Source organism: Nocardioides sp. YJ-D4, assembly GCF_054031495.1.
This window is the reverse complement of record NZ_CM132932.1, coordinates 3,381,238-3,495,295: the sequence shown is the minus strand read 5'-3', so window position 1 is coordinate 3,495,295 and position 114,058 is coordinate 3,381,238. Positions and strand designations below refer to the sequence as shown.

The following is a 114,058-nucleotide window of genomic DNA, read 5'->3' as shown; positions in this document are numbered from 1 at the left end:
CGCGGCAGGCGTCGTCGTCCTCAGCCCGGACGGTGTGGTCCAGCACGTGACCGACCAGGCGCTCGCCCAGTTCGGGGTGTCCCGCACCGACATGGCGGGGCACAGGCTGGACGACGTCGCCTCGGTCCAGATCGACCGTCGAGGCGACCGCGAACGCACCGGCTGGTCGGCGGCGGTCGGCGCGGCCGACCCGATCGCCACCGTTCGGCTGCGGCTGCGCCGCCGCGCCGGAGCCGGCCCGTCCCGGTCCGCCTGGCTGGGCGGGACGCTCGAGCGGATGCACCAGCCCGGGGTCGCGGAGTTCGTGCTGACCGTCTACGACATCTCCGAGCGGGTGCGGGCCGAGCAGGCGTACGACCAGGAGAACTACCTGGCCCGCTACAACGCGATGGGTGACATGGCGATGGCGATCGCCCACGAGCTGGGTCAGCCCCTGGCCGCGGCGAACAACTTCCTGGCCGGCGTCCGCGCCCGCGCACGGACCCTCCAGGGCTGTGCCGAGACGGCGGGCGCCACCGAGATGCTCGCCTTCGGGCTGGACGGCGCCGAACGCCAGATCGAGCGGGCGGCGACGATCGTCAGCTCCGTACGCTCCTATGTCGGGCATCTGGAGCAGGTCTCCGGCCGGGTGGACCTCAACGACGTCGTCGAGGAGTGCCTCTACTTCGTCGGGCTCCGGGCGGACCCCGCGGGGATCGAGGTCGAGCTGGACCTCTCCTCGGACCCGGTCCACGTACGCTGCGAACGCGTGCTGACCGGACAGGTGGTGCTCAACCTCTGCTTCAACGCCGTCGACGAGCTGAGCCAGTGCGGACCGGACAGCCGGGTGCTCCGGATCAGCACCGGCACCGCGACGTACGACGGGAAGACCTCGGGCATGGTGACCGTCGAGGACCGAGGACGTGGCCTGACGCAGGACCCGTTCGCCGAGTCGTTCACGTCCAAGGAGGGCGGGAGCGGGATCGGGCTGGCTCTGAGCTATCGGATCATCACCCGTCAGCACGGCATGATCTGGGCCGAGTCACGCGAGGGCGGTGGCACCCGATTCGCGTTCACGCTGCCCCGCGCATAGCCGCGCCGGCGTAGGGGAAATCCTCATCCTCCGTCGAGGAACTCTCGATTCCGCGTCGGGGCGACACTGCCTACGGTCGAGGTATCCGACCCGGTAGGAGGCCCAGGTTGTCCACCACGACCCATCCCGAGCTGACCCCGACCCAGCGCGCCTTCCGAGCCGCGATGTCGAATCTGTCGGCAGCGGTCAACATCGTCACCACCGACGGCCCGCGCGGGCCGGCGGGCATCACCGTGAGCGCGGCGTGCTCGGTCACCGACAGTCCCCCGACGATGCTCGTCTGCGTGAACCGGTCCAGCTACACCCACGACTTCTTCGTCGAGAACAAGCGGGTCGGCATCAACGTGCTCGGTGCCGAGCACGAGCCGATCGCGATGCGCTTCGCCGGTGCGAGCGACGTCTCGATGGGCGACAGGCTCTCCGAGCCGGAGTGGGAGCACGACAGCCACGGCGTCCCCGTCCTGCGCGATGCCGTCGCGACGGTCATCGGGCGAGTCGCGGACCACCGTTCGCACGGCTCGCACACGGTGCTCTTCGTCGAGGTCGATGCCGTCGACAGCCGCGACGACACCGGCGGCCTCGTCTACTTCCAGCGCCGCTTCCACACCCTGCACCCCACCGAGCTCTCCGCATGAGCCGAAGGAGCGTGATGACGATGGAGGCGGGGGCCCGGATGACGCTGATGTGCTACACCGACACCCACGGGTACGGCTGGCAGCACGTGGACCTCTTCGTCCACGACGCCGCCGGTCACGAGCTCAACTGGGTGCACTGGGAGGTCCCCGGCGACGGCCCCGAGATCGCCGATGAGGTCACCTCCCAGGTCGAGCCGAGCCTGCGGCGGACCTCCGCATGGCGCCATGCCGTCTCCGCGAGCGGGATGGACTACTGGACCGCCGACGCCAGCTGGGAGGACGCATGAGCAGGTCGCTGTGGCAGCCGTGGTCGCTGCGTGACCTCGTCACCGACCTCGCCCGAGGCGCCACCACACCGGCCGAGGCGATGGCCCGCTCCGCGGAGCGGATCGCGGCGACCGAACCCGAGCTCGACGCCTGGGTCGTCCGCCACGACCCGGATCCGGCCACCGGTCCCGGGCCCCTCGCAGGCGTGCCCTTGGGGGTCAAGGACATCATCGACGTCGCCGGCCTGCCGACCCGGTGCGGTTCCGGCCTCCGCAGTGACGTCCCACCGGCCGACAAGGACGCGGCGATCGTCGCGGAGTGGCGCCGGACCGGTGCGGTGCCGCTGGGCAAGACGGTCACCACCGAGTTCGCCTTCTTCTCCCCCGGCCCCACGGCCAACCCCGCCGCGACCGACCACACCCCCGGCGGCTCCTCCAGCGGCTCTGCTGCTGCCGTCGGTGCCGGCCAGGTGCCGCTGGCCCTGGGGTCGCAGACCGCCGGTTCGGTGACCCGTCCGGCGGCCTACTGCGGGGTCGCGGCTCTGGTGATGACCAACGGTCGCTTTCCGGTCGACGGCGTCACCGGGCTGAGCCCGAGCCTGGACAGCCACGGCGTGTACGCCGCGACGGCCGGTGACCTCGCACTGGCCTGGTCCGCGCTGAGCGGCGGCCCCGACGTCGCTCGACCTGGCTCGCCCGGGCGAGGCGAGCCGCTGCGTGCGCTGCTCTGGTCGGCCGCACCGATCGGTGTCCTGGACCCGGCGATGCGAGATGCCCTGGAGGCGACCCGGGTGGCGCTCGAGACGAGTGGCGCCGTCGTTCGCGACTTCCCGGAGGAGCAGCTGGTCGCCGACCTCGCCGCCGCGCACCCCGTGGTCATGGCGTACGAAGCCGCCCGCGAGCGCTCCGCGGAGCTGGCCGCGGCCGACCAGCTGTCCGAGCCGTTGGCCGGGCTGCTGCGTACGGGTGCCGAGACGAGCCGGAGCGACTACGAGGTTGCTCTCGACCTGATCGCGCGGGGTGGTGAGCGGGTCACCGAGCTCCTCGGGGCGTACGACGTCGTGGTCGGTGCCGCAGCTCCTGGCCCCGCTCCCCGAGGGCTCGGCGCGACTGGTGACCCGGTGCTGAGCCGGCCGTGGCAGGCGCTCGGCCTACCCGTCGTGACCGTCCCCGGGCTACGGGATGCCGCGGGCATGCCGCTCGGCATCCAGGTGGTCGGCCACCGCCTCGGTGAGGACCACCTCGTGGCCGCAGCGTGCGCCGTCGAGCAAAGCCTGGTGTCCTGATCCTGGGCATATGGCCCGGGTCACACCACGAGCGATGAGTGAAACACGATGACGAAACGGCCGGGTAACAGCGACGACGTACCGTCGACGACCATCCCCACGAACAAGGCGACTCCGATGAGCATCACTGAACTCCCCCGGACGGACACCGCCGCCACGCGTACTCCGGTCGTCCACATCGTCGACGACGACCACGACCTGCGACAGTCGCTGGTCTTCCTGCTGGAGACCGTCGGCATCGAGGCACTGACCTATCCCGACGCGACCACGTTCCTCGACGAGTACGACGCGACCGAGCCGGCGGTCCTCATCGTCGACGTCCGGATGCCCGGGGTCAGCGGCTTCCAGCTGCAGGAGACACTGCGCCAGCAGGACTACCCGGCACCGGTCATCTTCTGCTCAGCACACGGGGACGTGCCCATGTCGGTGCGGGCGATGCAGCACGGCGCCGTCGACTTCCTGGAGAAGCCCTACGACTCCCAGCAGATGCTGGAGGTCGTCCAGGAGCAGCTTCTCGAGGCGGGCAGGCGGTTCGCCGCCGATGCCGTACGCCGCGAGGTGCAGAGCCGGGTCGACCAGCTCACCCCACGCGAGCTCGAGGTCCTGCGACTGGTCATCGACGGCCTGCCGAGCCAGCACATCGCCCGGGAGCTCGGCACCAGCGTCAAGACGGTCGACGTCCATCGGGCCCGGATCAAGGCGAAGACCTGCTCGGACAGCCTCGGCACGCTCGTACGCGACGTGCTCCTCTACCAGGTGACCGTCTGAGCTCTGCTCAGGGCGCCATCAGCACCGACGCCGACGGGTAGGACTCCGCCCAGGTCGGCGAGAGCGCTGCGATGAAGACGTTCTCGGTGCGAGTCCGGGCGATCCGCCAGGTGCGGTCGATGCGCCGGAAGGCGTTGTTCAGGCGGCTGGAGCGCAGCAGCGCCTTGCCGTCGGAGAAGAGCCACGGCTGGACGTGGATCCACTGGCCCTCGGCCTCGTCGCCGTCGACGTGGATCTGCTCGGAGGTCAGGTAGTGCGCGTTGAGCAGCAGGGCCGGATCCTGCTTCTCGCCCCAGAACCTCTCGAAGTGAGCGCGCACCGCGACCTTGCCCTCGGCCCTGCCGAACTGTCCGTCGTAGTACTCCCCGACACCTTCCCAGACCGCGTCCTCGGTGTAGAGCTCCATGATCAGGTCGACCCGCTGAGCATCATCGCTGACGCCGAACTCCGGGCAGGGCGTGTCGCAGAGGAACATGTAGCGCGCCTGCAGCCGGCGGATCTCCGCCTCCGACTCGAGGGCCTCCACCCGTCGGAGGAGTGCGGCGACCGTGTCTGTCTCGGGGGTGCTCGTCATGCTTTCACGGTAGGAAGCCCGAGCACCCGGCTCCAGTGGCAATGGCCGCAGCTCGATGAGGGAATCCCCTACTCCGTCGCCGAGGGGCAGGGGCTCACCTCGACGCCCGGTCAGCCCGTCCTGTTGACCACGACGAACGGGCAGGCGAAGGGGTCGCGGTCGCCGAGGCCGACGCGGTTGAGATGGCGTACGACGATGGCGTACGACTCCAGGAGGCCGGCCTCGGTGTAGGGGACGCCGTGCTCGGCGCAGTAGGCACGGACCAGCGGCTGGGCGCGGCGGAGGCTGCTGCTCGGCATGCTGGGGAAGAGGTGGTGCTCGATCTGCAGGTTGAGGCCGCCCATGAACCAGTCGACCCAGCGACCGCCGCGGATGTTGCGGGAGGTCAGGACCTGGCGGGAGAGGAAGTCGATCCTGGTGTCGCGCGGGACCAGCGGCATGCCCTTGTGGTTGGGGGCGAAGCTGGCGCCCATGTAGACGCCGAAGACGGCCAGCTGCACACCCAGGAACGCCGCCCCGAGACCGAGGCCCAGTACCGAGCAGACGAGCACCGGCCAGCCGATGAGCCGCAGCGCCAAGAGGGCTGCCTCCGTACGCCGATGCTTGAGGTCTCGATCGCCGATCACGGTGCGGACGGCGCCGACGTGGAGGTTGATGCCCTCGAGGGTCAGCAGCGGGAAGAACAGCCATCCCTGGCGGGCGGTGAGCCACCGCTTGAAACCTGTACGTCGCTCGACGTCCTCGGGTGTGAACAGCAGGACCGAGGGGCGGATGTCCTCGTCCGCGTCGACCTTGTTCGGGTTGGCGTGGTGGCGGGTGTGCTTGCGCATCCACCAGCCGTAGCTCAGCCCGACGACCAGGTTGCCGAGGATGCGCGAGGCCCATTCGTTCTTCGGACCCGAGGCGAAGATCTGGCGGTGGGCGCCGTCGTGGGAGAGGAACGCGGTCTGAGTGAACAGGACCCCGAAGGCCGCCGCGACCAGCAGCTGCCACCAGGTCTGTCCGAGGGCGAGCAGGGCGATCAGCGCCAGCGCGAAGCCGGTGCCAAGGAGGGCAACCCGCCGGACGTACGTCCTCGGCTTACGCTCCAGGAGACCCTCCTGCCGGACGCGACTCATCAGCTCGGTGTAGGCGTTGACCTGACGGTGTGCCTGGGCTGGGAGCGTGGTCATCGGGATCACCGCCCCAGGCGGCGCAGCCGCGCCATGGCCAGCGGCAGGCAGACCGCGATGATGGCGACCGGCCAGAGGACGGCCATGGTCAGGGCGTGCTCGCCGACCCAGGTCGTGGCGGCGCCGGCCGTGTTGCCGAACAGCTCGCGGGTGGCGATGACCGTGGAGGAGAGCGGGTTCCACTCGGCAGGAAGGGCGAGCCAGCCCGGCATCAGGTCGGTCGGCACGATCGTGTCGGCGACCATGGCGAGCGGGAAGACGAGGGCGAAGTACTTCATCGCCGCCTCGGGACCGCTGACCAGCAGGCCGAGCAGGATGCCGACCCAGGAGAAGGCCATCCTGAGGAGGATCAGGAGCCCGAGCGCGGCGATCACCCCACCGATCCCGAGATGGGCCTGCCAGCCGAACAGGGTCCCGAGCGCCAGCAGGATCGACAGCTCGACCACGGCCAGGATCACGTCCGCCAAGGCGCGCCCGGCCAGCACCGCCACCGGCGACATGGGGAGGGAGCGCATCCGGTCCAGCACCCCGCCGCGTACGTCCTCGGCGACGGAGATCGTGGTGTTGCCGATGCCGAACGCCATGGTGAGCGCGAAGAGGCCCGGGAGCAGGAACTCGCGGTACTCCGCGCCCGGCACGTCCATCGCGACCCCGAAGGCCTCACCGAAGACGAAGCCGAACATGGCCACGGCCATCACCGGGATCATCAGCGTGCCGAGGAGCTCGTCGGGGCGGCGTACGAGATGGAGGAGGTGGCGCTTGGCCACCACCCAGGTGTCGACCATCGCCCACGTGATGCGTGATCCGTGGACGGTTTCGGTCATCGTGCTCATCTCAGGCCCCCTCGGTGATCAGCAGGAACGCCTCGTCGAGGTCGCGGCCGCCGACGCTGGACTTCAGCTCGGCGGGCGTCCCCTCGGCGACGACCCGGCCGCGGTCGACCATCGTGATGCGTGAACACAACCGGTCGGCCTCCTCCAGGTACTGGGTGGTCAGCAGCACGGTCGTGCCGGAGTCGGCCAGCTCGCGGACCGCGTCCCAGACCTCGAGCCGGCTGCGCGGGTCGAGGCCGGTGGTGGGCTCGTCGAGGAAGAGCACCCGAGGACTGCGGATGAGGCTGACGGCCAGGTCGAGCCGCCTTCTCATGCCACCGGAGTAGCCGCGCACAGGGCGGCCAGCGGCCTCGACGAGGTCGAAGCGCTCGAGCAGCTCATCGGCTCGGGCTCGCGCCTCCCGGGCCCGCATCCGGTACAGGCGGGCGAACATGTCCAGGTTCTGACGGCCGCTCAGGATCCCGTCGACAGCGGCGTACTGTCCGGCGATGCCGATGCGCGCTCGCACGCCTGCCCGGTCACGGGCGACGTTGCGACCGGCGACCCAGGCCTGGCCCGAGTCGAAGCTCGCGAGGGTGGCCAGGATGCGTACGGTCGTGGTCTTGCCGGCGCCGTTGGGGCCGAGCAGGCCGTGGACAGTGCCGGCGGGGACGGCGAGGTCGATGCCGTCCAGCGCGGCGCCGCGGCCGGGGTAGCTCTTGCGGAGTCCCTGGGTCCAGATGGCGGGTTCGTCGGTGATCATGCTGCTGCCTCCATGTCGGCGGTGGATCGTGCGGGTCGGGGTGTGCGCGAGGTCGTGGTGATGCCGGCCGGCGTCACCTCGTCGTAGCGGCCCAGCGAGATCCGGGCGATGTTGAGCAGCGACTCGCTGCCCTCGGCGTAGTAGCCGCAGTGGCCGGGGATGTCGCCGGTGCCGAAGCGGGTCGCGCCGAGCTCGAGCGGCCCGCGCCCGAGACCGAGGCGGCCGACCCGCACCCGCGGGACCAGCCGGATCCGGTCCGTCTCGCCGTACGCGGCCCAGAGCCGGGTGCCGGTGCCCAGCTCTGAGCGCCGCACCGCACCGATCCCCGCGCTGCCCAGCGCCACACAGTCCTCCGCGCGGGCGGAGGCCAGGGCGAGGCCGGCGACGGTCGAGCCGTAGCTGTGGCCGACCAGGGTGAGGTGGGCGGCACGCGGCAGGTAGTGGGTCAGGTTCGCCAGGTCCTGCGCACCGGCGTAGGCCGGGGTGTTGGTGATCGCGTTGTACCACTCCGGCGGCGAGTGGTAGCCCAGCCAGACCACGACGGCCGACCGGCTCTCCGGCGCGATCTCCTGCATCGTACGCAGCAGCAGCTGCCCACGGGAGCGCGGACTGTGGGCCTCGGTGCTGGTGAAGTAGTTGCCGAGGTGGTGGCCGTTTCCGGGCACGATGACCGCGATGTGGTCGGCGGTCGCGGCGTCCCCGAAGACCTCCACGACCCGTGCCCCTCCGGGCGGGTCGCAGGCGAGCAGGCGGGGTCCGATGGATCCGTCGGCCTCGTTGAGGCCGTATCTGAGCGGCGTCACAACTGTCATGGCCGTGACGGTAGGAATCAGGTGTGCCGCCGCGCGTCACTCCCGGGAGCCATTCGACCCCCTACCGGGGTAGTCCGGGATGACCCTGAGGGCTCAAACAGGACTAGACGTGCGGCGCGACCAGGCCGCTCTCGTAGGCGAACACGACGGCCTGGGCGCGGTCGCGCAGGCCGAGCTTGCCGAGGATGCGGCTGACGTGGGTCTTCACGGTCTGCTCGGCCAGGAAGAGCTCGGCGGCGATCTCGCTGTTGGAGCTGCCGCGGGCGATGTTCTCGAGCACCTCGCGCTCGCGCTCGGTGAGCTGTTTGAGCCGCGGGTCGGCCTTCCGGCGGCGCGGGGCGCGGGCGAACTGGGCGATCACCTGTCGGGTCACCGATGGCGAGAGCAGGGCCTCGCCGGCATGGACGACGCGGATCGCGGAGGCGAGCTCGTCGGGCGAGGCGTCCTTGAGGAGGAAGCCGCTGGCGCCGAGGCGCAGCGACTCGTGGACGTACTCGTCGGCGTCGAACGTGGTCAGCATGACCACCTTGGTCTGTGCGGTGGCCGGGTTCTCGGAGAGCTGCCGGAGCGCCTCGATGCCGTCCATCACCGGCATCCGGACGTCCATCAGCACCACGTCGGGATGCGTACGCCGCACCACCTGCAGCGCCTCGGCTCCGTCGGCCGCGGTGCCGACCACCTCGATATCCGGTTGGGTGCTGAGCAGCGCCACGAACCCCGAGCGCACCATCTCCTGGTCGTCGACGACCACGATCTTCACCGTCACGGGGTCTTCCTACCGCGTTTGGTGGGCGTGCGCACGGCGGTTTGGGCCGGGAGCCAGGCCTCGACGACGAACTCGCCGTCGGCTGCTCCCGCGGTGAGGCTGCCGCCCACCGCGCTCGCGCGCTCGCGCATCCCGATCAGCCCGTGACCACCTCCGGTGGCCTCGGTGGCGGGGGCGGCACCGTCGAGCGGGTTGACGACCCGGATCCCGAGGTCCTCCTCCCCCAACGTCAGATCGACACCGACCGGCTCGCGGGGAGCGTGACGGCGGGCGTTGCTGAGCGCCTCCTGCACGATCCGGTACGCCGCGGTGCCGACCTCCGGGGCGACGTCGGTGAGCTCCGGAAGGGCACCGCGCACCTCGACCCGTTGCCCGGTCCCGCGAGCCGACTCGAAGAGCTCACTCAGCCCGTCGATGCCCGGCACCGGGACCCGGCCCGACTGCCCTTCCTCGGTACGCAGCACGTCGAGCACCCCGCGCATCTGCCGCAGCGCCGAGGCCGCCAGGTCGGCGATCTCGGCGAACTCGGCCTCGGCCGCCGGGCTGACGTCGTCGACCCGGTGTGGCGCCGATCTGGCCTGGACGGTGATCAGCGACATGTTGTGGGCGATCACGTCGTGCAGCTCACGGGCGATGCGCGCCTTCTCCTCGACCACCGAGCGGCGCTCGTGCTCCTCGCGCAACGCGCTGCGCGACTCGGAGAGCCGTCGAGCGACGGTTGCGAGGGCACCCAGCAGCAGCGCGAGCGAGGCGTAGTTGGCCACCTCGATGAGTGAGGGGACGAGGTCGTTCCAGGCCATCCCGACCACCGCCAGGACCACCCCGATGGCGACCTGGATGCCGAGGGTGGTCGCCGCCAGCCGCCAGCCGGCGACCAGGGTCAGCACCACCAGCACCAACAGCTGGGTCAGCGTCGGCGGCGGGATCATCCACGGCCACCCCTCCTCGCCCAACCTCGCGACCGCCAGCGCGGCCACGGTCACCGCGACCAGGGAGAGTCCCGCCGCCTCCACCGGACGCCGGAGCGCCAGCGGGATCGAGGCGGCATGCGTGACCCCGATGAGCAGAGCGACCCCGCCCGCGACCTCGTAGGGGTCGGTGGTCAGGACCGCGGCCTCCACGATCCCGAGCACGGTCGCGGCGACGTACAACGCCAGACGACCGCGACCGGGCCAGGTCTTCAACATGTTCAAGTAATACCAGGCACGAGAGCACGCCCGGCGGCGCATCGACCGCTCGAGAAGTGGTCACCATGGGCCCTCTCGATGGCCTCCAGAGAGCCCAAATCGACCACTCTTCGTCTGCGGATGAGGCGTCATCGGCCAACGGCGGCCTTGTCCTCGTCCTGCGTCCGTATCGTGCCCTCACCGGACTCGATCCGGCCCTTCAGGCTGACGGTGATGTAGTGGGTCCAGGCGTCGTAGCAGACGTCGAAGCACTCGTCGCCGCGCGCGAGTCCCTCGTGGGTGAAGGTCACGCGGGTCTGCTCTCCGTCACGGGCGATGTCGAACCGTCCGGTCGTGCCGATCCACTCCTTCTTGTCCGCGATGAAGTCGAGGTAGCCGTCGGTGAACTCCCACACCACGCGCTCCCCCGGGACGAGCTCCGCCACGCGCTGCTTGGAGAAGTGGATGTCCGGCACCAGGTAGAACCACTCGGCGCCGACCTGGTCGGTGGGTCCGGCGATGTGGTGCCCCCACCAGGAACGTACGTCGTTGATGGCCTCGTACGCCTCCTGAGGAGTGGCGTCGACGGTGAAGGTTGCGGTCAGGTCGCTCATGGCTGTCCCCTTGGAATCGATGTGACTTGCATCATGCAAGTTCCACCGTAGACACGGGCACTTTCATCATGCAAGTGATTTGCTAGGGTCGTCCTCGTGCTCGGAAAGACGTACGACGGCCAGATCTGCTCCATCGCCCGATCCCTCGAGATCGTGGGCGAGCGCTGGACCCTGCTGATCCTGCGGGACGCGATCTTCGCCGGCGTCACGCGGTACGGCGACTTCCAGCACAACCTCGGCATCTCCACGAACATCCTGAAGACACGCCTCGCGACCCTCGTCGAGGCCGGCCTGATGACGCGCGACGACGCCGGCGACTACCGGCCGACGGCGATGGCCCAGGGGCTCCGGCCGGCGCTGATCGCGCTCACCGAGTGGGGCGACACGTGGTTCGCACCCGACGGACGGCCCATCGACTACCTGCACGCCGACTGCGGGGAGCCCGTCCACGTCGAGGCCCGGTGCGAGCAGCACGGAGACGTCCCGCCCGACCAGGTCGTGGTGCGGCCCGGGCCGGGCATGCCCGCCGAGTACCTGGCAGCCCGGCGACCGATCCGAGAACGATGACCACCCCATGGCACAGCAGAGCCCGCCGCGAATCGTACGGCGGGCTCTGCTGCATGGGGTCTCAGGCGTCGACGAGCTCTCGGTCGCTGGTCTCGCCGAGGCGGACCAGGGAGAACACGCTCAGCAGGCAGAACGCCGCGATGACGGTGGAGAGCATGACGGTGCTGGCGCCGGCCTTCTGCAGCGAGGCGAAGAGGAGCGGCGAGAGGCCCGCGCCCATGCCGGCGAGCTGATAGCCGAGCGAGGCACCGGTGTAGCGCGACGAGGTCTTGAAGACCTCGCTCATCAGCGCCGCGAGCGGGCCGTAGAAGGCCGCATGGATGACCGACTGGCCGAGCACGACCGCCAGGACGAGCAGCGCGACCGACCCGCTGTCGAGCATCGGGAAGAGCAGGTAGGCGAAGACCGCGGTCGCGACGGCGGCGGTGAGGACCACCGGCCGGCGGCCGACCCGGTCGGTGAGCGCGGACCAGCCGATGATGCCGATGACCGCGCCGGCCGAGGAGACCGTGAGCGCGTTGAGCACGGTCGGGCGCTCGAAGCCCGCCCCGAGGGCGTAGCTGATCAGGAAGGTAGTCAGCGTCCCCTGCACGACGAAGGCACCGAGTCCGATGCCGACGGCCAGCAGGAGCGTACGCGGGTGGTTGCGGAGGACGTCGAGCAGCGGCGTACGCGCCTCCGCCTTCTTCTCCTTCATCGCCTCGAAGGCGGGCGACTCGGTCACACTGAGGCGGATCCACAGGCCGACCGCGAGCAGCACGATGCTCAGCAGGAACGGCACCCGCCAGCCCCACGCGGTGAACTGCTCGGGCGTGGTGACCGTGGCCATCAGCGCCATCACCGCGGTCGAGAGGACCATGCCGGCCGGGGCGCCGGCGTTGGTGAACGAGGCCCACAGCCCGCGGCGGGAGGTGGCGTGCTCGGCGGTGATCAGCACCGCGCCACCCCACTCGCCACCGATCGCGACACCCTGGATGACCCGAAGCAGGACGAGGAGAACCGGCGCGGCCGCACCGATCTGCCCGTACGTCGGCAGGCAGCCGATCAGGAAGCTGACCACACCCATGATCAGCATCGTCAGGACCAGCATCTTCTTCCGGCCGAGCCGGTCGCCGAAGTGGCCGAAGACCACGCCGCCCAGCGGGCGCGCCAGATAGCCGGCGGCAAAGGTGCCGAAGGATGCGATCGTGCCGGTCACGGGGTCGAGGTTGGAGAAGAAGACCTCGTTGAAGACCACGGCCGAGGCGGTGGAGTAGAGCAGGAAGTCGTAGTACTCGATCAAGCTGCCCGTGAAGCTGCTGGCGACGATCCGGCCCATCTGCGTACGTGGACCGGTCGTGCTGCCACCGGAGGTGAGGGTCATGTGGGGGCTCCATTCAGGATTCCTGTTTATCAGGATTCCTGTCGATTCTGGGTGATGTACGTCACGCCTGTCAAGGAGCCCCCACGACCCGGCTAGAAGGTGAGCACAGGTTTCACCGTGGCGCCCGAGACCATGTCGGCGACGGCCGTCTGGATCTCCTCGAACGGGTAGCGCCGGACCAACCGGTCCAGTGGCATCCGTCCGTCGGCGACCAGTCGCGCGAGTGCGGGGATGAGCGTGCGGGTCTCGGCGTCGCCGAGGGTCAGGCCAGTCACCCGCTTGCCGGGCAGCATCGCGTTCACGTCGAGCCCCACCTCGGTGCCGAACGGCGGCGCGCCGACGATGACCGCGGTGCCCCGGGCACGCAGGGCGTCGACGCCCTGGCGGAGCACGCCGGTGTTGCCGGTCGTCTCCACGACACCGTCCGCACCACCTCCGGTCAGCTCCGTCAGCGCGGCGGTCAGGTCGTCGACCTGGCCGGCGTCGATGACGTCGGTCGCCCCCAGCTCGCGCGCCAGCCCGAGCCGCTCGGCCACCCGGTCCACCGCGATGATCCGGGTGGCCGGGGTCAGGCGCGCGGCCATCACCGCGGACAGCCCGACCGCACCCGCGCCGAGGACCACCACCGAGGACCCCGGGCGCGGGGCGAGCACGTTCCAGACCGCACCGACACCGGTCTGCACGCCGCACCCGAGCGGGGCGAGCAGGGACAGGTCCGCCTCGGGATCGACGCGTACGGCGCTGCGCTCGTCGACGACCGCGAGCCGGGAGAAGGAGGACTGCCCGAAGAAGTGGCCGCCGATCGCCTTCCCGCCCCTGCTCACCGGGGAGGCGCCGTCCAGGCGCGCGCCTCCGATGAGGTTGGTGGGAAGCCAGACGTCGCAGTACGCCGGGTGGCCGTCACGGCACTGGGCGCACGTCCCGCAGGAGCTGAACGACAGCAGCACCTGGTCGCCGGGCGCAAGGCTGCGTACGCCGGATCCGACCTGCTCGACGACGCCGGCGCCCTCGTGCCCGAGAACGCCCGGGAGCGGGAACGGCAGTCCACCACTCGCTACGCCGAGGTCGGTGTGACACAGCCCGGCGGCGACCATCCGGACCAGGATCTCGTCGGGGCGGAGCGCGTCGAGCTCGACGTCTCCGATGGTGAACGGGGCGCCGGCGGACTCGACCACCGCCGCCTGGGTCGTGGTGCTCATGACTGCTCCCCGGTCGCGGGGCTCGTGGGCGGCAGCGAGATGACGACGGATCGGACCTTCGTGTACGCCTCGAGCGCCTCCGGGCCGTACTCGCGGCCGAAGCCGGACTGCTTGACGCCGCCGAACGGCACCGCCGGATCGAGCATCGCCCAGTCGTTGACCCAGACGATCCCGGCGTCGAGCCTGCCCGCGACCCGGTGCGCCCGCGTGAGATCCCGGGTGTGCAGCCCGGCCGCCAGCCCGTACGCCGTGGAGTTGGCGAGCGCGACGGCCTCGTCCTCGTCCGCGAACGACTGCACCGTGAGGACCGGCCCGAAGACCTCCTCGTTGACCACGCGTGAGTCCGCGGGCAGGCCGGTGATCACCGTCGGCGCGTAGTAGAACCCGTCGGCGAGGTCGCCTCCGAGCTCCGGACGCTGGCCGCCGGTGACGACCTGGCCGCCCTCCTGGCGGGCCAGGGCGACGTACTCCTCGACCTTCTTGCGGTGCTGGTCGCCGGCCATCGGACCGATGACCGTCGCCGGGTCGCGCGGATCGCCGAGCGGTACTCCGGGGACGGCGTGCCGGAGGATGTCGACCACCGTGTCGTGGATCTCCGCGGCGACGAGCAGCCGCGGTCCGGCCATGCAGAACTGACCGGTGTTGAAGACGAAGGCCTTGATGACGGCGCCCACGGCGATCTCGATGTCGGCGTCGGCGAAGACCAGGTGCGCACCGTTGCCGCCGAGCTCCATGGTGACCGGCTTCAGGTGCTCGCCCGCGACGCTCGCAGCCCGGCGGCCCACGGCCGTCGACCCGGTGAACGCGATCTTGTCGACTCCGGGATGACGCAACAGTGCGTCGCCGGCCTCCGGGCCGGTTCCGGTCACGACGTTGAGTACGCCGTCAGGCACCCCGGCATCGACAAGGAGTCGAGCCATGAACAGCGCACTGAGCGGCGTGTCGTCGGCCGGCTTGTGCACGACGGTGTTGCCCGCCGCCAGCGCGGCCGCGATCTTGGTGCTCGACAGGATCAGCGGGAAGTTGAACGGCGTGATGGCTCCGACCACGCCCAGGGGCTCGCGCCGGGTGTAGGCGAGGGCCGGGATGGGCGTGTCCCGCACGGACCCGTCGAGGGTCTGCGCCAGCGCGGAGCAGTACTCGTACTGCTGGGCCACCGTCTCGACGTCGACGTGTCGGGCCAGGGTCACGGGCTTCCCGACGTCTCGGCTCTCGACCTCGACCAGCTCGTCGGCCCGCTCGCGGATCAGGTCCGCGACACGGTGCAGGATGCGGCCGCGGTCGCGCCCGCTCATCCGGGGCCAGGGCCCGGTGTCGAAGGCCTCCCGGGCGGCGGCCACCGCGGCGGCGACGTCAGCGGCGTCGCCCGCGGGAACGCTCGTCAGCACCTTGCCCGTGCTGGGATCGGTCACGTCCATCCGGCGGCCGCTCACCGAGTCGGTCGGCCGGCCGCCGATGAAGAGCTGCTGGGCATCGTACGTGGCAGGCATGTCAGAGCCCCTTGCCGCGATGCGTCCCGACCGCCGGCCGAGGGTCGTAGACGGGCCTGGGGCGGCCGGTGGGGGCGCTGGCGAGGATCCGGCCCATGTGCGTCCGTGGGCCGGTCGGGCATCTGCCGTCGGGAATGAGGGTCATTGCGGGGCTCCGTTCAGGATTCCTGTTTATCAGGATTCCTGTCAATGCTGCGTGATGCCCGCCACCCCGTCAATAGATGCGACGGTCAAAACCCTGGTGGGCCCGGACTTGACCCCGGGCTCAGGCCAGTCCGAGCAGGCGGATCGCGTTCTCCTTCAAGAGCAGCGGACGGACCTCGTCCTTGATCTCGAGCTTCTCGAGGTCGCTGAACCAGCGGTCGGGCGTGATCACCGGAAAGTCGGAGCCGAACAGCACCTTGCGGCGCAGCGGACCGTTGAGCTGCTTGACCAGCTGCGGCGGGAAGTACTTCGGCGACCAGCCGGACAGGTCGATGTGGACGTTGGCCTTGTGGGTCGCGATCGAGATCTGCACGTCGACCCAGGGGACGGCGGGGTGCGCCATCACGATCTGGAGATCCGGGAAGTCGGCGGCGACGTCGTCGAGGAGCAGCGGGTCGGAGTAGCGGAGCCTGATCCCGCGACCGCCGGGGAGGCCGGCACCGATCCCGGTCTGGCCGGTGTGGAAGAGCGCGACCACGCCGAGCTCCTCCAGGGTCGCCCACAGCGGGCGGTGCTCGGGGTCGGCCGGGGAGAAGGCCTGCAGGCCGGGATGGAACTTGAAGCCGCGTACGCCGCAGTACTCGGCGAGACGACGCGCCTGCTTCACCGCGGCCTCGCCCTTGCGGGGGTCGACGGAGCCGAACGGGATCAGTACGTCGGCGTGCTCGGTCGCGCGCTCGGCGATCTCCTCGCTCGACAGCGGCGGATGGTCGAGGCCGGTCGAGGCGTCGACGGTGAAGATCACCGCCGCCATGTCGCGCTCGCGGTAGTAGGCGGCCAGGTCGTCGACGGTCGGGGTGCGCGGGTGGTCACCGCGGAAGTAGGCCGCCGAGGCGTCCATCAGCTCCTGGTCGAGCGAGAAGTGACCGTGATGGTCGGCCTCGACGTGGGTGTGCATGTCGAGGGCTCGGATCGAGGCGGTGTCGATGCGGGGCTCGTAACGGGTCATCGGGTGGTTCCTTCCGGGGTGCCGTACAGCTCGCGGACCCGGGACTTCAGCAGCTTCCCGGAGGCGTTGTGCGGGATCTCGTCGACGAAGACGACGGCCTTGGGGATCTTGTAGCGGGCGAGCCGTCCGTCGAGGTGTTCCAGCAGGTCGGACTCGGCGAGGGCGGAGTCGGGACGGCGTACGACGACGGCACGGCCGACCTCGCCCCAGCGCTCGTCGGGGACGCCGATGACAGCGGCCTCGGCGACGTCCGGATGGGTGTAGATCGCCTGCTCGACCTCTGCCGGGTAGACGTTCTCGCCGCCACTGATGAACATGTCCTTCACCCGGTCGACCACATAGAGGAAGCCGTCGTCGTCGAGCATCGCGACATCGCCCGTACGCAGCCAGGGCCCGTCGAAGGCAGCCTCCGTCGCTGCTCCGTTGTGCCAGTAGCCGGGAGTCACGTTGGGGCCGTTGACGTGCACCTCACCCGCCTGGCCGGGCGTCGCCTCCTCGTTGCCGGGGGCCACGACGCGTACGTCGGTGAAGAAGCAGGGGGTGCCGGCCGAGCCGAGCTTGTCGAGGCCGTCGCCGGCGCGCAGCATGGTCGTCCCCGGGGAGGCTTCGGTCAGGCCGTAGCCCTGGATGATGTGCAGGCCGCGGCTCTGCCAGGTGTCGAGGAGCGTGCGCGGGATCGGCGCACCGCCGCTCAGGGCCGAGCGGAGGCTGTCGAGGTCGGCGGTCGCCCAGGTCGGCTCCTGGGCGAGCGCCTGGTACATCGAGGTGACGCCGAAGAGCAGGGTGACCCGTTCCCGCTCGATGGTGGCGATCGCGGCGGCAGGGTCGAAGCGGGCCGCGATGAGGGACGTACCGCCCTTGAGGAAGGTCGGGAGCAGCACCTGGTTGAGCGCGGCGGTGTGGAACAGCGGCGCGGTGACCAGGGCGATCTCATCGGAGCGGACGTCGACGTCGACGAGCAGGTTGAAGGCGTTCCAGGCGATGTTTCCGTGCGTCAACATCACGCCCTTGGGGCGGCCGCTGGTGCCCGAGGTGTACTGGATCATGAAGACGTCGTCCAGCCCGACCTCGACGTCGATCCGCTCCTTCCACGGCACCGCGAGCGCGTCCAGCCCGTGACCGCCCGCGGCCGTGAACCGGTGGCTCGGCAGCCCGAGGGCCGCGACCGCCTCGGCTGCGACCGCCTCGTCGAAGTCGTCGGCGTGGACCAGCAGCGCCGGCTCGGCGTCGGAGAGGATCCAGGCCAGCTCGGGCGGTGCGAGCCGGGTGTTGAGCGGCAGGAAGACCGCCCCCAGCCGGGCGGTGGCGAAGAGCGTGACCGCGAGCTCGATCGAGTTCAGGCCGAGGAACGCGACCCTGTCCCCCGGAGCCACTCCGCGGGCACGGAGTCCGTGGGCGACCGCATCCACGAGGCGGTCGACCTCGGCGTACGTCACCACCGCGTCGTCCTGCACGAACGCCCGCGCGCCAGGGGTCATCCGGGCCCGCCGGGCGGGCCATGATCCGATGCCGCTGTCCAACATGTCGATCCTCGTTCGTCTCGTGGGCTCAGCCGAGCCCGAGGTCGGTCTTGATCTCCAGCAGTCGCCGCAGCGCCTGGTCGCGACGCCCGACGAGGTCCTCGGCAGAGGTGCCGTCGAGCTCCTCGTCGACCCCGTCGACCAGCTTCTCGACCAGCCCTGCGGTGAGCTCCGGATGACCGAGGTCGTCCCACCATTCGACCATCGGCGGGCCGAGATGCTCGAGCACGTGCCCGAGCCCGCCCGGGCCGCCGGAGAGGTGCTGTGTGGCGAAGGGGCCGAGCAGGGACCAGCGCAGCCCGGGGCCGTCGGCGATCGCGGTGTCGATGTCGGCGACCGAGACGATGCCCTGGTCGACGAGGTGGTAGGCCTCGCGCCACAGCGCCGCCTGGAGCCGGTTGGCCACGTGCCCGGGCACCTCGCGGCGGATGTGGATGGGACGTTTGCCCAGGTGGCGCAGGGTCTCGAGGGCGGCGTCGACGGCCTGCGGCGACGTCGCCGATCCACCCACGACCTCGACCAGCGGCACCAGGTGCGGCGGGTTGAACGGGTGCGCCACCAGCACCCGCTCCGGATGATGGGTGCAGGCGTCCTGGAACGTGCTCGGCATCAGCCCCGAGGAGCTGCTGGTCAGCAGTACGTCGGGGGCGGCCGCCTCATCGAGCGCGGCGAAGATCTCGCGCTTCACCTCCAGCCGCTCGGGTCCGCTCTCGAGCACCAGGTCGGCGGCCGCGCCGACCTCCGCGAGGCTGTTCGCGAACCGCAGCGATCCCTCGGGGATCTGCGCCCGCAGCCGCTCCTCGGCGCCTTCGGCCGGATCCCAGGCGACCACGTCGAGCCCGTGCTCGAGCCCGAGCACCACCCAGCTGACCCCGATCGCGCCCGTGCCGACGACCCCGAGCGTACGAACGTCCTCTCCGCTCCTCATACGGTCCTCCTGCTCAGCGCGCCCGAGGTCGCCAGCGCGACGAATGGGTCCAGGGACGCCGGGTCGGCGAGCGCGTCCCGGCTGGCGACGTCCTCAGGACGTACGCCCTGCAGGATGCGCTTGGCCGGCAGCTCGAGCTTCTTGCCGGTGAGGTTGCGTGGCACCGCAGGCACCTCGATCACCTGGTCGGGGATGTGCCGCGGGGAGAGCGCCGACCGCAGCGCGCGGATCAGTCGGGCCCGGAGCGCGTCGTCGAGGCGGGTGCCCGCGTCGGTGACCACGAAGAGCAGCAGCTCGCCGTTGCCCCCGTCGGGGTCCTCGAGGTGGACGACCAGCGAGTCGGCGACACCGTCCACTTCCTCGGCGACGCGGTAGAACTCGGCGGTCCCGAGGCGTACGCCGGCGCGGTTGAGGGTGGCGTCGGAGCGACCGGCGACGTGGCAGCTGCCGTTGTCGTGGAAGAGGATCCAGTCGCCGTGGCGCCACACACCGGGATAGTGGTCGAAGTAGGCGCTCCGATAGCGGGAGCCATCCTCGTCGCCCCAGAAGCCGACCGGCATCGAGGGCATCGGCGAGGTGATCACGAGCTCGCCGAGCACGCCTGTGACCGGGCGGCCGGACTCGTCGTAGGCGTGGGCGTCGACGCCGAGGCAGCGGCCCGAGATCTCGCCGGCGTAGACCGGGAGCAGCGGGTTGTTCTGCACGATGCCGGAGCAGACGTCGGTGCCGCCGCTGCCGACGTTGATCTGCGCCCCCGGAAGCTGGTCCCGCAGCCAGGCGTAGCCCTCGGGCGGGAGCGGCGCCCCGGCCGAGCCGAGGACGCGAACCCGCAGGTCACCAAGGTCCTTCAGGTCGACGTCGGCCTTGCGGCAGGCCATCACGAAGCCCGGGCTGGCACCCATCACCGTCGCCCCCGTCGACGCCGCGAGCCGCCACTGCCAGGTGAGGTCGGGGTGCATCGGGTTGCCGTCGACCATGACGATCGAGGAGCGGACCAGGAGCGAGGAGACCAGCGCGTTCCACATCATCCAGGCGGTGGTGGAGAACCAGAGCATCCGGTCCTCGGGCCCCATGTCCCACGAGAGCGCGTGGTTCTTGAGGTGCTCGAGCAGGATGCCGCCGTGGCCGTGGACGATCGCCTTCGGCCGGCCGGTCGTGCCGGAGGAGAAGAGCACCACCAGCGGGTGGTCGAACGGCACCGGCTCGAAGACGAGCTCCGCCCCGGGCTCCGAGTCGAGCAGGGAGGTCCAGGAGAGCGCGCCCTCGACGCGATGCGGGCCGTACTCGACGTCGACCACATGGCGCACCGACGGCAGCTCGGCCCGGATCTCAGCCACCTGCGCACGCCGGTCGATGTCCTTGGCGCCGTAGCGGTAGCCGCCGGCGACCAGCAGCACGACCGGCTCGATCTGGGCGAAGCGGTCGATGACGCTGCGCGGTCCGAACTCGCTGGCGCAGCTCGCCCAGGTCGCGCCCAGGCTGGCGGTGGCGAGGTAGGCGACCAGGGCCTCGGGGATGTTGGGCAGGTAGCCGGCGACCCGGTCGCCGCGGCGTACGCCCAGGCGCTCCAAGGCGGCGCGCGTCCGGGCCACCTGGTCGCGCAGGTCGCCGAAGGTCAGCTCAACGTCGTCACGCGTCTGCGACCGACCGAGCACCGCGACCCGGTCGAGATCCTCGTCGGTGCCGAGCGCATGCTCGGCATAGTTGAGCTGCGCTCCCGGGAACCAGCGCGCTCCGGGCATCTCGCGCGAGGCGAGAACGGTGTCGTACGGAGCGTGCGAGCGCACCTCGAAGAACTCCCACACCGCCGACCAGAAGCCGTCGAGGTCGGTCACCGACCAGCGCCACAGCTCCTCGTGGGTGGTCATCTCCAGGTCGCGCTCGCGGGCGAGCCAGGCGAGGAACTGACCGACGCGGGAGGTGAAGAGCACGTCGGCCGGAGGCGTCCAGACGATGTCGCCCTGCTCGATCTGCTGCTGGGTCGTGCTCACTGGTCCGTCACCTTCCTGGCCCGGCCGTCGAGGAAGTCCTGCATCCGCCCCTTCGCATCGTTGGTCCCCTGGGCGATCGCGGCCATCAGCGACTCCATCAGGAAGCCGTCGCGAGGGTTGGCCTCGGCGATACGCGGCAGCGCCTGCACGACGGCGAAGTTGGTCTGCGGCGCGTTCTGGGCGATCCGGCCGGCCAGCTCGAGGGCGGTCTTGCGGCCGGTGCCGTCGGCGACCGCGTACTGGCTCAGGCCCAGCCCCAGGCCCTCCTGCGCGTCATAGCGTCGGCCGGTCAGCATCATGTCGGCCATCCGGGAGACCCCGATGAGCCGCGGGACGCGCACCGAGGCACCGCCACCGACGAAGAGCCCGCGCTGTCCCTCGGGCAGGGCGTAGAAGGTGGACTCCTCCGCGACCCGGATGTGCGCGGCGGCGGCGAGCTCGAGCCCGCCCCCGACCACGGCGCCCTTCAGCGCCGCCACGACCGGTACCGGCCCGAACTCGATCTTCTCGAAGACCCGGTGCCACATCCGCGAGTGGCTGACCCCGGCGAGGGTGTCCCGCTCGGTCATCTCGGACAGGTCGAGCCCGGCGCAGAAGTGGTCGCCGTCCGCGTCGATGACGACGGCGCGTACGTCCGGCTCGAGGCTGTCGAAGAACCGCTCGATCCCGAGCACCGCCTCGTCGCTGAGCGCGTTCCGCTTCGCAGGCCGGGCGAGCGTCAGCACCGCGATGTCGTCGACGCGCTCTGCCCGCAGGGCATCGGGCAGGGGGGTTCCGAGCATGATGAACTCCTCATGATTGACAGGAATCCTGATAATCGCAGAAGTAGGCGCCTCCCGCAAGCGAAGCGATGCTTGAATGACCGCATGACCGACGCACCCCTGCTGCTCTACGTCGTCAAGCAGCTCGAGCTCGCGACCCGAGCCCGCCTCGACGCCGTCCTGAAGGAATCAGGGGTCACGGCCCTGCAGTACACCGCCCTCTCGGTGCTCGAGCGCCGCCCCACGATGAGCGCCGCCGACCTGGCTCGCGCCTCGTTCGTACGCGCCCAGTCGGCCGCCGATCTCATCGGCGCCCTCGAGCGCCGTGGCCTCATCGAGCGTCGCATCGACCCCGACAACCGGCGCCGGATGCTGATCAGCCTCACCACCGAGGGCCGCGCCTTCCTCGACGCGTACGACCCGCGCGTCGAGGAGCTCGAGGAGCAGATGCTGGCCGAGCTCGGACCGGAGGACCGTGAGTCGTTCCGTACGTTCCTCGACACCGCACGTAGGGCGCTTTCCTAGTCGACGATCTCCATCCCGCCCGAGGTGAAATTAGGCTAGCCTCACCTCATGAGACCCCACCTCGTCGCCGCCACGGCCGCCGCCCTGGTCCTGGCTCTGTCCGCCTGCTCCTCCGACATCGCCGACGACGACGACGACGCGAAACCGGCCTCGGGTGCGTCCTCGGTTCCCGACGGTCCGTGGAGCTTCACCGACGGCTCGGGCGAGGTCGTGAAGCTCGACGAGGCACCGACCCGGATCATCGCGCACGCACCGGCGGCCGCCGCGCTGATCTCCTACGGCATCCGCCCGGTCGGCATCTACGCCGACGAGCCGGTCGAGACCGACCCGAACCTGGACGGCGTCGACCTGACCGACATCGAGGTGCTCGGCGAGGAGTGGGGCTCGATCGACGTCGCCAAGGCGTCCACGCTGAGCCCGGACCTGATCGTCGCCGACTGGTGGCCGGCGGAGAAGGCCCACTCGGGGCTGGAGAACGGCACCAAGGCGAAGAGCAAGAAGCTCGCCGAGCTGGCTCCGGTGGTCGGCCCTTCCCAGGGTGGCTCGATCCTCAACCTCGCCGAGGGCTACGAGGATCTCGCCGAGAGCCTCGGCGCCGACGTCGAGGACTCCCAGGGTGCCAAGGACAAGGAAGCCTTCGAGAAGGCGCGCGACGGCTTCATCGCCGAGATGAAGGACAAGGACCTGACCGCGCTCGCGGTCTCCCCCGCCGACGACCTGCTCTACGCCGCCAACCCGGAGTACGCCCCGGAGCTGCTGGACTTCACCGAGTGGGGCCTGCAGGTCGTCACGCCGGACTCGCCGGACCCGGACTTCCCCTACTGGGAGAACCTGAGCTGGGAGAACGCCGACAAGTACCAGCCCGACGTCCTGCTGATCGACAGCCGCACCTTCGTCGACGCCAAGAAGACCGCCGAGGGCCAGCCGACCTGGACGTCGATCCGCGCGGCCCAGGCCGGCCAGGTCATCGAGTGGCCCGCGTTCTGGCTGCACACCTATGGCGACTACGCCGAGGCCCTGACCAAGCTGACCGCCGATCTGGCCGACGTCGACGACACCATCGGCGACTGACTCCGGCGGAGACCATCCGGTGACCAGTTCTGTCGCCACCGCGACACCCGCACCGGCACGACGGCGAGCCTCCGGGCTCGCCGTCGGCCTGCTGCTGCTCGTCGCGCTCGTGCCCGTCCTCGCCTTCCTCAGCGTGACCCTCGGGTCGCGCGACATCGCACTGAGTCAGGTCCTCGACGCCTTCCGCCATTTCACCAGCGCCTCGTCGGTCGAGGACACCGTGACCGTACGCCTGCGGGTGCCCCGGACCGTGCTCGGACTCCTCGCGGGCGCGGCTCTCGGGCTCGCCGGCACCCTGCTGCAGGGCCTGACCCGCAACGCCATCGCCGATCCGGGGATCATGGGCGTCAACGCCGGGGCGGCCTTCGCCGTGGTCGGCTCGATCACCCTGCTCGGCATCGGCTCGCTCGGGTTCCACGTCGTCGCGGCGTTCGCCGGGGCGCTCGCGGCGACCGTGCTCGTCTACTCGGTGGGCTCGCTCGGACGCGACGGCGCGACACCGGTGAAGATGGCCCTCGCCGGGGCCGCGATCACGGCCGGGCTGACCGCGGTGACGACCGGGCTGCTGCTCACCGACCTCGACGCCCAGCAGCAGTACCGCTTCTGGCAGGTCGGCTCGCTGGCCGGCCGCTATGCCCCGATCGTGACGGGCGTGGCTCCGTTCCTGCTGGTCGGCATCGTCCTGGCGCTGCTGTGCGGCCGCTGGCTCAACGCGCTGGCCCTGGGCGATGACGCCGCTCGCGGGCTTGGCGTCTCCCTGACACGTACGCGCATCCTGTCGTTCCTGGTGGTCGGGCTGCTCTGCGGCGCCGCGACCGCCGCGTGCGGTCCGATCGTCTTCGTCGGTCTGGTGGTGCCGCACGTGGCGCGGTTCCTCTGCGGTCCGGACTATCGCTGGGTCCTGCCCTACTCGATGGTGCTGGGTGCCCTGCTGCTGCTCGGCGCGGACGTCCTCGGCCGCGTCCTGGGCGGCACCGGAGAGCTCCAGGTCGGCGTGGTCCTCGGCATCATCGGCGCCCCGTTCTTCGTGCTCCTCGTCCGCTACGCCCGGCTGGCGGACCTATGAGCGTCATGCCCCAGACCGTCACGGCCCTGCGACGTACGCGGCGCAGCCGTCGGATCCGCGCGGGCGTCGTACCTGTCGTCCTGCTCGTCGTCGCCGCCGTCCTGGCCCTGCTCACGCTCTGCTTCGGCTCGGTCCAGCTCAGCCTCGACCAGGTGCTGGCCTCGCTGCTGCACCTGCGCGACCACGCCGCGGTCGACTTCATTGTGCGCGACCTGACCGGTCCACAGGTCAAGGCGGCCGTGTGCGTCGGACTGGCCCTCGGCGCCGCCGGCACGATCTTCCAGCAGCTGCTGCGCAACCCGCTGGCCTCGCCCGACTTCGTCGGCATCTCCGCGGGCGCGAGCGTCGCGGCCGTCGCCGGCATCGCGGTGCCAGCCCTCGGCGGGGTGAGCATTCCGCTGCTGGCCTTCGGCGGCGGCCTGGTCACGGCCGCCGTGATGTACGTCCTGGCCTGGCGCGACGGCATCACCGGCTATCGCTTCGTGCTGATCGGGATCGGCACCGCGGCGTTCTGCACCGGCGTCACCGGCTATCTCCTCACCCGCACCTCGCTCACCGAGGCCCGGGCCGCGCTGCACTGGCTGACCGGATCGATCGGGCAGGCCGGCGACGCGGAGAACAACGCGCTGCTGATCGCCATCGTCGTCCTCGTTCCGCTGGTGCCGCTGCTCCAGCGGCTGCTCCGAGCCGTCGAGCTGGGCGACGACACCGCCCGCGGTCTGGGCGTACGCATCGAGGCGACCCGGCTCGCCCTGATCGCGACCGGCGTCCTGCTGACCTCCTTGGCCACGGCGGTCGCCGGCCCGATCGCGTTCGTCGCCCTCGTGGCCGGGCCGATCGCCGACCGGCTGCTCGGCAGCGCCCGCGGCGGCATCGTCGCCGCCGGTGCGGTCGGGGCGATCGTCTGCCTGGTCGCCGACTACGTCGCGATGAACCTGCTGCCGGTCGAGGTCCCGACCGGCGTCGTCACCGGCGCCGTCGGCGCGCCGTACCTGCTGTGGCTCATCGCCACCACCAACCGGAGAGGGATGGGCGGATGACGGACACCATCAGGCCGCGGCTCGCGGCGCGCGAGCTGACGCTTGGCTACGACGACCGGGTCGTCGTCGACCGGCTCGACCTCGACGTCCTCGACGGGCGGGTGACGGCGATCGTCGGCGCCAACGCCTGCGGCAAGTCGACGCTGATGCGGGGCCTCGCCCGGCTGCTGCGTCCGTCCGCCGGCGAGGTGCTGCTCGACGGGACCCCGATCCTCGACCGCGGCTCCCGCGAGGTCGCCCGGATCCTCGGCCTGCTCCCGCAGAGCCCGGTCGCCCCGGACGGGATCACCGTCGGCGATCTGGTCTCGCGCGGGCGCCATCCGCACCAGGGCTGGTTCCGTCACTGGAGCGCGCGCGACGAGGAGGCGGTCGCCGAGGCCCTCGCGGCGACGGACACCGGCGAGCTCGTCGACCGCCCGCTGCGCGCTCTCTCCGGGGGCCAGCGCCAGCGGGTGTGGATCGCGATGGCGCTCGCCCAGCAGACCGACCTATTGTTGCTCGACGAGCCGACGACCTACCTCGACATCAGTCATCAGGTCGACCTGCTCCGGCTGCTGCGTACGCTCAACCGGGAGACTGGCCGCACCATCGTCACGGTGCTGCACGACCTCAACCTGGCCTGCCGCTACAGCGATCACCTCGTGGTCATGGCCGACGGCCGGATCCTCGCCGAGGGGCCACCGGCCGAGGTGGTCACGGCGGAGGTCGTCGACAAGGCGTTCGGACTGCCGTGCGTCGTCGTGCCCGACCCCGTCGCCGGTACGCCGATGGTGGTTCCGGCGGGCGACTGAGCCGCCGGCCCGGCCGGAGGAGACCCGGTTGAAGGTGGCTACGCCGGCCACGATGAGGGCCAGTGCGACGGCGAGGCCGACACCGATGCGCTCCCCGAAGATCGGTACGGCGACGACGGCGGTCAGCACCGGGCTCACCGCGCCACCGACCGACGCCCGTCCGCTGCCGAGCGCCTTGACGGAGAAGGCGTAGCAGAGCGTCGACATCAGACCGGTCCCGATGCCCTGGAGAACGGTGAGGAGCAGCACGTCGTCGAGCCCAGCGCTGCCCGCGAGCAGGTGCGACGGCATCGCGCCGAACGACGTCAGGACGAGCGCCGTCAGGCTCGAGACGGTGCAGACGGTCAGCACCATCTGCAGGAGCGTCAGGCTCGTACGCTGCAGGCCGGTCGTGAACACCGCCCAGGCGAACCCGCCGACGAGCAGCAGCCCGACCCCGATCAGGGAGGCGCCGCCGCCGACCAGGAACCCGCTCACCGCGACCCCCGCGGTGATGAGTCCCAGCGCGACCACCCGCCGCGGCGACATCGAGGCCCGGCCACGCGCCAGCGCGAGCAGCGTGACGAAGAGCGGCACCGTGCCCGGGACCAGCATCCCGGTGAGCGCGGCACTGGTCAGCTGGGCGCCGAACGCGAACACGAGGAAGTGCGGGAGCCCGCCCACGAGCAGCAGCGCGAGGACGTACGGCCGCTCGCGGCGTACGGCCCTGAACGTGCTCGGCAGCAGCGGAGCCAGCAGGACCACCGGCGTCGCGAACCGGAGGAACGCGGCATCGGCGACGGTCAGGCTCGACCCACCGATGCCGCGCGTGCTCAGCGCGAACGACGACCACAGCACCACGGTCATCCCCAGCGCCGACCATCCCGCCAGCGCCCGATTCCCACCACCCGGTTGCATCCCCATAGCGCGCCACGATAGGAAAAATCGAGGCGCACATGATTGCCTGATCTGCCACGTTCAGGCGGCTCGGTGGCAGAATCTGCCAACATGCGTACGATCGACGAGACCGACAAGCACATCCTCTGGGAGCTGCAGCAGAACGGCCGCCTGACCAACCAGGAGCTCGCCGACCGCGTCGGCCTCTCCCCCTCGCCGTGCCTGCGCCGCGTACGAGCCCTCGAGGAAGCCGGAGTGATCAGCGGCTACCGCGCCGTCGTCGACCCGCACACCGTCGGCATGAACATCACCGCGTTCGTACGCATCAAGATGGCCACCCACACGACCGACGCGGTCGAGACCGTCGAGGAGCACCTCCGCGCCATCCCCGAGGTCACCGAGGCGTACGTCCTGGCCGGCGACCACGACTACCTGCTGAAGGTCGTCACGCCGTCCTTCGAGACCTACGAGAGGTTCCTGCGCGACAACCTCCGGACCATGCCGGCGCTCGCCTCGATCGAGACGACCTTCGCGTTCGGCAACACCAAGGAGAGCTCCCCGCTCCCCCTCGGCTGACCCGATCCGAGACCGTCAGTCGGCCTCGAAGGAGCCGTGACGTCCGGCTCCATCGGCGAACCGGGTCGCGCCCGTGACGGTGTCCGTGGTCACCGAGACGACACCGTGGGCGTACTCCGCGGCCAAGGCGTCCTGCTCGCTGAGACCCTCCTGCTCCAGCACCGAGAGCCGGTCGTGGCGCATGCAGGTCTGCGGGAAGGCGGCGAGCTGGCGGGCCAGGTCCTGCGCGGCCGCGAGGGCCTGGCCGGGTGGGACGACACGGTTGGCCAGTCCCATCCGAAGGGCCTCCTCCGCCCCGACGGGACGGCCGGTGAGGATCAGGTCCATGGCGTTGCTCGCGCCGATCAGCCGCGGCAGTCGGACCGTTCCGCCGTCGATCAGCGGTACGCCCCAGCGCCGGCAGAAGACGCCGAAGACCGCGTCCTCCTCCATGACCCGCAGGTCGGCCCAGATCGCCAGCTCCAGGCCTCCGGCGACGGCGTGGCCGGCGACAGCGGCGATGACGGGCTTGCCCAGCCGCATGCGCGTGGGACCCATCGGGCCGTCCCCGTCGGGCTCGAACCGGTTGGGGTCACCAGCGGCGACCGCCTTCAGGTCGGCGCCGGCGCAGAAGTTGCCGCCGGCGCCGTGCAGCACCGCGACGGCGGCATCGGGATCGGCGTCGAACTCCTCGAACGCTGCCACCAGGGCCTCCGCCGTCGCGCGGTCGACGGCGTTGCGTACCTCTGGACGGTTGATCACGATCGTGGTGACCGGACCGTCCTTGGCGACCTCGACCGTCATGCCGGAAGCGCCCGCTCGAGGATCGCGTCCAGGTCGCCGCGTGGCGACAGCGTGCCGAACGCGCCGCCCCAGTCGCGGCCGAGGCGCGACGAGCAGAACGCGTCGGCGACCGGAGCCGGTGCGTGCCGAACGAGCTGTGAGCCCTGGAAGACCAGGGCCATCTGCTCGACGATCCGCCGGGCGCGGAACTCGAGGTCGTCGAAGGAGGTGAACTCCTTCTTCAACCGGTCCAGTGCGGCGTCGTAGCGGGTGTCGGCGCCGGAGGCGAGCTCGGCCTCCGCCACGAACGCGTCCAGGGTGTGCGGCTCCTTCGCCAACGCTCGCAGGGCGTCGAGCGCCGCCACGTTGCCCGATCCCTCCCAGATCGAGAGGAGCGGCATCTCGCGGTAGATGCGCGCGACGTCGAAGTCCTCGATGTAGCCGTTGCCGCCCAGGCACTCCAGTGCCTCGTTGACCATGAACGGCGCTCGCTTGCAGACGTAGTACTTCGTGACCGCCAGCGCGATCCGGCGCAGCGCGGCCTCGCCCTCGTCCCCGCGGATCGCCCGGTCGTTGGCACCTGCCAGCCTCAGCATCGCCGTCGTCGCGGCCTCGGACTCGACCTGCAGGTCTGCGAGTACGTTGCGCATCGCCGGCTGCTCGATCAGAGGCTTGCCGAAGGCGCTCCGGTGACGGGCGTGGTGGGCAGCCATCGTGAGCGCGGTGCGCATGCCGGCCGAGGAGCCGATCACGCAGTCGAGGCGGGTCATGTTGACCATCTCGACGATGGTGCGAACCCCGCGGCCCTCCTCGCCGACGAGCCAGCCGGTCGCGGCGTCGTACTCGATCTCGGAGGAGGCGTTCGACCTGTTGCCGAGCTTGTCCTTGAGCCGCATGAAGCGCATCGCGTTGCGCTCGCCACCGGGCAGTACGCGCGGGACAAGGAAGCAGGAGACGCCGGCCTCGGTCTGAGCCAGGGTGAGGAACAGGTCGCTCATCGGTGCGCTGGTGAACCACTTGTGGCCGCGCAGGATGTAGGTGCCGTCGGTCTGCGGCGTCGCGGTCGTCGTGTTCGCGCGTACGTCGGAGCCGCCCTGCTTCTCGGTCATCGACATCCCGGCGATCAGACCGCGCTTGGTCTCGGGGTCGCGCAGCCCGAAGTCGTACTCCCGATTGGTCAGCAGCGGCTCGAACCTCGTCGCCAGGTCGGGGTTGGCCCGCAGCGCCGGGACCACCGCGTAGGTCATCGAGATCGGGCAGCCGTGACCGGCGTCGACGTTCCAGGCGTAGAACTTCGCGGCCCTCGCGACGTGGGCGCCGGGCCGGTCGTCTGCCCAGGGCGCGGCGTGCAGACCGTGCTCGACCGCGGTCTGCATGAGCTGGTGGTACGCCGGGACGTACTCGACCTCGTCGACGCGGTGGCCGTAGCGGTCATGGGTGTGCAGACGCGGGGGCACGCGCTCGGCGAGACGGCCCCAGTCCTGCGCCTCGGCAGTGCCGGCGAGGCGGCCCAGCTCGTCGGTCTCCGGGAGCGCCCACGCGGCGCCCTCGCGCTCGAGACCCTCCCGCAGGACCGGGTCACCGGCCGTGTTGTGGCCCACCAACGGCGGGACCTGGTTGGTGACCACATGGGTGGAGTGGGCCTCGTGCGTGCTGGTCATGCGTTACCCCTTGCTGGTGGAGGGTGATCCACCACGATGTTACATATTCAGACACAGTCGTGTCGAGATGTGTTGCATGAGAGGATGTCCGCGTGGCTTCCGTGCGCGATGAACTGGCTCCGCTCTCCGCCCGCTCCACCATCCTGAGCCTGATGCTCGGCGCCCACCCGAACCCGCTGACCCCCGCCGACCTCGCCCGCGCCGGCCAGTTCTTCGGCATCGCACCCGCGACCGTGCGGGTCGCGGCCACCCGCGCCGTCAGCGACGGCGACCTGCGCAGGACGGAGGCCGGCTACCGGCTCGGCGAGCGGCTCGTCCAGCGGCAGGCTCATCAGGACGAGGCGGTACACACGGCGGACAGGCCGTGGGACGGCTCCTGGGAGATGGCCATCGTCGTCACTGCCGGCCGCCCCGGCCCCGAGCGCGCCGTGCTGCGCGATGCGCTCAAGGCGCACCGGCTCGCCGAGCTTCGCGAAGGGGTCTGGGCCCGGCCGGCCAACCTTCGGCGTCCGCGCTTCTCGGATCCGGTCCTCCGGACCTTCACGGCGACACCGGACCAGGATCCGGTAGAGCTCGCCGCCTCCTTGTGGGATCTCCGCGGCTGGGCCCGCGAAGGCGAGCGTCTGCTCGAGCTCCTCTCATCCACTCCCCAGCCGGCGCTCCGTCTCGCCACGGCCGCCGCGATCGTGCGCCACCTCAGCGACGACCCGCTCCTCCCCGTCGAGCTCCGTCCCTCGGACTGGCCGGCGGCGGACCTGCGCGAGACCTACCGCGCCTACCAGCGCGAGCTGAGCGAGCTCGCCGCGCTGCCGCGCTGAGCGGGATTCACGCGTTCCGCATGACGCCGGTCTCCCCGTCGATTGGATAGGTTGCGATCGTGCCATCTGTCGAGCTGGCACGAATCGCGCTCGGCCGAGATCAGCGGCCTCAACGCCACATCAAGGAGATCGAGATGGACCTGATGGAAGTCACGGAACGAGCGAAGCTGCGTCGTGAGGACGCCGCGGCTCGCCTGCATGCCCTGGCCGACGCGCTCGCCCGCAACAACGAGATCGAGTTCGAAAGAGAAGGGCTGCGCTTCAAGGTGCGCGTACCCGACGAGGTCGACTTCAAGCTGGAGGTCGAGATCGGGGACGACGAGCGCGAGCTCGAGGTCGAGCTGAAGTGGTGACAGGCTCACCCAGCTGAAACGGCGCGCTCGATCGGCGAGACCTGGGTGCTCAGCAGGTTTCCTGGACGTCCGTGATGAGCGTCCGTACGTCGCTCCCGAACGCGGAAAGCGCGGTCGCGGCGGCGCTCAGCGTGGCGGCGGAGACGCTCGCCTTGGCCGCGTCGACGCTCGCCGACAGCGCGTCGTAGCTGGCCTGGACGGTGTCGATCTGGCTGGAGAACTCGGCCTTCGCGTCGGACTTGACCTCGGACAGATCCGACCCGACAGCCTCGAGTCCGCTCTCCAGGTCGCCCAACGCACCCGAGGAGGTCACGTCGATGTCCCGCACGTCCTCGACCGACGCCTCGAGGTCGTCGACGGAGCTGCACACGGCAGGTTGGTCCTCACCGCAGCCGGTCAGCGGTGTGGCCAACGCCAGTGTCATGACAGCGACGGGGATGAGCTTCATGGAGACTCCTTCGATGGGTTGCCGGCTGATGGGGATCTGGCGCGGCCCCCGAACGACGTGAGGCCCATCATTCGCACGGAAGGGTCCACGGTCGTCACCCAGAAGACGTGAACATCGCCCACCGACCTTCAGCCACTCTGGGCAACGACCCTCCCGTCGTCGACCGCACGACGCAGTGCTGCGTAGTCCTGCTCGTTCTGGTCGGCGTAGGCCTCGGCGAACGTCGAGATGGCCCGATCGAACCGGTCACCAGAGCCGAGGTAGCTCGCGATGGCGACCGGGTCGCCGGAGCGTGCGTGGGCCCTCGCCAGCGTCCACCCGCACATCCGGGCGTACCCGGTCATGGCAGCGGGATTCATCGCCTCCACGATCGCCGAACCCTTGCCGTCCCACAGCTGCCGGACGAAGAAGTCTCGCTCGACGCCGTCGAAGCCGCTCGCCGTCACCCAGCCGAGCATCACGTCGCTCGCGGACTGCATCAGTCGCTGCCCCTCGACGACCCGCTGACCATGGCTGGTGTACGCGCTCTTGCCCAGGAAGGGCTCCAAGACGGATGCCTGGGCCTCCTTGGCCTGGAGGAAGAGCGGATCCTGGTCGTCGTTGCCGACCAGCAGCACGATCCAGGAGCGGGTGCCCACACTGCCCACCCCGACGACCTTGCGTGCGGCGTCGGTGAAGCGAAATCCCTCGAGCAGGTGCCTGTGGTCGCCCGGCAGGGTCCGGCGGTAGATGTGCAGGATGGCATGGAGCGTGTCTTCGACCTCGTGAAACTCCTTGTCGGGCATCAGCTCCTGGATCCTGGCGATCATCGGAGGATCGTGGATCAGGCGCGGACGGCCATCCACGATCTCCACGAGCTTGGAGAAGGCCTTCAAGCTGTTCGTCGACCGGGCCTTGGCCATGTTCTTACGGAAGCGCTTGAGCTGCTTGGCCGTGAACTGCGAGCTCAGCAGGGCCTCCAGCTCGTCGACATCCAAGCGGGCGTACCACACGTCGAGCTTGCGCATCCGCGCCAGATCCTGCATCGCCTGTCGGTAGGACGAGGCGGCGGTCAGGTTGATGGTCCTGCGCTCGGCATCGTCGAACTCGCGGTCACGCCCCGCGACCGCGAAGCTGGCCACCATGCGCTTGACGTCCCACTCGAAGGGACCGGGCAAGGTCTCGTCGAAGTCGTTGAGGTCGAAGACCAGGCGCCGGTCCGGTGCTGCGAACGACCCGAAGTTCGACAGGTGCGCGTCGCCGCACAGCTGGACCGTCAGGTCCGTACGCGGCGCACTCGCCAGATCTGCCGCCATCAGGTAGGCGGAACCACGGTAGAACGTGAACGGGTCCGCCAGCATCCGGCCGTAGCGGAGCGGCACGAGCTCCTGCAACCGGCTGCTTGCCTGCTCCTCGAGGAGGCCGACAGGGTCGGCTCGGTCGGGCGCCGGATGCCACTCGCCGTGCACCGAACGCGGAACCTTCGCTCGCACGCCTCGGCCCAACGACGCCCGCTCCGCCAGGGTGAGGTGGTGGGGCCGACGTACCTGGGTCTCGATCGAGCTCATCGGTCCATGTGACCTCACGTGCCCGTCTTTGGCATCACGCAGCTTGTGTGACGCGTCGGAGGTCGGCCGGCAGGTGGCGCCGGGTGGTTGCGCGGATCAGTAGTACCAGGGGTAGGGCGACCAGTCGGGCTCGCGCTTCTCCAGGAACTGGTCGCGGCCCTCCTGGGCCTCGTCGGTCATGTACGCCAGGCGGGTGGTCTCGCCGGCGAACATCTGCTGGCCGACGAGGCCGTCGTCGAGGAGGTTGAAGGCGTACTTCAGCATCCGCTGGGCCGTGGGCGACTTCCCGTTGATCTTGCGGCCCCACTCGAGCGCGACGTCCTCGAGCTCGGCGTGCGGGACGGCGCGGTTGACGGTGCCCATGCGTACGCCGTCCTCGGCCGAGTACTCCTCGGCGAGGAAGAAGATCTCGCGGGCGAACTTCTGGCCGACCTGGCGGGCGAGGTAGGCGGAGCCGTAGCCGCCGTCGAAGGAGCCGACGTCGGCGTCGGTCTGCTTGAAGCGCCCGTGCTCGGCGCTCGCGAGCGTCAGGTCGCACACCACGTGGAGGGAGTGGCCGCCGCCGGCGGTCCAGCCGGGGACGACGCAGATGACGACCTTGGGCATGAAGCGGATCAGTCGCTGGCACTCCAGGATGTGCAGCCGGGCGAGCTTGGCCTTGTCGATCGGGGTGGGCTCCTCCGCGCCGGTCCGGCCGGCGGCGTACGCCTCGGTCTCCTCGTACTGGTAGCCGGCCTTGCCTCGGATGCGCTGGTCGCCGCCGGTGCAGAACGAGTGCTTGCCGTTCTTCTCGGAAGGCCCGTTGCCGGTCAGGAGCACGCAGCCGACGTCGGCGGAGGTCCGGGCGTGCTCCAGCACGCGGAGGAGCTCGTCGACGGTGTGCGGGCGGAAGGCGTTGAGTACGTCGGGGCGGTCGAAGGCGATGCGTACGGTGCCGTGCTCCTTGGCCCGGTGATAGGTCAGGTCGGTCAGATCCTCGAAGCCCTTCACCGCGTCCCAACGGGTCGGGTCGAACGTGTCGGAGACTCCCTCGATGGCGCTCATGGCCCTGAGGTTATCCGGCCCGCTGATCACAGGCTTGACCTTGCCCCCAGGGTCAAGGTCTACGGTCGTACGCGTGCAGATCAAGGAGCTCGCGGATCAGGCCGGCGTGACGGTGAAAGCCGTGCGCTACTACGAGTCGCGTGGGCTGCTCACGCCACGGCGAGCAGGCAACGGATATCGGGACTATGCCGAGGTGGACGTGCAGGTGGTGCGGGAGATCCGCGCCCTGCTGTCGCTCGGCCTCACGGCCGAGGAGACGCTGCCCTTCGTCGACTGTCTGCGCGCCGGCAACGACCGTGCCGACCTGTGCCCGGCCTCGCTCGAGGCCTATCGGCAGCGCATCGCCGAGATCGACCGGCGGGTGACCGAGCTGACCGCCCTGCGCGGCGAGCTCGCCGGGCTGCTGCACGAAGCCGAGTCCTATCGACCGAACCCGGGTCGACCGAACCCCGAAGGAGAGAAGCGATGAGTCAGACCGCCGTGATCGAGGACATCACCGATGCCCGGTTCGCCGAGGACGTACTCATGTCCGAGACGCCGGTGCTGGTGGAGATCTGGGCCGAGTGGTGCCCGCCGTGCCGCCAGCTCGCACCGATCCTCGAGCAGATCGCCGCGGAGCGGGTCGGGAGCCTGCGGGTGGTGAAGCTCAACCAGGACGAGAATCCGGCCACCTCCGCCGACTACCGGGTCATGGCGGTGCCGACGATGCTGCTCTTCCGGGGCGGGGAGCTCGTGCTCCAGCTGGTCGGGGCGCGGCCGAAGTCGCATCTCGACCGCGAGATCGACAAGGCGCTCGCCTGATCCGGGCCTCTCGGAATAGGCGTCGCCGTGGCGTGTTGTAGTGGGCATGACCGAACTGCAAGGTGAATACGTCCCGAGCACGGCCGACTGGGTGCGCGAGCAGGTGGCCGCGTTCGAAGCCTCCAACGGCGCCGAGGCCAACGTCCTCGAGCGCGACGGCAAGCCGATCATCCTGATCACCAACCGCGGCGCGAAGACCGGCGCGATCCGCAAGACCCCTCTGATGCGCGTCGAGCGCGACGGCCGCTACCTCGCGGTCGCCTCGATGGGCGGCAGCGACAAGAACCCCGCCTGGGTGGCCAACTTCCGCAAGTACCCCGACATGGTGCTCCAGGACGGCGGCACCAAGAAGGCGTACGTCGCCCGCGAGCTCTCCGGCGCCGAGCGCGACGAGTGGTGGGACTACGCCGTGAAGACCTGGCCGACCTACGGCGAATACCAGCCCAACACGTCCCGGATCTTCCCGCTCTTCCTGCTGGAGCCGGCAGGCGATCAGCTCGCCAATTGACGGGTGTGTAACCGGGACAGTGCCACGGCTGTCGGTTCGCGACGCTAGGGTCTATGGCCATGCCGTTCCTGCTACGCGTCGAGCTGCCCGATGTCCCGGGTTCCCTCGGTCGCCTCGCCTCTGCCATCGGTGAAGCCGGTGGCGACATCGAGGCGATCGAGATCGTCGAGAAGAACAAGGTCGACGGCAGAGCCGTCGACGATGTGCTCCTCGAGACCCAACCGGGAACGATGCCGGACTCCATCGTGTCGGCGTGCAACGAGCTCGACGGCGTGCACGTCGTCTGGATCTCCCGCTATGCCGCCGGCGGTAACCTCTTCCTCGACCTCGAGGCCGTCGAGGACCTCACCGAGAACGCCCTCGAGGCGCTCGACCGGCTCGTGGACGTGCTGCCCCTGACCTTCCGTGCCGACTGGGCCATCCGCGTCCACCGCGTCAAGGGCATCGGCCGAGCCACCGACGGCTCGCCCGAGAACGTCCCCTTCATCGAGCTCGACCGCCCCGAGCGGATCGAGGTCGAGGGTGAGGACGAGAACATGTTCGCCGGCGCCCGCATCGACGGCAACGAGATCGTCATCATCGGCCGCCGCGGCGGCCCCGACTTCCTCGACTCCGAGCTCGCCCGCCTCGGCCACCTCGCCTCCCTCGCCACCTCCATCGCGCGGTCCTGACAGACCGATGGTTGCCGACGCAGATCCGAAGGAGACGCTGAAGCAGCGCCTCGACTCCGCCCGCAACGCCTTGATCGGCAAGGTCGAGGACCTCCCGGAGCGGGAGGCACGGATGCCGCGTACGCCGACCGGCACCAATCTCATCGGCATCGTCAAGCACTGCCTCAACGTCGAGGCGATCTACCTCGGCGACACCTTCGAGCGGCCGTTCCCGCAGACCGACGAGCTGATCTCACTGGACCGGTACGAAGTCGACCCTCAGATCGACTGGTACGCGACCGAGGACGAGACCGTGACCGGCATCATCGATCTCTACCGCAGGGTGATCGCGCACGCCAACGCGACCATCGACGCGCTCGACCTGTACGCGGTCGGCCACGTCAAGCACTGGGGCGGCACGCCCGTCACGCTGCACGAGATCGCGACGTACACCTACGGCGACATCGTGCAGCACGCCGGCCAGGCCGACATCCTCCGCGAGGGCATCGACGGCGTCGTCGGCTGGCTCTCACGCGACCACAACGTCCCGCAGAACGTCGACTTCCCGGCGTACGTGGCGAAGCTGACGGAGCTCGCGGAGCGCTTCTGAGGCTGCGGCTCAGTTCCCGAGGCGTTGGCGGAGGCCGGAGGCGCGCTGGGCTCGGCGGGTGATCGCGGCGGTGACGGCGTCGGGGGTGCCGACGATGCGTACGCGCTCCTGGGCTCGGGTCACCGCGGTATAGAAGAGCTCGCGGGTGAGCAGGGGCGAGTCGTCGGGTGGGAGCAGGACGGTGACGGACCTGGCCTGACTGCCCTGGGACTTGTGGACGGTCATCGCATGCAGGGTCTCGATGTCGCCGAGCCGTGAGGGTGCGTACGTCGCACCGCCCGCGATCGCGACGCGGAGGTCGCCGCCGGCGTCCGTGTAGGTGACCCCGGTGTCGCCGTTGAAGAGGCCGAGGCCGTAGTCGTTGGCGGTGACGAGGACCGGGCGGCCCGGATACCACTCGTGGCCCCAGCCGATGCCGAGCGGCTCACCGGTGGTCTCGGCGAGGCCGCGCTCGACCTGCCGGTTCCAGTGGGCGACGCCCCAGGGCCCGTCGCGGTGGGCGCAGAGGAGGCGCGACTCGTCGAGCATCTGTACGCAGCGCTCCGCGTCGCCCGCGAGCGCGGCCTCGTGAAGAGCAGCGGCGTGAGCGACCAGGCCGCGCTCGACCTCCGCCATCCGGGCCTCGTCGGCCGGGTCGACGAGCTCGACCGCGGGGTCGCCGGACTTCAGCACGTCGAGTGCCGCATCGGCGTCGCCCACCCGCAGCGCCTCGGCGAGGGCGCCGATCGCGCCACCGAAGCGATGGGTGATGCGGAGGGCGGCGACGGCGTCGGGTGAGCGCACGGCGAGCCCGGCGACGAGGTCGGAGAGCACCGCGCCCGCCTCGACGCTCGCGAGCTGGTCGGGGTCACCGACGAGGATCAGCCGCGCCTCCGGGCGTACGGCCTCGAGGAGCCGGGCCATCATCGTCAGCGAGACCATGCTCGTCTCGTCGACGACGATCACGTCGTGCGGCAGCCGGTTGGTGCGGTGGTGCTTGAACCGCGTCGACGAGCCGGGGCGCCAGCCGAGCAGGCGGTGAAGCGTCGACGCGGTGAGACCTGCGAGACGGCCGCGGTCGTCGGCGGTGAACTGAGGCGCCCGCTGGGCACCCTCGACCGCCTCCTGAAGCCGCGCGGCCGCCTTGCCCGTCGGGGCGGTCAGCGCGACCCGCAACGGGGTCGAGGACTGCTCGGTGAGCAGCGCCAGCAGCCCGGCCACGGTCGTCGTCTTGCCGGTGCCGGGACCGCCGGTGAGCACCGTCGTCGACTGCCGGGCGGCGGCGAGCGCGGCGGCACGCTGCTCGGCGTAGCCCTCGCCCGGGAAGAGCCGGGCCGCGGTCGCCTCCAGCAGGGCCTCGTCGGCCACGGGCCGCGGCGAGGCCAGCCGGGCGAGCAGGTCGTCGCGTACCTGTCCCTCTTCGCGGTGATAGCGGTCCAGGTAGAGCAGGCCGTCCTCGACCTGCACCAGGGACTGCGCCGCCAGCGGGCTGTCGGCGACGGCGTCCAGCCAGCCGTCGGCAGCCGGCCAGGGCAGCGTCTCCTCGGTCTCCCGCAGCGTGGCCAGGTCGACGCAGACCGACCCGTGCCGGACCGCGCGGACCGCCAGCGCCACCGCCAGTCGCACCTCGTCGCGCTCCTCTCCGGCGAGTGCGGCGGCCCGGGTCGCGACATGTACGTCGGCTGCGGTCAGCACACCCTCGCGGTTGAACGACGCGAGCAGGCCGGTGGCGGACCTGGCCAGCCGTGCGTCGAAGGGGTCCTCGGACTCCCAGCGCTCGATCATGCGGTTGCTCCGTCCAGCAGGTCGGACAGCGCGACCGCGAGGGACGCGGGCGGCTGCCAGGTGAAGACGCCGGTCGGGATGCCGTCGACGACGGGCGTGTCCGGGCCGAGCATCCCGCGCACGTAGAGGTAGAGCACCCCACCGAGATGCTTCTCGGGGTCGTACCCGGGCAGGCGCCAGCGCAGGAAGCGGTGCACCACCGCGGAGTAGAGCAGTGCCTGCAGCGGGTAGTGGGAGTGCAGCATCGCCTCGGCGAGCTTCGGCTGGGTGTAGTCCATCGCCTCCACGCCCAGGAAGTTGGTCTTGTAGTCGACCACCACGAACCGTCCGCTCGGCAGCCGCAGCACCACGTCCACCGAGCCGGTCAGGTAGCCCCGCAGCGACTGGTCCCCCAGCGGCGGAGCCTCCAGCCGGTCTGCGTACGTCACCATCGGGTCGTCCGCCGGAAGGTGAACGCGCAGGAGCGGCGCGAGGTCACGGAGGCACACGTCGGGATCCTCCGGTCCGCGGGTGTCACCGCCCCCGAGCGGGATCTCGAAGTCGAGCTCGCGCAGCCGGTCGCGCAGCGGGATCTCCGCCAGCGTCAGCCCATCGGCGAGCGGGCCGAGCGAGGTCAGGTTGAGCGGCAGGATCGCGGTCGCGAGGTCCTCGGCCGAGGCCGGCACCGGCCACCAGCGGAGCTGCTCCCGGGTCCTCGTCAGCAGCTCTTCGCCCAGGTCGGGGGCCTGCGGGTCGGTGTGCTCCAGGACCGCGTGGACCAGCGACCCGAAGCCGGCGCCCTTGGGCAGCTCGGCCATCGGTGAGAGGTGCTCCTCCTCCGCGGGAGGCTCGATGAGATCGACGTCCTCGGCGATGGGCTCGTCGTCCTTCCCCTCGACCTCCGGCTCCGAGGTCGCCGCGACGCCCTCATCTACCCGGATGAGCCCCGAGTAGGACGTACGCCGCCACTCGGCGTCGACCTCACGGGTGAACGGCCGCGCGGCGAGCATGCCGGGCGGCGCTTCTCGCACCGTCGGAGCTGCCGTCACCGGCACTGCTTCCTCGGCCACCGGACCGCCGTGGCGCGCGACGTTGCTCAGCAGCGTTGCCGCGTCCTCGTCGCTCGGCACGGCGACGCTGTCAGGAACCGCTGCTTGGCCGGGACCTCGCCCGAACAGCAGCCGGTGCAGTCCGCCGGTGGCCGTGTTGGCCGTCGGCGCCCACCACGCGACGACCTGGGACTGCGCCCGGGTCAGCGCGACGTACAGATCTCGAAGCTCCTCCCCGAGCTCCTCGGCCTGGTGTCGGGCCAGGTGCTCGGCCCACTGCGCGCCGGTCCGGGAGACGTCGATCGTCCGCTGTCCCGAGGCGTCGTGGAACCGGGCGACCTCCGGGTCGCGGACGAAGAAGTCGTAGGCGAAGGGCAGGTAGACGATCGGGTACTGCAGCCCCTTGGACCCGTGCACCGTGACGATCTGCACCGCCGCGGCGTCCGAGTCGAGCCGCCGCGGCCGCTCGGCGGCGGCAGAACGCCGCCGCTCGTCACGGAACCAGGCGAGCAGCGCAGGCAGTCCGAGCGAGTCGCGCACCGAGATGTCGTGGAGCAGCTGCCCCAGATGACGTACGTCGGTGAGCAGCCGGTCCCCGTCGGTGCGCCGCAGCACGCGCGCGGTGAGCCCGCGCTCCTCCGCCGCCTCGATCAGGGCGGCGACACCTCGTCCACGCAGCAGCAGCGCCCAGCCGCGCAGCGTGTCGGCGATGCGCGAGGTCAGCGCCTCGCCGCCCGCGTCGAGCTCGGTCGCGGTGTAGCCGAAGAACACGCTCAGCCCGGCTGCCCGCACCAGCGGTGTCCGATGGGGCGAGTCGAGCGCCTGCAGCAGCGCAAGCCAGTCCTCGCCGGCGGGGGTCAGGAAGACGTCACCGCCGCCGGCCATCACCGCCGGGATGCCGTGCTCCTGCAGCACACGCTGGACGAGCAGCCCGTGGGAGCGCACCGCGACGATGACCGCGACGTCCCCGGCCTGGACCGGGGCATCGCACCACGTGGCCCCGGAGCCGAGCAGCTCGGCGATGTCTCCGGCGAGGTCCCGGGTGATGTGGGTGCGGGCGTCACCGGCGGTGATCATCCGGCCGCGGGTGAGCTTGAAGCCGCCGCGACCGACCCGGCGGATCCGGAACGGCGCCGGATGCGGGGCACCGGCCAGCCTCGACCCCGCGTGGTGAGCCTTGACGTCGTGGACGACGATCTCGGGCGAGCCCAGAGCTGCGCCTCGCAGGACCACCTGGAGCCGCTCGACCAGCGGGGCGTCGCTGCGCCAGTTGGTGTCGAGCGTCGCTTGCGTCTCGGCCGCTCGGGCGGCGGTCAGGTAGGTGAAGACGTCGCCGCCGCGGAAGGCGTAGATCGCCTGCTTCGGGTCACCGATGAGCACGAGGGTGGCGTGGCCCTCGAAGGCCCGGGAGAGCACCTGCCATTGGACCGGGTCGGTGTCCTGGAACTCGTCGACCAGGACGATCCGCCACCGCTGGCGCATCCGTGCCCGGGCCGGAGCTGATGAGTCGGCCAGCGCGGAAGCGAGGCGGGAGAGCAGGTCGTCGTAGGACAGGACGCCGCGCATCTGCTTGCGCCGGTCGACCTCGTCCCGGACCGCCTCGGCGAACCGCACCCGCGCACCCGCGACCGGGTCCTCGGCCGGCGCCGGGGCGAGCACTGACTGCGGGTCCTCGACCGCGGTGCGCGCCAGCCCCAGCGCGTCGTCGCGGTCGAACGGGGGTCGCTCCCGGGCCTCGCCGAACCACTTCAGATAGAGGTCGTCGACGACCTCCACGACCAGCTCGTCGAGCGACTCGACCAGCTCGGCGCCGGCGTCGGTGTCGCCGGCCACCCCCAGCGAGCGCAGGACGAGCTGGCAGAACTGGTGGGTCGTCGCGATCGTGGCCCCGTCGAAGGAGGCGAGCGCGTCGCGCACGCGCTCGTGGCGTACCCGGATCTCGTCGTCGGACACGTCCAGCAGCAGCTCGAGGTGGGCGTCGAGCGGGGTCGGACGCTGCCCGGCGACCGCGGCTGCGAAGGCTCGCTCAGCCTCGACGAGGTGGGAGCGCACCCGGTCGCGCAGCTCCTGGGAGGCGGCGCGGCCGAAGGTGATCGCCAGGATCTCGTCGAGGGTCGCCTCGCCCTCGACGACGTAGCGGGTGACCAGGGCGCCGATGGTGAAGGTCTTCCCGGTGCCGGCCGAGGCCTCGATCAGGGTGGTGCCGGTCGGGAGGGGACCGGTCAGGTTGAATCCGTCCATCACCAGCTCCCCTGCTCGGCGGTGAGCAACGGCGACCACACCCGCATCGCGAGCGCGCCGAAGCGGGTCGTCTCCCCGTCGAACTCCTCGCCGGCCTCCGGCGGGATACCCAGACCAGGGATCCCGGACCCCTTGCCCCAGGCCCTCACCTGCTCCACATCGGACTCCTCGCCCTCGAACCGTCCGTCGTTCCACTCCCAGCCGGCCTTGTAGAGCGCGTCGTCCACCCCGACCTGGGTCCGCCGCTGGCGGGCATAGGCGAGCGAGGTCTTCAGCGGCAGCGGCAGCGGCGCGGACAGCCCTCGGTCGCGCAACCGCACCAGGTCACGCAGCACATCGACCGCGGTGTGGTCGAGCGGCCCGAGCTGGGAGAGCCCGAACGGCGTACGCGACCGGGAGTTGCCCGGCCGACCCAGCGTCCACGCGCTCCAGGCCCGGTCCTCGTCGGAGGCGGCCAGCGCGACCAGCTGCACCCACGACTCGATCCGCTGCTTGGCGCCCAGGCGGGAGTACGTCACCGGAGCGAGCCGGTCGCCGTAGACCTGTGGGACGGTGCCGGTCAGGCGCCGACCGTCACCGAGGTCGACCTCGACGTCGACGGCCCGCGCCTGCCCGGTGGAGATGCCCGCCTGCCGCACCCGCAGGGCCTCCGCCGCGATCGGCTTCGCCTTGGTGATCACGTCGGTGAGGATGCGCCAGCCCAGCCATTTCGGAGGCAGTACGCCGCGGCGCCACTCCTGCTGGGTCGCCTGCTCCTCCGACATCCCGGCGAGCAGGTCGTGGAGCAGCCGGTCGCCCACCGACCACTGCCCCAGGCCGTCGAGCTCGACCGGCAGACCGTCGGAGAGCGGATCGTCATCACGCGGCAGCGCGAGGTCCAGCCGGTCGCGGAAGAAGGCGCGCACCGGCGCGCGGTAGAAGGCCAGCAGCTCCTCGAGCGTCAGGTCTCCGGTGGCGGCCGGCGTCAGCGGGCCCGGTAGGAACTCCAGCGGCTCGACGCGGTCGGACACCGCGGCGAGGGCGCCGGCCTCGGCGGCTTTGTCGAAGGAGAACGAGTGTCCGGGCACCAGCGCGCCGGGCGTCAGGTTGCGCGGGTCGAACGGCTGCAGCGGGTGCCTGGTCGTCACGACCTCCTTGACCGGCCTGCCATCCGCGGAGACGGCGGTCGCGTCCAGCGTGTCCAGCAGCTCCCCCAAAGGCACCGCGGGCGGCCGCGGCTGGCCCGAGTACTCGTTGGCACCCGTGTAGGTCACCACCAGCGTCTCGGTCGCCGCCAGCAGTGCGTCGAGGAACAGCTGCCGGTCCTCGCTGCGCAGGTCGCGCTCCCCGGTCTGCGGGTCGCGGGCCAGCAGGTCGTCGCCGTCGGTGATCCCGACCCTCGGGAACACCCCGTCGTCCATGCCGAGCAGGCAGACCACACGATGGGGCACCGACCGCATCGGCACCAGCGTGGAGACGGTCAGCGTGCCGGTGCGGAAGTTGGCACGCGTCGCCCGCCCGGCCAGCCTCGCGCCAAGGAGCGCGCGCACGTCCGGCAGGCGCAGCTCGTCGACCTCCTGCTCCGCGGCGGCGTCCCGCACCCGGGACAGCTCCCTGGTCACCTGGCCCGACTGCCACTCGTCGTTGGTCGAGACCGACGTCAGCGCGGCGACACCCTCCTCGATCACCTTCAGCCAGTGCCTCAGCGGATGCACGCCGGCCAGCTCGTCGGTCACCTGCTCGAGCCGATCGACGAGCTCGGCGAACTTCCCCGCCAGTTCGACGCTTCCACTCCCCACGTCGTCCAACGGCAGCGTCGTATCCAGCCAGGTCGCCGAATCCTCGGACATCGCGACCCCGGTGAGGATCCGGTCCATCCCGAAGCGCCAGGTGTTGGCGACGTACGTCTCCAGCCCGAAGGGCTCGCGGTGCTCCGCGTCGAAGCCCCACCTGATCCCGGCGTCCTTGGCCCAGTCCTCGAGCTGCTCCAGGGCGTCGTCGTTGAGCCCGAACCGGCGCCGCACCGGATCGAGATGAGCAAGATCGAGTACGTCGCTCACCCCCGCCCGGCCGCCGGCGAGGTCGAGCAGCCTCGTGGCCACGTCCAGAAGCGGATTCGTACGCGTCAACGACCGGTCCGCCAGCTTCACTCGCAGCCGGTGAGCCGGGTGTCCGGTCTCGCCGGTCATCTCCCCCAGTCCGAACCCGGCCTCGATCAGCGGCGCGAAGGTCTCGATGTCGGGGCACATCACCAGGACGTCCCGCGGCTCCAGCGTCGGATCGTCCTCGAGCAGCCCCAGCAGCACCTCGCGCAGCACCTCCACCTGCCGCGCCTCGCCGTGGCAGGCATGCACCTGGATCGAGCGGTCCTTCGGCTCCAACACCCGGTTCGCGCGATCGCCGAGGGTGTTGTGCCGGATGTCCTCCTGCAGCCACCCGAGCAGCCGGCCGCTGGTTGAGCCGCCGGGCGAAGGCGTGTCGAAACCAACACAGTCGTCCACAGTGGCAAGCTCCGCCAGACCTCGCTGCAGCTCCCGCGTATCCCGCCCCAACGTCGCCAGCAGCGGATGCCCGACCTCGTCGTGCGACCGGTCGGCCGTACGCGCCATTTTCCCGTCCATCCCAGCGAGCGCCTGCCACAGGGCCTCAGAAGGGTGCGGCAACCACAGATGCACGTCGCGGTGCTCGCCCAGCGCCGCGACGAGCTCGATGTCGGTCGCCGAGAGCCGAGTGTGCCCGAACAACGAGACCCGCTCCGGCAGCTCGAACGCGTCCGGTGCCTCCTTCAGCCGCGCGACCGTCGCCGCCTGCCGCTCCACCGGCGTCGGCCCGCCGACCAGCCCGGCAACAGCCCGCCACAGCGGCGGCTGCCACGCCAGATCCTCGGCGATCTTCGCCCCGAGCCCGTCCGTGTCCAGCCCTGCGCTCCAGTCGGCGACCACCGCCGGCCGCTGGTCCGCGTACCCAGCGAACAACCGCGCCAGCCGCCTGGCCAGCGCCAACCTCCGTCCCCGCCGACGTACGCCTTCCTCAGTCGTGTCCCCGTGTCCCAGGTGCTGTGCGAGCGGCCTGGCCCAGGGTTCGTCCAGCGATGCGTCGATCGCCGCCAGCACCGGCCAGGTCAGCGACTCCGGCGCCCAGGGATCCTCATCCCCCGTGCCTGCGACCTCCGCGAACAGCGACCAGGGAGACCGGAAGTCGACCCCCGCACAGATCCCGTCCGCACGCCCCTCAGCAGCCCCCAGCCGATGCGAGAGCCGCTGCGACAACCACCGCTCCACCCCCCGCGCCGGCACCACCACGACCTCCGTCGCGAACGGATCCCCCAACGGCACCGACAACAGCTCGCCGAGCGAGTCGGCGAGCAGATCGGTCCGCGGCGCGCGGTGCAGATGTACGACCACAGACCGCAACCTATCGGTGACCGCCGACATCAGATCCTTGGACTCGGCGCTTGCCTACTGAGGCCGTTCAGTCACCCTCCGTGAGGCCCATCGCTAAGCGGGCTGATATCGATCAGCCCTCGAACTTGAACGACGGCATGACCTGATTGATCAGCTCATCCATCTGCTCGCGGCTCGCGAAGTCGTTGATGAACGTCCACGCCACACTCGCGTCAGAGTCCCCGATGACCGCGCCGTACTCGTCATACGAGTTGACGTCGTTCGTGCTACGCAGGTGGTAAAAGGTGACGCCGCCGTACTTGACGTCGGGGAGGCGCGTCGCGTCTGGCTTGGAGCCTTTAAGAATCTTGAGGGCGGTTGTTGCCAGCTCATCTGTATCCGCCGCGAGGGTCGTGCCTGCATCGACGATACCGAAGCCAGGCGAGTATCCGTCGGCATCCTCGGGCGCTCCGATCACTGGGCTGCCATCCTCCATCACGACCGTCCAACCAGCCGGAGCAGAGAGCTGAGCCCCATCGACTTCAGCTGTCACGGGCGTGGTCTCAGACTCAGTGGCATCGGGGCTAGCTGGGGTGGACGCCGTCCCAGGTTCGGTCGGGTCGTCCGTTCCTCCACCGCACGAGCAGAGCACGAGTCCGGTCACGACCGACACGGCGGTCAGGGCGAGGCGTCGGGACACGCGAGTCCGAGATCCAGTCATGTCGGAGAGGATAGTGGCTCAATCACGCTAGTCATTGACCGTGACGATCAGCGGGAAGGGTGTCTAGACTTTGCCCACCGCTTGCACACACTCGGGGGAGGCCGAAATGCCAGGATCAAAGTCCACCGGAGTCGATGAGACTCTGGTCAACAGGATCAAAGACGTCCTCATGGAGGCGAAGGATGAGGTCTACAAGGTCCACGTGGACAAGCCTGCAGCCGGATCCCTCGGAGGGAGTGACACCGCCGATCGGCTTGAGAAGCTGATGAACCGGGCGACCGATCGGATCAACTCGACCCTTTCTGAGACCAACGAGGCTCTCGTCAATTTCGTCGATGCTCTCGATGATGCTGTACGCGCAATCAAGAACGCTGACGAAGATTCAGCTGCAGCGATCCTCAAGTTGGACACGGGAGCCGACCTGATCGACAAGCCGTTCTTCGAGAACTTGACGAAGGACGAGCGTCTCAATCTTCCGGATATTCCACTCCCGTTCTTTCCGATACCTGGCGAGACGCTGGAGGAGATCGCGTCCCGCTCCGAATACGGCCAGAACCGGGAGGGCTGATCGATGTCTGCAGTCAAAGGCGGGATGATGACTGTACTCAAGGAGTACGTTGCCAAGGCGAATCCCGACGATGTCGAGGCTCGCCTGAAGGACTGGGAAGACGCAGCAAGAACGCTGCGCCGCGTAGCAGAGGACCTCGACACGGCGGCCACCAATGTGCCGAAGGCATTCGAGGAGACGTCACGCACCACGGAGGCTGCCAAGAAGGCGTTTACGGACTCGGCCCTGAAGTTGAGCCACAAGGTCCGCCAACTGGAAGCAGCCGTCCAAGCGCTCAGTCAGGCTCAGGGAACGACCCGCACCGCCAAGGAGAAGCTCGCCCGACTCGAGGCATCCCTCCCCACCAACCATGGCCCGGCACCCGACCCCTCAGACCCGAAGTACGCGCAGACCGGCACCGGAGTCGACTCCGCCCAAGCTGTCCAGAATCAGAAGGCTCTCCAAGCCGACCGCGCAGCTCACGCTGCCCGCGAGCAGGCAATCGCCGACGCGGAAGCGGCGGCTGCCCAGCAGATCCAAGTGGTAGACAACGACAACTACACCGCTGAGCCGCCGGTCCGCGAGATCACCGACGACCCCAACGCGGAGCGCGGTAGCGCCCCGACTGCCCCGTCGTCTCCTGGCTCATACAGCGCCATCGCGGCATCCCGCGCTCGGATGGCGAAGTACAACTCCGGCACGCTCTACCCCGAAGGCTGGGGCCACGAGCTGATCGCCCAGGAGAAGGCGAACATCGAGGCGGCGAAGGCTGAGAACACGCCCGAGTGGAACGGCACCCAATGGGTCAACGCCGACGGGTCGCCGGCGCCCTCGACGTCGTACGCGATGGTCGAGACGGCTGACGGGCTGGCCCCGCTTGGGGGCGGGACGAGTGGCATGGCCGCGCTCGCGATCGGTGGCGGAGGGGCTCTGCTCGGTGCTGGTGTGGCCAAGGCGCTTGCCAACAAGTTCGCCTCCGGAGCTTCTGCGAAGGCAGCGACTGCCAGCGCGACGTCGAGGTCTGCAGCCGCCAGGGCCGGCGCTGCCGGTGCTCGCGCGGGTAGTGGAGCCGGCGCTGGCGCACGCGGAGCTGGGGCAGGTGCACGAGGCGCCGGTGCCGGGGCAGGTGCCCGTGGCGCTGGTGGGCGTGGCGCCCGAGGCGGTCCGACGGGAGCGGGGAGCCGTGGCGGACGCGGTGGAGCCGGCGGGGCCGGCGGCCGCGGCGGCAAGAAGGACGACAAGAGGAACGGCCAGAACCAGGACTGGCAGGCCGACTACACCGACGACTGGACCGAGACCGCGAGCGACGTCCTGGACCCCAATGCGTCCCGGGGCTGGACTCCGAACGCACCACAGGACGACGCCTCCAGCGCCGACAAGAACGGCCGCAAGCCCTAGTCGGACGAACATTCGCAGCTGAATCGCCGGCCTTGTCCACACACCGCAAGATCGTGGATGAGGCCGGCGGTCCATGTTGTCCAGGGGACTACGGGGACGAACGAATTTTCGTTCGCCCCTGTAATGAGAGGTCTCACCGAAGACGCCAGGTCTGGACGTCCAGCTCCTTGTCGACGATGGCACCGCCAGCGCTCGGAGCAAGCCTGCCCTTGATCCGGATCTGGTGATGCGAGTTCGGTTTGGCGCTGAAGACGAGGATGTCGCCCCAGCCGTAGTTGATCGTCCTCACCGCCGTGTCGCCGTCCAGCGTGACCACGAGATGGCGCACGCCAGCCTCGCTCTGGCTGACTCCCGCGACACTCAGATCGAGATCCAACAGGATGTACGGGTTGGCTTCATCGGCCCAGCCGAGTCCACGTACGTAGGGCAGCTCCAACGCAGGACTCGCACCACACGTGAAGCCGACCTCGGCCAGGTCTGGTTGACCCTCAGCGGGGCAGCGGACGCGCTCACCGCGTTGCCACGAATCCTTGGTCGGCTGCCCGGCGAGTGCCTCAAGCGGGTCGGCTCTTCCTGGTTCGACGTCGCCGGTCACGAGATCGACAACCTGCGTCTCGCCGTCGTAGTCGACCTCCAAAGTCGGGGACGAGCCCGCTGGCACGCCGACGACCGCGTGGGACCGCTTGTCCGTCGGCTCGTCACTCGGCAACCGAATGCGGTGGCCGTCAGCGACGACCGTCAGGCGCACCAGGCCCATCCCGCCGCTGGTCGCCTGCTCGGTGAGATCGGTCTGGTACGTCGCCATGAGCGCCTCACCGACATCTCCCGGATAGACGAAGAGGTCGTCCATCTCCCACTCGATGCCGATCAGTTCGGCTCCGTCGGCAGCCTCGATGTCGTCGAAGGTGTATTCCGAACCGTCGTCGAGATAGGACGCCTGATCCTGGAGCCGGAGCATCAGGGCGCCGCTGGGCACGTACACCGAGAGCGGACGATCGGCAGTCGGGTCGTATCTCTCGACAAGTGTCTGACCGATGGCGAGGGTCTTACCGTCGAACGCCTTCTGAGGAGGGTTCCCGCAGCCAACGGTCACGGCGAGCACAGCAGCGATCACGCAACCGGCGAACATGCCCCGAGAGTTCATGGAGCAAACGTTAGGCGACCTTGTTCATCTCACCCGTGTGCTCGATGTCCTCGTCGAGCTGGTGACGGGCGTCGGGGTGGCCGTGGAAGCGGCGGTAGGAGTAGCCCAGGATGGCGAGGGCGATGATGCACGACCCCAAGAGGGTGACACCGGTCCAGTCGCCGCCGAGGAGCCAGAAGGACGCCTCGAGGGGCCACCAGTGGGGCGCAGGCGGGTTGATCAGGAAGACGACGCCGACCGCACCGATGGAGAGCGCCCCGAGGGTCGAGGCCACGATCCGCGGCCAGGTCTCGACGCCCTCGGCAGCCCCGCGCAGGGCGCGGAGGCGGACCGGCTCGACGTAGCGGCGAGCCCAGGCGTACTGGCGAGAGAGCACAGCCAGCCCACCGAAGAGCATCAACAGCCCCGGACCCGGCAACACCATCGCGGCGATACCGGCGACCACGAGCAGCCACCCAACGGTCTCGTAGGCGAGCCGCTTCGCTGCGGCTCCTGCGAGGGACTTCATGCCAATAGCCTGCCATTCCGGGACAACCCCGAGAACAACTAGGGGAATCTTACGACCGCTCATGCGGCCAGGTCGTACTTGACGCCCTCGGGGCTCGGGAAGGTCAACCAGAGCACTGCGAGGACGATGTCACCGATCACGGGTACGACCAGGATCAGCTGCCACCACCCAGAGCGGTTGATGTCATGCAGCCGCCGCGCACCGAGCGCGATGGTCGGCACGAACGCCACCAGTCCGTAGAGACCGATCACGAGGCTCACCACCTCGTCCCGCGCCAGTACGAGGACGATGAGCATCAGAAGGTTCACGAGCATCGGCCAGAGCAGCTCGGTGCGGCTGGCGCGACCCGAGAATGTCGCGTACTTCTTCCAGAACCGCGCGTACGCCTCGGTGATCGAGGCCGCACGAAGCGGCTGGCTCAAGGGGATCGTCACGGGCAGGAACCTTAGGTGGGGGACATCGGCTACGTAAATGTCTGGCCGGGCATCTGTTCCAGATACGAACAAAGTTCATCTTCCCGTAGGAAACGAAAGCAGACGGAAACAACAAGGGCGGCGTACGGAAAGAAAATTCCGTACGCCGCCCCTGGCTGTGGTCTCGATCAGGCCTGAGCGGCCTCGTCGATGGCAGCAGCGACGCGCTTGTGCGCCTCCCAGATCTCCTCGGGCAGCTTGAACTGCTTGAGGTGCTCCTCGCGGAAGCCCATCTCCTGCTTCCAGCGGTTCAGATCGAGGGAGAGGATCCGGTCGAGGTCCCTCTGCGGCAGGTCGAGGCCGCGCAGGTCGAGCTCTTCCTCGGTCGGGATGACGCCGACGGGGCTCTGCTGGCCCTTGACCTCACCCTTCTTGAACTGCAGCAGCCACAGCAGCGCGCGCACGTTCTCGCGGTAGCCGGGCCACAGGAAGTGTCCGTCCTCGGAGTCACGCTGGAACCAGTTGACGTGGGCGAAGACCGGCTTGTCGGTGGCCTCGCCGATGATCTTCAGCCAGTGGCGGGCGTAGTCGCCCTCCTCGTAGGCGAGGAACGGACGCATCGACATCGGGTCGTAGCGCAGCACGCCCTCGAGGCCGTCGGCCGCGGCGGTCGCCTCGGCACCGAGGGTGAGGCCGTCGTAGACGCCCTCGGCCACGTCGGTGATCGCGCGGATCAGCGGCTCGCGGTCACGGGTGCGGCCACCGAAGATGATCGCGTCGACCGGCACGCCGGCCGGGCTGTCGAAGTCGGGGGCCGCGTTCGGGACCTGCGAGATCGGCGTCGTGAAGCGGGAGTTGGGGTGGGCCCAGGGGTCGCCCAGCTCGTCGTCGATCCGGTCGGCGATGCGCTCGCCCTTCCAGTCGATCCAGCCGTCGAGGTCGTCCGGGTGGTGCTTGGTGAGCCCCTCCCACCAGACCTCCTGGGTCTTCTCGTTGTAGGCGACGTTGGTGAAGATCGCACCCGAGCCCGGCAGGATCGCCTGGATGGCGCCCGGGTTGGTCTTCTCGTTGGTGTCCTTGGCGACGCCGAAGACACCATTCTCCGGGTTGAAGGCGTAGAGCTTGCCGTCCTCGCCGACCCAGATCCAGGCGATGTCGTCGCCGTAGAAGGTGACCTCGTAACGCTCACCGAGGGCGTCGGGCGAGAGCGTCATCGAGAGGTTGGTCTTGCCGGAGGCGGACGGGAACCCACCGACGACGTGGAACTCCTCGCCGGTCTCCTTGTCCTTGATGCCCAGCAGCAGGAACTGCTCGGCCAGGAACTTGCCGGAGGCGCGGCCGTCGTAGCAGGCCTGGCGCAGGCCGTGGGCGATCTTGCCCAGCAGCGCGTTGCCACCGTAGGAGGAGCCGAAGTGGAGGATCGTACGCTGGTCGGCGACCGTCGCGAAGAGCCGCTGGTCCTTGTCGGTCCCCTGCCCGAGGTTGGGCAGGTCGCCGGTCACGTGCACGGCACGGACGAAGGAGTTCGGGTCGGCGAGGTTGTTGATGTAGTCGATGCCGACGCGGGCCATCCGGATCATCTGCTGCACGACCGGACGGCTGTCGGTGAGCTCGACACCCGCGGCGTACGCCTCGAGCGGCGAGCCGGCCGGAGCCATCAGGTAGGGGATGACGTACATCGTCTTGCCCGCCGAGGCGCCGGTCATCCGCTCGGTGAGCGTCTTGACGGTCTCGTCGGCCGGCTTCCAGTTGTTGTAGACGCCCTTGTCCTCCGGGTTGGAGGTGGCGACCACGGTGCGCTCCTCGGACCGCGCGGTGTCCTTGCTGTAGGAACGGCTGTAGTAGCGGCCGCCCGTCACCGGGAGAAGCTCGCCCGCTGCCAGGGACTCCTGGAGGAGCCGCTCGTCGTCGGCTGCGCTGACAACCTCGATCTGCTCGGCTCCGGTCACCCCTGCCCAGTAGGAGACATACTCCCGCACATGAGGATTCGTCAGCCCCGCCTCATCGAGGACCTTGTCCACGTCAACCATTCCGACACCCTTCAAAAGTTTCGCCGATTGCAGGCACGTTACCCCAGTTGAAGAGGCCTCCAACCGGGGTACCGTGCACCAGAGTGGGTCATCGATCACGGGCCTGGACAATTGATCGATCCAACTGCAGGCGATGTTCCGATAGCCGGTCCTGAGACCCCTGTGACCCCCATGTTTAAGTGAGAATCGCCTCATTTCGGCGAGTGGTCCGTAATGTGGATGTGACGCCGATGTCGCACTGTGGCACGAATTACATCTAAGGTTTCGCGGGTGATCCCCCAACACACAGACGTTGAATTGTTTCAATTCCCGAACGGTCCAGAGGTCGCCTGATGGACCTCATTCTCGGGACCTTCGCCGCCTCCTTCGCCGGAGGACTCTTCCCCGTCATCAACTTCGAGACCTACCTCGCGGTGGCCGCCTCGAACCTGACCTTCTCCGCCCTGGTGCTCGCGCTGGTGGCGGGAATCGGCCAGACCAGCTCCAAGGTCGTCTGGTACTACGCCGGCCACGGCACCACCTCACTCCCCTTCGTCCGCAAGAAGATGGCGTGCGAGAAGTGGCAGCAGCGGATGGAGAAGTGGGAGCGACGTACGCAGGGCCGGCCCGCCTACGCGGGCGGGCTGCTCGCGGTCGCCGCGCTCAGCGGGCTTCCGCCGCTGGCGATCCTGGCGGTGGTCTACGGCACGCTCAAGGCCAACCTGATGCTCTTCGTCGCGATCACGTTCGTGGGCCGCGTACTTCGGTCCTGGATGATCCTGGAAGCCGCCGCGTTCGCGTGGTTGCGGACATAGGGCGCAAGACGCTCTGACCCCAAGGATCGAACACAGCCTAGGCTGTCCGCATGCCTCAACCAGCCGGATTCGTCGGAGTCACCGCCAACCTCGGACTCAAGGAGGGCGCTGACGACTTCGCCGTCGTCGCCGCCCCCTCGGGCCCGGTCACGAGCGCCGCGGTCTTCACCCGATCCCGATTCGCCGGCGCCTCGGTGCTGCTCTCCCGAGCCTCCGACCTCTCCGCGTTCCGTGGGATGGTCACCATCTCGAAGAACGCCAACGTCGCGACCGGGCCGACGGGCGAGGCCAACGCCCTGGAGGTACGCCGCCTGGCGGCCGAGGTCGTCGGCGTGCGCCCTGAGGAGCTGCTGGTCGCCTCGACGGGCGTGATCGGCGTGCAGTACCCGATGGACGTGCTCACGCCCGCGCTCGAGAAGCTCGCCGGGACAGCCGGCGACGCCGACTTCGACGCCGCCGCGGCGGCGATCATGACGACCGACACGATCGCCAAGATCGAGACCCGGACCGTCGGCGACGCGACGATCACCGGGATCGCCAAGGGCGTCGGGATGCTCGAGCCCGACATGGCCACGATGCTGACCTACTTCTTCACCGACGCCGCGGTGCCCGCCGCCGAGCTCGACGCCGCCTTCCGCCGGGTCGTCGACCGCACCTACAACGCCGTCTCGATCGACACCGACACCTCGACCTCGGACACGGCTGCGATCTTCGCCTCCGGCACGGCCGGCGCCGTCGACCTGGGCGAGTTCGAGGCCGCGCTCTACGACGCCGCGCTCGCGCTGGTGAAGAAGATCGCCTCCGACGGCGAGGGCGCCTCCAAGCTGATCACGGTCTCGGTCGGCGGCGCCCGCGACGACGCCCAGGCCAAGCGGGTCGGCAAGGCCATCGTGAACTCGCCCCTGGTCAAGACCGCCGTCCACGGCGCCGACCCCAACTGGGGCCGCGTCGCGATGGCCATCGGCAAGCTCCGCGAGGAGACCGACATCTCCCCCGAGAACGTACGCATCGCCTTCGGCGGCACGGAGACCTACCCCGCTCAGGTCTCGGCAAATCTATTGGCGGATTTGTCGACTTATCTGTCTGGCGATGAAGTCTCCATCGAGGTCGACCTCGGCATCGCCTCGGGTGAGTTCACTGTGTACGGCTGCGACCTCACCGACGGCTACATCCGCATCAACGCCGACTACACCACCTGAGCCGCCCGCCGCTGGTCAGCCGACCTCGGCCCGGTCACCGTCGTCGGCGGCGAGGAGTGCCGCGGCGCGGTGAACGACGAGCTCGATCACGTCGGGATGCGGGCCGATGACGTCGGCGACGGTCTCCGCACCCGCCGCCGAGGAGCGCGAGCGGACGAGGTCGGAGAAGAAGCCGGGAGCGAGCAGGTAGGGAGAGACGGCGTCGCCGGGACGTACGACCTGGTCGATGGGCGGGGCGCCCGAGCCGGAGACGGTGGCGACCCTGACCGGACCGCCCCAGGCCTTCTCCAGCATCTGACCGGCAGCCGCGATGTCGGCTCGGGCGGACGGGTCGTTGGAGCCGGCGGCGACCAGGACGACGGACTGGCCGGGGACCGCGCCCGCGGCGACCAGCCGGGAGACCTGCGCGGAGGCGAGCAGCGGGTCCGGTCCGAGCGCGCGGCCCATCGCCACCGGCAGCCCTTCGGCGGCCTGCGGCAGGTCGACCTTGATGTGGTAGCCGGTCGAGAGCAGCAGCGGGACCACGACCGACGGCTGGCCGTCGGCCAGGACGTCGGTGAGCAGCGGCTCGCAGAGCTCGACGTACGCAGCCTTCGACTCCATCCCCAGCACGCGGCCGGCGCGCTTGGCGATGATCGAGGCGACCGCGTTGCCGAGCAGCTGCCGGGTGCCGTGGGCGACGACGACGAGCCTCATGAGTCCACCGCCAGCCGGTAGCCGCGCTTCACGACGGTCTGGATGGTCTTGGTGCCGAGCGCCGAGCGGAGCCGGGCGACCGCCATCTCGACCGCGTGCTCGGAGCCGGCGGTGCCGGAGGGGAGCATGGCGAGCAGGGCTTGCCGGGAGACGACGATGCCGGGGTTGGCGACGAGAGCGCCCAGGACCGCGGCGGGCGCCGGCGAGAGCTTCACCTCGGCGCCGTCGAGGATCACCGCGTCGCCGTGGAGCAGCAGCTGATGACCGCCGGCGAGCTCGATGAGCAGGCCCTCGCGCCGCAGCGGCAGCTCGGTCTCGAGCATCTTGACCATGGCCGCGGTGCGGGAGCGGTCGGGGATCATGGTGGGTACGCCCCACATCTCGAAGGCGGCGGCGGTCACCGGACCGACGCAGGCCGCGACCACATCGGCCTGGAACGCCGCCACGACCTCGTCGCGCAGGCCGACCGACCCGGCGGCCTGCATGAACGCGGCCACGGCGGGAGCGGAGGTGAAGGTGACCGCGTCCAGCTCGCCGTCGGCCAGCGCCTCGACCAGCCGGAACATCGGCTCTGGGTCGGCGGCCGACTCGACCCGGTAGACGACCACGTTGATGACCTCGGCACCCTGCCGGGTCAGCGCATGCACGACCATCGACAGCGACTGCCCGTGCTCCTGCACCACGATCCGCTTGCCGGTCAGGTCGCGACCGCGCAGATGCTCCAGGACGTCGTCGAACTCCTCCGACTCCGGCGCCCACAGCTCCCGCAGCCCGCGCCGCCGGATCGCACCGACCGACTTCGGTCCGCGGGCCAGGATCTCGGCGCCGCGAAGCGTCTCCAGGAGCCGATCGAGCAGTCCCCACTCCTCCGCGGCGTCGAACCACGTGCGGGTACCGATACCGGTCGTCGCCAGGAACATGTCGATCTTCTGGCCGATGATCTGCTCGGTCACGGCACGCAGCGCGCCGGCGTCGACCCGGTTGGGGTCGACAGAGAGCGCGGGGGCCCACACCACGTGTGCTCCCCGCCTCTCGAGCAGGTTGATCTGCTCCTCGGCCTTCCGCGCCGCGGTCACGCCGACGCGGAAGCCGCTCAGCGCGCCACTGTCCACATCGGAATCGTAGGTCCCCTGGATCATTTGTGCCGCGTTCGTCATCGCCGAGCGCCGACCCGGATCTCTCCGTCGACGACGTCGACCTCGTAGGTCGCGACCGACACCGATGGGTCGTCGAGGCACTGACCGCTCTCCAGCGAGAACGGCTGCTTGAGCAGCGGCGAGGCCACGAACGGCACCTCACCACGCGTCCCGACGATCCCGCGGGCGAGCACCGAGGCGTGGCCGTACGGGTCGAAGTTCGACAGCGCGAAGACCCGGTCGTCGAGGGTCCGGAAGACGGCGACGGCCTCCCCGCGCACCAGCGCGGCGATGCCCGTCTCGGGGTCGATGTCGTCGAGGCGACAGACGGCGATGTAGGTCACGGTCTGGGTCTGGGTCATCGCGACTCCTCCATGGTGGGCATTCCGACAGGGATCGAGGCGCCGAGCGAGACCGGGCCGACAGCGGCCGGCTCCTCGCCGACCTCCGGGACGATCTGGCCGCGCGTGGATCCGAAGGAGATGTTGGGGTCCGGGATGTCGGGGGCGTTGACGAAGGAGACGAACCGGCGCAGCTTCTCCGGGTCCTCGAGCGTGGCCTTCCACTCGTCGAAGTACGTCTCGGTGTGCCGCGCCATCGCCGCCTCGAGCTCGGTGCCCAGGCCGAGGACGTCGTCGACCACGACCTCACGGACCCGGTCCAGGCCGCCGTCGAGGGAGTCGATCCAGGTCGAGGTGCGCTGGAGGCGGTCGGCGGTGCGTACGTAGTACATGAGGAAGCGGTCGAGGTAGCGGACCAGCTCCTCGGTGCTCAGGTCACCGGCGAGCAGCTGGGCGTGGGCCGGGATGGCGCCACCGTTGCCCCCGACGTACAGGTTCCAGCCCTTCTCGGTGGCGATGACGCCGAAGTCCTTGCCGCGGGCCTCAGCGCACTCGCGGGCGCACCCGGAGACGCCACCCTTGAGCTTGTGCGGCGAGCGCAGCCCGCGGTAGCGGGTCTCGAGCATGATCGCGAGGCCGACGGAGTCCTGGACGCCGTAGCGGCACCAGGTCGAGCCGACGCAGGACTTCACGGTTCTGAGCGACTTCCCATAGGCATGGCCGGACTCGAACCCGGCGTCGACCAGCCGCTTCCAGATCGCGGGCAGGTCCTCCATCCGGGCACCGAACATGTCGATGCGCTGGCCGCCGGTGATCTTGGTGTAGAGGCCGAACTCCTTGGCCACCTCGCCGATCACGATCAGGCCCTCCGGGGTGATCTCACCGCCGGGGATGCGCGGGACGACGGAGTAGGAGCCGTTCTTCTGGAGGTTGGCCAGGTAGGCGTCGTTGGTGTCCTGGAGCTTGCGGTTCTCCTTGGCCAGCACGTGCCCGTTGAGCTGGCTCGCCAGGATGCTCGCCACGGCGGGCTTGCACAGGTCGCAGCCGCGGCCGGTGCCGTGGGCCTCGATGATCTGGTCGAAGGTCTTGTAGCCGTGGATCAGGACCACGTCGAAGAGCTCGGCGCGGGTCATCTTGAAGTGCTCGCACAGGCTCGTATCGACGGTCTTGCCCTGGGCGGTGAAGTAGTCCTCGACGATCTTCTTCACCTGCACCTTGCAGGAACCACAGGTCGACCCGGCCTTGGTCTCCTTGGTGACGTCCGCCGCGCTCTCGCAGCCGTTGTCGACAGCCGCCTCGATGTCACCGCGGGTGACGTTGTTGCAGGAGCAGATCTGCGCCTCGGGCGGAAGCTGAATTCCTCCCCCACCGCCACTGGACTGGGGGAGGATCAGCTCCTCCGGGTTCTCCGGAAGCGTCATGCCCGAGGCGACCATCGGGCGGAGCAGGCCGTACGCGGAGGCGTCTCCGACGAGGACGCCGCCGAGCAGGCGGGTGCCGTCCTCGCTGATCACGAGCTTCTTGTAGACACCGGCGACGGCGTCGGAGTAGGTCAGCTCGAGGCACTCGTCGGTGGTGCCGTGCGCGTCACCGAAGCTCGCGACGTCGACACCGAGCAGCTTGAGCTTCGTCGACATGTCGGCGCCGGTGAACGTACCGGCACCGCCGAGCAGCGCGTCGGCGACGACCTCGGCCATGTCGTAGCCGGGGGCCACCAGGCCGTACATCTTCCCGCCGGGCGCGGCGCACTCGCCGACCGCCCACACGTGCGGGTCCGAGGAGCGGCACTGCTCGTCGACGAGCACACCGCCGCGCTCGGCCAGGTCCAGGCCCGCCGCGCGGGCGAGCGCGTCGCGCGGCCGGATGCCGGCGGAGAAGACGATCATGTCGACCGGCAGCGGCTCCTCGACGTCCTTGAACTTCAGCGCGCTGACCTTGCCGTCGAGCACGCCGCTCTCGTCCTCGTCCACGACCGAGACCTCGGCCACCGAGTCCGGTGAGATCGACTCGGTCATCACCCCGGTGTGCACGGTGAGGCCGAGCTTCTCGATGTGGCGCTTGAGCGTGTTGCCGCCGGCGTCGTCGACCTGCACGGCCATCAGCCGCGGTGCGAGCTCGACCACGTGGGTCTTGACCCCGAGCTGGTGCAGCGCGTTGGCGGCCTCCAGCCCGAGCAGGCCACCGCCGATCACGGCCCCGGTCGTGGCGGTCTTCGCGGCCTCGCGGATCGCCTCGAGGTCCTCGATCGTGCGGTAGACGAAGACGTTCCCGAGCTCCGAACCCGGCACCGGCGGCACGAACGGCGCCGCGCCGGTGGCGAGGACCAGCTCGTCGTACGCCATCTCCTCGCCGTCGGCGAGCATCACCGTCTGGGCGGCGATGTCGATCTCGACGACGCTCGTGCTGGTGCGCAGGGTGACCCGCGGGTCCTCGTAGACGCCGGAGGGGAGGAAAGAGAGTGCCTCGGCGCCGACCTCGAAGAAGCTGGTGAGGGCGACCCGGTCGTACGCCGGGCGCGGCTCCTCGCCGAAGACCACGATGTCGTGGGTTTCGGTGAGTCCGCGCTCGATGGCGGCGGTCACGAAGCGGTGACCGACCATGCCGTGGCCGACGACGACGACCTTCTTGCGGAGGTGAGGGCTCATCACGTAGTTCCTTCCAGGCTGAGCTGCGTTTCATTGAGCTGGGTGCCGCTGGGCCGGGTGGCCAGGAGCTGTCGTACGGTCGGCGCGCAGCCACCGCATCCGGTGGTGGCGCGGGTGGTGTCGCGTACGTCCTCGAGCGACCGGCACGCCCGGATCCGGCCGGCGCTGACGCCGGCGCAGGCGCACACCTCCGCGTCGTCGGGGAGCTCCGGACGCGGACTGTTGGACGGCTCGGGCAGCAGCAGCTGACCGGCCTCGTGCTCGCCGAGCACCGTCTGCCGGTCGAAGGCCTGGGTGATCAGGCCGACCCGGCTCAGGTCACCGACGAGGGCGCCGGCGACGATGCGGCCGTCGCGTACGACCAGCTTGCGGTGGGTGCCCTTGACCGGGTTGGCGATCTCGACGACCTCCCCGGTCTCGTTCTCGGGCTCGCCGAGGACGCAGACGTCGAGGTCGGTGGCACGCAGGCGGGCGACGACGCGGTGTCCCTGATAGGTCGCGGGACCGCCAGCGAGGACGTCGGCGAGGACGCCGGCCTGCTCCCATGCCGGCGAGACGAAGCCGGTCACGGTCGCGTTGTGCTCGGCGCAGTCGCCGATCGCGTACACGTCCGGGTCGTCGATGCTGCGCAGCTGGTCGTCGACGACGATGCCGCGGTTGACCGTGAGCTCGGCGCGGCGGGCGAGGTTGGCGCGCGGGCGGCCGCCGGCGGTGAGCACCACCAGGTCGGTCTCGAGGGTGTAGCCGTTGTCGAGCTTGAGCCCCTCGTCGGTCAGCCTGGTCGCGCGGGCGCCGAGGTAGACCTGGGTGCCGAGCTTGGCCATCGACCGCTTGAGCACCTTGCCCGCCGACGCGTCGACCTGGCTGCTGAGCAGGTGGTCGCGGCCCTCGACGATCTCGGTCTCGATGCCGCGCACCGCCAACGCGCGGGCGACCTGGAGACCGAGCAGGCCACCGCCGACGATCACGGCGCTGCGCGGGTGGTCATGAAGAGTGTCGAGCAGCCGCGCGCAGTCGTCGAGGCTGCGGAACGCCTGCACCCGCGGGTCCAGCGAGCCGTCCATCCGCACCACGCCGCGGATCGGCGGCAGGGTCGGGATGGCCCCGGTGGCCAGCACGACGGCGTCGTAGGGAACCGTCGTCCGGTCGGCGAGCTCGACCTCGTGGCGGTCGCGGTGGATGTCGACGACGAGGCTGTTCAGGCGGAGGTCGACTCCCCGGTCGGCGTACCACTGCTTCTCGCGGAGCGCGAGCGCCCCGGGGCGGTGGGTGCCCTCGAGCACGGCGGAGAGAAGGATCCGGTTGTACGGAGCGTGCTGCTCCTCCGCGAGCACGGTCGTCTGCGGGCCGAGGCCGCGCGCGACCAGTCCCTCGACCAGCCGGGCCGCGGCCATGCCGCCACCGATGACGACGATCCGATTATCGCTCATGGGCTCGCTCATGGGCTCGCTCATGCCGTCACCGCCGCGGCGCAGACCTTGAACTCCGGCATCCGGCTGGACGGGTCGAGGGCGTCGTTGGTGAGCTTGTTGGCGCCGACCCAGTGGAACGGTACGAAGACCGTGTCCGGGCGGATCGTGGTGACGATCCGCGCGGGCGCCTTCATCTCGCCGCGCGGGGTGCGTACGACGACCGGGTCGCCGTCGTGGGCGCCGACCCGGTCGGCCAGCAGCGGGTGGAGCTCGACGAACGCGCCCTCGTCGGGGAGGTCCTTGATCCGTCGCGTCTGGGCGCCGGACTGGTACTGCGCGAGCACCCGGCCGGTGGTCAGGTGGAGCGGGTAGTCGGCGGTCGGCTGCTCGGCCGGGCCACGGTGGGCGACGTCGATGAAACGGGCCCGGCCGTCGGCGTGGAAGAAGGAGTCGGCGAACATCCGCGAGGTGCCCTCGGTGCCTTCGGGGCAGGGCCAGAAGACGCCGTCCTCGTCGCGGATGCGGTCGTAGGTGATGCCGCTGTAGTCGGCCTTGCCGCCCTTCGAGGCGGCGCGGAGCTCCGTGAAGATCTCCTCGGGATCGGTCGACCAGGTCGAGGCGGCACCGAGGCGGGTGGCGAGTCCGGTGATGATGTCGAGGTCGTTCTTGACCCCGTCGGGGGCGCTGATCGCCTGGTTGCGCAGGATGACCCGGCCCTCGAGGTTGGTCATGGTGCCGGTCTCCTCGGCCCACTGGGTCACCGGCAGCACCACGTCCGCCAGCGCGGCGGTCTCGCTCATCACCATGTCGGCGACGACCAGGAGATCGAGGTCTGCCAGCCGCGACGTGATGTGGGTGGCGTTGGGGGCGGAGACGACGATGTTGGAGCCGAACACGAGCAGGCTCTTGGGGCCCTCGGGGGTGCCGAGCGCGTCGAGGAGCTCGTAGGCGGAGCGGCCCTTGCCGGGGATGGTCTCGGGGTCGATGCCCCAGACCGCGGCGACGTGCGCCCGGGCGGCGGGGTCGTCGATCATCCGGTAGCCGGGAAGCTGGTCGGCCTTCTGGCCGTGCTCGCGGCCACCCTGGCCGTTGCCCTGGCCGGTCAGGCAGCCGTAGCCGGCGTACGCCTTCCCGGGCATGCCGAGCGCGAGCGCCACGTTGAGCCAGGCCAGGACGGTGGCGGTGCCCTGGGCGTGCTGCTCGGCGCCGCGCGCGGTCAGGACCATCACCTTCCCCGCGCCGGCGAGGAGGTCGGCGAGCTCGCGCAGCTGCGCGGCCTCGACCCCACTGACCCGCTCGACCATCTCCGGCCACCAGGCGGCCACGGAGCGGCGTACGTCCTCGAAGCCCGTGGTCCGCTCGGCGATGTAGTCCTCGTCCACCGCGCCGGCGGCGTCGAGCAGGTGCAGGACGCCGAGCGCGAGTGGCAGGTCGGTGCCGGGGACCGGCTGGAGGAAGAGGTCGGCGCGCTCACCGGTGGGGGTGAGCCGCGGGTCGATGACGACGACCTTGCCGCCGTTCTCACGCAGCCGGTCGAGGTGGCGGGCGGCCGGCGGCATCGTCTCGGCGAGGTTGGAGCCGACGAGTACGCAGACGTCGGTCTTCTCGATGTCGGCCAGCGGGAACGGCAGACCGCGGTCGACGCCGAAGGCCTGGTTGCCGGCCGAGGCCGCCGAGGACATGCACCAGCGGCCGTTGTAGTCGATCTGGGAGGTGCCGAGGGCGACCCGGGCGAACTTCCCGAGCTGGTACGCCTTCTCGTTGGTCAGCCCGCCGCCACCGAAGACGGCGTTGGCGTCGGCGCCGTGGGTCTCCCGCAGGTCGGCGAGCTTCGAGGCGACCAGGTCGAGGGCCTCGTCCCAGGTCGCCGCGCTCCACTCCCCCGTCGCCCGGTCGCGCACCATCGGGGTGGTGAGCCGCTCACGGCTCCCGCGCAGCCCTGCCGCCGTCCACCCCTTGCGGCACAGCGCACCCTCGTTCACCGGGAACGATCTCTCACTGACCTCCAGACGGGGCCCTTTGCGTGACAGGGTCATCCCGCACTGCAAGCTGCAGTAAGGACAGTGGGTGTCGGTCACGCGTACTCACACCGTTTCGGGTCGGGGACTGGCGACCTCTACTCTCCGGCGTCAAGGTTTCGCCCCGATCCGCTCTCCGTACCCCTTCCGTCAACTTCCGCTCACCACCTCACAACCCGATCCCGCCGAGTCGGTAGTTCTGGCAGCCGAGTCTGTAGTTGTGGGCGACGAAACTGGAGTCTCGTCGCCCACAACTACAGACTCGGTCCCCACAAGTGCGGACTCGGCAGTCAGGGAGTACGCCGCCGCAGCGTCGCCGACCCGAGGGCGAGACCGGCGACGACGAACCCGGCGACGACGGCCAGATCGGTCCAGACCTCGCCGGTGTCGGCGGAGGTGACCAGGTGGGTCATCGCGTCGACGGCGTAGGAGAGCGGGAGGACATTGGAGATGGCCTCCAGGACGGTCGGCAGCGACTCGCGCGGTACGAGCAGGCCGCAGAGCAGGATCTGCGGGACCACGATCGCCGGCATGAACTGGACCGCCTGGAACTCGGTGGTGGCGAAGGCGGAGACGAGCAGCCCGAGCGCGGTGCCGAGGACGGCGTCGACGATCGCGACGACCACGAGCAGGGCGACCGATCCGGTGATCTCCAGCCCGAGCAGACCGACGCTGACCCCGACGGCCACGCCTGACTGGACAGCGGCGAGCAGCCCGAACGCCAGCGCATAGCCGAGCAGGAAGTCGCCCTTGCCCAGCGGCATCGCCAGCAGTCGTTCGAGCGTCCCCGAGGAGCGTTCGCGCAGCGTGGTCACCGAGGTGACCAGGAACATCACGATGAACGGGAAGATCGCCAGCAGGGCCGGACCGATCCGGTCGAAGATCGGCGCGGGCGACTCCTCGTACATCCACCACAGCAGCGTCATCAGCAGCGTCGGCAGGACGACCAGCATCACCAGGGTGCGGTGGTCGCGCCGGATCTGGGCGAGGACCCGCCCGGTCACGGCCAGGGTTCGTCGCAGGCTCATCGCGCTGCCTCCTTCACCAGCGTCAGGAAGGCGTGCTCGATGTCGTCCGCGTCAGCCTTCTGCTTGATCTCGGCCGGACTGCCGTCGGCGAGGAAAGCACCGTCGCGCATCAGCAGCAGCCGGTCGCAGCGCTCGGCCTCGTCCATGACGTGGCTGGAGACGATGACCGCCGCCCCCGCGGCGGCCAGGTCCCGGAAGGTGCCCCACAGCTGCTCGCGAAGCACCGGGTCGAGCCCGACGGTCGGCTCGTCGAGCACCAGCAGGTCCGGTGAGCCGAGCAGCGCCGCGGCGAGCCCGACCCGCGAGCGCTGGCCACCGGAGAGATCGCGTACGACCTGGTCCTTGTGGTCGACGAGGTCGACCGTCTCGATGGCCTCGGAGACCGACGACATCGGCGCACCGAGCACCCGGGTGAAGAACCTCAGGTTCTCGGTGACCGTCAGGTCGTCGTAGACGCTGGCCGCCTGGGTGACGTAGCCGATCCGCGCGCGCAGGGCGGCCGAGCCGGCCGGACGGCCGAGGACGGTGAGGGTCCCGGTGACCTTCGCCTGCACGCCGACCAGGGCCCGCATCAGCGTCGTCTTGCCGCACCCGGACGGCCCGAGCAGGCCGGTGACCTCACCTGCCCGGATGGAGAAGTCGAGGCCATGGAGGACCTCACGCTTCCCGCGCACGACTCGGAGACCGGACGCCTCCACCACGTTATTCATCACATGATGAAATGTGGCACGACGGGGCGCCGCACGCAAGAGGACTACGGCAAAGGCCCGGTCAGATAGCCCTGGACCACCGGCGCGTACGTCGCCACCAGCGTGTCCACCGGAGCCGACGCGAGCGGCTCGATCCGGGCGATGTAGCGCAGCGCGACGAGCCCGACCAGCTGCGAGGCCACCAACGTGATCCGCCGCTCGGGTTCATCGAGCTCGAGCGCCTCGCCGACCGGCGTCAGGATCAGCCGGCCGAAGGCATCCGGCACCAGCGCCTTCCCCTCCGGCTCGAAAGCGCTGCGCATCAACGCCATCAACGGGAGCCGGGACTCCTCGTCGTCCCAGATGCTCAGGAGCATGCGGATGAGCCGCTCCCCCACCCCGTCGCGGCCACCGGCGGCGATCACGGGAACGACGTCTCGTGGATCGACCCGCAGCTCCAGCGAGGCGACGAAGAGGTCCTCCTTGGTGCCGAAGTAGTGGTGCACCAGGGCAGAGTCGACCCCGGCGGCGGTCGCGATCCCGCGGACGGAGGTCGCGGCGTACCCCTGCTGCGCGAAGCGCTGCCGAGCCGCCGCCAGGATCGCCGCCCGGGTGTCCGGCGAGCCGGGCCTGCGCCCTCGCCGCGGTGCCGTCGTGCTCATGCGATCACGCTAACCCGACGACGACAGCTCGGGGCGAGGCTCCGTCCGACGCAACCAGGCCGCGGGACGGCCGACGAGCCATTCGAGCGGACCCGGGCGACCCCATGCGGTGACGACCGCACCGATCGCCATCACGACGAGCACATGGAAGACGTACGTGTCGGGCGTCTCCGGCGGCCAGACCGCATCGGTCTTCATGATCACGTGCAGCGTGTAGAGGGTGAGGGTCATCGTGCCGGCGCCGAACAGCACCGCCATCCCGGCGCGCCACCGGTCCGGCAGCCGCAGCGCGATCATCTGGCAGGCGCCGATGACGAACATCGAGGTGCCGATCGTCTGCGCCAGGTCGAACGGCGTGGTCGAGTGCGGCGCGACGACCAGCAGCCACTGCCAGCCGCCGTCGACCGGTGTCTGCCCGTAGAGACCGTGGCTCATCGCGGTCAGCGCCCCGTCGATGTCGGTCTCGGGATAGGTGCGCAGCAGCTCCGCAGCCACCGACGGCAGCCGGGTCAGCCTCCCCGAGAGCCAGCTGGCCGAGACGGAGATGATGATGCCGCTGGTCCAGATCATGTCGACCACGAGCCGGTTGCGCAGATCGACCCGGCCGATAGCCATCCCGATCAGCACATAGGCCAGCCACGGGACGGCCGGGTAGTAGCCGGTGAAGAGCAGCTCGGCGAGCAGCCGGCCCGGCTCCAGCAGCTGCGACGGCTCCGGGCTGGAGAACTGTCGCGGCGGCAGCATCGGCCGGATGACCTGCGACAACATCGGACCGATGACGACCCAGAGCACACCGAGCAGCCACAGCCAACGCGCCCGCAGCCCGAGGAACGGGATTGCGATCAGGAACAGCACCCCGTAGTAGGTGAGGATGATCGCGATGTTGGTGCCGAGCGAACCGAGCACCAGCCCGAGCGCGGCAATCAGCACGGCCCGTGCGACCAGTCCCAGCGACCGGGACGCGAGCACCCGCCCCTTCACCGGCTCCTGACGTCCGGTCATCAGCGCCAGGCTGACCCCGGCGAGCACGGCGAAGAGCGCCGCGGACCGGCCACCGGCGACGGCCTGGATCCTGGTCAGCTCCCCGGAGGCGTCGACCGGGTCGAGCACGTGCGTCGCCATCATCCCCAGCAACGCCAGGCATCGCGCCACGTCGACGCCGACGAGACGCGTCGAGAGTCGATCGGAGAGCGCGGACATCGCCCCCAGAGTAGAGATATCTCACGTACGCCGCGGCTTCACCCACCCACAACACCTGCTTTACCGTGAGAACGATGTCCGTCGATGCCTCCCTGACCCGCCCCTGGGTCGGGCACGATGCCGGCAGCAGCGGCTACCGCCGGATCCTGATCGGCCTCTTCGCCGCCGGGATCGCGACCTTCGGGCAGATGTACTCCACCCAGGGCATCCTCCCCACCGTCGCGCACGCGCTCGAGGTCAACGAGGCCTCGGCCGCGCTCACCGTCTCCACGGCCACTCTCGGTCTCGCGGTCAGCGTCCTCGGCTGGTCGTGGGTCGCGGACCGCATCGGCCGGGCACCGGCGATGAAGATCGCGCTCTCGATCTCGCTCGTCCTGGGCCTGCTCACTCCGCTCGCCCCCGGCTTCACCACGCTGCTCGTCCTGCGCAGCCTCGAGGGCCTCGCGCTCGGCGGCGTACCTGCTCTCGCGGTCGCCTATCTGGCCGAGGAGATCCACGTACGCCACGTCAGCCTCGCCGCGGCCATCTACATCTCCGGCACCACCGTCGGCGGCCTCCTCGGCCGGGTCATCACCGGGCCGTTCGCCGACCTCGGCGGCTGGCGCCTGGGCGTCACCGCCGGCGGCGTCCTCTCGGCGATCGCCGCGATCATCGCGATCACCCTGATCCCGCGCGCCCAGGGCTGGGTCCGCCCGGTCGGCAGGCCGACCACGTCCGTACGCGAAGGGGTGCTCGCCAACCTCCGCGACCCGGGCATGCTCGTCCTCTACGGGCAGGCAGCACTGCTGATGGGCGGGTTCGTGGCGACGTACAACTATCTGGGGTTCCGCCTCGAACGCGACCCGTTCGGGCTGCCGGTGGCGATCTCGAGCCAGATCTTCTTCGCCTATCTCGGCGGCACCGTCTCCTCGTCGGTCGCGGGCCGGCTGGCGGCCACCCACGGGCGGCGAAAGGTCATGCTGACCTGCGTCGTCATCACGATCGTCGGCGTCGCGATGACCTTCCCCGACAACCTCGCGATGGTCCTGACCGGCCTGTTCGTCCTCACCACCGGCTTCTTCGGCGCCCACGGCGTCGCGTCGGGCTGGGTCGGCGCCCGCGCGCGGGTCGGAAAGGCCCAGGCCAGCGCCCTCTACAACCTCTTCTACTACGGCGGATCGAGCCTCTTCGGCTGGCTGCTCGGCTATGCGTACGTCGTCGGCTGGTGGGGCGTCGCCACCGCCGTCCTCGTCCTCGCCCTGACCTCGCTCACCTGGTCCTGGCTCGCCGCCCACGACTGAGAGGCGGCTCGACCAGCAGTGGCGTCAGGCCTGGAAGTGCTTCCGTGCGAACTCGAGCGACTCGCGGAGATCGGCGACGCGCTCGGCGCGGGACCGGGCGCGGCGGGTGTTGATCTCGAGGACGATCTCGCCGTCGAACCCCGAGGCGGCCAGGTGGCGTAGGAAGCGGTCGGCACCCATGTGACCGCGCCCGGGCACGAGGTGCTCGTCCTTGGCCGAGCCGGTGCCGTCGGTGAGGTGGATGTGCCGCAGCCGCGGCCCGAGCCGCTTCGCCATCTCGATCACATCGTCGTCGGCGATCGCGGCGTGGGAGAGATCGATGGTCGTGTTGGCGTAGTCCTCGGTCGAGGGGTCCCAGTGGGGCAGGTACATCGGTGTCGAGCGCTTGGCCGCCCGCCACGGATACATGTTCTCCACCGCGAACTTCAGCCCGGTCGAGCGTTCCAGCGTGGCGATCCCCTCCACGAACCCGGCCGCGTACTCGCGCTGCCAGCGGAACGGCGGATGTACGACGACCACTCCCGCGCCGACCTCGGCGGCCATCTCGGCCGACCGCTCGAGCTTGCCCCAGGGCTCGAAGCCCCAGACCTGCTGGGTGAACAGCAGCGTCGGCGCGTGGATCGCGACGATCGGGATGCCGTGGTGCTCGGCGAGTTGCTTGACCGCGTGGGTCTGCTGGGAGAGCGCGTCGATGCCGACCATCACCTCGACCCCGTCGTATCCCACCTCGGCCGCATAGGCGAAGCCGCGGGCGGTCGACTCGGGGTACGTCGAGGACGTCGACAACGAGATCATCGCGGGCCTCCTAGTCGGACCTTCCGAGATCGGAACTGTCGATGAAGGACAGGTGGTCGAGACGGTCGAGGATCAGACCCTCCCGCAGAGCCCACGGACAGACCTCGAAGGCGGGCAGGTCGAAGATGTCGAGGCACGCCTCGGCGACCAGCGCACCAGGCACGATCTGATGGGCCCGTGACGGGCTGACCCCAGGCAGGTCGGAGAGCTCCTCGAGCGACATCTCCAGCAGCTTCGGGATCCAGTCGCGCAGCTCGGTCAGCGGCAGCTGGCGGCGCACCCGCAGCCCCTCGCCGCTCGGTGCGGCACCGCAGATGCGTGCCAGCGAGCGGAACGTCTTCGAGGTGGCCACCGCCATGTCCGGCTGACCGTCGCGCAGGATCTTGCCCGCGTCCTCGGCGATCGAAGCGCGGATCGACCGGCGCAGCTCCCGCAGCTCCTCCTCCGTCGGGCGGTCACCGAAGTAGCTGCGCGCGAGCCGGCCGGCGCCCAGCGGCAGCGACCAGGCGACGTTCGGCTGCTCGTCCAGTCCGGCCGCGATCTCCAGCGAACCGCCGCCGATGTCGAAGACGGCGAGCCGTCCGGCGGACCAACCGAACCAGCGGCGTACCGCCAAGAAGGTCAGCCGCGCCTCGTCGTCGCCGGGAAGGACCTCGATCTCGACCCCGGTCTCGGCATGTACGCGGTCGAGCACCTGCTGGGAGTTGCCGGCGTCGCGCACCGCCGAGGTCGCGAACGCCAGCATCTCCGAGACGCCCTTCTCCTCCCCCACCGCCACCGACTCACGGGTGAAGGCGGTCAGCGCCTCGATCCCGTCCTCGGTCACGTCGCCGGCCTCGTCAAGGTGCTCGGCCAGCCGCAACGGCTGCTTGAAGGAGTACGCCGGTAACGGGGCCGCCCCGCCGTGGGCGTCGACCACGAGCAGGTGTCCCGTGTTCGATCCGATGTCGAGTACGCCCAGACGCATAGGTTCGACTTTAGTGGCTCGCCGTTCCCCGAGCGGAACTCCGCTGGAGTTGAGGGCGAAGATGACCTCGTGGAGGAACTCGACAGCATCCGCCGAGACATCACGGCCCACCCGAGCAACGCGTGGGCCGTCGCGGCAGGGTTCGAGCCCGTCTACGTGGCTCATCCGGATGCTCGGTGCCTGATCATCGGCCAGGCCCCGGGCATCAAGGCTCAGCAGAGCGGCATACCGTGGAACGACGCGAGCGGGCGACGCCTCATCGAGTGGCTCGGCGTCGACGAGGCCACCTTCCGCGATCCGGCGGCGTTCGCGATCCTGCCGATGGACTTCTACTACCCCGGCAAGGCCACGACCGGCGACCTGCCGCCGCGGGCCGACTTCGCGCCGAGGTGGCACCCTCCTCTGCTCGAGCTGATGCCACAGATCAGCCTCACGCTGGTCGTCGGCGACTACGCGCAGCGCCACTATCTCGGCGGGAAGAGCTCGCTGACCGAGCGCGTACGCAGCTTCCGCGACTATCTCCCGGAGCGGTTCCCGCTCGTCCACCCCTCACCGCTGAACTTCCGGTGGCAGTCCCGCAACCCCTGGTTCGTGTCCGATGTCCTGCCCGAGCTGAGACAGCGGGTCGCCGAGGCGCTCAACGGCGGTAGCCGTCGCGCACTCGGGACTGGTGACTAAGGGGCGTCAGAACGGCCCGAGGCGCGGCAGCAGCTTCTTCATCGCATCCACGATGCTCGACGCCTCGTCGAATGCCTGCTTGGTCTCCTCCGCCGTGATCGGGGCATCACCTAGCGACGGATACTCGGTGTCGTGGCGACGCAATCGCATCGGCCCGAAGGGGCGAACAACCCCGGCAGCCCGTCCCAGCTGCGCTTGAACGGCTTGTTGGGTTGCCTTGTGGGCACCGATCTCGGAGCGTGCATGGGGCCGAAGCCCTTGGACGGCGAGCATCGCAGTGAGTGCCTTCCGGGACGCGTCGTAGATCAGTGGAAACGCGGAGGTCGGATGAGTGGCCAGCATCAGCGCGGCGGCTGCCAGATGCTCGTCGGCATGACTCATCAGCAACTGCGCATGCTCGACCGAGGGAGTCACTCGTTCCAGGTCGCCATGGTCGAGCATGGTCTCGATCTCAGCATCGCCTTGGGGCCAATGACCGGGTGTCTCAATCGGCTGGTCACTCATCTTGCTCTCCGATCAGGTGGACGACGGGACGCGAGGTCACCGTCGCCTTGAACGAACCACCATCGGCGTCCCACGTCTCAGGCGTCACCACGCGATAGTTCACGTCCCGCCGCAGGATCTTTTCGACAGGGTCGATCGCTTCGAACAGCTCGTCGCGGTCAGGACTTCCGATGACGATCAGATCGATGTCTCCAGGCACCGCTCCTGGTTGTTGGCGATAGCGGGCCGCCCACGAGCCATGTATGAACGCCTCGTCGATCCCCGGTACCTGCTGGAGCGCCTCGCGGAGCAGCCCGATAGGCCCGAAGGTGAGCGCCATGACCTCCGCCAATGGCCGGTACAACGGGTGGTCGGTGGTGGGCGCGATCCCCCGGTTACGGCCGCGGATGGTGCTCTTGACCAGACCTGCATCCTCGAGGCGATCGACTTCGCGTTTGACCGTCGGCACTGTTGTCCCCACAGCCGCGGCGATCTCCGACAGGCTCGGCTGTTCCTCCGGATGGAGCAGCAGCCACGCCAGCACTTCACCCTGGAGCCGCGACCGCAACAGCGGGAGAAGCGTCGGACTCGACGTTTTCATAAAAACGACAATATCATCCATTTTAGGAAACGATGCTGGCTCACCGGGCGAGTCACGGAGTAACCGGATCAAGGACAGCCACGGCTCTTACACCGGTGTATGGATTCGATCCAACGGCACGGTCGCAGACCGGTCAGCGGCCGGACGTAACCGCCTCGCGATCCGGGCTGGCGACGACGGTGACGGACGGTTCTCCGATCCGGGCGTTGACCGCACCGGCGACCACGACCACGAGCGCGGCAGCGGCGGGCAGCAGGAGTGCCGCGTCGGTGCCCCAGCGCTCGGCGATGCCTCCGGTGACCGCGGAGGCCAGGGACTGGCCGAGGATCACCGCGGAGCCGAGCATGGTCATCACGGTGGCCGACCGGCCGACCGGGCTGCGGCGGGCACCGAGGCCGTACTGGGTGACCAGCGTCGGGCCGATGCCGAGACCGATGACGAGCAGCGCGACGACCATCCAGGTCACCGACGACACCGCCGGCAGCGCGAGGGCGCCGGCGAGCATCAGCCCGCCGAAGACCAGCCAGCGCGCGGCCGAGGTGAAGCCGACCGGGAAGGCGGCTACGCCCAGCGCCAGCGCGGCCGAGCCGACGCCCATCGCGGCGTAGACCAGGCCGGCCTCCTCGGGACGCCCGTGGTCGGCCATGAACGCGGTCAGCGAGGTGAGCATCGAGCCGAAGAAGAGCCCGACACCGAGGATGCCGACCACGATGACGACCACGCGCGGACGAGCGAGCTCGCGCACGGAGCCGGCAGCGGGCGTACGGCCGGCCGAGGCCTGTGCGGTCGCGGCGCTCGGGTGGAGGGCGAAGGCGGAGACGAAGATCAGGGTGAGCACCGCGGCGGCGACGACCGGCGCCCAGGGGTCGAGCGTGACGGCGAGGACGCCCGCGACGACGGGACCGACGATGAAGACGATCTCGTCGGCCGCCGACTCGTAGGCCATGGTCGAGTTGATCACCCGCACGCGACGTCCCGGGGCGATGCACGCGGAGATGATCGCCATCAGCCGCGACCGCGACAACGGCGCGATCTGCGGGGCGGTCGCACCGACCATGAACGCCACCGCCAGCACGGCCGCGTCGGGCAGCGGGCTGTAGACGACCCAGGCCATTGCGGCCAGCATCGCGCTGCTCGCGGCGCCGACCACCAGCAGCACACGCCGCTGGCCGAACCGGTCGACCGCGGCGCCGAGGAGCGGGCCGCACGACGCGGCTCCGATCCCCACCATCGCCGAGTTCAGACCGCCGAGCGCCAGCGAGTCACGGCCCGCGACGACCAGCGTCAGCACACCGACGACCATCATCGCGTACGGCATCCGCGCGACCAGCGCGAGTGGGAAGTACGTCCCTCCGACCGAGCGCACCAGACTCTGCTCGCTCTGCACTGACATCTCTTTCGAACCTCCCGCTGCGAACCGCGGCTCTGTGCCGCCTTGGTCCGCCGGCGGGGCCAGCGCGAGGTGATACACACAATGGATACGGAGCGGTGGCTCCGTACCTACAAGAATACGCCGCCCACCCCGGCCACCCGGAATCGCCGAGGTGGGCGCCGGTCAGGGCTCGAGATCGACCATCCCGTTGCCACTGAGGATGTCCAACGGCACCGACACCTGGTCGTGCGCGATCCTCCAGGTGCCGTCGATCCTGCGCAGCCCGTAGGTGACCCGCACCCACATGCCGGCGGTGGCGACCCCGTTCTTCATCGTCCCGCTGAGCCGGCCGAAGGCGTGCCCGAACGCGACGTCGTCACCGATGGTGAGGGTCAGGTCCCGGAGCTCGTAGTCCACCGTCTCGAAGACCTGGAAGACCCGCTCCCAGTTGGCGAGCTTGGCCTCGATCCCGACGTGCTGGAGCGGCGGCTCGACGTCGAAGGACACGACATCGGAGGCGTACGGCTCTCGCAGGGCCTCGAGATCCTTGGCCCGCAGTCCGTCGATGACCTTCTCGATCTGGCCGCGGATCGCGGTCTCCTCCGCCGCGCTCATGACGCGCCTCCCTCGGCCCCGACGAGGCTGCCCTCGCGCAGCGGCGCGAGCGCGGTGCTCCAGGAGATGACCTGGTCCAGGGTTGCGGTCAACGCAGCCTCGTGCCGCTCCCCGGGGACGAACGTGGCGTGGTTCTCGAAGTCGGTGAAGAGCGAGAGCTCCACCGGCCGGCTCACGTCGGCCATGCCCAGCGCCCCGCAGACCGTACGCAGCTGGGCGACCGCCCGGGCGCCGCCGCTGACGCCGTACGAGACGAACCCGACCGCCTTGTTCGTCCACTCCGCACAGGCGTGGTCGATGGCGTTCTTCAGGACTCCGGGCATGCCGCCGTTGTACTCCGGGGTCACGATCACGAAGCCGTCGAACGGAGCGATCCGCGCGGCCCAGTCGCGTGTGTGCTGGTTGGCCGAGGGCCCGAACATCGGCGGCACGGGCTCGTCCAGGTGCGGGAGCGGGTGGTGACGAAGATCGACGAGCTCGAAGGTCGCGTCGTCGCGGTGCGAGGCCTGGTCGTGGACCCATCCGGCGACCTGCGGGCCGACGCGGTTGGGGCGGGTGCTGCCGAGGATGATGCCGATGCTGATCATGTTCCGGACTCCTTTGAAGCTGTCGTGGGTCTGCTGTCCCTCCGACGAAGGAGACGTACGGAATGTCAGGCGGTCTCACAGATCGGGTCCCTGTTTCGTCGGACCGGTAGACATGAAGACCGAAGGAGCCGCCATGCCCGACCCCCACCTCGCCGAGGTGATCAGCGAGCGCCGCCAGCTGATCAATCTCGCCTACCGCCTGCTCGGCTCGCTCGCCGAGGCCGAGGACGTCGCGCAGGAGACCTACACCCGCTGGTACGCCCTGCCCGAGAAGCAGCGGGAGGCGATCGCCAATCCCGGCGCCTGGATGACGACGGTCGCCAGCCGGATCTGCCTGGATCTGCTCGGCTCCGCACGAGCCCGGCGGGAGCACTACGTGGGCGACTGGATCCCGGAGCCGGTGCCCGGGGGCTGGCTCGACGGCAACGAGTCGGCGCCTGCTGACCCCGCCGACCGGGTCACCCTCGACGAGTCGATCAGCATGGCCTTCCTGGTGGTGCTGGACTCGATGACCCCCGCCGAGCGGGTCTCCTTCGTCCTGCACGACATCTTCCGCTACACCTTCGCCGAGATCGCCGACGTCGTCGGCCGCACCCCGGCGGCATGCCGTCAGCTCGCCTCCAGTGCCCGACGCCGCATCGACACCTCACGGGACCCGTCGACCACCGAGCGCGCCGACCTGGTCCGGGGCTTCAAGCAGGCCTGGGAGTCCCGCGACATCGAGGCCCTCGTCGGCCTCCTCGACCCGTCCGCGGTCGCGACCGCGGACGGTGGCGGCCTGGCCCTGGCCTTCCTCGAACCGATCAGCGGCGCTGACCAGATCGCCCGCGCCTGGATCGATATCGCCACACGCGCCCCTGAGGTGACGCTGCGGGAATGCGTCGTCAACGGCCAGCCCGGCCTGATCGGAGAGCTCGACGGCGCCACCGTCTCCGTCTACGCCTTCGACATCGCCGACGGTCGCATCACCCGCATCTGGGCCGTACGCAACCCCGAGAAGCTCGGTCCGTGGGCCTAATTACGTCAGGAGTCAGCCGAGCGTTCGCGCATCAGTCTGAAGACGTCTTGGGCACTGACGGCAGCCTCGAATGGCCCGAAGTACCGCTGAAACACCTCGCGCCGGCGAACGAAGTCCGCGAGCAACTCCTCAACCAACGTGCCGTCTTCGATGCTGAAGCGCCTCTTCCCCGTGGGGTCGAAGATCTTCGCCGTGCCCACACGGGCGAAGGTGTCGAACAGTTGACTAATCTCGGAGACAACATCAGCCGGGTTGGTGAACGACACTCGTATCCCACCCGAGGGGGCAGGCATGTCGACCTCCAGGTCGATCCAATGACACCGCCCTCGCAGCACCAGGTAATGCTCTCCTCGCCTCTCAGCACCGATGTCCAGCAGAGCTGAGACGTACGCATCAGAGGTTCCGGCGGCAGGAACAACCTGATAGACGGCGGACTCGACGCCCATCACGACACCCCTTCGCTCGGCTTGCAACCAGTCGGCGATCGTGAGACTGATCGCCTTTCGTAGTAGAGCACCCATCGACGCCACCCTTGTGAAAGTTTCACAAAGTTGGACCCTCTGCCCTAGCCATCCGCACCTCAGGCTCAGCAGTCGCCGGGGCACTTCAGTAGCGGAGTCAACGCAAGGGCTGCCACTCCGACCATTCGAACTCGACGCCGAGAGCAATCATGAAATCCTCTGGCGCCGAGACTGCTTCGGCGGCGACGGCGAGGCTGAGAAGGCTGGGTGAGTTGTCCCCGCTACCGATCATGGCGACCTCACCTGCCGCCACTTGAAAGGCAGCGACGTCGACCTGAAGACCATCTACGTCCGGTACGCCTGAGGATGCGCAGACCAACGTTGCCGGCGTCGCGTGCTCGGAGCGCAGTCATGCTGGCTGTGTGCTCTCGGCGACGTAGGCTTGGCAGGTGCCTGAGGTACCCCTGGATTTCCCGCGTGCGTGGGTGGAGTTCGTGAACCCCGACGACCCGGACGAGCGGATGCGCTGCGACCTGACCTGGTTGACGTCGGCGTACTCCTGCATCTTCGGCAACGGCTGCCCCGGGATGTTCAAGAGCTCGCCGGACGTGGGGTGCTGCACGCTGGGGGCGCACTTCGCCGACGAGGAGGACGAGGCCCGGACGGCTGAGTTCGTACGGCAGCTGACCCCGGATCTGTGGGAGCAGCACCCGGGGCGCGAGGTGGAGACCGACGACTGGGTCGAGCTCGACGACGAGGGCGAGCGGAAGACCCGGGTCACGGAGTTCCGTGGGCAGGAGTCGTGCGTCCTGGCCAACCGGCCGGACTTCGCCGGCGGATCGGGGTGCGCGCTCCACATCCTGGCCGCGGCCGAGGGCCGGGAACACTTCGAGACGAAGCCGGACGTGTGCTGGCAGCTGCCGATCCGGCGTACGTTCCGCGACGTCGAGCTGACCGACGGGACGACCTACACCGAGGTGACGATCACCGAGTACGACCGGCGCGGCTGGGGTCCGGGCGGCCACGACCTGGACTGGTACTGCTCCGGCAACACCGAGGCCCACGTCGCCGTCGAGCCCGTCTACCTCACCAACCAGGCCGAGCTGACCGAGCTGATGGGCAAGGCGGCGTACGCCGAGCTCGTCCGCCACTGCGAGGCGCACGTCCGGTCACGGTCCGCCCTGGCGCTCCATCCCGCCAGCCCGCGCTGAGCGGCGCTGAACCCCGGGGTGTATCTCGACATCAAGAGATAGTGACCCTGGATTGGTCTCTCTCTCAGCGAGAGTTCAGAATCGTTACATGCGCCTGGACCATGTTTCGTACGCTGCAGGACCCGATGGCTTGGTACAGACCGCCAAGCAGCTCGGTGAGCTGCTCGGCCAGGAGTTCGTCGACGGCGGCGTCCACCCCCGCTTCGGCACCCGCAACTACATCCTTCCGATGCGCGGCGGCCTCTACCTCGAGGTCGTCGAGGCGCTCGAGCACCCGGCCAGCGACAAGGCTCCGTTCGGGCAGGCGGTCAAGGCCCGGTCCGCTCTCGGTGGCGGCTGGATCGGCTTCGTGATCGGCGTCGACGACATGACCCCGATCGAGGAGCGGCTCGGCCGCAAGGCGGTCCCCGGCAACCGTCACCTCCCCGACGGCCGCGAGCTCCACTGGGAGCAGATCGGCATCAACGGCCTGATCGCCGACCCGCAGCTGCCCTACTTCATCAAGTGGGAGACCCCCGATCTCCACCCCGGCAACGCCGGCTCCGACATCACCCTCACCTGCCTGGAGATCTCCGGCGACCCCGAGCGGGTCAAGGACTACCTCGGCGACGAGCTGAAGGAGCGCGTCGACCCGTGGACCGGCAAGCCCGCCGAGAACGTCCACATCGACTGGGTCGCCGAGCACGGCACCCCCGGTCTCCTGGCCGCGCAGTTCGTCACCCCGCGCGGCGAGGTCCGGATCTGACCAGGCTCGACCTGCCAGGGGCGACGGGCGCGATCCCGTCCCCCAACATCTGGAACCACACCGCGACGTACGAGATCGAGAACCGTGCGCTCGACCCGCACGGACGACTCTGGGCAGCCATGTCCGAGACCGGTCCCTGGGCCGGACGCGACGTCCTCGACCTGGGCTGCGGGACCGGGTTCTACCTGCCGCGCTTCGCCGAGGATGCCCGCACCGTCACCGGCATCGAGCCCCATCCGGACCTCGTGACGCTGGCCCGGCGGCGTACGAAGCGGCTCTCGAACGTCACCGTCCACAACGGCATCGCCCAGCGACTCCCGCTGCCGTCGGCATCGGTCGATGTCATGCACGCCCGCTGGGCCTACTTCTTCGGCCCGGGCTCGGAGCCGGGGCTCGGCGAGCTCGACCGGGTGATGCTCCGCGGCGGTGTGGCGATGGTGATCGACAACGACGGCTCCCGGTCGAGCTTCGGCGCATGGTTCCGCCGCGGATACCCGAAGGTTCCACCGCCCGAGGAGCAGGAGCGGTTCTGGTCGAGGCACGGCTGGACGCGCGTCCCCGTCGACATGGACTGGTCGTTCGGATCACGTGCGGACCTGGAGGCGGTCGTACGCATCGAGTTCGACCCCACCACCGCGGCGGCGATCCTCGAAGAACACCAGGGGACGTATGTCGACTACGCGGTGAACCTCTGGTGGAAGCGTTTCTGAATCACCGCACGCGGCCGTGGAAAAAGCGTGACCATTGAGGCTCCCCCCAAGGAAAGGAGTTTCACCATGCACCATTTCCCACGTCTCGGGCGTCGGCTCGGCACGGTCATCGGCACCCTCCTTCTCACGGTCGCGGCCTCCCTCGCCGCGGTCAGCGTCACTGCCGCGCCGGCTCACGCCGACGCCTGCTACACCTGGAGCGGCACCCTGCAGCAGGGCTCCTCAGGCAGCGCGGTCACCCAGCTGCAGATCCGGGTCGCCGGATGGGCGGCCTCCGGCACGGTCTTCTCGATCGACGGGTCCTACGGCCCGGCGACGACGACCGCGGTCCGCAACTTCCAGGCCGCCTACGGGCTCGCCGCCGACGGCGTCGCCGGCGCGAACACGTTCAACAAGATCTACGCGCTCCAGGACGACGACTGCACCCCGGTCCACTTCGCGTGGAGCGAGGTCGACGACGTCTGCTACGGCGGCTGGCCGACGCCGATCTCCGGAGTGACGGTCGCACAGGTCAAGGCCAACCTGATGCAGGCGATGTGGCGAGCCGAGGCGATCCGGCACCGACTCGGCGACAACCCGCTGCGGGTGACCTCGGCCTACCGTTCCAAGGCGTGCAACGACGCCGTCGGCGGCGCCTCCAACAGCAACCACCTCTACGGCCGGGCCATGGATCTGGTGCCCGGCAGCAGCGCGACGACCATGTGCGGCATCGCGCGTGCCTCACGCCAGTCGTTCCCGCAGGTGCTCGGGCCGGGCTACCCCGACCACAGCGACCACATCCATCTCGGCATCCAGTCGAGCGTCTTCCACAGCGCCTCGCAGTGCTTCTGAGTCGCCGAGTCGGCTCAAACTGACAGAAAACTCCGCCGAGTCGGCTCGTCATGACGAGCCGACTCGGCGCGGTTTTTGGTCAGGACGAGCCGACTCGGCCTACGGGGTGTCGGTGAGCTGGTCGGGATCGGGATCGGTCCGACGAGCTCACCGCATGGCATCGTTGTTCCGTGAACCTCGAACCTCCACTTCCCCCGTCACGGGCCGCCACGCTTGGCCCCCACGGAGGGCTCGCCGTAGCCGGCCTGGACGCGGAGGCCGAGGCGGTCTACGGGGCGGTCCTCGCCGCCGGAGCGATCGAGGACGCCGAGGTCGCCCGCACCCTCGGGATCAGTACGGAGGCCGCCGCGCGCACGCTGGACGAGCTCCGCGCGGCTGGGCTGGTCAACCGGGCGGCGGGCGACGGGCGGTTCGCCGCCGTCGACCCGCGGGTCGCGCTGCGCGCGGTCGCGGAACGCGCGGAGGACGGTCTCGCCCGGCTCCGTGCCGCCATCCCGCTGCTCGCCGAGGTCTTCGAGAACCGTGGTGCGGCGGAGAGACCAGGCTCGAGCGTCGGCGTGCTGGTGGGGCCCGACGCCGTGGGCGCGGCGTACAACAGGCTGGAGCATCAAGCCGTCGAGGAGTTCATGGCGTTCGACCGGCCGCCGTACGTGCTCGCGCCGCTCAACCCGCTCGAGCCCGTGGTCATCGCGCGCGGTGTGCGCTGGCGAGCTGTCTACGCGGCCGCGGCCCTGGATCGGCCCGGCGCGTGGGACGAGGTGCGCCGCGCCGTCGAGGCAGGTGAGCAGGCGCGGCTCACGAGCGATCTGCCGGTCAAGCTCGCGATCGCCGACCGGCGGGCCGCGCTCGTGTCGACACGTCTCGACGGCCTGCGGCCCGAGGCGATCCTCACCGATTCCCAACCGCTCGTCGCGCTGCTGTGCGAGGTGTTCGAGGCGCATTGGGAGCAGGCCGCCGACGTGCCGCGCGACGAGCCCGTGCAGCGCGGCCCCGTCCCGGTCGAGCGACGCGGCCCGACGGCCGAGGAGCGGGCGCTGCTCGCGTTCTTCGCGTCCGGAGCGAAGGACGAGGTGATCGCCCGCGAGCTGCATGTCTCGACCCGTACGGTACGTCGGCGCAGCCAGCTGCTCCTGCGGCGTCTCGGCGCCGCGAACCGGTTCCAGGCAGGGGTGCAGGCAGCGCGTCGCGGTTGGGTGTGACCTCGGCCGACGGGGTCTCAATGACGGCTCGCAACCTCGAATGGCCGCCTGCGGCCAGTTGGCCGCTGCCGGACTCTCGCACACGTGCGGTCGAAACATCTGGGCGCTTTCATGAGCACTGAGCCGTCTTGCGCGGATCTCAGAAAGTTCACCGGAAGGTCACCCATGTCCCCCATTTCCCGTCGCGGCGTCACCGTCGCGCTGGCGGTGCCCGCCGTGCTCGCCGGCTCGGCGCTCGTACCCCTGAGCGCCGCGGCCGACCCCGGCGAGTCCGTCGCCGTCATCATCGAGCTCGACAGCCCCGGTGCTGTGCAGCGCGTCGGCGCCGACCGGATCGCCGAGTCGCGATCCGCGAACGGCGACGTCGGCACCCAGCACGCCGTGTCAGCCACCTACAGCGCGATCGCGGACGACATCGCCACCGAGCAGGATGCGACTGTCGACCGTCTTCGGGCGGATGGCATCCCGGTCGACGAGACCGGGAGCGTCGCGGGCCTGATCAACGCGGTCATGGCGGAGGTGCCCGAGCGCAGCCTCGACGAGCTCTCCGCGGCGGACGGTGTCGCGCATGTGACCCGCGACGTGCGGATGCGCGCGCTGACCGTCGACTCCGTCCCGTCCACCGGCGCACCTGCTGTCTGGGAGGAGAAGGATGCCGACGGCACCCCGCTGCGCGGTAAGGGCATGACCGTGGCCGTGATCGACACGGGCGTCGACTACGGGATCGCCGACCTGGGCGGCGGTTTCGGCGAGGGGCACAAGGTCGTCGGTGGCTACGACTTCGTCTCCGACGACGACGACCCGATGGACGAGCACTACCACGGCACCCATGTCGCCGGCATCGTCGCCGGAACAGGAGCCGAGACGACCACCGGCGTGGCACCCGACGCCTCGATCACCGCGTGGCGAGTTCTCGACGCCGACGGTTCGGGCATGATGTCCGACGTCCTCGCCGGTTTCGAGGCCGCGGTCGACCCGACCGGCTCCCACCCCGCCGACGTCGTGAACATGAGCCTGGGCGGCCCGGTGGAGGACAACGACCCCCTCGCGCGCGCCGCGACGGCCGCGGTCGAGGCGGGCACCGTGGTGGTCGCCGCCGCGGGCAACGCCGGTCCGGGCGACGAGACCGTCGGCTCGCCCGCGATCGCGCCCGACGTGATCGCGGTCGGCGCCTCGACCACCGGCATCCGTACGCCGTCGATCACCCTCCGCGGTGCCACGTTGCCGGCCGGGTCGATGCGCCGTTACTCGCTGTCCGCGAACCCCGGCCCGAAGGCCGTCACCGCGCGCGTGATCGACGTGGGCTCCGGCACTCCCGAGGACTACGAGCGCGTCGGTGATGTGACGGGTGCGATCGTCGTGTACCAGAGCCCGACGGCCCAGGCCGTCACGGGCTACGACATGTACCTCTCCGAGCTCGCCGAGCAGAACGGCGCGGTCGGAGCACTCGTCTACCAGCCCACCAACGCCGACCCCGGGGTCGGCGACGGGCCGAGCGACACCCCGATGGGCGGCTTCGAGACCAGCGCCAGCGACGGCGGCGAGCTCGCGGCCCAGGCCGGCTGGGACCAGCGCCGAGCGACGCTCGTGATGATGTCGCTCTACGCCGGCGACTACGGCAACATCCGCCGGGCCGTGCTCGACGGCAAGGTCACCGCGACGATCACGGGCGAGGACGCGACCGACCTGATCGCCTCGTTCAGCTCCCGGGGCCCGGCCGGGACGACGGTCAAGCCCGAGATCGTCGCCCCCGGCGTCGAGATCCGCTCGGACATCCCCGCCTGGCAGGGGATCGAGGGCAACGCGTACCGGCTGTCCGGAACATCGATGGCGGCACCGCACGTCGCGGGTGCCGCGGCGCTGGTACGCCAGGCACACCCCGACGAGTCGGCCCTGAAGGTCCGCGCCCGGCTGATCGGCTCGGCGCGGGAGCTCGACAGCACCGATGCCGGCGTCAGCCCGTTCACGCAGGGCGCCGGGGCGCTCGCGGTCGACCGAGCAGTGGCGCAAGACGTCACCGCTTCGCCCGACGCGCTCTCGTTGGGCCTTGCCGACACGGTGGGCGACGCCCGCTCGCGCACTGCCACCGTCACGCTGACCAACTCGGGCAGGACGACGCAGAAGCTGAAGCTGCACGTCGAGGGGTCGAAGGTCAGCGACGGCCGCATCGAACTGTCGGCCAGGTCGGCCACTCTCAAGCCGGGCGGCCGGGCCGAGGTGACGATCACCCTCACCCCCGCTCACCGCGACCGGCCCGGCGAGGTGTCGGGTGTGCTCGTCGCCACCGGCACCGGCAAGGACGCCGCGCGCGTGCGCGTGCCGTACGCACTGCTGGTGCGCCCGCTCGTCGTACGCGCCACACCGGATGTCGCCGACGGCGCGACGCGCGTCGTCGTGCAGGCGCCGGCGGCGCTCGAGCGTCCGTCCGCCGACGTCGTGGCCCCCTCGGGCCGGCGCACGACCGTGCAGCTGTCGCCCCAGGACGGCCCCGGTTGGTACGCCGCTGACCTCGAGGTGCGGGAGGCAGGGGTCCACCGGATCGATGCGACCGGCACCACGGCCGAAGGACGGCGACTCGGCGGGACCGGGTCCCTCGTGTCGCTGGGGGCCGACCGGCGCGGCGACTGGGAGCAGGTGGGCCCGATCTTCACGGGCGGGCTCACGGTGACCTCGCCGGATCGTGCCGGCACGGCGATCCATGTCGTCCAGGACGGCATCAGCCCGTTCTGGACGAGCGACGGCGGCAAGACCTGGACGCGAGTGCGCTCGATGCCCGTCGCTGCCGGCGTCGGCCTGCCCGCGGCTGACCCGGCCGTACCCGGCGGGTTCTGGCTCGCCGTCAACGGCATGGCCGGGCGCGACGTGCTCGACGCCACGTACCAGGGCCGCCTGCTGCACAGCGCGGACGGCGGGAAGAGCTGGGACGTGCAGTCGCTGCCGGACGAGAACATCCAGGCGTTGGGCGCCGATCGCTCCACGGTCGCCGTCGCGACCGCCGCGGGGCTGCGGTTCAGCCGCGACCACGGCCGGACCTGGGACCTCGTGCCGACCGGCTGGTCAGGATCGGTCGATCACCTGGCGGTGGCTGACGGACGGGTGTACGTGCAGACGTTCGACGGGCTGTGGCGGGTCGATCTGACCGGTCAGACGCCCGGGACGGTCACGCAGGTCGTCACGCCGGACAGCAGCATCAGCTCGCTCTCCGACGTGGCGGTCGCGGGTGACACGGTGATCGCGACCGTATGGAACGCCGAGGATGCGACCGTGCTGCGGTCGTCTGATGCCGGAGCCACCTGGAAGTCGTCGCAGCCGGTGCCCGGCGCCTACTCCCTCGGCCTGTCGGTGGCCGGCGACACCACGTACCTGCGCTTCTTCGACCGTGTGTACGCCAGCACCGACCACGGTGCGACCGCAAAGCCGGTCGCGCTGCCCGAGGGGACCCGCGACGTACGCGACGTCGACGTCTGGCAGGACGGGGACGGGCTGGTGGTGACCACGAGCGCCGGCGTCTGGGGTGGCGACCGCGACACCTGGACGAGGTACCCGCTGGCGGGCGGCAACTCGTGGAGCCTGGCGGTCGGCGCCGATGCCGCGAAGGAGCCCGTGCTGCGCGCCGGTGACGCCGAAGGGATCAAGGTGCGCCGACAGGGAGATCTCGGCACCGGCCCGGCACTCGACTGGGGCCTGACGGGCGACGAGGGCTGGATCGGCCTGTCGGCCCTGGACGTCGAGCAGTCGCCCGTCGGCGCACGCAACGTGTGGTGGGTCCGGCAGGACGGCTTCCTCGGCACGCAGCTGATCCGCCGTACGCTCGATGGCACCGACACGCGCGTCGGCCCCCACGTCGAGGTCGGAGACGTCGCCGTGTCACCGGTGCGGGAGGGCACCGTCGCGATGACGTACGGCGCAGAGCCCGAGACGGGCATCCTCGTCTCGACCGACGGGTTCGCCACGTGGACCACACACCCGTACGACCTCGCGGTCCGCACCGTGGAGTTCGACGCATCCCGGCCCGAGCGGCTGTGGATCGCCGCGAGCGAGGGCCTGTACCGATCGGACGACCTCGGCGCGACGCTCGTGAAGGTGGGAGACGGTCCCATCCGCTCGTTGTCCGTCGAGAAGGACGTCGTGATCGCAGGCACCGATGGCGGCGTGCTGGTCAGCACGGACGGCGGGAGGAGCTTCCGCAGGTCGATGATCCCGAACCTGCGCGCGGCGGTCGGCGCGGTCACCTCGGTCTCGGTCCAGGTCGCAGCCGACTCGTCCGGCAGGCCGGGCAAGGCCGTGCGCGTGCTCGTTGCCGGGAGCACCGATGTCGTCCGCGACGGAGTGCTCGCCTCAGGCGCTGGTGCCTTCGTCAGCACCGATGGGGGCAAGACGTGGCAGCCTGCGTCCGGCGGTCTCACCGCGCTGGACATCCGTGATCTCGCGGTCAGCCAGGACGGCAGATGGCTGTACGCCGGCACCCGCAGAGGAGGCGTGGTCCGCACCACTACCGATGCGCTGGTGAGCGCGCTCGACTGAGCCCTCAGGACATGTCGGTGAGCTGGTCGGGATCGGCATCGGTCCCGACCAGCTCGCGGAGCTTGTCGTTGACGTCCCAGATGCCCACGTTCATCCCGGCGGTCACGGTGGCACCACGCCGCCAGTAGGCGATGAACTCGTCACCGTCGGTGTCGCCACGGAGGAGCACCTCGTCCTCCGGCGCGGAGTGGCCGACGTACTCCATCGAGAACTCGAACTGGTCGGTGAAGAAGTAGGGCTGCCAGTCGTAGGCGCCGCCCTTGCCCAGCATCGACCGCGCCGCCAGCCGGCCCTGCTTGATCGCGTTGTCCCAGTGCTCGACGCGCAGCGGGCCGAGCACGGTGTGCGTCGCGAGCGCGGCGTCGCCTGCGGCGAAGACCCGAGGATCAGACGTACGCAGCCCCTCATCGACCACGATGCCGTCACCGACCTCGAGGCCGGCGTCAGCGGCCAGCTCCGTGGCCGGTGCCGCACCGACGGCGACCAGGACGATGTCGGCGGGGATCTCGCCGTCGCTGGTGCGTACGGCTCCCGGCTCGATCGCCTCGACGGTCGTCCCGGTGTGGATCTCGACGCCGTGGCGGGTGTGGAGAACGGCGACGTGCTCGGCGAGCACCGGGCCGAGGACGTTGAGGAGCGGCTGTGCGGCCGCCTCGAGCACGATCGCCTCTCCCCCGAGCGCGGTCACCGACGCGGCGACCTCGAGCCCGATCCAGCCGCCACCGACCGTGACGACCCGGGTGCCGGGTGCGATCGCATCCTTGAGGCGGCGGGCGTCCTCGACGGTGCGGAGGGTCGTCGCGTGCTCGATGCCGGGGATCGGCGGCGTCTTCGGCTCGGCGCCGGTGGCCAGCAGCAATGTGCCGAAGGGCAGCCGCTCGCCGTTGTCGAGCGTGACGGTCCCGTTGTCCAGGTCCAGGGCGGTCGCGGTGGTGCCGGTGAGGACGGTGACGTCCTTCTCGGCGTACCACGCCTCGTCGTGGGAGAGCTTGAACTCCTTGGCGCCGGCCAGGAAGTCCTTGGAGAGCTGCGGTCGCTCGTAGGGCAGCTCCGGTTCCTTCCCGACCAGGGTCAGGCGGCCGGCGTACCCCTCGTCACGAAGGGTTTCGATGGCGCTGACCGCTGCGAGACCAGCACCGATGACGACGATCTCCTCAGTTCCCATGACGCCATCGTCGCGCGGATCTCGGCTTCTATGAAGACCCTCGCACCGTCAGGGCGGGTTTCAGCATCACGCCGGGCGCGGCGTAGGACGGGGTGGCGAGCAGCTCCTCGAGTGCCTTGACCAGCTCGCGCGCGGCCTCCTCCAGCGGAGGACGTACGGAGGTGATTCCGGGCGGCACCGTCTGCGCGACCTGGGAGTCGTCGAAGCCCACGACCGCGATGTCCTCACCGAGGCGGAGACGCCTCTCGAAGAGGGAGTGGAGCACGCCCATGGCGAGCGTGTCGGAGGCGCAGACGAGCGCGGTCGGCTCGGTCTCGTCGAGGATCGCGTCGGCGGCGGCCTTGCCCGAGCTGATCGAGTCCTCGGTGCGCGAGGCCAGGCCGGTGGTCGAGAGGCCGTGGGTGTGCATCGCGTGGATCCAGCCGCTCCTCCGCTCCTCACCGAGGAGGGAGTCCTTGTGCCAGCCGATCCAGGCGATCTTGGAGTGGCCGCGCTCGATCAGGTGCTCGGTGGCGATCTCGGCACCGTAGGCGAGGTCGACGTCGACCCAGGGATGCTTCGCGTCGGGCTGGGTCCACGGCCGCCCGAAGGAGACGAACCGCGCCCGCCGCGACTGCAGCCAGGTCGTCTGCTGCCCGCCGAGGTGGGTGTCGGTCACGACGAACGCGTCGACCGCGGTCGACCTGAGCAGCTCGTCGTAGCCGTCGAGCGGGTCGGCGGGGTCACCGTAGAAGAGGAGCACGTGGTAGCCGGTCTCGGCCGCGGCCTCGACGAAGCTGTGCACGAACCGGTCCATCATCGCGTTGGCCGTGCCCTCTTGGAGGGCGGGCATCCTGAGTCCGATCAGATGGCTGGCTCTGGTCCGGAGGCTGCGCGCGGCGCGGTTGGGCTGGTAGCCGAGCTTGTCGATCGCGTCCTGCACCCTGGCCAGCGTGTCGGCACGCAACAGATCGGGGTTGTTGACCGCGTTCGAGACCGTCTGCCGGGACACGCCGGCCAGCTCCGCGACGTCCGCCAGGGTCGGCGGAGCGGCCGAGATATGACCGCCGGAACGCGGCACCGCCACGCTCTGCCTCCCTTGATGCCGAAGTGGAACTCTGGATCGTTCCAAGCCATGGTAACGAAGCCTGACCCCGCATGATGCGTTCACCCCTATGTCGGTCTCGACCCGCTTCGCGGGTTCGCGAGCTCACCCCCTGCGCTCGCTCGACCTTCTCGCGTTGCGCCGCCGCTCGTGCCTCGCGGCGACGCAGGCTCGAATGTCGGTGCCGTGCTCTAAGTTGCTGGGCATGGCTACCGCTCGCTCGTCCAAACGCGCCACCTACCGCTGCTCCGAGTGCGGCTGGGAGACCGCGAAGTGGGTCGGCCGCTGCGGCGAGTGCCAGGCGTGGGGGTCGGTCGCCGAGGCGGCGGCCCCGATCGGACGTACGCAGGCAGCCCCGGTCTCCACCGCGGCGGTGCCGATCGGGACCGTGTCGGTGACCGAGTCGGAGCGGCGTACGTCGGGAGTGCCGGAGCTCGACCGGGTCCTCGGTGGCGGGCTGGTGCCGGGCGCCGCGATCCTGCTGGCCGGCGAGCCGGGCGTCGGGAAGTCGACGTTGCTGCTCGAGGTGGCGGCGCAGACGGCGCGCTACGGACGCCGGGCGCTGTACGTGACGGGTGAGGAGTCCGCGTCGCAGGTGCGGCTGCGGGCCGACCGGACCAACGCGATCCAGGACGAGCTCTACCTCGCCGCCGAGACCGATCTCGGCGCCGTGCTGACCCACATCGAGGAGAGCCGGCCCGAGCTGATCGTGGTCGACTCGGTGCAGACCATCGGCGCTTCCGGCGTCGAGGGCGTACCGGGCGGAGTGACCCAGGTGCGCGAGGTGGCGGCGGCGCTGATCCGGGTGGCCAAGACCCGCAACATCACGACCGTCGTGGTCGGCCACGTGACCAAGGACGGGGCGATCGCCGGGCCGCGGGTGCTGGAGCACCTGGTCGACGTGGTCCTCCACTTCGAGGGCGCGCGCGACTCACGGTTCCGGATGGTGCGGGCGATGAAGAACCGCTTCGGCCCGGTCGACGAGGTGGGCTGCTTCGACCTGTCCTCGGAGGGGATCGTGGCGGTCACCGACCCGTCCGGGCTCTTCGTGGAGACCCATCACGTCTCGGTGCCCGGCACGTGCGTCACCGTGACGATGGAGGGTCGCCGGCCGCTGCTCGCCGAGATCCAGGCGCTGACCGTGCTCGGCGCGGAGGAGCGGGCCAAACGTACGACCTCGGGGCTGGACGGCTCCCGGCTCGCGATGATTCTCGCCGTGCTGCAGCGCCACGCCAGGGTCGGTCTCTCCGGTCGCGACGTGTTCGCCTCGACCGTCGGTGGGGCCCGGATCAGTGATCCGGCCGCCGACCTGGCGATGGCGCTCGCGGTCGCCTCGAGCCATACCGGCACGCCGACACCGCGCGGGGTGGTCGCGCTCGGCGAGATCGGCCTCGCGGGCGAGCTGCGCCGGGTGCGCGATCTCGACCAGCGGCTCTCCGAAGCGGCACGACTCGGGTTCACCGTGGCCGTCGTCCCGGCCGATCCGGGAGCCCCTGTGCCCAACCGTCCCAATGAGCGCGAAGTCGACGGGATGCGTGTCTTTGAGGTGCACAGCATCAGTGCTGCGCTGGAATTCCTCCGCTTGGTGTGATCGGCTTGGTGACTCGTGGCCGAACGTTCTCGGCATTACGGTTGGATCCACGGTTAGAATCACCCCATCCCACTCCGAAAGGAATCTCGTGCCCGCCGACCGCACCGCGGACTCCATCCGACTGCGCGAGACGCTTGCTCTGATCGCGCCCGGGACACCGCTGCGTGACGGGCTCGAGCGCATCCTCCGCGGCCGCACCGGCGCACTGATCGTGCTCGGCTACGACAAGATGGTCGATGGGATATCGACCGGTGGCTTCACGCTCGACGTTCCGTTCACCTCCACCGGCCTGCGTGAGCTCGCCAAGATGGACGGGGCGATCATCGTCGACGACTCGCTGAGTCGCATCGTGCAGGCCGCAGTCCACCTGATGCCCGACCACACCATCCCCTCGACCGAGACCGGCACCCGGCACCGCACCGCCGACCGGGTCGCGAAGCAGACCGGTCACCCGGTGATCTCGGTCTCCCAGTCGATGCAGATCATCGCTGCGTACGTCGGGGAGACCCGCCACGTCCTGGAGGACTCCGGCCAGATCCTCTCCCGTGCCAACCAGGCGCTGGCGACCCTGGAGCGCTACAAGCTGCGCCTCGACGAGGTGGCCTCCACCCTGTCCGCGCTCGAGATCGAGGACCTGGTGACCGTGCGCGACGTGGCCGTCGTGGCCCAGCGCCTGGAGATGGTCACCCGCATCGCCCGCGAGATCGAGGACTACGTGCTCGAGCTCGGCACCGACGGCCGACTGCTGTCCCTCCAGCTGGAAGAGCTCATCACCGGCGTCGACGCTGAGCGCGAGATGGTCATCCGCGACTACCTTCCCCGCGGCCGCCGCGCCCGCAGCCCCGAGGAGTTGCTCGCCGAGCTCGAGGCGCTCAACTCCGCCGAGCTCGTCGACCCCGCCGCCACCGCCCGGGTTCTGGGCCTCACCACCTCCGACGCTCTCGACGGCGCCGTCGCCCCGCGCGGCTACCGCCTCCTGGCGAAGGTCCCCCGCCTCCCACCCGCCGTGGTCGACCGCCTGGTCGACCACTTCGGCACCCTGCAGAAGCTCCTCTCCGCCAGCGTCGACGACCTCCAGGCCGTCGAGGGCGTCGGCGAGCTCCGCGCCCGCTCCGTACGCGAGGGCCTCTCCCGCCTCGCCGAGTCCACGATCCTCGAGCGCTACGTCTGACCCTGCCGGGGCGTCACCCGCCTCGGGTCAGTGGGCCGGGGTGTCCGGTTCCGTACGCGACAGGGCGGTGCCCGGCTTGTAGAGGCCGAAGGTGGCCGATGACGGTTCGCCACCGAGGGCGGCGGCGACGATCACGAAGAAGTTCGGCTTCACCCACGGGCCGTGGCCGGTGCACTCGCCGGCGACGACGCGGCGGCCGCTCCAGGTCAGGGGCAGCGTGGTGACGACGTCGCGACGTACGACGATCTCCTTGGTCGGCACCGCCTTGGCGCAGTCGACCGTGGACCAGACCAGGTCGCCGCCCTTCTGCGAGATCCGCACCTGGAGCGCGTCCGCGGACAGCTTCCAGGTGCACGCGGACGCCTTCACGGTGCGCAGCTGAAGCGGGATGGTCACGTTGTCGTAGGAGTAGGCGTCGGTGACCGCCGGCTCGACGACGATGTCGGAGGGCGAGCACTCGCCGGTCGGCTCCGGCGGTGCGCTGCTCTTCGGCTTCTTGGGCTTGTTGTTGCCGCCCGCGCTGCCCGCCTCCTTCGACGGCTTCGCGCTGGGCGTCGGTGTGACCGTCACGGTCGCCGTGGGCTCGTCGGCCACAGGGGTCGCGGTGTCGTCCGCGCCGTCGGAACCGCTGAGGAAGAACCGCGAGATCCCGACGATCAGGAGCAGGACGATGCCGACCACCGCGAGCCGCCGGCGCCAGTAGACCGAGGCCGGCAGCCGTCCTCCAGTCCTTCTCGAGCGGGCCATAGGCGACACCGTAATGATCCCGTGCCCAGGTTTCGGGGTGCCACTCCGTGGCAATACCTGTCGCACGGCACAATCTGGGTGTGACAGTTCTCCACGACGCCGTCCTGGACTGGTACGACGCCAACGCCCGCGACCTCCCGTGGCGCTCCGCGACCGCGACACCGTGGTCGGTGATGGTCAGCGAGTTCATGCTCCAGCAGACGCCGGTCTCCCGCGTACTCCCGGTCCACGAGGCCTGGATGGAGCGCTGGCCGACCCCGGCCGACCTGGCCGCGGAGCCGACCGGAGAGGCCGTACGCGCCTGGGGCCGCCTCGGCTACCCCCGTCGGGCGCTGCGGCTGCACGCGGCCGCCACCGCGATCGTCGAGCAGCACGGCGGCGAGGTGCCGGCCACGTACGACGAGCTGATCGCGCTCCCGGGCGTCGGCGACTACACCGCGGCGGCGATCGCCACCTTCGCCTACGGCAAGCGCCACGTGGTCCTCGACACGAACGTACGCCGCGTCTTCGCCCGGACCCTGAGCGGCGTCGAGTTCCCCGCGCAGTCGGTCAACAAGGCCGAGCGCGAGCTCGCCGCCGGCGTACTCCCCCAGGACGAGCCGACCGCCGCCACCTGGTCGGTAGCGGTCATGGAGCTCGGCGCCCTCGTCTGCACCGCCGCCAACCCGTCCTGCACCCGATGCCCGGTGGCGGACCAGTGCGCCTGGCGAGCGGCCGGCCACCCGGCGTACGACGGACCGCCTCGCAAGGTCCAGACCTGGGCCGGCACCGACCGCCAGTGCCGCGGCCGCCTGATGGCCGTTCTCCGCGACGCCGACTCCCCCGTCCACCGCAGCCGTCTCGACGTCGTCTGGTCCGACGACACCCAACGACGACGGGCTCTGGAAGGCCTCCTGAAAGACAATCTGGCCACCGAGGTGGAACCAGACTTCTTCGCCCTCCCCTAACCAACCGCCGAGTCGTTAGTTGTGGCGGACGAAACTCTACTTTCGTCCGCCACAACTAACGACTCGGCCGCCATTTCCCACTACTCGAGGAAAAGAAAAAGCAACGCCCCGGCCATGCGGCCGGGGCGTTGCTTTTGTCGGACTACTCGGAGTCCGGCTTGGGCTTCTCGATGTTCGTCGGCTCGTCCTGGTCGGGGAGCTCGATATCGGAGACGGTCGCGCCCTCCAGCGGCGGTACGTCCGGGACGACGGAGCGCTTCTGGCCGGTGAAGGTGAACTGCGCGGCAGGACCCTCGCCGTCGACGTCGACCAGCACGATCTCCCCGGGGCCGATGTCGCCGTAGAGCATCTTCTCGGCGAGCACGTCCTCGAGCTCACGCTGGACCGTGCGGCGCAGCGGTCGAGCACCCAGGACCGGGTCGAAGCCGCGCTCGGCGAGCACCTTCTTCGCGGCCGTGGTGAGCTCGATGCCCATGTCGCGGTCCTTGAGACGGATCTCGACGGCCGCGATCATGTTGTCGACCATCGCGATGATCTGCTCCTGCGACAGCGGCGGGAACACGATGACCTCGTCGACACGGTTGAGGAACTCAGGCCGGAAGTGCTGCTTGAGCTCGTCGGAGACCTTGGCCTTCATCCGGTCGTAGGAGCCCGCGGCGTCGCTGGCCTGGGAGAAGCCCAGGTTGACCGACTTCGCGATGTCCCTCGTGCCGAGGTTGGTGGTCATGATGATGACGGTGTTCTTGAAGTCGACCACGCGGCCCTGGGAGTCGGTCAGGCGACCTTCCTCCAGGATCTGCAGCAGCGAGTTGAAGATGTCCGGGTGAGCCTTCTCGACCTCGTCGAAGAGGACCACGGAGAACGGCTTGCGGCGCACCTTCTCGGTGAGCTGGCCGCCCTCCTCGTAGCCCACGTAGCCCGGAGGCGAACCGAAGAGCCGCGAGACGGTGTGCTTCTCGCCGAACTCCGACATGTCGAGCTGGATCAGCGCGTCCTCGTCACCGAAGAGGAACTCGGCGAGCGTCTTGGACAGCCAGGTCTTACCGACACCGGACGGACCGGCGAAGATGAACGAACCGCCGGGGCGCTTCGGGTCCTTCAGACCGGCACGGGTGCGTCGGATGGCGCGGGACAGGGCCTTGACCGCCTCGTCCTGGCCGATGACGCGCTTGTGGAGCTCGTCCTCCATGCGCAGCAGGCGCGCGGACTCCTCCTCGTTGACCTGCACGATCGGAATACCGGTCGCGACGGCGAGAACCTCGGCGATGAGCTCCTCATCCACCTCGGCGACCTCGTCCATGTCGCCGGCACGCCAGGCCTTCTCACGCTCGGCCTTCTTCGCGATGAGCTGCTTCTCCTCATCGCGCAGACGGGCCGCAGCCTCGAAGTCCTGGCCGTCGATCGCGGCCTCCTTGCGCTGGCGCACGTCGGCGATCTTGTCGTCGTACTCCCGCAGGTCGGCGGGGGCCGTCATCCGGCGGATGCGCAGGCGCGAGCCGGCCTCGTCGATCAGGTCGATCGCCTTGTCCGGCAGGAACCGGTCGGAGATGTAGCGGTCGGCCATCGTCACCGCGGCGACCAGGGCCTCGTCGGTGATCGTGACCCGGTGGTGGGCCTCGTAGCGGTCGCGGATGCCCTTGAGCATCTCGATCGCGACCGCGATCGTCGGCTCCGGCACCTGGATCGGCTGGAAACGACGCTCGAGAGCGGCGTCCTTCTCGAGGTACTTCCGGTATTCGTCCAGCGTCGTCGCACCGATGGTCTGCAGCTCACCACGAGCCAGCATCGGCTTCAGGATGCTCGCCGCGTCGATCGCGCCCTCGGCCGCACCGGCACCGACGAGGGTGTGGATCTCGTCGATGAACAGCACGATGTCGCCGCGGGTCTTGATCTCCTTGAGCACCTTCTTGAGGCGCTCCTCGAAGTCACCGCGGTAACGCGAACCGGCCACGAGCGCGCCCAGGTCGAGCGTGTAGATCTGCTTGTCCTTGAGCGTCTCGGGAACGTTGCCCTTGACGATGTCCTGGGCCAGGCCCTCGACGATCGACGTCTTGCCGACGCCGGGCTCGCCGATGAGGACCGGGTTGTTCTTCGTACGCCGCGACAGCACCTGCATCACGCGCTCGATCTGGCCTTCGCGACCGATGATCGGGTCGAGCTTGCCCTCGCGGGCGTCCTGGGTCAGGTTGCGGCCGAACTGGTCGAGCACGAGGCTGGAGGACGGCGCCTCGGTCGAGGTCGTGCCGGTCGACGCGGTCGCGCCGGAGGTGCCGGCCTGGCCCTCCTTGCCCTGGAAGCCCGAGAGCAGCTGGATGACCTGCTGACGGACCCGGTTGAGGTCGGCGCCGAGCTTCTGCAGCACCTGGGCGGCGACGCCCTCGCCCTCACGGATGAGGCCGAGCAGGATGTGCTCGGTGCCGATGTAGGAGTGGCCGAGCTGCAGCGCCTCGCGCAGGGACAGCTCGAGCACCTTCTTGGCACGCGGCGTGAACGGGATGTGCCCGGACGGTGCCTGCTGGCCCTGGCCGATGATCTCCTCGACCTGGTTGCGCACCGCCTCGAGCGAGATGTCGAGGGACTCGAGGGCCTTGGCAGCGACGCCTTCTCCCTCGTGGATCAGGCCGAGCAGGATGTGCTCGGTCCCGATGTAGTTGTGGGAGAGCATGCGGGCCTCTTCCTGGGCCAGCACGACCACCCGGCGGGCTCGGTCAGTGAACCGCTCGAACATGTACGCATCTCTCCTAAGAATTCTGGGGCGTCACCAAGATTCAACCCCGCAGACAGCCTACGCGTTCCCGACAACACAACGCGATCCGTGCGCTGAGAGCGAACACGCGTTCCGTACGCCGGACAGACGCCTGGTCACAGCCGACCTCACACAAAGGCGGCTGCCGCGCCCCGGAGGGCGCGACAGCCGGACGTTCGGTGCGGTGAGACCAGTTGTCAGTGAGCCGCTTCGAAAGCCGCTCGGACGTCGGCCGGAATGCGGCCACGGTCGGGAACGGTGTAACCGTTGGCCTTCCCCCACTCGCGCATGACCTTCGGGGTCGAGCCACCGGCGGCGGGCGCCTTCTTGGCGCCGCCGCGACGGCCGCTCACCTTCTGGGCGTGACCGATGAAGAGCGCGAGAGAATCACGAAGCTTTGCCGCATTGGCATCGCTGAGATCAATCTCGTAGGACGTGCCGTCCAGGGCAAAAGACACCGTCTCAGCAGCTTCCGAGCCATCGATGTCATCCTCGAGGATGATCTGAACCTTCTTAGCCATGTTCCTACCTTCACTGCTCTTCTTCACCCGGAAACGGGCCGAATATAGCCATCGCCGTTAAGCGAGATGCCCATAGCATTACATACGATCCGGATGAATCAACAGGTCGCCATACTGAAAAGACTAACGAACGGCATTTCGCTGGAATATGAGTTCCAGTCCTTGCATCGTCAGCCACGGAGAATGCAACGAGAAGCATTTACTCTCGTCGAGAACGAACTCCGCCAGATAGCCGGTCGCAATCACGGTCACTTCCTCGGCGGAGGCACCCAGCTCGGCGATGATCCGAGCGACCAGACCTTCGACCTGCGCGGCGACTCCGAAGACCATTCCGGACTGCAGCGCCTCGACCGTGTTCTTGGCGATCACCGACCGCGGGCGGGCGAGCTCGACCTTGCGCAGCTGCGCACCGCGCCGACCCAGCGCCTCCAGCGACAGCTCGATCCCGGGCAGGATCGCGCCACCGACGTACTGCCCCGCGGCGTTGACCACGTCGAAGGTCGTCGCCGTGCCGCGGAAGTCGACCACGATCGCGGGGCCGCCGTGAAGAGCCACCGCCGCGACCGCGTTGGCGATCCGGTCGGTGCCGACCTCGCGCGGGTTGTCCATCAGGATCGGGATGCCGGAGCGTACGCCGGGCTCGACCACCACGCTCTCGACCGAGCCGAGATGGCGGGCCATCATCTCGCGCCACTCGTGCAGGACCGACGGCACCGTCGCACACACGACCACACCGTCCACGCTCGCCACCAACGCGTCGCCGAGAATCCCCCGCAGCAGCGCCCACCACTCGTCGGCGGTGCGATGCTCGAGCGTGGAGACCCGCCAGTCCGCGGACACGACGCCGTCGGCGATCAGCCCGAGAACCGTATGGCTGTTGCCGATGTTGACAGCGAGCAGGGACATGGCGGGCCGCCTCAGCCCTCGGACAGGTCGAAGCCGATGTCGAAGACCTTCACCGAGTGGGTCAGCGCACCGACGGAGAGATAGTCGACTCCGGTCTCGGCGACCTCGCGGGCCCGGTCCAGGGTCAGCCCGCCGGAGGCCTCGAGCACCGCACGCCCGGCGGTGATCTCGACGGCCTCCTTCATCATCACGGTCGACATGTTGTCGAGCATGATCCGGCCGCAGCCCGCGTCGAGAAGCGCCGTGAGCTCCTCGAGCGTGGTCACCTCGACCTCGATCGGCACGTCCGGGTAGGCGAACTTCACGGCCTCGTACGCCTGCACGGCGCCACCCGCGGCGACGATGTGGTTGTCCTTGACCAGCGCCATGTCGGAGAGCGACATCCGGTGGTTGGCGCCGCCGCCGCAACGTACGGCGTACTTCTCGAGCGCCCGGAAGCCGGGCAGCGTCTTGCGGGTGTCGAGGACCTGCGCGCCGGTCCCTTCCAGCGCCTCGGTCCAGGCCGCGACACCGGTGGCGACGCCGGAGAGGTGGGAGGCGTAGTTGAGCGCCGTACGCTCCGCGGTCAGCAGCCCGCGAGTGGGCCCGGCGATCCGCATGATGACGTCCCCGGCCTTCACCTTCGAGCCGTCCTTGACGCGGTCGGTGACCGTGACCGAGTCACCCATGACGTACGCGAAGACGAGCTCGGCCACGCCGAGGCCGGCCACGACGCCGTCCTCCCGAGCGGCGAAGACGCCGATCCCGGTCGAGTCGGGGGCGATGGTGGCCACCGAGGTGACGTCCTCGCTGGGCATCTCGCCGGGAGCGGACGTGGGCAGGTCCTCGTCGAGAGCGAGCTCGACGGCGTCGTAGACCTCGCCGGCGTCCAGGCCGGCGTTGGTCAGCTCGTCGCGCAGCGGCTGCGGGATCTCGTCGAAGGGCACGCGTCGGATGGTCATCAGGCTCCTGCCATGGTGGACTGCGTTGAATTTTTCTGGGTCGGGTCGGTCGCTGGGGCCGGGGTGAAGATGGCGACAGTCTCGCCGTCCCGGAGTCTCAGGTCGAAGTGGCCGGCGAACCCGGCGTCGTCACGCTCGGGAAAGTCCTCGCGCCAGTGGGACCCGCGGGTCTCCTCGCGCAGCAGCGCGGACGTCGCCAGCGCGAGCGAGACGGTCAGCAGGTTGGTCGCCTCCCAGGCGGCCGGGTCGATCTCGGTCGCCGGGGTGCTCCCGAGCTGCTCGAGCTCGTCGATCGCCTCGGCGAGGCCGGTCGCGTTGCGGAGGACTCCGACCTTGGTCGTCATCGTCTCCTGCAGCTGCTTGAGCGCGGTGCCTGGGACCAGCGCTCGCCCGGCGCCGAGACCCGGGGCCGGGTCCTCCAGCTGCCGCAGCTCGCCGGGCAGGACCTCGGCGATCCGACGCGAGAAGACCAGCCCCTCGAGCAGCGAGTTGGAGGCGAGCCGGTTGGCGCCGTGGACGCCGCTGCAGGCGACCTCGCCGGTGGCGTAGAGCCCGGGTACGTCCGAACGCCCCCACAGGTCGGTGCGTACGCCGCCCGAGGCGTAGTGGCACGCCGGAGCCACGGGGATCAGATCGACGGACGGGTCGACGCCGTGCTGCTCGCACGAGGCGAGGATGTTGGGGAACCGCTTCTCCCAGAACTCGCGACCGAGGTGACGGGCGTCGAGCCACATGTTGGGGTGTCCGGTCTCGAGCATCCGCTTCATGATCGCCTTGGAGACGATGTCGCGCGGAGCCAGGTCGCCGAGCTCGTGCACGCCCTCCATCAGCCGGTTGCCGTCCCAGTCGACCAGGAAGGCGCCCTCGCCGCGTACGGCCTCGGAGATCAGCGGCTGCTGACCGCGGGAGTCCTCGCCCAGATACATCACCGTGGGGTGGAACTGGACGAACTCGAGGTCGCGCAGGGTCGCGCCGGCCCGCAGCGCGATCGCCATCCCGTCGGCGGTGGCGACGGCGGGGTTGGTGGTCTGCGAGAAGACCTGGCCGAGGCCGCCGGAGGCGAGCACGACGGCACGGGTACGCACGATCCCGACGCCGTCGGCGTCGCCCTCGCCCATCACGTGGATGGTCAGCCCGGCCACGCCGCCGTCGGCGGCCGTCAGCAGGTCGACGACCATCGCGTGCTCGAAGACCAGGATCTCGGGGGCGCGGCGTACGGCCTCCATCAGCGCGCGCTGGATCTCGGCGCCGGTCGCGTCGCCGTCGGCGTGCGCGATCCGGTCCCGCCGATGGCCGCCCTCGCGGGTGAGCGAGAGGTTGCCGGCGGGGTCCTTGTCGAACTCGGCGCCCCACTCGATCAGCTCGCGGACCGCCTCGGCGCCCTCACCGACCAGGACGCGTACGGCCTCCAGGTCGCACGCCCCGGCACCGGCCACGAGCGTGTCCACCTCGTGCTGAGCAGGGGTGTCGCCCTCGCCGAGAGCCGCCGCGATGCCGCCCTGGGCCCACTGCGTCGAGCCGGCCTTGAGCTCGTCCTTGGTGACGACGGCGACCCGCTCGACCTGGTCCTTCAGCCGCAGCGCCGCGGTCAGCCCGGCGATCCCGGAGCCCACCACGATCACGTCCGCCCACTCGGTCCAGCCCGGGTCGCGAGCGGAGAGCAGCTCGATGTTCATGCCCGCACGCTACTGCGTGAGAACGAGCGGCCCACGCATCTGGTCGGTCCCTGGAACCGGCTCGCTCCTGTCGGAGCCGAGCGCGACGATGTGGTTGGCCTCGTCGACATGGACGACGTGCGGCTCGAAAGCCTTCGCCTCCTCGGTGGTCATCTGCGCGTACGCGATCAGGATGACGAGGTCGCCGGGGTGGACCAGGTGGGCGGCGGCGCCGTTGATGCCGAGTACGCCGCTGCCGCGCTCACCCGCGATCGTGTAGGTCTCCAGGCGGGCACCGTTGGTGATGTCGACGATGGAGACCAGCTCGCCGGGGAGGATGTCCGCGGCCTCGAGGAGGTCGGCGTCGACGGTGACCGAGCCGACGTAGTGGAGGTCTGCCTGGGTGACCGTGGCGCGGTGGATCTTGCCGGTCATCATGGTGCGCAGACGGGTCATCGGGATGCTCCGATCGTGAGGCTCATGTTGTCGATGAGTCGGGTGGTGCCGACGCGGGCGGCGACGAGGATCCGGGCTTCGGTGCCTGGTTCCGGGTGGGCGGGCAGCTCGGCGAGCGCGGGGTCGGTGACCACGAGGTAGTCGAGGTCGACCCCCTTCGCCCGGCGTAGCTCGGCGCGGGCCGCGTGGAGCGCGGTCTCGACACCGTGGGTGGCCTCGCGCTGCGCGGCGTAGAGCGCCCGCGACAGCGTCGTCGCCTCCTCCCGCTGCTCGGGCGAGAGGTAGCGGTTGCGCGAGGAGAGCGCCAGACCGTCGGCCTCACGCTGGGTCGGCGCGCCGACGACGTCGACACCGAGGCACAGGTCGGCCGACATCCGGCGGATCAGCGCGAGCTGCTGGTAGTCCTTCTGACCGAAGACGGCGACATCGGGCTTGACCAGCCCGAACAGCTTCGCGACGACGGTGAGCACGCCGCCGAAGTGGCCCGGCCGGGTCTTGCCCTCGAGCACGTCGCCGAGCGGCCCGGGGGCCACGGTGACCTGCGGGTCGCCACCCGGGTAGACCTCGTCGACCGACGGCGCGAAGACGACGTCGACACCCTCACGCTCGCAGACCTCGAGGTCGGCATCGAGCGTGCGCGGGTAGCGGTCGAGGTCCTCCCCCGCGCCGAACTGCAGCGGGTTGACGAAGATCGACACGACGACGGGACCGTCGCCGACCCGCTCGCGGGCGACGCGCATCAGCGACGCATGCCCCTCGTGCAGCGCACCCATCGTCGGCACGAAGCCGACGGAGACGCCGTCGCGGCGGGCAGGGTCGAGAAGCTTGGCGAGCTCCTCGCGCGTGGAAGCGAGAACGGTCATCACTGGTTCCAGGTGTGGATCGGACGCGGCAGCGGCTGCACAGCAGCGCGATCCGCCTCGTCGAGCAGGTTCTTGATCTTGAGCGCCCGGATGGGCAGCAGCCGCCCGTCGGAGACGGCCCGGTCGAGGGTGGCCCGCGCCATGGAGACGTACGACGCCAGGGTCTGCGGCGCGTTGGTGCGGATGTCGTCGAGGTGGGCTGCCACCGTGCCGGCGTCGCCGCGAACGATCGGGCCGGTCAGCGCGGCGTCACCGTGGTCCAGGGCGTTGTCGAGGGCCGCCGTCAGCAGCGGCCGCAGCGTGCCCGCGGGATCGGTGGCACCGGCGGCGGCGAGGATCTCCATCGCCTCGGTGACCAGGGTGACCAGGTGGTTCGCGCCGTGGGCGAGGCCGGCGTGGTAGAGCGTCCGCATCTCTTCGGGCACCCACATCGGCTTGCCGCCGAGGTCCTGAACCAGCGCCTCGGCGAAGGCCCGGTCGGCGGGAGTGGCGGCGGTCAGACCGAAGACACAGCCGGCGAGCCGGGCGAGGTCGACCAAGGTGCCGGAGAAGGTCATCGCCGGGTGGACGGCCATCACGTGGGCGCCGATCGCGGCGGCCGGCTCGAGGATCGCCAGACCGTGGCGGCCGGAGGTGTGGGCAACGTACATCCCGGGCCGGATGGCACCGGCGTCCGTCATCGTCTTGACGACGTTGCCGAGCATGTCGTCGGGGACGGTGAGAAGAAGGAGGTCGCACGCGCGAGCGACAGCGGTCGGCTTCTCGACCGGGACACCCGGGAGAAGGTCGGCGATCCGCCCGCGAGAGGCGTCCGACTCGCCTGCGACGGCGACGATCGAGTGGCCCGCGGAACGCAGTGCTGCTGCAAGGACGGCCCCGACGCGACCCGCGCCGACGACGCCCACCCTGAGTGGGTTCATGGTGGTAGACCTTTCGTTCCAGTCCCTCCGACCACTCCCCCTTGTGAGCGGAGCCGGGATGAGTACCAGACGTTGTGCCTGCGAGCTCGGCCACGGTGACCGAGACGAAACAAAGGTACGCCGCCGGTCACTCTTCCGAAACATCACGATGACGTGACTGCGATCACACGACCCCCGGCGGCCATGGACCCCACGCCGAACCAACGGCTCGGTATCGCCTCACCCCCAGCATTGGAGTCCGCAGCGCGCGACATGGAAGAATCCACCCCTCCTCGTCATCTACCTAAGGGTTTGTGTTCAGTGCTTCGTAACGTTGCCGTGCTGCTTGCCGGCGGTGTGGGCTCCCGCGTGGGTCTCGACATCCCGAAGCAGCTCATCAAGATCGCTGGGATGCCGATCATGGAGCACACCCTCGGCGTGCTCGACCGCCACCCGCAGATCGACGAGATCATCATTTTGATGGCCCCCGGCCACCTCGACGCCGTGCACGCGATGACCCGCGACGGCCGCTACCCGAAGGTCTCCAAGATCCTCGAGGGCGCCGACACCCGCAACGAGACGACCAAGCTCGCCCTGGCCGCCCTCCCCGAGGGCGAGGACTGCAACGTACTCCTCCACGACGCCGTGCGCCCGCTGCTCAGCGAGGACGTGATCACCGACTGCTTCAAGGCGCTGGTGACCTACCAGGCCGTCGACGTGGCCATCCCGTCCGCGGACACGATCATCGAACTCAACGACGACAACACCATCTCGCAGATCCCGGACCGCTCGCGGCTGCGCCGCGGCCAGACCCCACAGGCCTTCCTCGCCTCGACGCTGAAGCGGGCCTACGAGATCGCCGACCAGGACCCGAAGTTCAAGGCGACCGACGACTGCAGCGTCGTGCTGAAGTACCTGCCCGACACCAAGATCTGGGTGGTCGACGGTCACGAGCAGAACATGAAGGTCACCGAGCCGATCGACGTCTACATCGCCGACAAGCTCTTCCAGCTCACCGCTCACCAGCAGTTCCCGCAGAAGGCGGAGGCCGACTACCGGGCCGCCCTCGAGGGCAAGAACATGGTGGTCTTCGGCGGCAGCTACGGCATCGGTGCCGACATCGCGGAGCTGGCCGAGTCCTACGGTGCCAACGTCGCCTCCTACAGCCGCTCGGCCACCAACACCGACGTCGCCAAGCGGGCCGACATCGTCGCCGCGGCGGCCGACGCCGGCAAGCGCTTCGGCTCGATCGACTTCGTGGTCAACACCGCTGGTGTGCTGCCGCGCGGCGAGCTCGCCACGGTCTCGGAGGAGACGATCTACAGCGCGACCGAGATCAACTACATCGCGCCGGTCCTGATCGCTCAGGAGTTCTTCCCCTACCTCGCCCGGGCGAAGGGCTCGCTGCTCTTCTTCACCTCGAGCTCCTACACCCGCGGTCGCCGCGGCTACGCGCTCTACTCCTCCGCGAAGGCGGCCACGGTCAACCTGACCCAGGCCCTCGCCGACGAGTGGGCCGACCAGGGCGTACGCGTCAACGCGATCAACCCCGAGCGCACCGGCACCCCGATGCGCACGAAGGCGTTCGGCCAGGAGCCCTCCCACACGCTGCTGGAGTCGAAGGCGGTCGCGCGGGCGTCGCTGGACACCCTGATCGCCTCGAGCACCGGCCACGTCATCGACCTGCGCCGCATCGACCCGATCCAGGAGGCCCTGGACGCTGCGGCGGGGAACTGACCCGATGACCAGCGCCCCGACCGTCCCCGAGGACACCGCCCCCGCCTCCGACCCCGCCCCCGAGCCCAAGAAGAAGGCCGTACGCCGCTCCCGGCTCGGCGCGCTCGACGCGCTCCGCTTCATCGCGGCGGCCGTCGTCGTCGGCTACCACCTGACCGGCATCGCGACCCCCTACTGGGGCGTCGACCCCCGCGAGGTCTTCCCGACCCTCAACCACGTCACCCGCTACGGCTACCTCGGCGTGGAGCTCTTCTTCATCATCAGCGGCTTCGTGATCCTGATGACCGCGTGGGGTCGTGACCTGCCCCGTTTCGTCTCCTCCCGCGTCGCCCGGCTGTTCCCGGCCTACTGGGTCGCCGTCATCATCACGCTGATCCTCCAGGCGTACTGGAAGGGCGGCCGTGACCAGGGGTTCGTCGGCGGCCTGATCAACATGACGATGACCCAGGACGCCTGGGACGTACTCAGTGCCCAGGGTGCCTTCTGGACGCTCTGGATCGAGCTCAAGTTCTACCTGCTGATCGGGGTCTTCCTGCTCGTCGGGATCACCAAGCAGCGGGTGATCGCGGTCGTGTTCCTGTGGCCGCTGCTGGCCCAGATCGCCCGCGCGACCGACTCCGGCATGCTCAACTCGCTGCTCTTCGCCGAGTACGCCCCGTTCTTCGCGATGGGCATGGCGCTGTTCCTCATCTACCGGTTCGGCAACTCGTTCATCGCCTGGCTCGCGGTCGCCTACAACGTGATCCTGGGCATCCGCCAGGCGACGGAGTACGCCGACCGGGCCACGGAACTGGTCGGCGCCACCGTCTCGCCGGTGATCACCGGCTGGGCGATCGTGGGGTTCGCGGCGCTCGTCTGGCTGGTCTCGGCCGGCCCGCTGGGTCGGGTCGAGGCGCGCTTCCTGACGACGCTCGGGGCGCTCACATACCCGCTCTACCTGATCCACGCGCAGTTCGCGTTCTGGATCATCGACGAGTTCCACGGCCGCTACGACGAGTACGTCGTCCTGGCCGCTGCCGTCTCGACCGCCCTCGTGCTGGCCATCGCGCTCCACTACCTCATCGAGCGCCGGCTCCACGACCCGGTCCGCGACGCCGTCTTGCGTGGTTTACGGGAGACTCCGCTCCAACAGCGCTAATGTCTCTCCATGCTGACTCGAGGCCGGCAGAATCGCGGCGCTGCGGTTCAGCCCCGACACATCAATCCCTCCCGCGTTCGTCTCCGTCAGGAGATGGCACGCTTCGCCAAAGGCACCAAGCGTGGCATGCGTGTCCTGGACGCCGGGGCGGGCCGCTCCCCCTACCGGAAGCTGTTCAAGCACGCCCAGTACGAGGCCGCTGACTTCGCTCAGCTGAGCTCGGCGTACGCGCCGCTGGACTACGTCTGCGACATCACCGACATCCCGGTCGACGACGGCAGCTTCGACCGGGTGATCTGCAACCAGGTCCTCGAGCACGTGCCCGAGCCGGAGAAGGCCATCGCCGAGCTCTTCCGTGTGCTCAAGCCGGGCGGCCGGATCTTCCTCTCCGCGCCCCTCTTCTTCGCCGAGCACCAGAAGCCGTACGACTTCTTCCGCTACACCCAGTTCTCGCTGCGGAAGATGTTCGAGGAGGCCGGCTTCGAGATCGCCAGGATGAACTGGCTCGAGGGCTACTTCGGGACGGTCGCCTACAGCTACCAGATGATGGCGAAGAACCTCCCCGCGAGCGTCGGTGAGCTCCGCGGGCGCGGTCTGCGCTGGAAGCTCGCCTACGTCGCCCCGATCGTGCTCCTCAACCGGAAGCTCGCGGTCCGGCTCAGCCGTCTCTACGCGCGGCTGGAGGTCTCCGGTCGCCGCTTCGAGCGCGGAATGCCGAAGAACTACGTCGTGGTCGCGAGCAAGCCCGCCGACGGGACGCCACCAGCATCGAAGCAGCCCGAGGCCGAGACGAAGACCGGAACGAAGCCCGGGACGAAGACCGCCGCGACCATGGCAGAGCTCCAGGCCGAGGTCGAGAGACTGAGGATGGAGACCGTACGCACCCGGGAGTCCCTGCGCGACCCGCTGGTCGATCTCGCCCTTCCGGCCGAGGTCCGCACCGTCCTCGACGGTGTCCGCGCCGAGCACCTGACCTACCTCAAGCCCGAGAACCTGCAGGTGCTCGCCCGTCAGGTGCTGGACGCCGACATCCAGGACCGACCCGGCCTGATCATCGAGACCGGGGCAGCGCTCGGGGGCTCCGCGATCGTGATGGCCGCGGCGAAGGACCCGAAGCGACCGATGCGGGTCTACGACGTCTTCGGGATGATCCCGGAGCCGTCCGAGCGTGACGGCGACGACGTGCACAAGCGCTACCAGAAGATCGTCAGCGGCACGTCGAAGGGCATCGGCGGAGAGACCTACTACGGCTATCGCGACAACCTCTACGACGAGGTGAGCGACTCATTCACCAGGCACGGGATCGAGCCGGCCGAGCACAATGTCGAGCTGGTGCAGGGACTGTTCCAGGACACGCTGAAGGTCGACGAGCCGGTCGCGTTCGCCCACCTCGACGGTGACTGGTACGAGTCGACGATGACGTGCCTGGAGCGGATCGCCCCCCACCTGGTCGTGGGGGGACGGATCGTGCTCGACGACTACTTCCACTACAGCGGGTGCCGCGACGCGGTCGACGAGTACTTCCAGGACCGTCCCGGCTTCCGGCTGGAGCGGCGTACGAAGCTGCACGTCGTGCGCACGGCCGGAGCCTGACGCCCGCGGGTCAGCGTCGCTGTAGGTGAAGGACGTCGTTCGGACCGAACGACACCTCGAAGTTCGGGCGCACCTCGCGGGGCCGGCCGAGCTTGGTCTCCCAGTTCCAGTTGTGGACCGTGAACCGGAGCCGTAGGTCGAGGTTGCGCGCCTTGTCCGAGAACTCCTCGAAGACCTCCGCGAGGTCGAACCTGGAGGCGAGCCGGAACTCACCTCGGCCCTCGGACGAGACCTCGAGCGGCAGCGCGGCCACCTCGCCGGTCTCGTTGCAGACGGCGTCGAGGGTGACGATGCGGTCCGCCATCACGCCCTTCGGCCACTCGCCCATCACGGTGAGCATGGCGTCGAAGCGGAGCGTACGAGAGTCGCGGAAGGCGGCGGAGCTGGCCTGGGTGCGACCCAGCCGGCTGGCCGGACCCGGAAGCCGGGTCGCGACGCCCTCGGGCATCGGCCGCGCCCAGCCGAGGGCGTGGACGTCGAGCCGGGCGCGTGCCTTCTCGATCCGGCCCGGCCGCTGGGCGACGGCGCCCTCGAAGGCGACGCGCCAGTCGTCGAGGAAGGCGCGCCAGTCGTGCTTGCTCGCCTTCTCCAGGGCCTTGCGGGACATCTCGGCCACCTTCTCGGGGGCGTCGATCATCTGGATGCAGCGCTCGGCGACCGCGTCCATGTCCTCGGCCTCCACGATGTAACCGTCGACACCGTCGGTGATCTGCTCACGCGGACCGTAGTTGATGTCGTAGCTGATCACCGGGCAGCCGAAGGAGAGCGACTCGAGGGTGGCGAGGGGGTAGCCCTCGTTGACGCTGGTCATGATGAACCCGGTGGCGTGCAGCAGCGCTTCCTTGGCTCGCGGGTCGTGGCCCATGAGCTGGACGTTCTTGCCGACGTCGAGCGTCTCGATCAGGTCGGCGAGCGGCTTGTAGAGCTTGCCGTCACCGTAGATCTGGAACTTGGCCTCCGGCCGCTTCTCGATCACCCTCGCGAAGGCCCTGATGGCGTGCTCGAGGCGCTTCTGCGGCTCGAGCCGGGCGACGGTGACGAACGTCGCCGGCTCCCGCTTGGGCATCGTCTCGGGCAGCTCCGGCAGCTCGACCGGGTTGGGCACCACGAACCGGTGCGAGGTCGAGCCGTAGCGCATCGCGATGTGCTCGGACTGACGGTGGGTCAGGTTCACCAGCGCGTCGTACTCGTGGATGTTGTCGAGCAGCGGGGCGTACTTGCCCGAGAGCTGGGAGTTCCAGCGACGCTCCTTCACGACATGGTTGTTGTGCATGAGGTGGAGGAAGTAGAAGCGGTCGTCCTGGCGGGGCATGACGTCACGCAGCGCGAACCGGGAGTCGGTCACGAAGAAGACCCGCTCGGCGTCGCCGGCGAGCAGCTCGAGCCAGTGCCACAGCCAGCCGCCGATGGTCTCCCACGACCGGATCGGACGCCCCTCGGCGTCGGTGAGGATGTAGGGCACCCGGGACGCGGCCGGGGCACCCGGACCCGGCGCCCGCAGGTAGATCGACCCGTCGGCGCGACGGTAGTCACGCGCCAGGTCCTTCCCCGACTGCGAGTGGGCGGTGTAGTAGACGGTGCCGTCGGGGTGGAGTACGTCCGAGGTGGTCGTGCCGGCGACCTCGCCCAGCCGGCCACCGAGCGCGGCCACGGACTCGTCCGGCGCGTCGGTGGGGGTGTTCAGCCGGTACCACTCGTAGAGGTTGAGGAGGTCCATGCCCTCGACCAGCTGGCCCGAGTCGCGCAGCACCTCGCGCACCTCGTCGTAGACGGGCTTCGACTCGGTCGTCAGGAGCGTGGTCGGGATCCCGGTGTGCTGCGTGATCAGGCGGTTGCGCATGATCATCGCCCGCGTCTGACCGCCGAACTTGGTCGCGATCTCGTTGCACATCGTGAGGTAGCGGCCCTCGGGGAACGCGACCTGCTCGTGGGGGTTGGGGATCGGCATGCGCAGAGATTAGTCGGCGTCTTTGGGGATTGCCGATTCTTCGGGCAGGATATCCGGCCTGGATCATAGGGGGAAACGTGTGAACGGACCGCGAACATCGCGGCTCCGCCCGACGACACTGCGTCGAACCATCAATGAAGGAGTCCCATGGCCAGCCCAGCTCGACGACTCGCTCGCCAGCTGCTTCCCGAGCGCCTGCGTCAGAGCCTGACCGCTCGCGTCCCGTCCATCTCGGAGGGTGCGCCACAGGACTCTAAGCCGGCGCCGATCTCCATCGAGGTCGAGCCGCTCGTCGTCGCCGCTGATCTCGACGGTGCGGTCAACGCAGCCGGCGGCGGCTTCTACGAGCGCGCCTGGGCCCTCTTCCAGGGCATCCCGGTCGAGGAGTGGGCCGCCAAGGCCGCCGACGAGTACGTCATGTCCGGCCTCCACGTAGACCCCGACGCGACCCGTGCGACCCTGCGCGAGCTCGCCGAGTCCGGTGCGTCGTACGTCTCGGGCCGCGCATGGCTCGCGATGACCAGCCGTGTCTTCGGCTTCGGCGACCAGGAGCTGGCCCGCAGCCTCTACGCCCGGCTGGACGAGGCCGTCGGCGACGGCACCAACGGCGACACCAAGTGGGTCGTCGAGAGCCGTGACTGGCTGCGCCCGTGGGTCGCCGCCGACAACGACGAGCCCGACGCCCCGGCCGCGCCGGAGGGCACCGTCTCCTACGCCGTCGTCGACTACGGCCACCCCGGACGCTCCCGCGCGTCGGCCAACATCGGCGACCACGTCCAGACGGTCGCCTCGCTCGGTCACGTGGTGCGCCACAAGGACCTGGAGTTCACCGGCGAGTCCGAGCTCGACGACCTGGCCAACCGGCTGCGCGAGCGGGTCCGCCCCGAGCGCGTCCGCGAGGGCCTGTCCGCCAAGGTCCAGCTGATGACCCTCCAGCGCGACGCGTCGATGTACCAGCCCGTCCCGAAGGACACCTGGATGCTCGGTTTCGGGTGGTACATGCACCCGATCTTCGAGATGCGCTATGGGATGCCGTTCCACAAGAACCTGCGCCCGATCTTCGTCTCGTTCCACTGCAGCACCCGCGCCATGATGACCGACGAGACGATCGAGTACCTCAAGAAGTACGCCCCGATCGGCTGCCGCGACTGGACGACCGTCGACATCCTGCTCTCCGTCGGCGTGCCCGCCTTCTTCTCGGGCTGTCTCACCACCACGGTCTCGACCGTCTTCCCCGACGCGGACGAGCTGCCCGGTCCCGACGCGCCCGTCGGCTACGTCGACGTCTTCGACGGCAGCATCCCCGAGGGCGCCCCGACCTACGCCCAGGGCGGCCTCGACGAGGTCCGCTTCCGGCCGTTCGTGCAGAACATCGACGACGCGATCACGATGCTCGAGGGCTACCGTCGCGACCACCGCAAGCTGGTCACCAGCCGCCTGCACTGCTACCTGCCCGGTCGCAGCATCGGCATCGACATCGACTTCCGCCCGAAGAACCTCTCCGACCCGCGCTTCGCCGGCCTCAACCCGCTCACCCCTGCCGAGTTCGACGGCATCCGGGAGAGCATGAACGACCGGCTCGAGACGATCCTCACCAAGATCTTCTCCGGCGCCAGCGTCGAGGAGGTCTACACGCAGTGGCGCGAGATGAACGCCGCCGACGTCGAGATCGCCCGTCAGCGCCGGGCCGGCGCCCGCAAGGTGGGCGATCTGGTCAGCTCGATCGCTGACGACGTACGCAGCAACACGGTCAGCACCCCGGAGCAGGTCCCGGCCGACGCGATCCACGTCGCCGTCTCGGCCCGTCCGAAGCAGCGCCCGAAGCTGCGCCGGCTGATCAAGTCCATCGCCGCCTACTCGTCCCGTCCGGTCCACCTGTGGGTCCAGACCGGTGGCACCGACCTGCGGCTCGACGAGCTCGCCCGGCCGGGGATCACGCTCAGCGCGCTGGACGTCTCCGGCTTCGACGGCATCAAGCAGCCCGACGGCAGCACGCTCCCGATCGGCCAGGTCGAGCGGCTCGTGGTCGCCGACCTGCTCCCCGACGTCGACAAGCTCGTCATCCTCCCGGTCTCGGCCGTGCTGACCGAGGACATCGCCGGCCTCGCCGACACCGACCTGGAGGGCAACCTGCTGGCTGCCTCCGACGTCGTCGGCACCCGCGCGGTCAGCGGCTTCCAGCAGATCCACGCCGCCGCCAACAAGCAGGCCGAGCGCACCACCGAGGCCGCAGAGCTGCGTCGGGACGGCCACCAGCGGCACGCCTTCGACTTCGACGCCTTCGACATCGACGTGCTCGTCCTCGACGCCGCTCAGTGGCGCGCGAAGGACCTGCTCACCTCGCTGGCGCCCTACGTCGAGACGTACGGGATGACCTACCGCAACGTGGTCCTCCTCGAGGTCGGCCCGCACCGCGTGGTCCTGCCGGAGCGCTGGAACGCGATCCCCGGCAAGACCTCGGTGGCCAAGCCGGCTCTCGCCCGGCTGCCGTGATCCTTGCCTGAGGCTGTAGCAAGCAGCGATGGCGCGCCCCCGCAAGGGGACGCGCCATCGCTGCTTTGGTGACCGTCAGGGCTTGTCGAAGCTGGGCTTGTCGAAGAAGGCCTCGACGACCCGCTCGGTCGCCTTGCCGTCCTGGGTGTACTGGTACTTGGCGTTGAACTCGGCGATCCGGTCGCGGTGCTCGGCCTCGAGCCGGTCCAGGTCGGACAGGGCCGCGACGACCTCCTCGGCGGTGTCGAGCATCGGCCCGGGGGCGGTGTCGGCGTAGTCGTAGAGGAAGCCGCGGATGCCGCCGGTGTAGTCGGACAGGTCGGGCACCAGGAACACCATCGGCCGGCCGGTGAGGGCGAAGTCGAAGCGCAGGCTGGAGTAGTCGAGCACCGCCGCGTCCGAGGCCAGGATCAGGTCGTTGATCTCCGGGTAGTCGGTGACGTCGATGATCCGGGCGGTGCGCTCGCTGCGCTCGCTGCCCTTGGAGTTGAACCGGTGACCGCGCAGCAGGATGACGTACTCATCCCCGAGGGCCTCGCTGGCCGCGACCACGTCGAGGTGCTCGACCATCTTCGCCGAGCGGTAGTTGAGCGCCAGGTGGTCCCGCCAGGTCGGGGCGTAGAGGACCACCTTCTGGTGGGAGCCGATGCCGAGCAGGTTGCGCGTACGCTCGCGGTCCTCCACCGCCGACGGGAGCACCAGCGCGTCGTCGCGCGGGTAGCCCTCGCTGTGGATCGGGCCGTCGTAGGCGTACTCCTCGCGGTAGTAGCGGTCCATCTCCGGCGTCGGGGTCAGGATCAGGTCCCACCCGGCGGTCGTGCGGTCGAGCTCGGCGTCGCAGCGCAGCGGCGAGAACATCTTCGCCCGCCACATCCGCAGGCCCATCGACTTGGCGGGGTAGCCGTGGAAGGTCTGCAGGAACCGCTGCCCCTCCCGCTTGCGCCACCAGCGGTCGAAGTCGATGTTCTGGACGAGGTATTTCGCGGTGCCGATGACCCGATACCACTCCGGGCTCTGCAGCACGACCGGGATGCCGCCCTCGGGGACCCGGGAGGCGTGGTCGGCGACGCCCCAGTAGAGGGTGAGGTCGGGCCGGGTGCGACGCAGGTGCTCGTGGATCGCGAGCTGGGAGTCGGTGGCGGTCGAGCCGGCGTAGGTCGAGAGATAGACCGCGGACTCGTCGAGCGGCTCCTCGGCCGCCAGCACGCGCTCGCGGGCGAGGTTGTGGGCGTAGCTGCCGGCGTGGTCGACGGGGATCGGGGGCTGCAGGGTGACTCCCGGGCCGTTGCCGTTGACCGGACGCAGCCGGACCTCGTCACTGGTCTGGAACTCGGCCTGGTGCTCGAGGAACGCGGTGGTGTGGCGTACGTTGCCGCTGCGCTTGGCTCCGCAGGTGAGCTGGAACTGGTAGACGCCGCTGGGCAGGACGGACTCGCCCAGGCCCCACTCGTCCCAGCGCAGCGTGAAGACGACCTCGAACTCGGCGGCAGCGGTGTCGATCTTGACGGTCTCGCTGTGGCGCGATCCGGCGAGGGTCAGTCGGGCGTGCTTCGGGATCGAGCTGAGCCACTCGCCCCGCACCGTGATCTGGCCGTCGCCGAGCTCGACGCGGTCGATCGCGACGGTGTCGGCCACCTCGATGATCTGGGCGTAGCCCCGGCCGTCTCGCGAGGCCAGCACGCTGCCTCCGCGTTCGCCGGTCCACGGCGAGCCGATCGGGTCGGTCCAGATGATCCGGCCCGAGGTCCCGTCCTGGAGGGTGTCCAGCCGCCAGGCGGCGGGCGCCCCGGGCTCGACGGCGCCGTGGGCGGGGAGGCTGAGGGTGACCTTGCCGTCCTTGACGGGCGCCTCGATGCGTACGCCGCCACCGATCGCCCGCACGGCCTGCGGCAGCTCGCCGGCGAGGGTCAGGGAGACGGTGCGGCCGTCGACCTCCGCCTTCTCCAGGGAGGTCGCCGTCGTCGGGACCGCGCGGAAGCTGAGCTGATCGAGGTAGCGGTCGCAGGCCACCGACAGGCCGGCGGAGGTGTGGACCCGCGGCCGGTAGCGCGTCGCCAGGTTGCCCGCCGGGCCGCGGGTGTCGATCTGGACCTCGCTGGTGGTGCGGACGACGCCGTCGACGGCGACGGTGACCTCGAGGTGCCAGCGCCCGGCGGTGAGCCGGGTCAGGTCGATCTCGGTGCGGCAGCCGCCGGGGCGGTAGTCCTGGTACTTGTGACCGATGGTCATGTTGGCCTGCGGGTCGCGCCGCGGCGTGACGGTCAGGTCGATCGGGTCCGGCAGCGCCGTGTCAGGATCGCTCGCGACGCCGTCCTCGTCGGCGGTGCTGACGAAGTCCGGCACCAGGCGGGCGGTGAAGAACGGGGTCGTCTCGGCGAGGTCGACGAGCTCGATCCGCGCCACCAGGTCGACCACGACCCGGTCGGAGTCGAGCGGGCGTACGTCCCGCACCAGCACCCGCGCCGGCGTCTCGTGCTCGTTGAGCGTGGTCACGGCCTCGGGCAGGTCCGTGTCGGGAAAGATCCCGCGCACCTGGCCGCCGACGACCCGGGTGCGCAGGTTGCCGCGCTCGAACCAGCGCGACGCGACGAACGCGGTCAGCTCGTCGCGCCGGTCGGCGATGAGGTAGGTCAGCCGAGCCCGCACCTCGACCGGGAGCTTGAGCCACACCTCCGGAGAGACGTCCCGCTCGATCTCGACGACGAGGTCACGCAGGGCGGTCCACTGCTCGGCGCTCATCCGCTCGACGTCGCCGAGGATGGTGTTGGCGCGGCCGGTGAGCCCGCCGAGCGCCCAGTGGTCGCGCAGGTCGGAGGCCAGCTCGCCGATCGCGATCCAGGTCGAGCGGGTCTGCGCGATCCACTCCTCCATCCCGAGGGTCTGGTCGTGGAGCTGCTCGACCGGGGTGCCATCGGCGCGGTCCATGTCGACGCACACCGGCGCCGTGACCACGTCGAAGCGGTTGGCCTTCAGGTAGCCGTCGAAGCCGACCGCGTCGGCACCGCCGCGGCCGCCGAAGCTGAAGCCGTTCCGGCGCCAGAACGAGGTGCGGAAGAGCCGGTTGCTCACCCCGACATCGCTCAGCGCCACGGGGAACTCGTCGAGGGTGAGGCCGGAGCGGTTCTCGGCGTGCACGAGGTCGTAGGCCGGCACCACCGGCGGGGACAGGCGCTGGCGGCTCTCGATGCGACCGACCGCGAGGTCGGAGCCGCTCTCCTCCAGGGAGGTCACCAGCGTACGCATCGCGTTCTGGGTGAGGAGGTCGGCGGCGAGCAGGAAGCAGACGTAGGAACCGCGCGCGGCACGACCACCACGGTCGCGGGCCTCGGCCTGGGTCGCGGAGCTGTCGAGCAGCCGCAGGCGGTAGTCGTCGGGGAGGTCGGCGAGGATCTGGTCGCTCACCACGCTCGCCTCGCCGTAGGGCGCGATGAGGATCTCGAGGGTCGTGTGGGTCTGCTCGCGCACGGAGAGCAGCGACTCGGCCAAATACTGCTTGTCCTGGTCGGTCACCGTGACCACGACCGAGACGAGCGGGCCGCGCTCGTGGCCGAGAACGCGATGCCCGGCGTCACGAGCCAGTCGACGGACACCCTGAGGCATCCTTCGTTCGGCGCGACGCAAGACGTCGACGATTCCCTGACCCATGCACATTCCCTCTCGGTCCGAGGGCGTCCCGGATGACGCGCCCGCGAATCTGATCGAACTCAGAGGTTACAGGCGAACGAACAGTCTCCCGCACTCCGGCCGATACCCCTCGGGGAACCTTCGCGGTGGAGTGTGCCGATCGACACCACGATGGCGCCTGGCAGACGTACGGTGCTCAGGGACACCGCCGCACCGGGTCTGCCGCCCCGGTCGGGGTCGGCTGCCATCAGGTCCACGATATCGGCGACGCCGCGACCGGTGAGCTTCACGACGCACTCCGCCCGGGTCCATCGCTCCCAGAACCCGTTGGTGCCGAACCGCTTCGCGAGCGCCGCCGGGACCGTACGCTCCACCTCGGCGTCGACCGCCACCGGGACATCGTAGGAGCCTGCCCAGGCGACCACCCGCCCGTCGTGGAGGTGGCTGCGGGCGCGATAGCCGGCGAGCTCGGCATCGCTGCCGACGCGGAGCCGGGACATCAGATCGAGCCGCCTCCGTCGATGACGATCGCCTGACCGTTGATGTTGGTCTGCTCGAGCAGCAGCATCCGCACGGTCGGCACGACATCCTCGGGTGTGGTCATCGCACCCGAGGGCGTACGCCGTGCGATCGACTCGAGCTGGTTCGCACCGAGCACCGCGGACATCTCGGAGGCGAAGAACCCGGGAGCGACCGAGTTGACCAGCACCCGGCCACCGAGCTCACGGGCCAGCGAGCGGGTCGCCGCGTCGAGTCCTCCCTTGGTGGCCGAGTAGGCCACCAGGCCCTGGTAGCCGCGCTGGCCACAGATCGAGGTCACGTTGACGACCCGGCCCTTCAGGCCCTTGCCGATCAGGCGCCGCAGCACGAACCGGGTCAGCACCAGGGGCGCGGTCAGGTTGGTCTCGATGATCTGCGCGATCCGGTCCGACGAGGTGTGCACGTGCAGCGAGTCCTGGCCGATCGCGGCGTTGTTGACCAGGCCGTCGATGACGCCGAGCCTGGCCTCGACCTCCTTGACGAACGTCTGGGCCGCCTTCTCGTCGGTCACGTCGACCGAGCCGACGTGGGTGGCGTCGGGGTGTTTCGCGGCGAGCGCCTCGAGCTCGGGCGTCACCGTGCGTGCGAAGGCCGCGACCTTCACGCCGCGATCGAGCAGGTCGGCGACGATCGCGAGGCCGAGGCCGCGGGAGGCACCGGAGACCAGCACCACGGAGGAGGGCGGGACAGGTAGAGAATCAGACATCGCTCTTCAGGGTCTCCTTGGCCGGGATCTCGGCAAGCATCTTGATGCGCCGCGGCACGGCGTACTCGGGCAGCCGCTCGGCGGCCCAACGGGTCAGGTCGTCGGCGGTCACGCCCGAGTCCTGGTCGGCGACCACGTCGGCGACGACCATGGTGCCGACCAGCGGTGCCTTGCGACCGCGTACGGCCGCCCAGGCGATCGCGGGGTGGGACTGCAGCAGGTCGCGGACGGCACCGGCCGACACCTTGGAGCCGCCGACGTTGAGCTCGTCGCGGTCCAGGCGACCGGTGACCAGCACCCGGCCGTCCTCGATGCGGGCGGCATCGCCGGTGCGTACGGCCCCGGCCAGCTCCTCGCCCGAGGCGTCGGTGCCGTGGTGCGGCGAGGTGATCACCAGCTCGCCGTCGACCACCGACAGCCGCGGACGGCCGGGGACGTCGCGGTCGAGCCACTCCACCGGGAACCCGGCGCGGCCGTCGTGGACGACGATCGAGGCGCCGACCTCGGAGGAGGCGTAGATCCAGGAGACGCGCGCGTCCGGGAAAGCCTCCCTGAGCTGCGAGAGCACCGCCTGGTCGACCGGTTCACCACCGAGCGTGACCTGCTCGAGCGGCAGCTTCTGCAGCTCGGCACCGTGGCGCATCAAGGTGCGTCGCCAGAACGTCGGGGTCCCGGAGACGGCGGTGACGCCGTGCTCGAGCGCGGGCGC

Annotated in this window: 102 protein-coding genes and 1 pseudogene (2 of these 103 running past the window's edge); 39 read left to right on the top strand and 64 right to left on the bottom strand. The window is 69.9% G+C overall.

Translation table 11 applies throughout. The features are described 5' to 3' along the window. From ACW14X_RS16665 to ACW14X_RS16645, 5 genes are all read left to right on the top strand, one after another. Positions 1–1,072: the 3' portion of an ATP-binding protein gene (locus ACW14X_RS16665; RefSeq protein WP_160026493.1), read on the top strand. 446 nt of this gene lie to the left of the window's left edge; the window shows 1,072 of its 1,518 coding nt (coding positions 447–1,518); its start codon lies off the left edge, out of view; the stop codon is at positions 1,070–1,072. 107 nt (positions 1,073–1,179) lie between these two features. Next, positions 1,180–1,707: a flavin reductase gene (locus ACW14X_RS16660; RefSeq protein ID WP_201451193.1), complete on the top strand. Its 528-nt coding sequence runs from the start codon at positions 1,180–1,182 to the stop codon at positions 1,705–1,707. A 14-nt stretch (positions 1,708–1,721) separates the two neighbouring features. Further along, positions 1,722–1,994: a hypothetical protein gene (locus tag ACW14X_RS16655; protein ID WP_350838672.1), complete on the top strand. Its 273-nt coding sequence runs from the start codon at positions 1,722–1,724 to the stop codon at positions 1,992–1,994. After that, complete coding sequence (locus ACW14X_RS16650) at positions 1,991–3,259, top strand: amidase (protein ID WP_457162706.1); 1,269 nt, start codon at positions 1,991–1,993, stop codon at positions 3,257–3,259. The genes ACW14X_RS16655 and ACW14X_RS16650 overlap by 4 nt, the downstream gene beginning before the upstream one ends. 117 nt (positions 3,260–3,376) lie before the next feature. Further along, positions 3,377–4,027: a response regulator gene (locus ACW14X_RS16645; protein WP_160026491.1), complete on the top strand. Its 651-nt coding sequence runs from the start codon at positions 3,377–3,379 to the stop codon at positions 4,025–4,027. Positions 4,028–4,034: 7 nt separating this feature from the next. On the opposite strand, the gene ACW14X_RS16640 is transcribed toward ACW14X_RS16645, so the two are convergent. The 8 genes from ACW14X_RS16640 to ACW14X_RS16605 all read right to left on the bottom strand — a co-directional run bounded on the left by ACW14X_RS16640 (position 4,035) and on the right by ACW14X_RS16605 (position 10,706). Further along, on the bottom strand, positions 4,035–4,601 hold the full coding sequence (locus tag ACW14X_RS16640; protein WP_160026490.1) for a nuclear transport factor 2 family protein: 567 nt from the start codon (positions 4,599–4,601) through the stop codon (positions 4,035–4,037). 110 nt (positions 4,602–4,711) lie between these two features. Beyond that, entirely contained in the window at positions 4,712–5,773 is a 1,062-nt protein-coding gene (locus tag ACW14X_RS16635; RefSeq protein ID WP_457162705.1) for a fatty acid desaturase family protein, read from the bottom strand. A gap of 5 nt (positions 5,774–5,778) precedes the next feature. Further along, complete coding sequence (locus tag ACW14X_RS16630) at positions 5,779–6,606, bottom strand: ABC transporter permease (RefSeq protein ID WP_457162704.1); 828 nt, start codon at positions 6,604–6,606, stop codon at positions 5,779–5,781. 1 nt (position 6,607) lies between these two features. Continuing rightward, complete coding sequence (locus ACW14X_RS16625; protein WP_160026487.1) at positions 6,608–7,348, bottom strand: ABC transporter ATP-binding protein; 741 nt, start codon at positions 7,346–7,348, stop codon at positions 6,608–6,610. Next, positions 7,345–8,160, bottom strand: coding sequence for an alpha/beta hydrolase (locus ACW14X_RS16620; RefSeq protein ID WP_160026486.1), 816 nt, complete (start codon positions 8,158–8,160; stop codon positions 7,345–7,347). The genes ACW14X_RS16625 and ACW14X_RS16620 overlap by 4 nt, the downstream gene beginning before the upstream one ends. 103 nt (positions 8,161–8,263) lie before the next feature. Continuing rightward, on the bottom strand, positions 8,264–8,926 hold the full coding sequence (locus ACW14X_RS16615; protein ID WP_350838685.1) for a response regulator transcription factor: 663 nt from the start codon (positions 8,924–8,926) through the stop codon (positions 8,264–8,266). After that, complete coding sequence (locus tag ACW14X_RS16610; protein ID WP_457162703.1) at positions 8,923–10,113, bottom strand: sensor histidine kinase; 1,191 nt, start codon at positions 10,111–10,113, stop codon at positions 8,923–8,925. The genes ACW14X_RS16615 and ACW14X_RS16610 overlap by 4 nt, the downstream gene beginning before the upstream one ends. Before the next feature lie 128 nt (positions 10,114–10,241). Next, positions 10,242–10,706 (bottom strand): SRPBCC family protein, encoded by a 465-nt coding sequence (locus ACW14X_RS16605; RefSeq protein WP_160026483.1) that lies wholly within the window; start codon positions 10,704–10,706, stop codon positions 10,242–10,244. Positions 10,707–10,802: 96 nt separating this feature from the next. Here ACW14X_RS16605 and ACW14X_RS16600 point away from each other — a divergent pair, with 96 nt between their 5' ends. Beyond that, entirely contained in the window at positions 10,803–11,273 is a 471-nt protein-coding gene (locus ACW14X_RS16600; protein ID WP_160026482.1) for a winged helix-turn-helix transcriptional regulator, read from the top strand. A 61-nt stretch (positions 11,274–11,334) separates the two neighbouring features. On the opposite strand, the gene ACW14X_RS16595 is transcribed toward ACW14X_RS16600, so the two are convergent. From ACW14X_RS16595 to ACW14X_RS16560, 8 genes are all read right to left on the bottom strand, one after another. Then, positions 11,335–12,636 carry an MFS transporter gene (locus tag ACW14X_RS16595; protein ID WP_160026481.1) on the bottom strand — a complete coding sequence of 434 codons (1,302 nt, stop codon included), beginning with the start codon at positions 12,634–12,636 and terminating at the stop codon, positions 11,335–11,337. Between the two features lie 92 nt (positions 12,637–12,728). Further along, positions 12,729–13,835 carry an NAD(P)-dependent alcohol dehydrogenase gene (locus ACW14X_RS16590; RefSeq protein WP_350838689.1) on the bottom strand — a complete coding sequence of 369 codons (1,107 nt, stop codon included), beginning with the start codon at positions 13,833–13,835 and terminating at the stop codon, positions 12,729–12,731. Then, positions 13,832–15,325: an aldehyde dehydrogenase family protein gene (locus ACW14X_RS16585; RefSeq protein ID WP_457162702.1), complete on the bottom strand. Its 1,494-nt coding sequence runs from the start codon at positions 15,323–15,325 to the stop codon at positions 13,832–13,834. The genes ACW14X_RS16590 and ACW14X_RS16585 overlap by 4 nt, the downstream gene beginning before the upstream one ends. A gap of 265 nt (positions 15,326–15,590) precedes the next feature. Then, a complete protein-coding gene (gene couO, locus ACW14X_RS16580) occupies positions 15,591–16,478 on the bottom strand; it encodes a 4-hydroxyphenyl-beta-ketoacyl-CoA hydrolase (protein ID WP_457162701.1) in 888 nt (295 codons plus the stop codon). Beyond that, a complete protein-coding gene (locus ACW14X_RS16575; protein ID WP_457162700.1) occupies positions 16,475–18,001 on the bottom strand; it encodes an acyl-CoA synthetase in 1,527 nt (508 codons plus the stop codon). Before ACW14X_RS16575 ends, couO begins: the two co-directional genes overlap by 4 nt. Before the next feature lie 25 nt (positions 18,002–18,026). Then, positions 18,027–18,926 (bottom strand): 3-hydroxyacyl-CoA dehydrogenase NAD-binding domain-containing protein, encoded by a 900-nt coding sequence (locus ACW14X_RS16570; protein ID WP_457162699.1) that lies wholly within the window; start codon positions 18,924–18,926, stop codon positions 18,027–18,029. Beyond that, a complete protein-coding gene (locus ACW14X_RS16565) occupies positions 18,923–20,917 on the bottom strand; it encodes an acetoacetate--CoA ligase (RefSeq protein ID WP_457162698.1) in 1,995 nt (664 codons plus the stop codon). The genes ACW14X_RS16570 and ACW14X_RS16565 overlap by 4 nt, the downstream gene beginning before the upstream one ends. Beyond that, complete coding sequence (locus tag ACW14X_RS16560) at positions 20,914–21,699, bottom strand: crotonase/enoyl-CoA hydratase family protein (protein WP_457162697.1); 786 nt, start codon at positions 21,697–21,699, stop codon at positions 20,914–20,916. Before ACW14X_RS16560 ends, ACW14X_RS16565 begins: the two co-directional genes overlap by 4 nt. A gap of 84 nt (positions 21,700–21,783) precedes the next feature. Here ACW14X_RS16560 and ACW14X_RS16555 point away from each other — a divergent pair, with 84 nt between their 5' ends. From ACW14X_RS16555 to ACW14X_RS16535, 5 genes are read left to right on the top strand one after another with little or no spacing between them, the layout of a single operon-like run. Next, on the top strand, positions 21,784–22,203 hold the full coding sequence (locus ACW14X_RS16555) for a MarR family winged helix-turn-helix transcriptional regulator (RefSeq protein ID WP_160026473.1): 420 nt from the start codon (positions 21,784–21,786) through the stop codon (positions 22,201–22,203). A 48-nt stretch (positions 22,204–22,251) separates the two neighbouring features. Continuing rightward, positions 22,252–23,274: an ABC transporter substrate-binding protein gene (locus tag ACW14X_RS16550; RefSeq protein WP_457162696.1), complete on the top strand. Its 1,023-nt coding sequence runs from the start codon at positions 22,252–22,254 to the stop codon at positions 23,272–23,274. A gap of 19 nt (positions 23,275–23,293) precedes the next feature. Continuing rightward, positions 23,294–24,340 (top strand): iron ABC transporter permease, encoded by a 1,047-nt coding sequence (locus ACW14X_RS16545; RefSeq protein ID WP_160026471.1) that lies wholly within the window; start codon positions 23,294–23,296, stop codon positions 24,338–24,340. A 5-nt stretch (positions 24,341–24,345) separates the two neighbouring features. Then, the gene (locus ACW14X_RS16540; protein ID WP_457162695.1) at positions 24,346–25,380 is read left to right on the top strand and encodes a FecCD family ABC transporter permease; all 1,035 of its coding nucleotides are present in this window, start codon (positions 24,346–24,348) and stop codon (positions 25,378–25,380) included. Next, on the top strand, positions 25,377–26,171 hold the full coding sequence (locus ACW14X_RS16535; protein ID WP_350713589.1) for an ABC transporter ATP-binding protein: 795 nt from the start codon (positions 25,377–25,379) through the stop codon (positions 26,169–26,171). Before ACW14X_RS16540 ends, ACW14X_RS16535 begins: the two co-directional genes overlap by 4 nt. Before the next feature lie 42 nt (positions 26,172–26,213). Here the strand turns inward: ACW14X_RS16535 and ACW14X_RS16530 are convergent. Beyond that, positions 26,214–26,699, bottom strand: a pseudogene (locus ACW14X_RS16530) (EamA family transporter); the annotation flags it as partial. 459 nt (positions 26,700–27,158) lie between these two features. Between ACW14X_RS16530 and ACW14X_RS16525 the strand changes: the two are divergent. Then, the gene (locus tag ACW14X_RS16525; RefSeq protein ID WP_457162694.1) at positions 27,159–27,623 is read left to right on the top strand and encodes an Lrp/AsnC family transcriptional regulator; all 465 of its coding nucleotides are present in this window, start codon (positions 27,159–27,161) and stop codon (positions 27,621–27,623) included. A 15-nt stretch (positions 27,624–27,638) separates the two neighbouring features. On the opposite strand, the gene ACW14X_RS16520 is transcribed toward ACW14X_RS16525, so the two are convergent. Beyond that, the gene (locus tag ACW14X_RS16520) at positions 27,639–28,406 is read right to left on the bottom strand and encodes a crotonase/enoyl-CoA hydratase family protein (protein WP_457162693.1); all 768 of its coding nucleotides are present in this window, start codon (positions 28,404–28,406) and stop codon (positions 27,639–27,641) included. After that, a complete protein-coding gene (locus tag ACW14X_RS16515) occupies positions 28,403–30,046 on the bottom strand; it encodes an acyl-CoA dehydrogenase family protein (protein WP_160026466.1) in 1,644 nt (547 codons plus the stop codon). Before ACW14X_RS16515 ends, ACW14X_RS16520 begins: the two co-directional genes overlap by 4 nt. 92 nt (positions 30,047–30,138) lie before the next feature. Between ACW14X_RS16515 and ACW14X_RS16510 the strand changes: the two genes are divergently transcribed. Together ACW14X_RS16510 and ACW14X_RS16505 are read left to right on the top strand one after the other, a co-directional pair. Next, positions 30,139–30,864, top strand: coding sequence for a PaaX domain-containing protein, C- domain protein (locus ACW14X_RS16510; RefSeq protein WP_457162692.1), 726 nt, complete (start codon positions 30,139–30,141; stop codon positions 30,862–30,864). Positions 30,865–30,923: 59 nt separating this feature from the next. Next, positions 30,924–31,217, top strand: a complete 294-nt coding sequence (locus ACW14X_RS16505) for an amphi-Trp domain-containing protein (RefSeq protein WP_400467877.1) — start codon at positions 30,924–30,926, stop codon at positions 31,215–31,217. A gap of 49 nt (positions 31,218–31,266) precedes the next feature. On the opposite strand, the gene ACW14X_RS16500 is transcribed toward ACW14X_RS16505, so the two are convergent. From ACW14X_RS16500 to ACW14X_RS16490, 3 genes are all read right to left on the bottom strand, one after another. Beyond that, on the bottom strand, positions 31,267–31,665 hold the full coding sequence (locus tag ACW14X_RS16500; protein WP_457162691.1) for a hypothetical protein: 399 nt from the start codon (positions 31,663–31,665) through the stop codon (positions 31,267–31,269). 128 nt (positions 31,666–31,793) lie between these two features. Then, the gene (locus ACW14X_RS16495) at positions 31,794–33,212 is read right to left on the bottom strand and encodes a DUF2252 domain-containing protein (protein ID WP_457162690.1); all 1,419 of its coding nucleotides are present in this window, start codon (positions 33,210–33,212) and stop codon (positions 31,794–31,796) included. A 96-nt stretch (positions 33,213–33,308) separates the two neighbouring features. Continuing rightward, positions 33,309–34,256, bottom strand: coding sequence for a 1,4-dihydroxy-2-naphthoyl-CoA synthase (locus ACW14X_RS16490; RefSeq protein ID WP_160026462.1), 948 nt, complete (start codon positions 34,254–34,256; stop codon positions 33,309–33,311). Positions 34,257–34,329: 73 nt separating this feature from the next. On the opposite strand from ACW14X_RS16490, the gene ACW14X_RS16485 reads away from it, so the two are divergent. The 5 genes from ACW14X_RS16485 to ACW14X_RS16465 all read left to right on the top strand — a co-directional run bounded on the left by ACW14X_RS16485 (position 34,330) and on the right by ACW14X_RS16465 (position 36,825). Next, positions 34,330–34,725 (top strand): MerR family transcriptional regulator, encoded by a 396-nt coding sequence (locus ACW14X_RS16485; RefSeq protein ID WP_350838721.1) that lies wholly within the window; start codon positions 34,330–34,332, stop codon positions 34,723–34,725. Beyond that, positions 34,722–35,057 (top strand): thioredoxin, encoded by a 336-nt coding sequence (gene trxA, locus ACW14X_RS16480; protein WP_350838723.1) that lies wholly within the window; start codon positions 34,722–34,724, stop codon positions 35,055–35,057. The genes ACW14X_RS16485 and trxA overlap by 4 nt, the downstream gene beginning before the upstream one ends. 46 nt (positions 35,058–35,103) lie before the next feature. Beyond that, the gene (locus ACW14X_RS16475) at positions 35,104–35,565 is read left to right on the top strand and encodes a nitroreductase family deazaflavin-dependent oxidoreductase (RefSeq protein WP_350838725.1); all 462 of its coding nucleotides are present in this window, start codon (positions 35,104–35,106) and stop codon (positions 35,563–35,565) included. Between the two features lie 68 nt (positions 35,566–35,633). Then, complete coding sequence (locus ACW14X_RS16470; protein ID WP_457166071.1) at positions 35,634–36,236, top strand: ACT domain-containing protein; 603 nt, start codon at positions 35,634–35,636, stop codon at positions 36,234–36,236. A 7-nt stretch (positions 36,237–36,243) separates the two neighbouring features. Beyond that, positions 36,244–36,825: a DinB family protein gene (locus ACW14X_RS16465; RefSeq protein WP_457162689.1), complete on the top strand. Its 582-nt coding sequence runs from the start codon at positions 36,244–36,246 to the stop codon at positions 36,823–36,825. A gap of 9 nt (positions 36,826–36,834) precedes the next feature. On the opposite strand, the gene recD is transcribed toward ACW14X_RS16465, so the two are convergent. The 4 genes from recD to ACW14X_RS16445 all read right to left on the bottom strand — a co-directional run bounded on the left by recD (position 36,835) and on the right by ACW14X_RS16445 (position 45,773). Further along, positions 36,835–38,589: an exodeoxyribonuclease V subunit alpha gene (gene recD / locus ACW14X_RS16460; protein ID WP_457162688.1), complete on the bottom strand. Its 1,755-nt coding sequence runs from the start codon at positions 38,587–38,589 to the stop codon at positions 36,835–36,837. Further along, positions 38,586–41,858 (bottom strand): UvrD-helicase domain-containing protein, encoded by a 3,273-nt coding sequence (locus tag ACW14X_RS16455; RefSeq protein ID WP_457162687.1) that lies wholly within the window; start codon positions 41,856–41,858, stop codon positions 38,586–38,588. Before ACW14X_RS16455 ends, recD begins: the two co-directional genes overlap by 4 nt. Then, positions 41,858–45,241 carry an exodeoxyribonuclease V subunit gamma gene (gene recC, locus ACW14X_RS16450; RefSeq protein ID WP_457162686.1) on the bottom strand — a complete coding sequence of 1,128 codons (3,384 nt, stop codon included), beginning with the start codon at positions 45,239–45,241 and terminating at the stop codon, positions 41,858–41,860. The genes ACW14X_RS16455 and recC overlap by 1 nt, the downstream gene beginning before the upstream one ends. A 112-nt stretch (positions 45,242–45,353) precedes the next feature. Continuing rightward, positions 45,354–45,773, bottom strand: a complete 420-nt coding sequence (locus tag ACW14X_RS16445; RefSeq protein WP_457162685.1) for a hypothetical protein — start codon at positions 45,771–45,773, stop codon at positions 45,354–45,356. Positions 45,774–46,047: 274 nt separating this feature from the next. Between ACW14X_RS16445 and ACW14X_RS16440 the strand changes: the two genes are divergently transcribed. After that, a complete protein-coding gene (locus ACW14X_RS16440; RefSeq protein WP_457162684.1) occupies positions 46,048–46,509 on the top strand; it encodes a hypothetical protein in 462 nt (153 codons plus the stop codon). Between the two features lie 27 nt (positions 46,510–46,536). Further along, entirely contained in the window at positions 46,537–47,886 is a 1,350-nt protein-coding gene (locus tag ACW14X_RS16435; protein ID WP_457162683.1) for a hypothetical protein, read from the top strand. Between the two features lie 133 nt (positions 47,887–48,019). Here the strand turns inward: ACW14X_RS16435 and ACW14X_RS16430 are convergent, their stop codons facing one another. The 4 genes from ACW14X_RS16430 to ACW14X_RS16415 form a co-directional block, all read right to left on the bottom strand. Next, positions 48,020–49,030, bottom strand: a complete 1,011-nt coding sequence (locus ACW14X_RS16430; protein ID WP_457162682.1) for a hypothetical protein — start codon at positions 49,028–49,030, stop codon at positions 48,020–48,022. A gap of 10 nt (positions 49,031–49,040) precedes the next feature. Beyond that, positions 49,041–49,538, bottom strand: a complete 498-nt coding sequence (locus tag ACW14X_RS16425) for a PGPGW domain-containing protein (RefSeq protein WP_160026449.1) — start codon at positions 49,536–49,538, stop codon at positions 49,041–49,043. A gap of 59 nt (positions 49,539–49,597) precedes the next feature. After that, positions 49,598–49,972: a DUF805 domain-containing protein gene (locus tag ACW14X_RS16420; RefSeq protein ID WP_160026448.1), complete on the bottom strand. Its 375-nt coding sequence runs from the start codon at positions 49,970–49,972 to the stop codon at positions 49,598–49,600. Positions 49,973–50,139: 167 nt separating this feature from the next. After that, complete coding sequence (locus ACW14X_RS16415) at positions 50,140–51,981, bottom strand: phosphoenolpyruvate carboxykinase (GTP) (protein WP_160026447.1); 1,842 nt, start codon at positions 51,979–51,981, stop codon at positions 50,140–50,142. A 332-nt stretch (positions 51,982–52,313) separates the two neighbouring features. On the opposite strand from ACW14X_RS16415, the gene ACW14X_RS16410 reads away from it, so the two are divergent. Then, the gene (locus tag ACW14X_RS16410; protein WP_160026446.1) at positions 52,314–52,775 is read left to right on the top strand and encodes a hypothetical protein; all 462 of its coding nucleotides are present in this window, start codon (positions 52,314–52,316) and stop codon (positions 52,773–52,775) included. Positions 52,776–52,825: 50 nt separating this feature from the next. After that, entirely contained in the window at positions 52,826–53,974 is a 1,149-nt protein-coding gene (argJ, locus tag ACW14X_RS16405; RefSeq protein ID WP_457162681.1) for a bifunctional glutamate N-acetyltransferase/amino-acid acetyltransferase ArgJ, read from the top strand. 15 nt (positions 53,975–53,989) lie between these two features. Here argJ and ACW14X_RS16400 read toward each other — a convergent pair whose 3' ends face one another. From ACW14X_RS16400 to ACW14X_RS16355, 10 genes are all read right to left on the bottom strand, one after another. After that, entirely contained in the window at positions 53,990–54,670 is a 681-nt protein-coding gene (locus tag ACW14X_RS16400; RefSeq protein ID WP_350838747.1) for a sirohydrochlorin chelatase, read from the bottom strand. Beyond that, positions 54,667–55,782, bottom strand: a complete 1,116-nt coding sequence (locus ACW14X_RS16395; RefSeq protein ID WP_350838749.1) for a uroporphyrinogen-III synthase — start codon at positions 55,780–55,782, stop codon at positions 54,667–54,669. The genes ACW14X_RS16400 and ACW14X_RS16395 overlap by 4 nt, the downstream gene beginning before the upstream one ends. 41 nt (positions 55,783–55,823) lie before the next feature. Beyond that, a complete protein-coding gene (gene nirD, locus ACW14X_RS16390; RefSeq protein ID WP_160026442.1) occupies positions 55,824–56,168 on the bottom strand; it encodes a nitrite reductase small subunit NirD in 345 nt (114 codons plus the stop codon). Then, positions 56,165–58,792, bottom strand: a complete 2,628-nt coding sequence (nirB, locus tag ACW14X_RS16385) for a nitrite reductase large subunit NirB (RefSeq protein WP_457162680.1) — start codon at positions 58,790–58,792, stop codon at positions 56,165–56,167. The genes nirD and nirB overlap by 4 nt, the downstream gene beginning before the upstream one ends. Beyond that, the gene (locus ACW14X_RS16380; protein ID WP_457162679.1) at positions 58,792–60,234 is read right to left on the bottom strand and encodes an FAD-dependent oxidoreductase; all 1,443 of its coding nucleotides are present in this window, start codon (positions 60,232–60,234) and stop codon (positions 58,792–58,794) included. Before ACW14X_RS16380 ends, nirB begins: the two co-directional genes overlap by 1 nt. Positions 60,235–60,242: 8 nt before the next feature. Next, positions 60,243–62,282, bottom strand: coding sequence for a molybdopterin oxidoreductase family protein (locus ACW14X_RS16375; RefSeq protein ID WP_457162678.1), 2,040 nt, complete (start codon positions 62,280–62,282; stop codon positions 60,243–60,245). 230 nt (positions 62,283–62,512) lie between these two features. Further along, the gene (locus tag ACW14X_RS16370; protein ID WP_160026438.1) at positions 62,513–63,250 is read right to left on the bottom strand and encodes an ABC transporter permease; all 738 of its coding nucleotides are present in this window, start codon (positions 63,248–63,250) and stop codon (positions 62,513–62,515) included. Next, positions 63,247–63,960 (bottom strand): heme ABC exporter ATP-binding protein CcmA, encoded by a 714-nt coding sequence (gene ccmA, locus ACW14X_RS16365; RefSeq protein ID WP_350838754.1) that lies wholly within the window; start codon positions 63,958–63,960, stop codon positions 63,247–63,249. The genes ACW14X_RS16370 and ccmA overlap by 4 nt, the downstream gene beginning before the upstream one ends. 44 nt (positions 63,961–64,004) lie before the next feature. Next, positions 64,005–64,601 (bottom strand): TetR/AcrR family transcriptional regulator, encoded by a 597-nt coding sequence (locus ACW14X_RS16360; protein ID WP_350838756.1) that lies wholly within the window; start codon positions 64,599–64,601, stop codon positions 64,005–64,007. Between the two features lie 9 nt (positions 64,602–64,610). Continuing rightward, positions 64,611–65,801, bottom strand: a complete 1,191-nt coding sequence (locus ACW14X_RS16355) for a heparan-alpha-glucosaminide N-acetyltransferase domain-containing protein (RefSeq protein WP_457162677.1) — start codon at positions 65,799–65,801, stop codon at positions 64,611–64,613. 74 nt (positions 65,802–65,875) lie between these two features. Between ACW14X_RS16355 and ACW14X_RS16350 the strand changes: the two genes are divergently transcribed. Next, on the top strand, positions 65,876–67,081 hold the full coding sequence (locus ACW14X_RS16350) for an MFS transporter (RefSeq protein ID WP_160026434.1): 1,206 nt from the start codon (positions 65,876–65,878) through the stop codon (positions 67,079–67,081). Positions 67,082–67,105: 24 nt separating this feature from the next. On the opposite strand, the gene ACW14X_RS16345 is transcribed toward ACW14X_RS16350, so the two are convergent. Further along, the gene (locus ACW14X_RS16345; RefSeq protein ID WP_160026433.1) at positions 67,106–67,876 is read right to left on the bottom strand and encodes a sugar phosphate isomerase/epimerase family protein; all 771 of its coding nucleotides are present in this window, start codon (positions 67,874–67,876) and stop codon (positions 67,106–67,108) included. A gap of 10 nt (positions 67,877–67,886) precedes the next feature. Next, the gene (locus ACW14X_RS16340) at positions 67,887–68,843 is read right to left on the bottom strand and encodes a Ppx/GppA phosphatase family protein (protein WP_457162676.1); all 957 of its coding nucleotides are present in this window, start codon (positions 68,841–68,843) and stop codon (positions 67,887–67,889) included. Positions 68,844–68,912: 69 nt separating this feature from the next. Here ACW14X_RS16340 and ACW14X_RS16335 point away from each other — a divergent pair, with 69 nt between their 5' ends. After that, on the top strand, positions 68,913–69,521 hold the full coding sequence (locus ACW14X_RS16335; protein WP_457162675.1) for a uracil-DNA glycosylase family protein: 609 nt from the start codon (positions 68,913–68,915) through the stop codon (positions 69,519–69,521). Positions 69,522–69,527: 6 nt separating this feature from the next. Here ACW14X_RS16335 and ACW14X_RS16330 read toward each other — a convergent pair whose 3' ends face one another. From ACW14X_RS16330 to ACW14X_RS16310, 5 genes are all read right to left on the bottom strand, one after another. Continuing rightward, the gene (locus ACW14X_RS16330) at positions 69,528–70,025 is read right to left on the bottom strand and encodes a type 2 periplasmic-binding domain-containing protein (RefSeq protein WP_160026430.1); all 498 of its coding nucleotides are present in this window, start codon (positions 70,023–70,025) and stop codon (positions 69,528–69,530) included. Continuing rightward, positions 70,018–70,626: a MarR family transcriptional regulator gene (locus tag ACW14X_RS16325; protein WP_457162674.1), complete on the bottom strand. Its 609-nt coding sequence runs from the start codon at positions 70,624–70,626 to the stop codon at positions 70,018–70,020. Before ACW14X_RS16325 ends, ACW14X_RS16330 begins: the two co-directional genes overlap by 8 nt. A gap of 112 nt (positions 70,627–70,738) precedes the next feature. Beyond that, positions 70,739–71,998, bottom strand: coding sequence for an MFS transporter (locus ACW14X_RS16320; protein WP_457162673.1), 1,260 nt, complete (start codon positions 71,996–71,998; stop codon positions 70,739–70,741). A gap of 162 nt (positions 71,999–72,160) precedes the next feature. Further along, positions 72,161–72,592 carry a YybH family protein gene (locus ACW14X_RS16315; RefSeq protein WP_457162672.1) on the bottom strand — a complete coding sequence of 144 codons (432 nt, stop codon included), beginning with the start codon at positions 72,590–72,592 and terminating at the stop codon, positions 72,161–72,163. Further along, on the bottom strand, positions 72,589–73,179 hold the full coding sequence (locus ACW14X_RS16310) for an NADPH-dependent FMN reductase (RefSeq protein ID WP_457162671.1): 591 nt from the start codon (positions 73,177–73,179) through the stop codon (positions 72,589–72,591). Before ACW14X_RS16310 ends, ACW14X_RS16315 begins: the two co-directional genes overlap by 4 nt. 133 nt (positions 73,180–73,312) lie before the next feature. On the opposite strand from ACW14X_RS16310, the gene sigJ reads away from it, so the two are divergent. After that, a complete protein-coding gene (gene sigJ, locus ACW14X_RS16305; RefSeq protein WP_457162670.1) occupies positions 73,313–74,197 on the top strand; it encodes an RNA polymerase sigma factor SigJ in 885 nt (294 codons plus the stop codon). 5 nt (positions 74,198–74,202) lie between these two features. On the opposite strand, the gene ACW14X_RS16300 is transcribed toward sigJ, so the two are convergent. Next, positions 74,203–74,718, bottom strand: a complete 516-nt coding sequence (locus ACW14X_RS16300) for a hypothetical protein (protein ID WP_457162669.1) — start codon at positions 74,716–74,718, stop codon at positions 74,203–74,205. A 389-nt stretch (positions 74,719–75,107) separates the two neighbouring features. On the opposite strand from ACW14X_RS16300, the gene ACW14X_RS16295 reads away from it, so the two are divergent. The 6 genes from ACW14X_RS16295 (at position 75,108) to ACW14X_RS16270 (ending at position 83,878) form a co-directional block, all read left to right on the top strand. Further along, on the top strand, positions 75,108–75,869 hold the full coding sequence (locus ACW14X_RS16295; protein WP_350838775.1) for a hypothetical protein: 762 nt from the start codon (positions 75,108–75,110) through the stop codon (positions 75,867–75,869). Positions 75,870–75,957: 88 nt separating this feature from the next. Further along, a complete protein-coding gene (locus tag ACW14X_RS16290) occupies positions 75,958–76,614 on the top strand; it encodes a VOC family protein (RefSeq protein WP_457162668.1) in 657 nt (218 codons plus the stop codon). 119 nt (positions 76,615–76,733) lie between these two features. Continuing rightward, complete coding sequence (locus ACW14X_RS16285) at positions 76,734–77,324, top strand: class I SAM-dependent methyltransferase (RefSeq protein WP_457162667.1); 591 nt, start codon at positions 76,734–76,736, stop codon at positions 77,322–77,324. 66 nt (positions 77,325–77,390) lie between these two features. Further along, the gene (locus tag ACW14X_RS16280; protein WP_457162666.1) at positions 77,391–78,155 is read left to right on the top strand and encodes a D-Ala-D-Ala carboxypeptidase family metallohydrolase; all 765 of its coding nucleotides are present in this window, start codon (positions 77,391–77,393) and stop codon (positions 78,153–78,155) included. Between the two features lie 170 nt (positions 78,156–78,325). Further along, complete coding sequence (locus ACW14X_RS16275; protein WP_457162665.1) at positions 78,326–79,354, top strand: LuxR C-terminal-related transcriptional regulator; 1,029 nt, start codon at positions 78,326–78,328, stop codon at positions 79,352–79,354. Positions 79,355–79,519: 165 nt separating this feature from the next. Then, positions 79,520–83,878, top strand: coding sequence for a S8 family serine peptidase (locus tag ACW14X_RS16270; protein ID WP_457162664.1), 4,359 nt, complete (start codon positions 79,520–79,522; stop codon positions 83,876–83,878). Positions 83,879–83,882: 4 nt separating this feature from the next. Here ACW14X_RS16270 and ACW14X_RS16265 read toward each other — a convergent pair whose 3' ends face one another. Then, complete coding sequence (locus tag ACW14X_RS16265; RefSeq protein ID WP_457162663.1) at positions 83,883–85,043, bottom strand: NAD(P)/FAD-dependent oxidoreductase; 1,161 nt, start codon at positions 85,041–85,043, stop codon at positions 83,883–83,885. A 28-nt stretch (positions 85,044–85,071) separates the two neighbouring features. After that, the gene (locus ACW14X_RS16260; RefSeq protein WP_160026416.1) at positions 85,072–86,109 is read right to left on the bottom strand and encodes a LacI family DNA-binding transcriptional regulator; all 1,038 of its coding nucleotides are present in this window, start codon (positions 86,107–86,109) and stop codon (positions 85,072–85,074) included. Positions 86,110–86,332: 223 nt separating this feature from the next. Here ACW14X_RS16260 and radA point away from each other — a divergent pair, with 223 nt between their 5' ends. Next, positions 86,333–87,718 (top strand): DNA repair protein RadA, encoded by a 1,386-nt coding sequence (gene radA, locus ACW14X_RS16255; protein ID WP_160026415.1) that lies wholly within the window; start codon positions 86,333–86,335, stop codon positions 87,716–87,718. A gap of 88 nt (positions 87,719–87,806) precedes the next feature. Beyond that, complete coding sequence (gene disA, locus ACW14X_RS16250; RefSeq protein WP_141801687.1) at positions 87,807–88,889, top strand: DNA integrity scanning diadenylate cyclase DisA; 1,083 nt, start codon at positions 87,807–87,809, stop codon at positions 88,887–88,889. Positions 88,890–88,916: 27 nt separating this feature from the next. Here the strand turns inward: disA and ACW14X_RS16245 are convergent, their stop codons facing one another. Next, positions 88,917–89,636: a hypothetical protein gene (locus ACW14X_RS16245; protein ID WP_457162662.1), complete on the bottom strand. Its 720-nt coding sequence runs from the start codon at positions 89,634–89,636 to the stop codon at positions 88,917–88,919. Positions 89,637–89,710: 74 nt separating this feature from the next. On the opposite strand from ACW14X_RS16245, the gene ACW14X_RS16240 reads away from it, so the two are divergent. After that, positions 89,711–90,583, top strand: a complete 873-nt coding sequence (locus ACW14X_RS16240) for an A/G-specific adenine glycosylase (RefSeq protein WP_457166070.1) — start codon at positions 89,711–89,713, stop codon at positions 90,581–90,583. A 142-nt stretch (positions 90,584–90,725) separates the two neighbouring features. On the opposite strand, the gene ACW14X_RS16235 is transcribed toward ACW14X_RS16240, so the two are convergent. The 8 genes from ACW14X_RS16235 to ACW14X_RS16200 all read right to left on the bottom strand — a co-directional run bounded on the left by ACW14X_RS16235 (position 90,726) and on the right by ACW14X_RS16200 (position 99,591). Further along, positions 90,726–93,311, bottom strand: a complete 2,586-nt coding sequence (locus ACW14X_RS16235) for an ATP-dependent Clp protease ATP-binding subunit (RefSeq protein ID WP_350713634.1) — start codon at positions 93,309–93,311, stop codon at positions 90,726–90,728. A 215-nt stretch (positions 93,312–93,526) separates the two neighbouring features. Beyond that, a complete protein-coding gene (locus ACW14X_RS16230) occupies positions 93,527–93,850 on the bottom strand; it encodes a histone-like nucleoid-structuring protein Lsr2 (RefSeq protein WP_160026411.1) in 324 nt (107 codons plus the stop codon). A gap of 123 nt (positions 93,851–93,973) precedes the next feature. Then, positions 93,974–94,756, bottom strand: coding sequence for a type III pantothenate kinase (locus ACW14X_RS16225; RefSeq protein WP_160026410.1), 783 nt, complete (start codon positions 94,754–94,756; stop codon positions 93,974–93,976). Positions 94,757–94,767: 11 nt separating this feature from the next. Further along, complete coding sequence (gene nadC, locus ACW14X_RS16220; RefSeq protein WP_160026409.1) at positions 94,768–95,697, bottom strand: carboxylating nicotinate-nucleotide diphosphorylase; 930 nt, start codon at positions 95,695–95,697, stop codon at positions 94,768–94,770. Next, positions 95,697–97,373 (bottom strand): L-aspartate oxidase, encoded by a 1,677-nt coding sequence (locus ACW14X_RS16215; protein WP_160026408.1) that lies wholly within the window; start codon positions 97,371–97,373, stop codon positions 95,697–95,699. The genes nadC and ACW14X_RS16215 overlap by 1 nt, the downstream gene beginning before the upstream one ends. A 9-nt stretch (positions 97,374–97,382) precedes the next feature. Continuing rightward, positions 97,383–97,808 carry an aspartate 1-decarboxylase gene (panD, locus tag ACW14X_RS16210; protein WP_201451188.1) on the bottom strand — a complete coding sequence of 142 codons (426 nt, stop codon included), beginning with the start codon at positions 97,806–97,808 and terminating at the stop codon, positions 97,383–97,385. Further along, positions 97,805–98,671, bottom strand: a complete 867-nt coding sequence (panC, locus tag ACW14X_RS16205) for a pantoate--beta-alanine ligase (protein WP_160026407.1) — start codon at positions 98,669–98,671, stop codon at positions 97,805–97,807. The genes panD and panC overlap by 4 nt, the downstream gene beginning before the upstream one ends. Continuing rightward, positions 98,671–99,591 carry a DUF2520 domain-containing protein gene (locus ACW14X_RS16200; protein WP_160026406.1) on the bottom strand — a complete coding sequence of 307 codons (921 nt, stop codon included), beginning with the start codon at positions 99,589–99,591 and terminating at the stop codon, positions 98,671–98,673. Before ACW14X_RS16200 ends, panC begins: the two co-directional genes overlap by 1 nt. A 300-nt stretch (positions 99,592–99,891) precedes the next feature. Between ACW14X_RS16200 and ACW14X_RS16195 the strand changes: the two genes are divergently transcribed. From ACW14X_RS16195 to ACW14X_RS16185, 3 genes are read left to right on the top strand one after another with little or no spacing between them, the layout of a single operon-like run. After that, positions 99,892–101,307 (top strand): bifunctional cytidylyltransferase/SDR family oxidoreductase, encoded by a 1,416-nt coding sequence (locus ACW14X_RS16195; RefSeq protein ID WP_350713639.1) that lies wholly within the window; start codon positions 99,892–99,894, stop codon positions 101,305–101,307. A gap of 4 nt (positions 101,308–101,311) precedes the next feature. Then, a complete protein-coding gene (locus tag ACW14X_RS16190) occupies positions 101,312–102,445 on the top strand; it encodes an acyltransferase family protein (protein ID WP_160026404.1) in 1,134 nt (377 codons plus the stop codon). Positions 102,446–102,454: 9 nt separating this feature from the next. Beyond that, positions 102,455–104,038, top strand: coding sequence for a class I SAM-dependent methyltransferase (locus ACW14X_RS16185; protein WP_457162661.1), 1,584 nt, complete (start codon positions 102,455–102,457; stop codon positions 104,036–104,038). Positions 104,039–104,048: 10 nt separating this feature from the next. Here the strand turns inward: ACW14X_RS16185 and ACW14X_RS16180 are convergent, their stop codons facing one another. Further along, a complete protein-coding gene (locus tag ACW14X_RS16180) occupies positions 104,049–105,986 on the bottom strand; it encodes a glycosyltransferase (RefSeq protein ID WP_457162660.1) in 1,938 nt (645 codons plus the stop codon). A 147-nt stretch (positions 105,987–106,133) separates the two neighbouring features. On the opposite strand from ACW14X_RS16180, the gene ACW14X_RS16175 reads away from it, so the two are divergent. Then, a complete protein-coding gene (locus ACW14X_RS16175; protein ID WP_457162659.1) occupies positions 106,134–108,479 on the top strand; it encodes a hypothetical protein in 2,346 nt (781 codons plus the stop codon). A gap of 75 nt (positions 108,480–108,554) precedes the next feature. Here the strand turns inward: ACW14X_RS16175 and ACW14X_RS16170 are convergent, their stop codons facing one another. The 4 genes in view from ACW14X_RS16170 to ACW14X_RS16155 are tightly spaced (at most 59 nt apart) and all read right to left on the bottom strand, a layout consistent with a single transcriptional unit that may run on beyond the window. Further along, a complete protein-coding gene (locus ACW14X_RS16170) occupies positions 108,555–112,124 on the bottom strand; it encodes a bifunctional glycosyltransferase/CDP-glycerol:glycerophosphate glycerophosphotransferase (RefSeq protein ID WP_457162658.1) in 3,570 nt (1,189 codons plus the stop codon). 59 nt (positions 112,125–112,183) lie between these two features. Continuing rightward, on the bottom strand, positions 112,184–112,603 hold the full coding sequence (locus tag ACW14X_RS16165) for a hypothetical protein (RefSeq protein WP_457162657.1): 420 nt from the start codon (positions 112,601–112,603) through the stop codon (positions 112,184–112,186). After that, entirely contained in the window at positions 112,603–113,349 is a 747-nt protein-coding gene (locus ACW14X_RS16160; RefSeq protein ID WP_160026398.1) for an SDR family oxidoreductase, read from the bottom strand. Before ACW14X_RS16160 ends, ACW14X_RS16165 begins: the two co-directional genes overlap by 1 nt. After that, on the bottom strand, positions 113,342–114,058 hold the 3' portion of the coding sequence (locus tag ACW14X_RS16155) for an AMP-binding protein (protein WP_457162656.1). The gene runs 510 nt beyond the window's last position; only the last 717 of its 1,227 coding nucleotides appear in the window; its start codon lies off the right edge, out of view; it ends in the stop codon at positions 113,342–113,344. The genes ACW14X_RS16160 and ACW14X_RS16155 overlap by 8 nt, the downstream gene beginning before the upstream one ends.

Bases quoted from the DNA above. Each gene is read 5' to 3' on its own strand.
- ACW14X_RS16655 (WP_350838672.1), top strand. From the start codon at position 1,722: ATGACGATGGAGGCGGGGGCCCGGATGACGCTGATGTGCTACACCGAC.
- ACW14X_RS16650 (WP_457162706.1), top strand. From the start codon at position 1,991: ATGAGCAGGTCGCTGTGGCAGCCGTGGTCGCTGCGTGACCTCGTCACC.
- ACW14X_RS16645 (WP_160026491.1), top strand. From the start codon at position 3,377: ATGAGCATCACTGAACTCCCCCGGACGGACACCGCCGCCACGCGTACT.
- ACW14X_RS16640 (WP_160026490.1), bottom strand. From the start codon at position 4,601: ATGACGAGCACCCCCGAGACAGACACGGTCGCCGCACTCCTCCGACGG.
- ACW14X_RS16635 (WP_457162705.1), bottom strand. From the start codon at position 5,773: ATGACCACGCTCCCAGCCCAGGCACACCGTCAGGTCAACGCCTACACC.
- ACW14X_RS16630 (WP_457162704.1), bottom strand. From the start codon at position 6,606: ATGAGCACGATGACCGAAACCGTCCACGGATCACGCATCACGTGGGCG.
- ACW14X_RS16625 (WP_160026487.1), bottom strand. From the start codon at position 7,348: ATGATCACCGACGAACCCGCCATCTGGACCCAGGGACTCCGCAAGAGC.
- ACW14X_RS16620 (WP_160026486.1), bottom strand. From the start codon at position 8,160: ATGACAGTTGTGACGCCGCTCAGATACGGCCTCAACGAGGCCGACGGA.
- ACW14X_RS16610 (WP_457162703.1), bottom strand. From the start codon at position 10,113: ATGTTGAAGACCTGGCCCGGTCGCGGTCGTCTGGCGTTGTACGTCGCC.
- ACW14X_RS16605 (WP_160026483.1), bottom strand. From the start codon at position 10,706: ATGAGCGACCTGACCGCAACCTTCACCGTCGACGCCACTCCTCAGGAG.
- ACW14X_RS16595 (WP_160026481.1), bottom strand. From the start codon at position 12,636: ATGACCCTCACCTCCGGTGGCAGCACGACCGGTCCACGTACGCAGATG.
- ACW14X_RS16590 (WP_350838689.1), bottom strand. From the start codon at position 13,835: ATGAGCACCACGACCCAGGCGGCGGTGGTCGAGTCCGCCGGCGCCCCG.
- ACW14X_RS16585 (WP_457162702.1), bottom strand. From the start codon at position 15,325: ATGCCTGCCACGTACGATGCCCAGCAGCTCTTCATCGGCGGCCGGCCG.
- couO (WP_457162701.1), bottom strand. From the start codon at position 16,478: ATGACCCGTTACGAGCCCCGCATCGACACCGCCTCGATCCGAGCCCTC.
- ACW14X_RS16575 (WP_457162700.1), bottom strand. From the start codon at position 18,001: ATGTTGGACAGCGGCATCGGATCATGGCCCGCCCGGCGGGCCCGGATG.
- ACW14X_RS16570 (WP_457162699.1), bottom strand. From the start codon at position 18,926: ATGAGGAGCGGAGAGGACGTTCGTACGCTCGGGGTCGTCGGCACGGGC.
- ACW14X_RS16560 (WP_457162697.1), bottom strand. From the start codon at position 21,699: ATGCTCGGAACCCCCCTGCCCGATGCCCTGCGGGCAGAGCGCGTCGAC.
- ACW14X_RS16555 (WP_160026473.1), top strand. From the start codon at position 21,784: ATGACCGACGCACCCCTGCTGCTCTACGTCGTCAAGCAGCTCGAGCTC.
- ACW14X_RS16550 (WP_457162696.1), top strand. From the start codon at position 22,252: ATGAGACCCCACCTCGTCGCCGCCACGGCCGCCGCCCTGGTCCTGGCT.
- ACW14X_RS16540 (WP_457162695.1), top strand. From the start codon at position 24,346: ATGCCCCAGACCGTCACGGCCCTGCGACGTACGCGGCGCAGCCGTCGG.
- ACW14X_RS16535 (WP_350713589.1), top strand. From the start codon at position 25,377: ATGACGGACACCATCAGGCCGCGGCTCGCGGCGCGCGAGCTGACGCTT.
- ACW14X_RS16525 (WP_457162694.1), top strand. From the start codon at position 27,159: ATGCGTACGATCGACGAGACCGACAAGCACATCCTCTGGGAGCTGCAG.
- ACW14X_RS16520 (WP_457162693.1), bottom strand. From the start codon at position 28,406: ATGACGGTCGAGGTCGCCAAGGACGGTCCGGTCACCACGATCGTGATC.
- ACW14X_RS16515 (WP_160026466.1), bottom strand. From the start codon at position 30,046: ATGACCAGCACGCACGAGGCCCACTCCACCCATGTGGTCACCAACCAG.
- ACW14X_RS16500 (WP_457162691.1), bottom strand. From the start codon at position 31,665: ATGAAGCTCATCCCCGTCGCTGTCATGACACTGGCGTTGGCCACACCG.
- ACW14X_RS16495 (WP_457162690.1), bottom strand. From the start codon at position 33,212: ATGAGCTCGATCGAGACCCAGGTACGTCGGCCCCACCACCTCACCCTG.
- ACW14X_RS16490 (WP_160026462.1), bottom strand. From the start codon at position 34,256: ATGAGCGCCATCGAGGGAGTCTCCGACACGTTCGACCCGACCCGTTGG.
- trxA (WP_350838723.1), top strand. From the start codon at position 34,722: ATGAGTCAGACCGCCGTGATCGAGGACATCACCGATGCCCGGTTCGCC.
- ACW14X_RS16475 (WP_350838725.1), top strand. From the start codon at position 35,104: ATGACCGAACTGCAAGGTGAATACGTCCCGAGCACGGCCGACTGGGTG.
- ACW14X_RS16465 (WP_457162689.1), top strand. From the start codon at position 36,244: ATGGTTGCCGACGCAGATCCGAAGGAGACGCTGAAGCAGCGCCTCGAC.
- recD (WP_457162688.1), bottom strand. From the start codon at position 38,589: ATGATCGAGCGCTGGGAGTCCGAGGACCCCTTCGACGCACGGCTGGCC.
- ACW14X_RS16455 (WP_457162687.1), bottom strand. From the start codon at position 41,858: ATGGACGGATTCAACCTGACCGGTCCCCTCCCGACCGGCACCACCCTG.
- ACW14X_RS16440 (WP_457162684.1), top strand. From the start codon at position 46,048: ATGCCAGGATCAAAGTCCACCGGAGTCGATGAGACTCTGGTCAACAGG.
- ACW14X_RS16435 (WP_457162683.1), top strand. From the start codon at position 46,537: ATGACTGTACTCAAGGAGTACGTTGCCAAGGCGAATCCCGACGATGTC.
- ACW14X_RS16430 (WP_457162682.1), bottom strand. From the start codon at position 49,030: ATGAACTCTCGGGGCATGTTCGCCGGTTGCGTGATCGCTGCTGTGCTC.
- ACW14X_RS16425 (WP_160026449.1), bottom strand. From the start codon at position 49,538: ATGAAGTCCCTCGCAGGAGCCGCAGCGAAGCGGCTCGCCTACGAGACC.
- ACW14X_RS16415 (WP_160026447.1), bottom strand. From the start codon at position 51,981: ATGGTTGACGTGGACAAGGTCCTCGATGAGGCGGGGCTGACGAATCCT.
- ACW14X_RS16410 (WP_160026446.1), top strand. From the start codon at position 52,314: ATGGACCTCATTCTCGGGACCTTCGCCGCCTCCTTCGCCGGAGGACTC.
- argJ (WP_457162681.1), top strand. From the start codon at position 52,826: ATGCCTCAACCAGCCGGATTCGTCGGAGTCACCGCCAACCTCGGACTC.
- ACW14X_RS16400 (WP_350838747.1), bottom strand. From the start codon at position 54,670: ATGAGGCTCGTCGTCGTCGCCCACGGCACCCGGCAGCTGCTCGGCAAC.
- nirD (WP_160026442.1), bottom strand. From the start codon at position 56,168: ATGACCCAGACCCAGACCGTGACCTACATCGCCGTCTGTCGCCTCGAC.
- nirB (WP_457162680.1), bottom strand. From the start codon at position 58,792: ATGAGCCCTCACCTCCGCAAGAAGGTCGTCGTCGTCGGCCACGGCATG.
- ACW14X_RS16380 (WP_457162679.1), bottom strand. From the start codon at position 60,234: ATGAGCGAGCCCATGAGCGATAATCGGATCGTCGTCATCGGTGGCGGC.
- ACW14X_RS16370 (WP_160026438.1), bottom strand. From the start codon at position 63,250: ATGAGCCTGCGACGAACCCTGGCCGTGACCGGGCGGGTCCTCGCCCAG.
- ccmA (WP_350838754.1), bottom strand. From the start codon at position 63,960: ATGAATAACGTGGTGGAGGCGTCCGGTCTCCGAGTCGTGCGCGGGAAG.
- ACW14X_RS16360 (WP_350838756.1), bottom strand. From the start codon at position 64,601: ATGAGCACGACGGCACCGCGGCGAGGGCGCAGGCCCGGCTCGCCGGAC.
- ACW14X_RS16355 (WP_457162677.1), bottom strand. From the start codon at position 65,801: ATGTCCGCGCTCTCCGATCGACTCTCGACGCGTCTCGTCGGCGTCGAC.
- ACW14X_RS16350 (WP_160026434.1), top strand. From the start codon at position 65,876: ATGTCCGTCGATGCCTCCCTGACCCGCCCCTGGGTCGGGCACGATGCC.
- ACW14X_RS16345 (WP_160026433.1), bottom strand. From the start codon at position 67,876: ATGATCTCGTTGTCGACGTCCTCGACGTACCCCGAGTCGACCGCCCGC.
- ACW14X_RS16340 (WP_457162676.1), bottom strand. From the start codon at position 68,843: ATGCGTCTGGGCGTACTCGACATCGGATCGAACACGGGACACCTGCTC.
- ACW14X_RS16330 (WP_160026430.1), bottom strand. From the start codon at position 70,025: ATGAGTGACCAGCCGATTGAGACACCCGGTCATTGGCCCCAAGGCGAT.
- ACW14X_RS16325 (WP_457162674.1), bottom strand. From the start codon at position 70,626: ATGGATGATATTGTCGTTTTTATGAAAACGTCGAGTCCGACGCTTCTC.
- ACW14X_RS16320 (WP_457162673.1), bottom strand. From the start codon at position 71,998: ATGTCAGTGCAGAGCGAGCAGAGTCTGGTGCGCTCGGTCGGAGGGACG.
- ACW14X_RS16315 (WP_457162672.1), bottom strand. From the start codon at position 72,592: ATGAGCGCGGCGGAGGAGACCGCGATCCGCGGCCAGATCGAGAAGGTC.
- ACW14X_RS16310 (WP_457162671.1), bottom strand. From the start codon at position 73,179: ATGATCAGCATCGGCATCATCCTCGGCAGCACCCGCCCCAACCGCGTC.
- sigJ (WP_457162670.1), top strand. From the start codon at position 73,313: ATGCCCGACCCCCACCTCGCCGAGGTGATCAGCGAGCGCCGCCAGCTG.
- ACW14X_RS16300 (WP_457162669.1), bottom strand. From the start codon at position 74,718: ATGGGTGCTCTACTACGAAAGGCGATCAGTCTCACGATCGCCGACTGG.
- ACW14X_RS16290 (WP_457162668.1), top strand. From the start codon at position 75,958: ATGCGCCTGGACCATGTTTCGTACGCTGCAGGACCCGATGGCTTGGTA.
- ACW14X_RS16285 (WP_457162667.1), top strand. From the start codon at position 76,734: ATGTCCGAGACCGGTCCCTGGGCCGGACGCGACGTCCTCGACCTGGGC.
- ACW14X_RS16280 (WP_457162666.1), top strand. From the start codon at position 77,391: ATGCACCATTTCCCACGTCTCGGGCGTCGGCTCGGCACGGTCATCGGC.
- ACW14X_RS16270 (WP_457162664.1), top strand. From the start codon at position 79,520: ATGTCCCCCATTTCCCGTCGCGGCGTCACCGTCGCGCTGGCGGTGCCC.
- ACW14X_RS16265 (WP_457162663.1), bottom strand. From the start codon at position 85,043: ATGGGAACTGAGGAGATCGTCGTCATCGGTGCTGGTCTCGCAGCGGTC.
- radA (WP_160026415.1), top strand. From the start codon at position 86,333: ATGGCTACCGCTCGCTCGTCCAAACGCGCCACCTACCGCTGCTCCGAG.
- ACW14X_RS16245 (WP_457162662.1), bottom strand. From the start codon at position 89,636: ATGGCCCGCTCGAGAAGGACTGGAGGACGGCTGCCGGCCTCGGTCTAC.
- ACW14X_RS16235 (WP_350713634.1), bottom strand. From the start codon at position 93,311: ATGTTCGAGCGGTTCACTGACCGAGCCCGCCGGGTGGTCGTGCTGGCC.
- ACW14X_RS16230 (WP_160026411.1), bottom strand. From the start codon at position 93,850: ATGGCTAAGAAGGTTCAGATCATCCTCGAGGATGACATCGATGGCTCG.
- ACW14X_RS16225 (WP_160026410.1), bottom strand. From the start codon at position 94,756: ATGTCCCTGCTCGCTGTCAACATCGGCAACAGCCATACGGTTCTCGGG.
- nadC (WP_160026409.1), bottom strand. From the start codon at position 95,697: ATGACCATCCGACGCGTGCCCTTCGACGAGATCCCGCAGCCGCTGCGC.
- ACW14X_RS16215 (WP_160026408.1), bottom strand. From the start codon at position 97,373: ATGAACATCGAGCTGCTCTCCGCTCGCGACCCGGGCTGGACCGAGTGG.
- panD (WP_201451188.1), bottom strand. From the start codon at position 97,808: ATGACCCGTCTGCGCACCATGATGACCGGCAAGATCCACCGCGCCACG.
- panC (WP_160026407.1), bottom strand. From the start codon at position 98,671: ATGACCGTTCTCGCTTCCACGCGCGAGGAGCTCGCCAAGCTTCTCGAC.
- ACW14X_RS16200 (WP_160026406.1), bottom strand. From the start codon at position 99,591: ATGAACCCACTCAGGGTGGGCGTCGTCGGCGCGGGTCGCGTCGGGGCC.
- ACW14X_RS16190 (WP_160026404.1), top strand. From the start codon at position 101,312: ATGACCAGCGCCCCGACCGTCCCCGAGGACACCGCCCCCGCCTCCGAC.
- ACW14X_RS16185 (WP_457162661.1), top strand. From the start codon at position 102,455: ATGCTGACTCGAGGCCGGCAGAATCGCGGCGCTGCGGTTCAGCCCCGA.
- ACW14X_RS16180 (WP_457162660.1), bottom strand. From the start codon at position 105,986: ATGCCGATCCCCAACCCCCACGAGCAGGTCGCGTTCCCCGAGGGCCGC.
- ACW14X_RS16175 (WP_457162659.1), top strand. From the start codon at position 106,134: ATGGCCAGCCCAGCTCGACGACTCGCTCGCCAGCTGCTTCCCGAGCGC.
- ACW14X_RS16170 (WP_457162658.1), bottom strand. From the start codon at position 112,124: ATGGGTCAGGGAATCGTCGACGTCTTGCGTCGCGCCGAACGAAGGATG.
- ACW14X_RS16165 (WP_457162657.1), bottom strand. From the start codon at position 112,603: ATGTCCCGGCTCCGCGTCGGCAGCGATGCCGAGCTCGCCGGCTATCGC.
- ACW14X_RS16160 (WP_160026398.1), bottom strand. From the start codon at position 113,349: ATGTCTGATTCTCTACCTGTCCCGCCCTCCTCCGTGGTGCTGGTCTCC.